The organism is Methylorubrum populi, assembly GCA_036946625.1.
Classification (GTDB): domain Bacteria; phylum Pseudomonadota; class Alphaproteobacteria; order Rhizobiales; family Beijerinckiaceae; genus Methylobacterium; species Methylobacterium populi_C.
On record JAQIIU010000003.1, the window covers coordinates 339912 to 453246 of the forward strand.

The window sequence follows — 113335 nt, forward strand, 5'->3', positions numbered from 1 at the left end:
ACGGCACGCAGACCCGCCGCGACGTGAACCGCGCCTACACGCAGCCCTCGCTGCCCACCATCATCAACCGCGGCATCTGATACCGTTTCCGATCGATCGCTTCGGGTTTGGCCACCCTCCGTCCTCGCGAGCGGCCGCGAAGCGATCCAGGGCGCGACAGGTCCGGAAAGGGCGCGCCCTGGATCGCCACGGCTTCGCCTCGCGATGACGCAGGAGAGGCCGAACTCATCAACCGGATGTCGTATGAGGCGGCAAACCGTATCAGCAGGCCCGCGCGGCGCTCGAGCGGAGACGGTCATCCGCCATCCCGAAGGGATCGACCGGATGGCGGACGATCCTTCAGGCCGTGGCGGCCGGTCGGCCCCGCAACCGCCGCAGGCTCCGGGCCGCCGCCCAGAGCTGCGGCGAGCGCTTGATGCGGTGCTTGAGCCGCACCGCGAGTCCGGAGGCCAGGGCTAAGGCGTGGCTCGCCGGGCTCACCGGCACGACCTGCTCGACGAGTTCGATGGTCTCGTCGCAGGTCTTGGCCTTGTAGCCGGCCTCGCCGACGCCGAGATCGAGGGCGCGCCGCCCCCGCGTGGCCTGCTGGCCGACGAGCCGGTGCAGCAGGATCTCGCCGGTGCTGTAGCGGCCGAGTTCGGGAGCGGTGTCGAAGGACGTCCACATCCCGCAGAAGCGGGCGCCGTCCACCGCGCCGCCGAAGGTCGCCAGGATGCGCCCGCTCTCGTTCGCCACCAGGGCGTGGACCTCGATCGCCGGGGGGCCACCCGGCGCGGTCGCGGCGGCGATGAAGCGGCGAACCGCCTCGTCCGCGTAGGGGTCGGCGATGCCGAGGCCGGCGAAGCGGGCGGCCTTCTGCGCGTAGAAGGCGGCCTGGATTTCGGCCCCCGCCTCGGGCGTGTCGGCGATCCGGTGCTCGATCGGGCCCAGCACCTCCACGAGCTTGCGCTCCTTGGCCCGCAGCTTCTTGCGGGTGTCGCCGCTGAACACCCGGCGCAGGGTGGCCTCGGCGTCGGGGCCGAGCAGCATGCCGTAGGCGTCGCTCGGCGCGGGCAGGCCGCGGTCCGCCAGCGGGTTCGGGGTTCCGTCCCAGACGCGCGGCTGGTTGCGGAAGGCGAAGGCGTCGATGCCGGCCGTGCGTGCCCCCCGCACCAGCGCCTCGGTCAGATCCTCCGGCCGCAGCGCCGCCGCCTCGCGGGAGGCGAAGAGCGGCATGTGGAAGTTGGCGTGCCGGCCGCCGATCACCGCCGCGACCCGCAACGGGCCCCGTCGTCCCACCGTCAGCGGGATCAGGAGGCGGGGGCGCCCGCCCCCGTCCCGCAGCACGAGGATTCGCGTCGCCGCCGCCGACTCGATCCCGGCTCCGAGATAGGCCGCCACCCAATCGAAGCGCTGGTAGGGCGTCATCAGCACCGCCGGATCGGCTTCGAGCGACCGCCAGACCGCTTCGACGGCGGCGAGATCGGAGAACACCTCCGCGACGAGGCCGCCATGGCTCCGCGCCCGCGCGGGCACGGGCCGACCCAGATCCTCGGCGAGAGCCGCCATCCCAACATCCCCCAGCCCGGGCGCCGCCGAAGTCGCGTCCGACCGGGCGCCGTGCGGCAAAAACGATCCTGCCGGCGACCCTCGCCGCCGCATCCTCAAGGTCCGGTTGATGGACACGATCGACCTGCGGGGATGGGTAACGAAAGCTTTTCGCGTCTGCCGCTAGTTTCGCGCCCGCCGGGGGCTGCCCGGCTCTCTCGAACCGTGACGCGCCATGCTCTCGCCCCGCACCCGTCACCGCCTGTTCCGCGCGGGTTTCCGGGCCGTGTCCGCCACCGGCGCCGACCGCTGGCTCGCCCCCGCCGCCCGCGGGCGCGGCCTCGTCCTCACCTTCCACCACGTGCGCCCCGAGCCGGCACCGGCCTTCGCGCCGAACGCCCTGCTGTCGATCACCCCCGATTTCCTCGACCGGACCCTGAGCCTGCTCGCCGCCCGCGGCTTCGAGTGGATCGGGCTCGACCAAGTGCCGGCGCGGCTCGCGGCGCGCGAGGGCGGGCGCCCCTTCGCGGTGCTGACCTTCGACGACGGCTATCGCGACAACGTCGAACACGCCCGCCCCGTGCTGGCCCGGCACGGCGCGCCCTGGACGCTGTTCGTGACGAGCGACTTCGCCGACGGGCGCGGGCGCCTGTGGTGGCTCGAACTGGAGCGGGCGGTCGCCCGGCTCGACACGGTGCGGCTCGGCTCCGGACGCGTCCTGCCGGCGCGCACGCATGCGCAGAAGACCGCCGCCTTCGAGACCGCCTACCGCCTCTTGCGCGCCGGGCCGGAGCCGGTGCTTCTGGACGAGATCGCCCGCCTCGGCCGCGAGGCCGGGTTCGAACCGGGCGGGATCGCCCGGGAGCTCTGCCTGACCTGGGACGGCTTGCGCGACCTCGCCCGCGATCCCGCGGTGACCATCGGCGCGCACACGCTCTCGCACCCGATGCTCGCCAAGCACGACGCCGCCTTCGCCGAGCGGGAGATCGGCCGGAGCCGCGCGCGGATCGAGGCGGAACTGGGGCGCCCGGTGCGCCACCTCTCCTATCCGGTCGGCGACCCGACGTCGGCGGGTGCCCGGGAGTTCGGCATGGCAAGAAGACTCGGCTTCGCGACCGCCGTGACGACCCGGCCGGGCCATCTCTTCGCCGGGCACGCGGACCATTGCCATGCCCTGCCGCGGGTCTCGGTGAACGGCCTGCACCAGACCGATGCCGCGCTGGCGAGCCTGGTCTCCGGCGTGCCGTTCCTGGCCTGGAACCGCGGGCGGCGGCTCAACGTGGACTGAAGGTTCAGCGGCGCCGGCGGCGCGCGCGCGACGAGCCGGATTCCGATTCCCCCGCCCCGGTCTCGGCGCTGCCGATATCGAAGCTGGCGCTGGCCCGGCCGTGGCGGCGGCCATGGCGCCCGCGGCGCCCCTTCCGGCCCACCGGCTCGACATCGGGCTCCTCGACGGAAGGGATACCGGGGATCGTCGCGGTGGAGGCCACGGAAGAGGTGCTGGGCGCGGGATCGCTGCCGCTGACGTAACCGCCGCCGCCGGCGACGTTGCGCGCGGGCGGGCCGAACATGGCGAGGCACTGGTTGTAGGCGAGGTCGTTCTTCAGCCGCTCGCACTCCGCCATCGAGCGCGGCGCCCCTTGCGCGAAAGCCGGCGCGGTCGAGACGAGGAGGCAGGCGGCGAGGACGTGCGGCCGGAACGGAGGCAGGCGACGACACATGGGCGCGGGGCGACCTTCGGAGACGAACCTTGAGCGTAGGACGTCCCGCCTTGTCGCCGGGGAGTGCGGCGAAAAAAGGGGGCTTTTGGCTATCGAACCCCAGGTCGCGTGGCCTCTTGGGGTTCACGCGGAGCGCGAAGGGTGATTCAAAGCTGCCTTTTTGGAGGGCGGCTTTGAGCGTTTTGGATCGCTTCGCCGACGCTCGCGATGGCGGCGGGACAGAAGGGATCGATCGACAAAGGCCTCAAGCCTTCGCCCCCTGCCGCCGCCGCTCCGCGCGCGAGAGTTCGTCGGCGCTGGCAAAGCCGGTGGCGGTGGCGATCTCGGCGCGGCTCAGCGCACTCTCCCGGCCGAGCTGGTGCGCCCGGTCGAGGCGTAAGTGCAGGTAATGCCGGTGGAGGCCTCGCCCGAGGCGATCGCGGAACAGGCGCTCCAACTGCCGCACCGAGACGTGGGCGAGACCGGCCAGGGTCTCGCGCGGGAGCGGCGCTTCGAGGTTCGCTTCCATCGCCGCGAGCACCCGCAGGAGGCGCGGGTCGCGCACGCCGAAGCGTTGGCGCAGATCCATCCGCTGCGGGCTCAATCCTTCGCGGATCTGGTTGTGCAGGAACCAGTCGCCGACGCCCGCGGCGAGCCCGGCGCCGTGGTCGCGGCCGATCAGGTCGAGCATCAGGTCGAGGGCGGCGATGCCGCCGGAGCAGGTGATTCGGTCGCCCTGGATCTCGAACAGGGAGCGGACCACGTCGATGTCGGGGTAGCGTTCCTCGAAGGCCGGGACGTGCTCCCAGTGCAGCGTGCAGCGGCGTCCCGAGAGCAGGCCGGCGCGCGCGAGCAGGTAGGGGCCGCCGGAGATGCCGCCGAGCGTCACCCCGTGCCGGGCGAGCCCGCGCAGCCACGCGAAGAGCGGCGGGTCGTCGAAATCGGCCGGGTTGCCGCCGGCGCAGACGAAGACGCGGTCGGCGGCCGTTTCGCCGGCGCCGACCGCGACGTCGGTGACGATGCCGAGCCCGTTCGAGGCCTGCACCACGCCGCCGCCGGGGGCGGCGTGCCACCAGCGGTACAGTTCGCAGCCCGACAGGGTGTTGGCCGCACGCAGGGGCTCCACCGCCGCGGTGTAGGCCATCAGGGGAAAGTCCGGCACCAGCACGAAGCCGACCGTCAGCGCGGCGGGCTCTTGTCCCCGCGGGGGCTTTCGTCCGGGCCGGATGCGGTCCGAAGATTCGGTCTCGTCTCGCATTTCTGCGCGATTTGCCGGAAACGTGTCGCGAAATGCAAGCCCGCGCCCGGCGATGTCGGCTAACGCTGGGCCGTACAGACATCTTCCGGCGAAGAGCGGATCACCCCATGCGCTATTCCCTGTTCAGTGTCCTGGGGCAGGCCCTGCGCGGCCAGCGGGACTGGACGCCGCAATGGCGCGACGCCGCCCCGCGCGAGGCCTACGACGTGGTCGTCGTCGGCGGCGGCGGGCACGGGCTCGCCACCGCCTACTACCTCGCCAAGGAACACGGGATCACCAGCGTCGCCGTGCTGGAGAAGAGCCATGTCGGCTCCGGCAATGTCGGGCGCAACACCACCATCGTGCGCTCGAACTACGGCCTGCCCGGCAACATCCCGTTCTACGAGCGGTCGATGAAGCTCTGGGAGGGGCTGGAGCAGGACATCAACTACAACGCCATGGTCAGCCAGCGCGGCGTGCTGAACCTGTACCATTCGGACGCCCAGCGCGATTCTTACGCCCGCCGCGGCAACGCGATGCGGCTCGCCGGGATCGACGCCGAACTCTTGGATCGCGAGGGCGTGCGCCGGCTGGTTCCCTTCATCGACTTCGACAACGCGCGCTTCCCCGTGAAGGGCGGCCTCATCCAGCGCCGCGGCGGCACCGTGCGCCACGACGCCGTGGCCTGGGGCTATGCCCGCGCGGCCAGCGACCGCGGCGTCGACATCGTCCAGAACTGCGCCGTCACCGGCATCCGCCGCGAGGGCGGGCGCGTCACCGGGGTCGAGACCAGCCGCGGCTTCATCCGCGCGGGCAAGGTCGCGCTGTCGGTGGCCGGCTCGTCGTCGCTGCTCGCCGGCATGGTGGACATGCGCCTGCCGATCGAGAGCCACGTCCTCCAGGCCTTCGTCAGCGAGGGCGTGAAGCCCCTGATCGACGGCGTGATGACCTTCGGTGCCGGCCACTTCTACGTCAGCCAGTCGGACAAGGGCGGCCTCGTCTTCGGCGGCGACATCGACGGCTACAATTCGTATGCCCAGCGCGGCAGCCTCCACACCATCGAGGACGTGATGGAGGGCGGCATGGCGCTGTGGCCGGGGCTCGGACGCCTGCGGCTGCTGCGCCACTGGGGCGGCATCATGGACATGTCGATGGACGGAAGCCCCATCATCGACCGCACCGAGATCGGCGGTCTCTATCTCAATGCCGGCTGGTGCTACGGCGGCTTCAAGGCGACGCCCGCCGCCGGCTTCTGCTTCGCCCACCTGATCGCCCGCGACGAGCCGCACGCGGACGCCAGCGCCTACCGCCTCGACCGCTTCGCCACGGGCCATCTCATCGACGAGAAGGGCATGGGCGCGCAGCCCAACCTGCATTGAGGGGCTGACTGCAGCCTTCCCTTCACTGCCCTCATCCTGAGGTGCCGGAGCGCAGCGGAGGCCTCGAAGGAGGGCCTCCAGAACACACCGCGATCCCTGGAGCCCTCCTTCGAGGCCGCTTCGCGGCACCTCAGGATGAGGGCGAGGGTGGGTCCGAACGAGACGAAGCAGGACGACACGCCATGCGCATCCGATGCCCCCATTGCGGCGAGCGCGACAACGGGGAGTTCAGCTACCTCGGCGACGCCGCGCCCCGGCGCCCCGACGGGCTCGACGCCTCGGCGCAGGCCATGCACGACTACGTGTATCTGCGCGACAACCCGGCCGGGATCATCCGCGAACTCTGGTATCATGCCGCCGGATGCCGCTCCTGGCTGGTCGTGACCCGCGACACCCGCACCCACGCGATTCAATCGGTCGAGCCGGCGCGCGACGTCGCGCGGGCGCGCCGCTCGGGAGAGGCCGCATGACCACGCTCGCCCTTCAGCGCGCGGAGGCCCCCGTCTCCGCCGACCAGCCCTTCCGCACCGCGACCGGCGGCCTGATCGACCGGCGGCGCCTGCGCGACTTCACCTTCGACGGACGGCGCCTCACCGGCTGCCACGGCGACACGCTCGCTTCGGCCCTGCTCGCCAACGGCGTGCGCCTCGTCGGCCGCTCGTTCAAGTACCACCGGCCCCGCGGCATCCTGTCGGCGGGCTCGGAGGAGCCGAACGCCCTGGTCGAGCTGCGCACGGGCGCCCGGCGCGAGCCCAACACCCGCGCCACCATGGCCGAACTCTACGAGGGGCTGGAGGCGGCGAGCCAGAACCGCTGGCCCTCGCTTCGCGTCGATGCGCTCTCGGTCAACGCCCTGCTCTCGCCGGTCTTCGCCGCGGGCTTCTACTACAAGACCTTCATGTGGCCGGCCGCTTTCTGGGAGAAGCTGTACGAGCCGATGATCCGGCGCGCGGCGGGCCTCGGCCGCGCCGCCGACGCCCCCGACCCCGACACCTACGACCACGCCCACGCCCATTGCGACGTGCTCGTCATCGGCGGCGGCCCGGCCGGCCTGTCGGCGGCGCTCGCCGCCGGCCGCTCCGGCGCCCGGGTGATTTTGGTCGACGAGGACTTTTCGATCGGCGGGCGCCTGCTGGCGGAGCGGCGGGAGATCGGCGGCGAGAGCGGGGCCGAGTGGGCCGCCCGCGCTGTGGCCGAACTGAACAGCCTGCCGGAGGTGCGCATCCTGTCGCGCACCACCCTGTTCGGCGTCTACGATCACGGCGCCTACGGCGCGGTCGAGCGCGTCTCCGACCATCTCGCGGTGCCCGCGGCCCACGCCCCGCGCCAGCGGCTGTGGCGGATCGTGGCGCGGCGCGCGGTGCTCGCGGCCGGCGCCATCGAGCGCCCGCACGTCTTCGGCGGCAACGACCGGCCCGGCGTGATGCTGGCGGGCGCCGTGCGGACCTATCTCAACCGCTACGGCGTGCTGCCGGGGCACCGCTTGGCCGTGTTCACGTCGAGCGACGACGGCTGGCGCACGGCCGCGGACGTGCTGGCCGCGGGCGGCGGCCTCGCGGCGGTGATCGACACCCGTCCTTCCGTCCCGCCGCACTTGCGCCGGATGGCGGAGGCCGCCGGCGCGCGGGTGGTGACGGGCGGATACGTCGCCGGCACCAAGGGCCATCTCGGGCTGAGCGCGATCCAGGTCGTGGACGGCTCTCACGGCACCGAGACGATTCCCTGCGACGGCCTCGCCATGGCCAATGGCTGGAACCCGGTCGTCCACCTCGACTCGCACCTGTCGCGCCGGCCGGTCTGGGACGAGGCGATCCACGCCTTCGTGCCCGGCACCCTCCCCTCCGGCATGCAGGCCGTCGGCGCTGCCGCCGGACGTTTCACCCTGGCGGACTGCCTGGAGACCGGCGCCCGGGCCGGCGCCGAGGCGGCGACCGATTGCGGCTTCGGCGCCACGGCCGAGGCCACTCCGAAAACCGATCCGGAGAGCGACGCGCACGCGCCGCTCTGGCGCGTGCCGAGACCCAAGGGAAAAGCCTTCGTCGACTTCCAGAACGACGTGGCGGCCTCCGACGTCGAACTCGCCCACCGCGAGGGGTTCCGCGCGGTGGAACTGCTCAAGCGCTACACGACGCTCGGCATGGCCACCGACCAGGGCAAGACCTCGAACCTCGCCGGCCTGTCGATCATGGCCGAGCTGACGGGCAAGGACATCCCGAGCGTCGGCACCACGGTGTTCCGCCCGCCCTTCACCCCGGTCGCCATCGGCGCCTTCGCCGGCCACCACCGCGGCAGGGATTTTCGCGCCGCCCGCCACGTCCCCTCCCATGCCTGGGCGGAGGAGAACGGGTGCGTCTTCGTCGAGACCGGCCTGTGGCTGCGCCCCGCCTACTTCCCCAAGGCCGGCGAGGCCGACTGGCTCGACACGGTGGTGCGGGAGGTCGAGACCGTGCGTGCCCGCGTCGGAATCTGCGACGTCACCACGCTCGGCAAGATCGACATCCAGGGCCGCGACGCGCTGGCCTTCATCGAGCGGGTCTGCGCCAACCCCTTCGCGACGCTCCCCGTCGGCAGGGCGCGCTACGCCGTGCTGCTGCGCGAGGACGGGCTCGTCATGGACGACGGCACCGTCGCGCGGATGGCCGAGACGCACTACGTCATGACCGCCTCGACGGCGAACGCCGCGCGGGTGATGCAGCACCTCGAATTCTGCCGGCAATGGCTGTGGCCGGAGCTCGACGTGCAGCTCGCCTCGGTCAGCGAGCAATGGGCGCAGTACGCGATCGCGGGCCCGCGCGCCCGCGACACCCTGCGCCGCATCGTCGATCCCGGCTTCGACATCTCCAACGAAGCCTTCCCGTTCCTCGCCTGCGCCGACGTCACCGTCGGCGGCGGCATCCCGGCGCGGCTGTTCCGCATCTCGTTCTCGGGCGAACTCGCCTACGAACTCGCGGTGCCGGCCGCCTACGGCGACGCCGCGTGGCGGGCGCTGATGCAGGCGGGCCTGCCCTACGGCATCACCGCCTACGGCTCGGAGGCGCTCTCGGTGATGCGCATCGAGAAGGGCCACGCGGCCGGGCCTGAGATCAACGGCCAGACCACCGCCGGCGACCTCGGCCTCGGCGGCATGCTCGCCAGGAAGAAGGACTATGTCGGCCGCCTGATGAAGGAGCGCCCGGCGCTCACCGACCCGGAGCGGCCGATCCTGGCCGGCTTCCGGCCGGTCGATCCGGGCGCGCGGCTGCGGGCGGGGGCGCATTTCCTGCGCCTCGACGCCGCGCCGAGCCTGGAGGCGGACGAGGGCGTGATGACCTCGGTCGCCTACTCGCCGAGCCTGGGGCGCTGGATCGGGATCGGCCTGATCCGGCGCGGCCCCGAGCGCTGCGGCGAGCGGGTGCGGGCCTACGATCCGGTGCGCGACGCCGACATCGAGGTGGAGATCTGTTCGCCGGTCTTCGTGGACCCGAAGGAGGAGAAGCTGCGTGTCTGAGGCGGCAACCACCCAAACGCCCCCGTCCCCCTGGCGGCCCCGCGGCGCCTGGGAGGGCGCGGCGACGATCGGACGGCACGGCGCGCCGGACGGGGCGGCGGGCATCCGCCTGACCCTGCTGGAGGGGCGCGGCCTCGCGACCGTGATCGCGGCGGACGGCCGGGAGGCCGACCTGACGGCGATCGTGGCGGAGCGCCTCGGCCTGTCCCTGCCGGGGGCCGGCGGGGCCGTGTTCGCGGGTGAGACGGGCTTGGTCTGGTCCGCGCCGGGCCAGTGGCTCGCGGTCGCGGAATCGCCCCGTGCCCTGCGGGACCTGCCGGAGGCCCTGCGGGGCGTGGCCGCCGTCACCGACCAGGGCGACGGCCGCGCCCTGGTGCGGGTGTCGGGCCCGAAGGCGCGGGCCATGCTCGCCAAGGGCGTGGCGGTCGATCTGCATCCCCGCGCCTTCGGGCCGGGGCGGGCGGCGGTGACGAGCATCGCCCATATCGGCGTGCAGCTCTGGCAGCGCGACGCCGGCCCGACCTACGACATCGCCGTCGCCCGCAGCTTCGCCGGCAGCTTCTGGCGGTGGCTGGAGCACGCGGCGGCCGAGTTCGGCACCGAGGTCGAGGGGCCCCGGGGCTGATACGGTTGTCCGGTCGATGGCTTCGGCCTGTCCTGCGTCCTTGCGAGGCTCGGCCCAAGCCATCCAGGGCGCGCCCTTTCCGGACCTGTCGCGCCCTGGACCGCTTCGCGGCCGCTCGCGAGGACGGCGTGGGGCCGAAATCCGAAGCGATCGATCGGAAACGGCATGATAGGGCAGGAAAGCCCTATCCGACCCCGGTCGGCCCGTCGATCACCCGGCGCACCCGGCGGGCCAGTTCCATCCGCTTGTAGGGCTTGTTGATGATCTCGAACTCGGTGCCGCCCGCGTCGGTGCGCTCGATCGAGGCCTCGGCGTAGCCGGTGGTGAGCAGCACCTTGATCTTGGGCTGGCGCTCCCGCGCGGCGCGGGCCAGCATCACGCCGTTCATGCCGCCGGGCATGATCAGGTCGGTGAACAGGAGGTCGATGCGCGCCTCGCCGTCGAGAATCTCGATCGCCGCCTTGGGGCCGTCGACCACGGTGACCTTGTAGCCGAAATCCTCCAGGATGGTGCCGGCGGTGGCCGCCACGTCGGGCCGGTCGTCCACGACGAGCACCGTCTCGGTGCCGTGCCGGTCGGCGGCGCGGATCGAGGGCTTCAACTCGTCCTCGACCTTCTGGTCGGAGGCCGGGAACAGGAGCCGCACCGTGGTGCCGTGGCCGACCTCGGAATAGATCTTCACCGAGCCGCCCGACTGCTTGGCGAAGCCGTAGACCATGGCGAGCCCGAGCCCGGTGCCCTTGCCCTCCCCCTTGGTGGTGAAGAACGGCTCCATGACGCGCGACAGGATCTCGGGCGGCATGCCGAGCCCGGTGTCGGTCACCGAGACCACCACGTAGGCGCCGGGCGGCACCGTCTTGTACAGGGCGGTGTCCTCGTCCTCGATCAGCAGGTTCTCGGTGCGCACCGTCACCGTGCCGCCCTCCGGCATCGCGTCGCGGGCGTTGATCAGGACGTTGAGCAGGGCGACCTCGGCCTGGGTCGGGTCGATGCGGGTCGTCCAGAGGTCCGGTGCGAGGACGGACCTCTGGACGATGTCGTCGCCCAGCGTCCGGCCGGCCATCTCGCCCATGCTCTCGACGAGGCCGTTGAGGTTCAGCAGCCGCCCCTCCAGCCGCTGCTTGCGCGAGAAGGCGAGGAGCTGGTGGGTGAGCTTGGCGGCCCGGTCGGTCGCCGCCCGCACCGCCTCGCCGGCCCGGTGCATCCGCGCCACGTCGATCTCGGGATGGTCGAGCAGCGCCAGCATCACCTCGTTGTGGCCCGACACCACCTGGAGCAGGTTGTTGAAATCGTGGGCGATGCCGCCGGTGAGCTGGCCCAGGCTCTCCATCTTCTGGGCCTGATGCAGCGATTCCTCCGCATCGCGGCGGCGCGAGACATCGAGCTGCGAGCCGAAGAAGTAGACGAGGTCGCCCGAGCGGTTGAACACCGGGCTGACGAACAGCGCGTTCCAGAACGAGGAGCCGTCCTTGCGGTAGTTCAGGATCTCGGCGGCGAACTCCCGGTGCTCCCGGATCGCTTCGCGCACCTCCGAGACGGTGTCCCGGTCGGTCTCCGGCCCCTGCAGGAAGCGGCAGTTGTTCCCGATCAGCTCCTCGACCGTGTAGCCGGTCATGCGGATGAAGGCGCGGTTGGCGAAGATGATCGGGTTGTCCGGCTGGTGCGGATCGGTGACGATCATCGGCATGCGCGTCGTTTCGACGGCCGCGAAGAAGATGTCGTGATGCTGGTCGACGACGCCTGAAGCACCACTCCCGGTCACCGGCGTGTTCGGGCCGGGAGCCCTGGGCTTCTCGGGCGAGGAGGGCATCGAAACTCCCAGAGGGTGCGACCCACCGGGCCGGATTGCGCCTGTCAATCCGATGTTACACGAGCCCGTTCCATAAGGAATGAAGGCTTGAACGTTTCGTGAACGACACAAGGTCGCAGAGCGATCGTCCCGCTTGTTTCACGATGGGCCCGCGGCGTGTCGAAGCACGGGCGCGGACCCGGAAGGCCGTGTCCGCGGAGAGGCGATCAGACGTGGATCGCCCGCTTGTCGACGGCGAGCGCGGCTTCCTTGACCGCCTCGGTCAGCGTCGGGTGGGCGTGGCAGGTGCGGGCGATGTCCTCGGCCGAGGCCGCGAACTCCATCGCCACCGCGACCTCGGCGATGAGGTTGCCGGCGTCCGCCCCGACGATGTGCACGCCGAGCACGCGATCCGTCTGCGCGTCCGCCAGGATCTTCACGAAGCCGTCGGTGGTGCCGTTGGCCTTGGCCCGGCCGTTCGCCGTGAAGGGGAACTTGCCGACGTTGTAGGCGGTGCCGTCCTTCTTCAATTCCTCCTCGGACTTGCCGACGGAGGCGACCTCGGGGAAGGTGTAGACCACGTTCGGGATCACGCCGTAATTCACGTGGCCCGACTGGCCGGCCAGGATCTCGGCGACCGCGACGCCCTCGTCCTCGGCCTTGTGGGCCAGCATCGGCCCGGCGATCACGTCGCCGATGGCGTAGATGCCCGTGACGTTGGTGGCGTAGTGCTCGTCGGTCTCGATGCGGCCCTTGTCGTCGGTCGCGATGCCCACCGTCTCCAGCCCGAGCCCCTCCGTGTAGGGCACGCGGCCGATGGCGACGAGCACCACGTCGGCTTCGAGCTTCTCGGGCTCGCCGCCCTGCGCCGGCTCGACGGTCACCGTCGCGCCCTTCTTCCCCGCCTCGACGCCGGTCACCTTGGTCGAGAGCTTGAAGACCATGCCCTGCTTGGCGAGGATGCGCTGGAACTGCTTGGCCGTTTCGCCGTCCATGCCCGGCAGCACCCGGTCGAGATACTCGATCACCGTCACCTCGGCGCCGAGCCGGCGCCAAACCGAGCCGAGTTCGAGCCCGATCACGCCCGCACCGATCACCGCGAGCCGCTTCGGCACCTGGGCCAGTTCGAGGGCGCCGGTGGAGGAGACCACCGTCTTCTCGTCGATCGCGACGCCGGGCAGCCGGGTCACGTCGGAGCCGGTGGCGACGACGATGTTCTTGGTCTCCAGCATCTGGTTGCCGCCGTCGTCCGAGATCACCTCGACGCGGCCGGCCCCGGCGATGCGGCCGCGGCCGTGATAGGCATCGACCTTGTTCTTCTTGAGCAGGAATTCGACGCCCTTGGTGTTGCCGTCGACGCCGCCCTGCTTGAAGCCCTGCATCGTCTTCAGGTCGAGCTTCGGCGTGCCGACATCGATGCCGAGGTCCGAAAAATGCTTGCTGGCCTCCTCGAAGGCTTCGGAAGCGTGCAGCAGCGCCTTCGAGGGGATGCAGCCGACGTTGAGGCAGGTGCCGCCGTGGGTCGCCCGCTTCTCGACCACCGCGGTCTTCAGCCCGAGCTGGGCCGCCCGGATGGCGCAGACATAGCCCCCGGGGCCGGTGCCGATGACGACGAGATCGTAGGTGTTCGACATTCGCGATTCAGCCCAGAGATTCTTGAGAATGCCGCATATCGTTTCTCAGTTTCGAGCGGTCGATATAGGCGGGTAGAAGGGTGTGTTCGTCGATCACGGCGCTCGAAAGCTGCTCGTCCGTCAGATTGGTTGCGCCCGTGAGGTCAGCACCGCGTAAGACGGTTCCCGAGAGGCGGGCGCCCGCGAAATCCGCGTTGCGGAACGAGGCGCCGCTCGCATCCGCCTGCGAGAGGTCGGCTCCACGCAGGTCGGTCCCGCTGAAGTTCGTCCGGCGGATGAAGGCTCCCCGAACGTTCAGGACCGACCGAACGTCATCCGTTTGACGAGGCTTCATCGGCGGAGATCCTCATGCGGAGCGTGTCGATGATGGCGCGGATCTCGATCGGCGGATCGACATCGTCATAGGGGATGTTGCGCTCCCGCAGATGGGCCTGCAACAGCTCGAACACCGGATTGGCGAGATCGGGAAAGTCACGCCCGACCTCACGCAGAACATAGATGGCGGCGAGCCGCACTTCGAGGCGTTCGTCTCCGAGCTGTCCGGCGGCACGATTGAACAACTCTGTGACATGAGCCCGCCGCGCAAGCTCGGCTTGAGCCGCCGCCGTTCCGGCTTGTCGGCGCTCCGGAACCAGCTTCCACCATGCCAGGAGCACACCGCCGAAGGCCGCGATTCCGAGAGCAAGATTTCTCAAGATCTCGGAAATGAGAACCCATATCTGCACAGGTCGGGACCGTCCTTCGAGGAGTGCAGCCTCACAGGTCGAGCACGAGGCGGGCCGGATCCTCCAGCGCCTCCTTGACGCGGACGAGGAAGGTCACGGCCTCCTTCCCGTCGACGATGCGGTGATCGTAGGAGAGCGCCAGATACATCATCGGCCGCGCCTCGATTTTTCCGCCACGCACGACAGGGCGTTCTTCGATGCGGTGCATGCCCAAGATGCCCGATTGCGGGGCGTTGAGGATCGGGGTCGACATCAGCGAGCCGTAGATGCCGCCGTTGGTGATGGTGAAGGTGCCGCCCTGCATCTCGTCGATGGAGAGCTTGCCCTCGCGCGCCTTCTTGCCGAAGCCCGCGATCTTCTTCTCGATGCCGGCGATCGACAGGTCGTCGGCGTCGCGCACCACCGGCACGACGAGGCCCTTGTCGGTGCCCACCGCGATACCGACGTGATAGTAGTTCTTGTAGACGAGGTCCTGCCCGTCGATCTCGGCGTTGACCGCGGGAACGTCCTTGAGCGCGCCGATCACCGCCTTGGTGAAGAAGCCCATGAAGCCGAGCTTCGTGCCGTGCTTCTTCTCGAAGATGTCCTTGTACTGCGCGCGCAGCGCCATCACCGCGCCCATGTCCACGTCGTTGAACGTGGTCAGCATCGCCGCCGTGTCCTGGGCGCTCTTGAGGCGCCGGGCGATGGTCTGGCGCAGCTTGGTCATCCGCACGCGCTCCTCGCGCGCGGCGTCGTCCGGGGCGGACGGCGCGCGGGGCGGCGCCGGAGCCTTGGCCTCCTGCTTGTCGCCGCCCCTGTCGCCACCCTTGGCGATGGCGGCGAGCATGTCGCCCTTGGTCACGCGGCCGTCCTTGCCGCTGCCGTTGAGGCTCGCCGGATCGACGCCGGATTCGCGGGCGAGCCTGGCCACCGCCGGGCCGCTCTCGTCGGCACCGCGTCCGCCCGCGGGCGGGGCGTCGCCGTGGCTGCCGTAGGAGGCGGAGGACTCCTTCGCCGGGGCGTCCTGCCTGGCCGGCTTGCCCTCGCCCTTCTCCTCGCGGGACTGCGCCTTGGTCTCGGCGGCCTCGGCGCTCTTCGGCGCGGGCTTCGACTTCGACTCCGACTTGGCCTCACCCTTGCCGCCCTCGACGATCGAGCCCAGCACCGCGCCGGGCTCCACCGTCTCGCCGTCCTTGACGAGGATCTCGCCGAGCTGGCCGGCGGCCGGGGCGTTCACTTCGAGCGTGACCTTGTCGGTCTCGAGTTCCACCAGGGGCTCGTCGGCGGCCACCGTGTCGCCGGGCTTCTTGAACCAGCGGCCGATCGTGGCTTCGCTCACGGATTCGCCGAGCGTCGGGACGAGGATGTCGGTGGCCATGGTCTTTGTCTTCACCGCGGTTTCGGGGCGCGCAGGACGCGCGGGCACCCGGTTGGTGGATCGTTCGCGTAAGGGCCGGCGTTCAGACCGCCAGCGCCTCGTTGAGGAAGGCCTGGAGCTGGGCGAGGTGCTTCGACATCTGGCCGACCGCGGTCGAGGCCGAGGCCGGACGGCCGACGTAGCGGGCGCGCTTCGAGGCGGAGCCGGCCTGGCCCAGCACCCAGTCGAGGTAGGGCTCGACGAAGGACCAGGCACCCATGTTCTTGGGCTCTTCCTGGCACCACACCACCTCCGCGTTGCGGAAGCGGGTCATCTCGTTGGCCAGCGCCTTGAGCGGGAACGGGTAGAGCTGCTCGACGCGCATCAGGTAGACGTCGTTGACGCCGCGCTTCTCCCGCTCCTCGTAGAGGTCGTAGTAGACCTTGCCCGAGCACAGCACGACGCGGCGGATCTTGTCGTCGCGCACGAGCTTCACGCCGTTCTCGTCGTGCTCGGCGTCGTCCCACAGGATGCGGTGGAAGGTCGAGCCTTCCGCGATGTCCTCGATCTTCGAGACCGCCCGCTTGTGGCGCAGCAGCGATTTCGGCGTCATCAGGATCAGCGGCTTGCGGAAGTCGCGCTTCAACTGCCGGCGCAGGATGTGGAAGTAGTTCGAGGGCGTCGAGCAGTTGGCGACCTGCATGTTGTCCTCGGCGCACATCTGGAGATAGCGCTCCAGACGGGCCGAGGAGTGCTCCGGTCCCTGGCCCTCGTAGCCGTGCGGCAGCAGCATCACGAGGCCGGACATGCGCAGCCACTTGCGCTCGCCCGATGAGATGAACTGGTCGATGACGACCTGCGCGCCGTTGGCGAAGTCGCCGAACTGCGCCTCCCACAGCACCAGGGAATTGGGCTCGGCGAGCGAGTAGCCGTACTCGAAGCCGAGCACCGCCTCCTCGGAGAGCATCGAGTTGATGACCTCCAGGCTCGCCTGCCCCTCGCGCACCGAGTTCAGGGGCGTGTAGCGCTGCTCGTTCTCCTGATCGATCACCACGGCGTGGCGTTGCGAGAAGGTGCCGCGCTCGACGTCCTGGCCCGAGAGCCGGACCCGGTGGCCCTCGATCAGCAGCGAGCCGAAGGCGAGCGCCTCGGCCGTCGCCCAGTCGATGCCGACGCCGGTCTCGACCGCCTTGGCGCGGTTGTCGAAGAAGCGCTGGATCGTGCGGTGCAGGTGGAAGCCCGGCGGCGGCGTGGTGATCCGGGTGGCGAGGTCGCGCAGGGTCTCGACCGGCACGCCGGTGCGCCCGCGGCGGGGATCGTCCACGTCCTCGCGCACCGCCTTGAAGCCGGACCAGCGCCCGTCGAGCCAATCGGCCTTGTTCGGCTTGTAGCCGCCCGCGACGTCGAGTTCGCTCTCCAGCATCGAGCGGAACTCGGCCTTGCGCGCGTCGAGCTGCTCCTGGGTCACGTCGCCCCGCGCGACGAGCTTCTTGCCGTAGGTCTCCAGCGCGGTCGGATGCTTGCGGATGCGCTGGTACATCTTCGGCTGGGTGAAGGCCGGCTCGTCGCCCTCGTTGTGGCCGAAGCGGCGGTAGCACAGCATGTCGATCACGACCGGCTTGCCGAACTTCTGGCGGTACTCGGTCGCCACCTTGGCCGCGAAGGTCACGGCTTCGGGGTCGTCGCCGTTGCAGTGGAAGATCGGGGCTTCCACCATCTTCGCCACGTCGGACGGATAGGGCGAAGACCGCGAAAAACGCGGGTCGGTGGTGAAGCCGATCTGGTTGTTGATGATGAAGTGGATCGAGCCGCCGGTGCGGTGACCCTTCAGGCCGGACAGGCCGAGGCACTCGGCCACCACGCCCTGGCCGGCGAAGGCCGCATCGCCGTGGATCAGGAGCGGCAGCACCTTGCGGCGCTCGACGTTGGGCTTGGCCTTCTGGTCCTGCTTGGCCCGCACCTTCCCCAGCACCACCGGATCGACGATTTCGAGGTGGGACGGGTTGGCGGTGAGCGAGAGGTGGACGGTGTTGTCGTCGAAGGCGCGGTCGCTCGATGCGCCGAGATGGTACTTCACGTCGCCCGAACCCTCGACCTCCGCGGGTGAGGACGAGCCGCCCTTGAACTCGTGGAACACCGCCCGGAAGGGCTTGGCCATCACGTTGGTGAGCACGTTCAGCCGGCCGCGATGGGCCATGCCGAGCACGATCTCCTCGACGCCGAGCGCGCCGCCGCGCTTGATGATCTGTTCGAGCGCCGGGACCATCGCCTCGCCGCCGTCGAGGCCGAAGCGCTTGGTGCCGGTATACTTGAGGTCGAGGAACTTCTCGAAGCCCTCGGCCTCGATCAGCTTGTTCAGGATCGCCCGACGCCCTTCCGGGGTGAAGGAGATTTCCTTGTCCTTGCCCTCGATGCGCTCCTGGATCCACGCCTTCTCCTCGGGGTCGGAGATGTGCATGAACTCGACGCCGAGCGTCTGGCAGTAGGTGCGCTCCAGGATGCCGACGATCTCCCGGATCGTCGAGAATTCCATGCCGAGCACGTTGTCGAGGAAGATCTTGCGGTCCCAGTCGCTCTCCTGGAAGCCGTAATGCTGCGGGTGCAGCTCCTCGTGGTCGCCGCGGGGCGCGAGCCCGATCGGGTCGAGCTTGGCGTGGAGATGGCCGCGCATGCGGTAGGCGCGGATCACCATGATCGCGCGCACGGAATCCTTGGTGGCCTGCTCGACCGACACGCCGGTGGCCGCGACGATGGCCGCGCCCTTGGCCGAGTCGCCGGGCTTTCCGGCCCGGGCCTGGATCTTCTCGCCGAGCGCCTTTTCCAGCGCCCCCCAGTTGCCGTCGAGCGCCGAGACGATCTCGCCGTTGAGTGGAACCGGCCAGTTCGGCTTCTGCCAGGAGGCGCCCTCGGCGTTCTTCTTCACCAGGGCATCGTCCTCGCCCAGTTCCTTGAAGAAGGCCCGCCACTCGGGATCGACCGAGTTCGGATCGCGGGCATGGGCCGCCTGCAGCTCCTCGATCCAGGCGGCGTTCGCGCCGTAGAGGAAGGAGGTTCGAAGAAGCGCTTCGTTCGCGTCCTGGCGTGCCATCGCTGCCTGTCCTACCGCTCGGGCGGCGCCGTACCAGCGGGCCGCCGCGTCGTGTCCGATCCGGCGCGTCGATCCGAGCGGGGCCTCAAAGCCCCCCGTCGCGCCTCCGGATCCGGCCGGGGCACGAGCGCGTCCCGGCATGTTCTCCCATATGGGTCGCCCGAGCTTGCGTGCGGTGCAACACAGCCGCGCGGAACCCGGTTACAGACCGCATCAACCTTTCAGCACGTCCACGAGGGTGGAGCCGAGCCGGGCCGGCGACGGCGAGACGCGGATGCCCGCGGCCTCCATCGCCGCGATCTTGTCCTCGGCGCCGCCCTTGCCGCCGGAGATGATGGCGCCGGCATGCCCCATGCGGCGGCCCGGAGGCGCCGTACGGCCGGCGATGAAGCCGACCATCGGCTTCTTGCGTCCGCGCTTGGCCTCGTCGGCCAGGAACTGCGCCGCCTCTTCCTCGGCCGAGCCGCCGATCTCGCCGATCATCACGATCGACTCGGTCTTGGGGTCGGCCAGGAACAGTTCGAGCATGTCGATGAATTCGGTGCCCTTGACCGGATCGCCGCCGATGCCGACGGCGGTGGTCTGGCCCAGGCCCTCGACGGTGGTCTGGAACACCGCCTCGTAGGTCAGGGTGCCGGAGCGCGAGACGATGCCGACCGAGCCCGGCTTGAAGATGTTGGCCGGCATGATGCCGATCTTGGAGGCGCCCGCGGTGACGACGCCGGGGCAGTTCGGCCCGATCAGGCGCGACTTCGAGCCCTCCAGCGCGCGCTTGACCCGCACCATGTCGAGCACCGGAATGCCTTCCGTGATGCAGACGATCAGCGGGATTTCGGCGGAAATCGCCTCGCAGATCGCGTCCGCCGCGCCCGGCGGCGGGACGTAGACGACGGACGCGTCGGCGCCGGTCGCCTCCCGCGCCTCGGCCACGGTGTCGAACACCGGCAGGCCGAGATGGGTCGAGCCGCCCTTACCCGGCGAGGTGCCGCCGACCATCTTGGTGCCGTAGGCGATGGCCTGCTCGGAATGGAAGGTGCCGTTCTTGCCGGTGAAGCCCTGGCAGATGACCTTGGTGTTCTGGTCGATGAGGATGGACATTCGGGCTCCTGCGGCCGTTTTTCTATGAATGGCTTCGGAAAGGGTTCACGACGCGAACCGAGCCGTAGGCCTGATCGTCGTTGAGGTCTTCACTATAGAGAACGGCGGCCCCGAGCCGTTCGGCTGCGGCGACGATGGCGCCGTCCCAATAGGAGATCTGATGCCTTTGGGCCCGCAAAGCGCCTTCCCGCACGAGCCGCGGATCGATAGGAACGCAGGGAAGATCGTCGAACGCATCGATGACTTCGATCGCGCGCTCGATCGAAAGGGGCTGCTTGATCTTGCGCGTGACGGTGACGAAGAATTCCTGGAGCACTTGACCCGACGTTCCGAACTGTCGGCGCGCGATGAGTTCGCGAGCACGCGCTTTCTTGTCGGCCTCGGAAGGGGCACCCGAGACCGCGTAGACCAACACGTTCGTATCGAGGAAGCAGTCAACGGTCATGGAGATCGTCCCGCTTCCACGTGACCGGCCCGATCTCGCCCCGCGATGCATCGATGAGATCGAGAAGGCGTCCCCGCGCCTTGTCGGTTTGACGCCGAACGATGCTCTCGATCGCTTCGACCGCCAGGTCGTGAACCGACGCGCGCCGCTCGTCGGCGAGCGTCTGCAGTTGCGCCATGACATGGCTTTCGAGCGTGATCGTGAGCGTGGTCACCGCAAACCTCCCCGGTCGCTTCAGCCCTTCTTCACTGCCGCGACGATCTTCTGCGCGGCGTCGTCGAGATCGTCCGCGGGGATCACGTTGAGGCCGGAGGTGCGGATGATCTCCTTGCCCTCCTCGACGTTGGTGCCTTCGAGGCGCACGACGAGCGGCACTTCGAGGCCGACCGCCTTCACCGCCGCGAGCACGCCGCGGGCGATGACGTCGCACTTCATGATCCCGCCGAAGATGTTGACGAGGATGCCCTTCACCTGCGGGTCGGCGGTGATGATCTTGAACGCCGCCGTGACCTTCTCCTCGGACGCACCGCCGCCCACATCCAAGAAATTCGCCGGCTCCTCGCCGTAGAGCTTGATGATGTCGAGCGTCGCCATGGCCAGCCCCGCGCCGTTGACCATGCAGCCGATGGTGCCGTCGAGGGCGATGTAGGCGAGGTCGTATTTCGACGCCTCGATCTCCTTGGCGTCCTCCTCGGTCTCGTCGCGCAGCGCCACGATCTCGGGGTGGCGGTAGAGGGCGTTCGAGTCGAAGGAGATCTTGGCGTCGAGGCACTTGAGATGACCGTCGCCGGTGAGCACCAGCGGGTTGATCTCCAGCATGCTCATGTCCTTGGCCGTGAAGGCCGCGTAGAGCTTCTCCGTCAGCGCGCCCGCTTCCTTGGCCTGGGGCCCGGAGAGGCCGAGTGCCTTGGCGACCGCGCGGCCGTGGTGGGGCATGATGCCGGTGGCCGGATCGACCGAGAAGGTGACGATCTTGTCCGGCGTGTCGTGGGCGACCTGCTCGATGTCCATGCCGCCCTCGGTCGAGACCACGAAGGCGACCTGCCCCGTCTCGCGATCGACCAGCATCGACAGGTAGAACTCGGAGGCGATCGCCGCGCCTTCCTCGATGTAGAGGCGGTTGACCTGCTTGCCGGCCTCGCCGGTCTGCACCGTCACCAGCGTCGCCCCGAGCATCTCGCGGGCGAACCGCACCACCTCGTCCTTCGACTTGGTGACGCGCACGCCGCCCTTGGCGCCTTCCGGCGCACCCTTGAAGGTGCCCTTGCCGCGCCCGCCCGCATGGATCTGCGACTTCACCACCCAGACCGGGCCGCCGAGCTCGTCGGCCGCGGCGGCGGCCTCCTCCGGCTTGAAGATCGCCACGCCGCGGGAGACCGGCAGGCCGAATTCCTTCAGGACGGCCTTTGCCTGGTATTCGTGGATGTTCATCGAAACCTCATCGGACGAGCGAATGACGAATAGCGAATGGCGAGTGGAGGGCGTCGCGGATGGGGCGCTCGCGGTGCATCACGCGCGGGCCGCCCCATTCGCCATTCGCCACTCCCTATCCGCCTCTGATCAGGCCAGCTTGTCGTTGATGCCCTGGCAGGCCGCGATCAGGCCCTTCACCGAGTTGACCGACTTCTCGAACATCGCCTTCTCGGCCTCGCCGAAGGTCACTTCGAGGACGCGCTCGACGCCGTTCTCGCCGATCACCACCGGCACGCCGACATAGAGGCCGTCGATGCCGTACTCGCCCGAGAGATGGGCGGCGCAGGGCAGCACCCGCTTCTTGTCGCGCAGATAGCTCTCGGCCATGGCGATGGCGGAGGCCGCGGGCGCGTAGAAGGCCGAGCCGGTCTTGAGCAGGTTGACGATCTCGCCGCCGCCCTTGCGGGTCCGCTCGACCATGGCGTCGAGCTTCTCCTGGGTGGTCCAGCCGAGCTTGACCAGATCGGTCAGCGGCACGCCGGCCACCGTCGAGTAGCGGGTCAGCGGCACCATGTCGTCGCCGTGGCCGCCGAGCACGAAGGCGGTCACGTCCTCGACCGAGACGCCGAACTCTTCGGCGAGGAAGTGGCGGAAGCGGGCGGAGTCGAGCACGCCGGCCATGCCGACGACCTTGTTGGTGGGCAGCCCCGAGAACTTCTGCAGCGCCCACACCATCGCGTCGAGCGGGTTGGTGATGCAGATCACGAAGGCGTCGGGGGCGTGCTCCTTGATGCCGGCGCCGACCGCCTCCATCACCTTCAGGTTGATGCCGATCAGGTCGTCGCGGCTCATGCCGGGCTTGCGCGGCACGCCCGCCGTGACGATCACCACGTCGGCTCCGGCGATCGCCGAGTAGTCGCTGGCGCCGGAATACTTGGCGTCGAAGCCGTCGACGGGGGCGGACTCGGCGATGTCGAGCGCCTTGCCCTGCGGCACGCCGTCGACGATGTCGAACAGCACCACGTCACCGAGTTCCTTCAGGCCCGCGAGGTGGGCGAGCGTGCCGCCGATCTGCCCGGCTCCGATGAGCGCGATCTTGCTGCGTGCCATGGATGGTCTAGCCTCCGGTCGGAATGCGCGACGGCTCGGGAAATCGTGTCGGCGGTCGCGCGGATGGTGCGATGCGGCCGAACCTTCGCCGATCCGTTCTGATGGGGGCGGTGTTTGGCGGAAAAGCCGGAGGGCTTCAACCCGACGAAGGGCTATGCAAGCCAGGGGCAGGCCAAGCGAGTGACCACGCGCGCCGGATGGGATGTCGAAAAAAGACGAATAAAGTCAATAAACTAGGTTTGGTTGTGCTGTCGGAGCACAGCCGGCAAGGGGTCGGTGACAGGGCCTTTGATCTGTCATCGAGGGGTATGGCGACCGCCCTGCAGCGCAGCACCCGAGCGGGTGTCCGTCCTCAGAACGTTCCTGTGCGCAGGGCGCGCTGAATCGATTGAATCACCGCGCCGAGCCGGACGTCGAGCAGGTCGCGGGGCACGTCCGCGTCGTGCTGGATCGCCACCGGATGGGTGAAGCGGTAGCTCGCATCGAAGATCACGGCGATGGCCCGTTCCCGATCGCGGGCGGCGAAGACGCCGGTGCCGATGCCTTCCTCCACCACGCGCTCGACCAGGGTGCGCAGGCGGACGCGATGGCGCCGGGCGATCGGGCGGGAGGCGACCGTGGCGTCGAGATGCACCGCGAACAGGTTCGGCTCGCGGATCAGCATCTCGCTCTGCGCCGTGGCGAGCGCGCTGATGAAGCGCTCGATCTTGTCGTCGGCGGGGTCGGGCGCGTCGGCGATGCCGGCCAGCTCGGTCTCCAGGTCGCGCAGCCAGCGTCCGGCGACCGCGTCGAGCAGGGCGTCCTTGGAGGGGAAGTAGCGGTAGACGTTGGCATGGGTCATGCCTGCCTCCGCCGCGACCGCCACCACCGTCACCCGCTTGGGGCCGAGCCGGGTCAGGTGTTCCGTGGCGATGGCGAGCAGCCGCGCATCCGTCGAGACCGGCGTCGACCGGGCGCGGGCGGCCGGGCCGCTGAGGCGCGACGTTCGTGCGCCCCCGCGCGGATCGGAGCCTGGGTCGCTCGCCTCCCTTTCGCTGTCGGTGAAGGTTACGGGTAAGGAGACGGATCCGAACGGCAGCATGGTTTTCCCGGCACGGAGATACAAGCGTGGGGGCACTCGGCCGGGCGAGCCCGGTCGAGAGCGGTGCCGTCCCACGCGCTCGCGTACGAGCCTCCCCGTCCGGGCGAAACTTTGCAACCCCTGTCGGCCCCGTATTCGCTGCCGATTCTCTCCGAAATGCACGCAGGGCGGGTTCGAAGGCATGGCCGAGGGGCTTTCGGCTTCGGGCCGGGGGCTGTACCGACCGCCACGCCGTCCCCGTCCGCGCACCCTTCGCCGTATCGGCAAAACCGTCTATGACCGCCCGATGACCGTCCCCCAGCCGCCGGCGCCGGCGCCCGGCGAACCGATCGAAGCACGCCTGCGCCGCGGCCTGGGAGCCCGGTCGATCGTGCTCGTCGGCCTGATGGGGGCGGGCAAGAGCACGGTCGGGCGCCGCCTCGCCGGCCGCCTCGGGCTGATGTTCAAGGATGCCGACATCGAGATCGAGGCGGCGGCCAAGCTCACCATCGCCGACATCTTCGCCATCTACGGCGAGGCAAGCTTTCGCGACGGCGAGGAGCGGGTGATCGCCCGGCTGTTGCGCGAGGGGCCGATGGTGCTCGCCACGGGCGGGGGCGCCTTCATGCGTGCGGCGACGCGGGAGCGGATCGCGGCCGGCGGGGTCTCGGTCTGGCTCAAGGCCGATCTCGACGTGCTGATGCGCCGCGTGCGCAAGCGCGCCACGAGGCCCCTGCTTCAGACCGCGGATCCGGAGGCGACCATGCGCGCGCTGATGGACGTGCGCCATCCGGTCTATGCCGGGGCCGACGTCACCGTCCTCTCCCGCGACGTCTTCCACGACCGCGTGGTCGAGGACGTGATGGACGCTCTCGACATCCACATGAATCCGGCCCGCGCGGCCCCGCCCCGACCCTCGACATCCTCCATGACGAAACAACCTCTGCATGTAAAGGTTCCGCTCTCCGGCGGGCGCGGCTACGACATCCGGATCGGCCGCGGCCTGATCGACGCGGTGGGGGCGCAGGCGCGCGATCTCGGCGGCCGGGCGGCCGGCATCGTCACCGACGAGACCGTCGCCGGCCTCTACGGCGAGCGGGTGCGGGCGAGCCTGGAGGCGGCCGGACTGCGCAGCGGCCTCATCGCCGTGCCGCCGGGCGAGTCCTCGAAAAGCTACGCGGCGTTCGCCGGTGTCTGCGACGGGCTGCTGGCCCAGAAAATCGAACGCGGCGACCTCGTGGTGGCGCTCGGCGGCGGCGTGGTCGGCGACCTCGCCGGCTTCGCGGCGGCCTCCCTGCGGCGCGGGGTGCGCTTCGTCCAGGTTCCGACGACCCTGCTCGCACAGGTTGATTCGTCCGTCGGCGGCAAGACCGGCATCAACGCGCCGCTCGGCAAGAACCTGATCGGCGCCTTCCACCAGCCGCGCCTCGTCATCGCCGACACCGCGACCCTCGACACCCTCTCGGAGCGCGAGATGCGGGCGGGCTACGCCGAGGTCGCCAAGTACGGCCTGATCGGCGATGCCGGTTTCTTCGAATGGTGCGAGGCGAACTGGTCCGGCATCTTCGCCGGCGGGCCGGAGCGCGACGAGGCGGTGGCCGCCTGCTGCCGCGCCAAGGCCGGAGTCGTCACCCGCGACGAGCGGGAGGACGGCGAGCGGGCCCTGCTCAATCTCGGCCACACCTTCGGCCACGCCCTGGAGCGGCTGACCGGCTACGACGCCGCCCGCCTCGTCCACGGCGAGGGCGTCGCGATCGGGCTGGCGCTGGCCTTCCGCTTCTCGGCCCGGCTCGGCCTCTGCCCCGGCCAGGACGCGGGTCGCGTGGCCAACCACCTCGCGCTGGCCGGCCTGCCGACCCGCCTGAGCCAGGTGCCGGGCGGCTGCGGCGACGCGGATGCGCTGCTCGACGCCATGGCCCAGGACAAGAAGGTGCGCGACGGCCGGCTCACCTTCATCCTCGCCCACGGCATCGGCCGGAGCTTCATCGCCCCGGGGATCGACGCGGCCGAGGTGCGCGGCTTCCTGGAAGAAGAGCTGCGGGGCTGAGCAGCAGGCGGCACTCGAACTCAGGACGGCTCGGGCTTCGAACCGCTCGAACTCGGGGCCACCTGCGGGGTGCCTATGCGACCGCCTTCGATCCCATGTTCGGAATCTGCTCGACGACGCTGCCGAGCCTCCTTTCCGCGTGCCAGAGATCGAATGCCTCCTGCATGCGGAGCCATAGCCGGGGACCGTTGCCGCAGAACTTGCCGAGACGGAGGGCCATCTCGGGCGAGACACCGACTTCCTGCGCCAGAAGCCGGTGGAGATGCTGGCGCGTGACGCGCAAGTGCCCGGCGGCGGCGGTGACCGAGAGGTCGATCGCGGGCAGGATTTCGTCTCGGAGCAGGGCGCCGGGGTGGGTCGGGGGCCGGTTCGGACGTGCGGCCGGAAGTTCGTCAGCCACGATTGGTTTTCCTCCATGGGGTATGGACCTTCGTTGCCGAACGCCCGCGATGTCTAATGATACTGCTCGAAGTCCACGCGGTACGCGTTGCCGTCTTCGAACTCGAAGGTGATGCACCAGGGTCCGTTGACATGGATCGAGTACCGCACGGGCACATGTCCCTGAAGCGGATGAAAATCGAAGCCGGGAAGCTTCAGATCCTCCGGCTCTGCTGCGTTGTCGATCGCGTCGAGCCGTGGAACGATCCTCGCACGCATCGTCTTGTTGATCCTGGCCGTACGTCCGGTCTCGAAGAGTTCCTTGAGACCCTTGTTTCTGAAGCTGATCAGCATCGAAGAAGAAAACCTTCTCCGCGAGAGGCCTGAAATCGCCCACGCCCGAGCGGAAGACCGGCCCGGGTCATGGATGTCGCGTGTCACACGACGTGCGACATGTGGGCGAGATCGGCGAGGTCGTCAAATTCGGCCCTGTTTTCAGAACTCGCCTCGTTCCCGGGTGGTCGCGTTCCCGCGCGAATGCGCCTATATGAGAGCCGTTCCAGCTTCCTAAGGTCCTGAGCCATGGCGACGGCGTCGCTCGACTCCGCCCCGGGCGCATCGCGCGCCCTCCCCGCAATCGAGAAGGCCCCCGAGGTCACCGCCCTCTCGACCCTGCCCGGCAAGGCCTCCCTCGTCGGCCTCACGCGCGAGGGCCTGAAAGCCGCGCTGCTCGGCATCGGCGTGCCCGAGCGCGAGACGCGGATGCGGGTGAGCCAGATCTGGCACTGGCTCTACGTGCGCGGCGCCCGCGCGTTCCCCGAGATGACCAATGTCGGCAAGGGCCTGAAGGCGCAGCTCGCGCAACACTTCACCCTCGACCGGCCGGAGGTCGTCACCGAGCAGGTCTCCCGCGACGGCACCCGCAAGTGGCTCCTGCGCATGGCCCCGACCGGCGCGCACGACCACAATCGCGGCGCCGAGATCGAGTGCGTCTACATTCCCGGCGACGATCGCGGCACGCTCTGCGTCTCGTCCCAGGTCGGCTGCACGCTCACCTGCTCGTTCTGCCACACCGGCACGCAGCGCCTCGTGCGCAACCTGTCGACGGCCGAGATCGTGGCGCAGCTCGTCGTCGCCCGCGATGCGCTCGGCGACTTCACCGGCCAGATGCCGGGCAAGGACGGCGGCGAGGCCGGGAGGCTCGTCACCAACATCGTGTTCATGGGCATGGGCGAGCCGCTCTACAATCTCGACGCGGTGATCGACGCCATCGCGGTGATGTCCGACCAGGAGGGCTTGGGCCTGTCGCGGCGGCGCATCACCGTCTCGACCTCCGGCGTGGTGCCGCAGATCGAGCGGCTGGGGTTGGAAGCCAACGCCATGCTGGCGATCTCGCTGCACGCCGTGCGCGACGCGTTGCGCGACGAGCTGGTGCCCCTGAACCGCAAGTACCCGATCGCGCAGCTTCTCGACGCCTGCCGGAACTATCCGGGCCTCAGCAACGCCCGGCGCATCACCTTCGAGTACGTGATGCTCAAGGGCGTCAACGATTCGGACGCCGACGCCCGCGCCCTGGTGCGGCTCCTCAAGGGCATTCCGGCCAAGATCAACCTGATTCCGTTCAACCCCTGGCCCGGGTCGAAATACGCGTGTTCGGACTGGGAGCGGATCGAGCGCTTCTCCGAGTTCGTGTTCAACGCCGGCTACGCCTCGCCGGTGCGCACCCCGCGCGGGCGCGACATCCTGGCGGCCTGCGGCCAGCTCAAGAGCGAGACGGAGAAGCTGCGCGCCCGCGCCCGGATGATGCTCGAAGAGGGCATGGGCGCGGAGGCCGTCTACGCCGATCAGGTCGATTGAGGCGCAAGGCCCTCTCCGTCATCGCGAGCGTCAGCGAAGCGATCCAGCGGCGCGACCTTTCCGGAGAGGTCGGCGCCCTGGATCGCTTCGGCTTCGCCTCGCGATGACGGAGGACGCTGACGGAAAGGGCGGTGCGGCGGGCAGGCCGCCGCCCCATCCCCGCTCCTCCCCCGCAAGAGGGAGGGATACCCGCTCGTTACGCCGCGATCGGCGCGGCGACCGGCTCGGCGGCGCGCACGTCGGCGTCGACGTGGCTCTCGAAGCGCTTGAAGTTCTCGCGGAACATCGTGACGAGGCGCGTGGCCGTGTCGGCGAACGCCGCCTTGTTGGTCCAGGTCTCGGCCGGCGCGAGCACCTGCGTCTCGACGCCGGGCACCGCGACCGGCACCGCGAAGCCGAAATACGGATCGCGGCGGAACTCCACTTGCGCCAGCGAGCCGTCGAGCGCCGCCGAGAGCAGCCGGCGGGTGACGCGGATCGGCATGCGCCGACCGGTGCCGACCCCGCCTCCGGTCCAGCCGGTGTTGACGAGCCAGCAATCGACGCCGTGCTCGGCCATCCGTTCGCGCAGCAGGTTGCCGTAGACGCTGGGGTGGCGCGGCATGAAGGGCGCGCCGAAGCAGGTCGAGAAGGTCGCCTCCGGTGCGGTCAGGCCGCGCTCGGTGCCCGCCACCTTGGCGGTGTAGCCCGAGAGGAAATGGTACATCGCCTCGGCGCCCGTCAGCTTGGCGATCGGCGGCATCACGCCGAAGGCGTCGCAGGTCAGCATCACGACGTTCCTCGGATGCCCGGCCCGGCCGGTGGCGCTCGCGTTGGCGATGAAGTCGAGCGGGTAGGCGCAGCGGGTGTTTTCCGTCAGCGACGCGTCGTCGAAATCGGGGGCCCGGCTGACGGGATCGATGACGACGTTCTCCATCACCGTGCCGAAGCGCTCGGTGGTGGCGTAGATCTCCGGCTCGGCGTTGCGCGACAGCCGGATGGTCTTGGCGTAGCAGCCGCCCTCGAAGTTGAAGATGCCGTTCGCGCTCCAGCCGTGCTCGTCGTCGCCGATGAGTTTTCGCGACGAGTCGTTCGAGAGCGTCGTCTTGCCGGTGCCCGACAGGCCGAAGAACAGGGCCGAATCGCCGGTCTCATCGAGCGCGGCGTTGGCCGAGCAGTGCATCGGCATCACGCCCGCATTCGGCAGCACGTAGTTGAGATAGGTGAAGACCGACTTCTTCATCTCGCCGGCATAGGCCGAGCCGCCGATCAGCACGATCTTCTGCGAAAAATCGATGGCGATCACGGTCTTGGAGCGGCAGCCGTGCCGGGCCGGATCGGCCTGGAAGCTCGGCAGGTCGACGATCGTCAGTTCCGGCACGTAACCGCTGAGCGCGTCGCGCTCGGGGCGGATCAGCAGGTTGCGGATGAACAGGGAGTGCCACGCCAGTTCGGTATAGACCCGCGCCCGCACCCGGTGGGCCGGATCGGCACCGCCGAACAGATCCTGGGCGAACAGCGCCTTGCCGCGGGCATGGGCACGGAAATCGTCGAGCAGCGTCGCGAACTGCCCGGGGGTGATCGAGCCGTTGTTGTCCCACCAGATCCCGGTCTCGGTGCTCGCGTCGCGCACCACGTACTTGTCCTTGGGGGAGCGGCCGGTGTGGCTGCCGGTGGTGGCGACGAGCGCCCCGCCCCGGGCGAGTTCCGCCTCGCCCCGGCGCAGCGCCTCTTCGTAGAGCCGGGGTGCTTCGAGGTTCCAGTGGACGGCGGCGAGATCGGTCAGGCCGACCGCCTCCGGTCCGTGGGCCGCATTGAATTCGCCGATGGTCTTCACGGGTCTTTCCTCCTCACGGCCCCTGATCGCGCCGTCGCGCCGGTCGGTCCGGCTGTTTCGCGTTCTTCCGGTGGGGCGTCCGTGCGGTCGGTCAGGGCCGCCGCACGCAGGTTCTCCACCCCGCTCGCTCAATGGATCGGTCTCCGGCTTGGCCGTCAACCAATCTTCGGTATGGGTTCAAATAAAACTGGCTCGCCGGCTCGTCATGGAACGGCCGAGCTGTCGCGATCCTGAACGGGCAAAATGCCGACGGAAGGCCTATGTGAGGGAAGGCGCCTGCCGCCCTTTCATTCACAGCCGTTCCGCACCCGCATGCCCCAAGCCGTCGCCGGCCCCGAGATCGAGCGCCTGATCCAGCTTCTCGGGCGCATGCCGGGCCTCGGGCCCCGCTCCGCCCGCCGGGCCGCGCTCCAACTCATCAAGAAGCGCGAGACCTTGCTCGGCCCGCTGGCCGAGGCGATGCGGATCGCCGCCGAGCGCATCGTGGTGTGCCGCTCCTGCGGCAGCGTCGATACCAGCGATCCCTGCACGATCTGCCGGGACGGGAGCCGCGACCCCACCACCCTCGTCGTGGTCGAGGACGTGTCCGATCTCTGGGCGCTGGAGCGCTCCGGCGCGGTCAAGGCGCGCTACCACGTGCTCGGCGGCGTGCTCTCGGCGCTCGACGGGGTGCGGCCCGAGCACCTCACCATCGGCCGCCTCGTGGAGCGGGCGGGCGAGCCGGGGGTGCAGGAGATCATCCTCGCGCTCAACGCCACCGTCGACGGCCAGACCACGGCCCACTACGTCACCGAATCCCTGAAAGCCCTCGGGCTGACGATCACCCGGCTCGCTCACGGCGTGCCGGTCGGGGGCGAGCTCGATTATCTCGACGAGGGCACGCTCACGGCGGCGATCCGCAGCCGGACGGCGTTCTGAGAGCGGACGATTTGACCGCCTCCGCGCCGCCGCCTATCTGCGGATGACGCAACGCGTTTTCACGCGTGCGCTCCCACTCGCCCATCCCGGCCCGGAAGCCATGACCGTCCGCCCCCTCGTGATCCTGCCCGACGCGCAACTGCGCCTCGTCTCCGAGCCGGTGAGCGCGGTCACCGACGAGATCCGGACGCTCGCCCGCGACATGATCGAGACGATGTACGACGCCCCCGGCGTCGGCCTCGCCGCGATCCAGATCGGAGTGGCCAAGCGCGTCGTCACCATCGACACCGCGAAGGACGAGAACGCCAGGAACCCGACCGTCTACCTCAACCCGGAGATCGTCTGGTCCTCGGAGGAGAAGCGCGTCTACGACGAGGGCTGCCTGTCGATCCCCGAATTCTACGGCGAGGTCGAGCGGCCGGACCGCGTGCGGGTGCGCTACATGACCCTCGACGGGCAGACGGTGGAGCGGGAGGCCGACGGCCTGCTCGCCACCTGCCTCCAGCACGAGATCGACCATCTCGACGGCGTGCTGTTCATCGACCACCTGTCGAAGCTCAAGCGCGACCGGGTGATGAAGAAGTTCACCAAGGCCGCCAAGCGCGACGCCGCCGCCTGACGGGATCCGATGCGTATCGTCTTCATGGGGACGCCGGACTTCGCGGTGCCCACCCTGGACCGTCTCCGCGCCGACGGCCACGCCATCGCCGCCGTCTACACCCGCGCCCCGGCCAGGGCCGGCCGCGGCATGGCGCTGAAACCCTCCCCGGTCCATGCCCGCGCCGAGGTGCTGGACATCCCCGTTCTGACGCCCGCGACCCTGAAGACCCCGGAGGCCGTCGAGACCTTCGCCGGGCATGAGGCGGACGTGGCGGTCGTCGTCGCCTACGGCCTGTTGCTCCCGCAAGAGATCCTCGACGCGCCGCGCTTCGGCTGCCTCAACCTGCACGGCTCGCTGCTGCCGCGCTGGCGCGGGGCCGCACCGATCCAGCGCGCGGTGATGGCGGGCGACGCGACGAGCGGCGTCGGCGTGATGCGCATGGAGGCCGGGCTCGATACCGGGCCGGTGGCGATGGAAGAGCGCATCGCGATCACCGAGGGCATGCGTGCGGGCGAGCTGCACGACGCGCTGATGCCGCTCGGCGCCGACCTGATGGGGCGGGCGATCGCCGCCCTGGAGCGGGACGGCCTGACCTTCACGCCGCAGGCGGCGGACGGCGTCGTCTACGCCCACAAGATCACCGGCGCGGAGTCGCGCATCGACTGGTCGCGGCCGGCGCAAGAGGTCGTGCGCCACATCAACGGGCTCTCGCCGGTTCCGGGAGCCTCTTTCGAGGCCGATCTCGGCAAGGGCACCGAGCGGGTGAAGGTGCTGCGGGCGCTGCCGGCGGACGGCTCGGGCGCGCCGGGCCGGCTGCTCGACGCGTCCTGCACGATCGCCTGCGGCGCAGGCGCGGTGCGGCTTCTCGAACTGCGCCGGGCCGGCAAGGGCGGCGCCGCGACGGGCGAGGCGTTCTTGCGCGGGACGCGGCTGGCGGCGGGCGCGCGGCTCGGGTGAGCGCGCAACCCTGATGCCCCGCTACAAGCTCGCCATCGAGTACGACGGCGCGCCGTTCCGCGGCTGGCAGCGGCAGGCCGACGACCCGACCGTGCAGGCGGCGATCGAGACCGCCGTCACCCGCTTCTCCGGCGAGACGGCGCGGCTGACCTGCGCCGGGCGCACCGATGCGGGCGTGCACGCGATCCAGCAGGTCGCGCATCTCGATCTCGCCAAGGCGTGGCGCACCGACACCGTGCGCGACGCGCTCAACGCCCATCTGCGCCCGCAGCCGGTCTCGATCGTCTCCGCCGAGGTCGTCGGACAAGACTTCGACGCGCGGCATTCGGCGATCCGGCGGCACTACCGCTACCGCATCCTCAACCGGCGCAGCCCCGCCGCGCTCACCCGCGCCCAGGTCTGGCACGTGCCCTGGCCGCTCGATGCCGGGCTGATGCACACGGCCGCCCAGCGCCTCCTCGGCCGCCACGATTTTTCCGCCTTCCGCGCCGCCGAGTGCCAGGCGGCGAGCCCCGTGCGCACGCTCGAACGACTCGACGTGACACGTCAGCGGATGGGCCTCTTCGAGGAAATCGTGATCGCGACCTCGGCCCGTTCCTTCCTGCACCATCAGGTGCGGGCCATGGCCGGCACGCTGATGCTCGCGGGCTGCGGGCGCCTCTCGGCCGACGACGTGGCGGAGATCCTGGCGACGCGGGCCAAGCACCGCTGCGGGCCGCTGGCGCCGGCCTGCGGGCTGACCTTCGTCGGCGTGGATTACGCCGAGAAGTAACGCTCCAGCACCCGCCCGTAGATCGCGGTCAGCCTCTCCAGATCCACGATCGCCACCCGCTCGTCGGCCTCGTGCATGGTCCGTCCGACGAGGCCGAACTCGATCACCGGACAGGCATCCTTGATGAAGCGCGCATCCGAGGTGCCCCCCGTCGTGGAGAGCGCCGGACGCCGCCCGGTCTCGGCGTGAATCGCATCCGCGACCCGATCGACGAAGGCGTCGGGCCGCGTCAGGAAGGCGGGTGCGTTCGAGGGTTGGAGATCCAGGCTGAACCGCACCGCGTTGCCGGCCGCCGCCTCCAACCGTCGGCGGATCTCGGCGCCGAGCGTGTCGGCGGTCCAGTCGTCGTTGAAGCGCACGTTGAACACGGCCCTCGCCGAGGCCGGGATCACGTTGGTGGCGGGGTTGCCGACATCGATCGTCGTGAATTCGAGGTTCGAGGCGTCGAAATGCGCGGTTCCGCCGTCGAGCGGCTCGGCGACCAGCGCCGAGGCGAGGCGCAGGAGACCGGGGATCGGGTTCTCGGCCCGGTGCGGATAGGCGACGTGGCCCTGGCGCCCGTGCACGGTGATGCGGCCGGTGAGCGAGCCGCGCCGGCCGATCTTGATCATCTCGCCGAGGGTGTCGGGGTTGGTCGGCTCGCCGAGCAGGCAATGGTCGAAGCGCTCGCCCCGCGCCTTCGCCCAATCGAGCAGCTTGACGGTGCCGTTGACCGCCGGTCCCTCCTCGTCGCCGGTGATCAGGAAGGCGATGGAGCCTGCGAAATCCGGCCCGCGCCGGTCGAGGAAGGCGAGCGTCGCCGCGAGCATGCAGGCGATGCCGCCCTTCATGTCCACGGCACCGCGGCCGTAGAGGAAGCCGTCCGCCACCGCGCCCGAGAACGGCCCGTGCGTCCAATCGGCGATCTCGCCCGGCGGCACCACGTCGGTATGGCCGGCGAAGACGAGAACCGGGCCGCCGGTGCCGATGCGGGCATACAGGTTCTCGATGTCCGGCGTGCCGGACTCGGAGAAAACCGGGCGCTCGACGGAGAAGCCGGCCCTTGCCAGTCGATCCGCCAGGAACGACAGGGCACCCCCCTCCTCCGGGGTGACGGAGGGGCAGCGGATCAGCGCCCGGGCGAGGGCGAGGGGGGAATGGTCGGACAAGGGCGGCCCCATGGCTTGGTCGGGATCGCGCCTCCCATTCTGTCCCTCATCCTGAGGCGCCCGCGCCAGCGGGCCTCGAAGGATCTTCCAGTGGCCGCGCGACGTCCGGAGGATCCTTCGAGGCCTCCGCTTCGCTCCGGCACCTCAGGATGAGGGGGCGGGTGGGAGACGGCAACGATCGAGGGCCAGCCGTAGCACGCACCCGCCCTGCGCGCAGCAAGCCCCCGACCGCTTCCACCGCCGGCCCGAGGCGCTTACATGGCGCGCATGGCCCTCAACTCCGAAGAGATCGAACGCTACGCCCGCCACCTCGTCCTGCGCGAGGTCGGCGGCCCGGGCCAGGCCCGGCTGAAGGCGGGGCGCGTGCTGGTGATCGGCGCGGGCGGGCTCGGCGCGCCGCTGATCCAGTATCTCGCCGCGGCCGGAATCGGCACCATCGGCATCGTCGACGACGACACGGTGTCCCTGTCGAACCTGCAGCGGCAGGTCATCCACGGCACCGCCGACGTCGGCCGAAGGAAGGTCGAGAGCGCGGCGGAGGCGATCGCCCGGCTCAACCCGCATGTGCGCGTCGAGACGCATGCCTGCCGGCTGACGGCCGAGAACGCGCCGGCCCTGCTCGCCGGCTACGATCTCGTCGCCGACGGCTCCGACAACTTTTCGACCCGCTACGCCGTCTCGGATGCGTGCTTTGCCGCCGGGAAACCCCTGGTGACCGCGGCGCTCGGCGCCTTCGACGGCTCGCTCACCACCATCCGCGCCCACGAGGCCGGTCCCGACGGGGAACCGAACCCGACCTATCGCTGCCTGTTCCCGAACCCGCCGCCGCCGGGCAGCGTCGCGCCCTGCGCCGAGGCCGGCGTGCTCGGGGCGCTCGCCGGTGTGATGGGCTCGCTGATGGCGATGGAGGTGATCCGGGCGTTCGCCGGCTTCGGCGAGCCCCTGGTCGGACGCCTGCTGATGGTGGATGCCCGCTCGATGCGCTTCGAGACGCTGGCCTACGCCCGGGATCCGGACAACCCGCTCAATGGGGTCGGGACGGGCGCCGGGGTCAGGACAGGCCCGGAAGGCGAACCGGCGGGGCCCCCGCCTCGAGCGCGTTGAGGCAGCATTTCTTGTACTTCTTGCCCGAGCCGCAGGGGCAGGGATCGTTGCGGCCGACATCCTTGAACGGGTTCTTGACCGGCTGGCCGTAGGAGGTCTCCGTCCAGTCGAGGGCCGCGACCGGATCGTCGAGGGTGCCGTAGCGATCGCCGAACGTGCTCAGGTCCGGCGGTTCGGCGCCGGCCTGCCGCAGCGCCTTGCGGAACCACGCGGCGTCGCTGAACTCGTCGGTGAGGCGCCCGTCGCGCCGCGCCGCCTCGGCCCGGGGTGCGAGGTCGGCCAGCCCGAGATAGGCGATCGCCTCCTCCCAGGCGACCCAGGCCATATCGCCCTCGACCGCGGCTTGCGCGGCGTCGAAGCGCACCAGCAGGGCGCGGGCATCGTCGAGCGGCAACCGGCCCTGCCGGGTCAGGTAGGCCAGGGCCGCGAACGCCTCGGAACGCATGAACCCGTCGGCGGCGCTGTCGAGGATCAGATCGTGCAGCGGGGCCGCGTCGCCGTCGAAGACGCTGGCGATGATGCGCGCCGTCGTGATCGTGGCGGCATCGCCGAGGACGCCGTCGATGGCCTCGTTGTCCTGGTGCAGCAGGCGGACGAAGGGGCGGTAGACGCGCGTGTCGCGGGCGGCGGCGAGGGCGTGGAGGCCCCAGAACAGCAGGTTGGCCTCGTGCTCGCTGACGGCGTCGGCGTCCTCCGCCGCGATGCCGAGCACCTTGAGCACGGCCTCGGCGACGGTCTCCGGCTCGGCGGCCGCGCGCCGGAGATCGGCCTTCGGCATGTGCTCGGCGACCGAGAGACGCTCGATCAGGTCCAGATCCATGGCCATGGCTCCTTCCTTGCTCAAGACCGAAGCGTCGCGCCGGTCTTCTTCGACACCTCGGCGACGATCCTGGCGCTCACCGTCTCGATCTCGGCGTCGGTGAGCGTGCGCCCGGAGGGTTGCAGCCGCACCGCGACCGCGACCGACTTCGCGCCCTCCGGGATGCCGGCGCCTTCGTAGAGGTCGAACACCTCGACGTTCGCGATCATCTTGCGCTCGGCGCCTTGCGCCGCCTTCAGGATGTCGGCGGCCGTCACGTCGCGGGATACGACGAAGGCGAAGTCGCGGGAGATCGCCTGGAGGTCGGACAGCACCAGCGCGGGCTTCGCCTTGGTCGGCCGGTGGCGCGGCAGCGGCAGGGCATCGAGGACGATCTCGAAGGCGACCAGCGTCCCCTTGAGGTCCATCGCCTTCAGGAGCCGCGGATGCAGCTCGCCGAAGCCCCCCACCACGTTCTTCGGCCCGAACTGCAGCGTGCCCGAGCGGCCGGGATGCAGCCAGTCCGGGCCGCCGGCCACGACCTGGAGCCCGCCGGTCGGCACGCCGAGCGCGGCGAGCAGCGCCAGCGCGTCGGCCTTGGCCTCGAACGCATCGACCGGTGCGGCCGCCCCGCTCCAGTGGCGCCCCGCCCCGCCGTGGCGGGCGGTGCCGCGGCGCAGGCCCGCGGCCCGCAAGGACTGCCCCTCCGGCTCGTCGCCGGCGAAGCACTGCCCGACCTCGAACAGGGCCGTGTCGGCGAAACCCCGGTCGGCATTGGCCTGCGCCGCCCGCAGCAGGCCCGGCACGAGGCTCGGGCGCATGTCGGAGAGATCGGCGGCGATGGGGTTGGCGAGCGCCAGATCCGCCCCGCCGCCGCCGAACAGCCGCGCGTCCTCGTGCGCGATGAACGAGTAGGTCACCGCCTCCAGCAGGCCGCGGCTGGCCAGCGCCCGCTTGGCGAGGCGCCCGCGCCGCTGCGGCACGGTCAGCATCGGCTCGGTCGCGACCGTCTCGACCCGGGGCAGCGGCTTCGGCTCGATCCGGTCGAGGCCGGCGATGCGCACGATCTCCTCGACGAGGTCGGCCTTGCCCTCCACGTCCGCCCGCCAGGAGGGCGGCAGCACCTTCACGCGGTCGCCCGAGCCGGAGACGTGGAAGCCGAGCGCTTCCAGCGTCACCTTCATCTCGACCCGCGACAGCTCGATGCCGGCCAGGCGCCGCACCTCGGTCCAGGGGAAGTCGATGACGCGGTCGAGATCCGGCACCGCGCCGGCGACGGTCGCCTCGCTCGGCGTGCCGCCGCACAGATCGACCACGAGGCGGGTGGCGAGGTCGAGCCCCGGTAGGGCGAAGGCGGGATCGACGCCGCGCTCGAAGCGGTAGCGGGCATCGGTGACGATGCCGAGGCGTCGGCCGGTGCGGGCGATGGTGCGCGGATCCCAGAGCGCCGACTCGATCAGCACGTCGGTGGTGGTCTCGTCGCAGCCGGAGGCCTCGCCGCCCATGATGCCGCCGATCGACTCGACGCCGTTCGCGTCGGCGATCACCACCGCGTCCGGATCGAGGCGGTAGGTCTTGCCGTCCAGCGCCACGAGGCTCTCGCCGTCCTCGGCCCGGCGCACGGTCAGGCCGCCCGCGACCTTCGCCGCGTCGAAGACGTGCAGCGGGCGCCCGCGGTCGAAGGTCATGTAGTTGGTGATGTCGACGAGCGCGTTGATCGGGCGCAGGCCGATCGCCCGCAGGCGCTTCCGCATCCAGTCCGGCGAAGGGCCGTTCTTCACGCCGCGCACGAGGCGCAGGCCGAAGAGCGGGCAGAGACCCTCGTCGTGCGCGTCGAAGCGCAGCGTGACGGCGGTCGGGCAGGCGCCCTCGCCCCGCACCGGCGGCAGCGGCTCGCGCTTCAGGGTGCCGATGCCGGTGGCGGCGAGATCCCGGGCGATGCCGTGGATCGAGGCGCAGTCCGCGCGGTTCGGGGTCAGGTTGATCTCGATCACCGGATCGTCGAGTCCGGCCCAGAGGGCGTAAGCGGTGCCGACCGGCGCGTCGGCGGGCAGGTCGAGGATGCCGTCGTGGTCCTCGCTCAGGCCGAGCTCCGCGCCGGAGCAGAGCATGCCGCGGCTCTCGACGCCGCGGATGGTGCCGACCGAGAGGGTGATGTCCTTGCCCGGCACGTAGGTGCCGGGCGGCGCGAAGACCGAGAGCATGCCGGTCCGCGCGTTCGGCGCGCCGCACACGACCTGGAGCGGCGGCCCGTCGCCGGCATCGACCTGACAGACCCGCAGGCGGTCGGCGTTCGGGTGCGGCTCGGCCGAGATCACCCGGGCGATGACGTAGGGGCGAAGCGCGGCGGCCTTGTCCTCGATCCCTTCGACTTCGAGGCCGATCCGCGTCAGCGTCTCACCGATCGCGTCGAGGGAGGCTTCGGTGTCGAGGTGGTCCTTGAGCCAGGAGAGGGTGAATTTCATGTCTTCGGGACGCTTCGGTTCAGGCGGCGCGCTGGCGGGCCAGCAGGAGAATGGCGAGTTGCAGGCGGGCTTTCGACGCGAGCCCTTCGATCAGAGCGATGGCATCCCGTGCCTCCTCGATCAGGGCGAGCGTCTGCATGCGGCTGAAGAGGGCGGAGGGTGGGGCGTAATCGGCGAGGTGTCGATTCTCCTGAAGGTTCTCGAACAGGGCGCTGATGCGCTCGATGGCCGGATCGATCTGCTTGGCTTCCCGGCTCCTGAGCTTCTTCAACGCAACGCCATGATCGAGGGAGCGATAGATCGGCGGCAGATTCGATGTCTTGCTCCAACCGACCAGCTCATCCGCACAGAGCGTGCAGAGGGTGTGGAACAGGGCGTAGTACGCACTGCTCACGGCCCGACGCATGGACGCCTGCCGGTATGCCGCAGGGCCGGGCGCCTGCGCCAACTGATCGGCGACGGCGATGAGGCTGCCGACGAAGGTTCCGGGAAGCTTGCGCGCCATCACTCGGCCGCCAGGGAATCGTCGGCATAGGGCGGCGGATCGTCCGGATAATCGTAGATGAGATAGGGAAAACGGTGCTCTCCCTTTTCCTCGAGCGCGTGGCGCAGAGCGACAAGCGCATCTGCCGTGGTGCGTCCGCTCGTCACGCCAGCGCCCGACCGGAACCGAACCGTCACGAACAGCGCGTCCTCGTCGGCGTGGTTGGGCTTGGCCTGCACCGTCGCGCTCTCGAAGCCCGCTCCACGCATGATGCGCGCAAGCACATCCTGAACAACCGCTTCGATCTGAGCATCGGTCATCGCCACGCTCCTTCGCTATCTCACCCCGTCAGCCCGCCGACGAGGCTCGGCACGTCGATCGGCCGGAAGCCGTAATGCTCCAGCCAGCGCACGTCCGCCTCGAAGAAGGGGCGCAGGTCCGGCATGCCGTATTTGAGCATGGCGAGCCGGTCGATGCCCATGCCGAAGGCGAAGCCCTGGACCTGATCCGGGTCGAGGCCGCCGCTGCGCAGCACGTTGGGGTGGACCATGCCGCAGCCGAGGATTTCGAGCCAGTCGGTGCCCTCGCCGAAGCGCAGCTCGCCGCCCTTTCGCGAGCACCGGATGTCCACCTCCGCCGAGGGCTCGGTGAAGGGGAAGAACGAGGGGCGGAAGCGCATCGTCACGCTCTCGACCTCGAAGAAGGCGCGGCAGAACGATTCCAGCACCCACTTGAGATTGGCGATGTTGGCCGAGCGGTCGATGACGAGGCCCTCGACCTGATGGAACATCGGGGTATGGGTCTGGTCGGAATCGTGCCGGTAGGTGCGGCCGGGCATGATCACGCGGATCGGCGGCTGCCCCGCGCGCATGGTGCGCACCTGCACCGGCGAGGTGTGGGTGCGAAGCAGCTTGCGCCGCCCGAGATGGTCGGGGGCGAGGAAGAACGTGTCGTGCATCTCCCGCGCCGGGTGCCCCTCGGGGAAATTGAGCGCGGTGAAGTTCAATTCGTCCGTCTCGATGTCGGGCCCTTCCGCCACCGAGAAGCCGAGATCGGCGAAGATCGCCGTGATCTCCTCGATCACCTGGCTGATCGGGTGGATGCGGCCGCGGGTCTCCGGCGCCTCGCGCAGGGGCAGCGTCACGTCGATCCGCTCGGCGGCGAGCCGCGCGTCGAGGGCCGCCTGCGCCAGCGCCGCGCGCTTCTGCGCGATCGCGCCCTGCACCCGGTCGCGCAGGCCGTTGATGAGGGGGCCGCGCTCACGCCTCTCCTCCGGCGTCATCGCGCCCAGCGTCTTGAGAAGCTCGGAGAGGCTGCCCTTCTTGCCGAGCGCCGCCACGCGCGCGGCCTCGAGAGCGGCCTCGTCACCGGCCCGCTCGATCTGCCCGAGAAGGTCGCGTTCGAGAGCGTCGAGATCCATCACCGCCGTCCTTGGCCAGTCGTCCGCGGGCTGCCTTCGCGCGCCGTTTGCATGCCTGCAAGGGCGCGAATGCTGCAAATCGAGACCATCGGGCAAACTGGCCGAGGTCCAAACGAAGAAGGCGCGGCGCTCGCCGCGCCGCGCCTTGTCGATGGGTCGTTCCGCCGTGCGGCGGAGCGGTCAGGCGGCCTTCGGCAGGGCCGACTTCGCCTTCTCGACCACCGCCGCGAAGGCGGCCGGCTCGTGGATGGCGAGCTCGGACAGGGCCTTGCGGTCCACCGCGATGCCGGACTTGGCCAGCGCGTCGATGAAGCGGGAATAGGTCAGGCCGTGCTCGCGCACCGCCGCGTTGAGCCGCTGGATCCAGAGCGCGCGGAAGGTGCGCTTCTTGTTCTTGCGGTCGCGGTAGGCGTACTGGAGGCCCTTCTCCACCGCCTGCTTGGCGATGCGAATGGTATTCTTGCGCCGGCCGTAATAGCCTTTGGCGGCCTTCAGAACCTTCTTGTGCTTCGCGTGACTGGTCACGCCGCGCTTGACGCGGGCCATGGGAGATCTCCTGGAACTTTAAGACAAAAACAGATCGCGAGGGGTGGAAGGACTTACCGCTGGTTCGGCAGGAAGTACTTCTTCACGTTCGCGGCGTCGCCCTCGAACAGGGTCGTGGTGCCGCGCAGGTTGCGGATCTGCTTCGTGGTCCGCTTGATCATCCCGTGGCGCTTGCCGGCCTGGGCATACATCACCTTGCCGGTGCCGGTGATCTTGAAGCGCTTCTTGGCGCCCGACTTGGTCTTCAGCTTGGGCATTTGGCTCTCCTGAACGCGACGGCGATCCGACCGGCGGCCGGCACCTCGCGCTTGAATGCTGCTGGAGCAACGGGAACCGCCACGGCAGCCCTGATCGGCCGGGCGGTTCAACGCGGGCGGCTTATGGCAGAAACGTTCGCCGGTTTCAATCGAGCGATCCACGAACGCAGGGCACCGACCTCGGGTTGACGGCGGTTTACGGGTTGTGCAGCGAGCGACCCTGTGAGCGGGGCCGTTGCGATGAGCCTTGTGATCCTGCCGACCTCGCGCCTGAGGGCGCTTCCGGATCACCTGGGCCGGATCGAGGATGTGCGCGAGCCGTGCCGGCCGCCGCTTCAGCGCGATCATCGCGACGCACGGGGCGCAAGCGATCCTTCCCTACAACGACCTCGGTAACGAGGGCGTGGTGCGGGGGCTCACCGTCGGCGACGCCTTCTTCAACCGCCTCGGGGCGACGGTGGCCGGGAAGACTTCTGCGGCTCCGGATCGTGCACGGCGTGGCTGCTCACCGTCGGGCCCACCAACGGCACCGACCCGATGAGTTTCGCGCGATCGAAGCTGATCGTGATCTGGGACTGCAACTCGGTCTCGACCAACCTGCACCACTGGCACATCGATCAGGCAAGCGCAGTGCAGGGGATGAGGGCTTGCGACTTCAAGAAAATTCGCGCTCCGCGCCCCGCGCGCTATAACCCCCCATCCCGCCCCGACACCGGACGGCGGGCCGATCTTCGCCGCCGGGGTTCGATGTCCGATACGCTGCTGACCGTCGAGGATCTCTCGGTCGCCTTCCGGTCCGGTGCGCGCGAGACGCTCGCGGTGGACCGCGTCGGCTTCTCCATCGAGCGGGGCGAGACCCTGGCGCTGGTCGGCGAATCCGGCTCCGGCAAGTCGGTGACCGCACTCTCGATCCTGCGCCTGCTCGACGGCGCCGCGCATCACCCGGGCGGAAAGATCCGGTTCAAGGGGCGCGACCTGCTGACGCTGCCCGAGCGGGAACTGCGCGCGGTGCGCGGCGCGGACATCACCATGGTGTTCCAGGAGCCGATGACCTCGCTCAACCCGCTCCACACCATCCAGCGGCAGATCGGCGAGGTGCTGGAGATCCATCGCGGCTTGGGCGGCAAGGCCGCGCGCAGGAGAATCCTCGAACTGCTCGACCTCGTCGGCATCCGCGACGCCGGGCGGCGGCTCGGCGCCTATCCGCACGAACTGTCCGGCGGGCAGCGCCAGCGCGTGATGATCGCCATGGCGCTCGCCTGCGAGCCCGACCTGCTGGTGGCCGACGAGCCGACCACCGCCCTCGACGTCACCGTGCAGGCGCAGATCCTGGCGCTGCTCGCCGACCTGCAGAAGCGGCTCGGCATGGCGATGCTGTTCATCACCCACGATCTCGGCATCGTGCGCCGGATCGCCGACAGGGTCTGCGTGATGCTCGCCGGCCGGATCGTCGAGGCCGGGCCGGTGGCCGCGGTGTTCTCCCGGCCGCAGCACGACTACACGCGGCGGCTCCTCGCCGCCGAGCCCTCGGGCCGGGCGAACCCGGTGCCGGCGAACGCCGAGGAACTGGTCGAGGCCGGCCCGATCAAGGTCTGGTTTCCCCTGAAGGAGGGCCTGCTCCGGCGCACGGTCGGCCACGTCAAGGCGGTCGACGGGGTGCGGCTCCGGGTGCGGGCGGGCGAGACCGTCGGCGTCGTCGGCGAATCCGGTTCCGGCAAGACCACGCTGGGCCTCGCCCTGCTGCGGCTCACCGAATCGGAGGGGCCGATCGTGTTCCTCGGGCAGCGGATCGAGGAGCGCGGCCCGCGCGCCATGCGGCCCCTGCGCAAGGACATGCAGGTCGTCTTCCAGGACCCCTACGGCTCGCTCTCGCCGCGCATGTCGGTGGGCGACATCGTCGCCGAGGGGCTCGAAGTGCAGGGGCAGGTGCGGCGGGCCGAGGAGCGCCGTGCCCTGGTCGCCAAGGCGCTCGCCGATGTCGGCCTCGACCCGGCGGCGATGGACCGCTACCCGCACGAATTCTCCGGCGGCCAGCGCCAGCGCATCGCCATCGCCCGCGCCATCGTCCTCAAGCCCCGCTTCGTCGTGCTCGACGAGCCGACCTCGGCGCTGGACCGCTCGGTGCAGGCGCAGATCGTGACGCTCCTGCGCGACCTCCAGCGCGAGCGCGGGCTCGCCTACCTGTTCATCAGCCACGACCTCAAGGTGGTGCGGGCGCTCTCGAACTACGTCATGGTGATGCGGCAGGGGCAGGTGGTCGAGGAGGGGCCGGCCGACGCGATCTTCGCCGCGCCCAGGACCGACTACACCCGCGCCCTGTTCGCGGCGGCCTTCGACATGGACGCCGCGACCACCGCCGAGATCGAGCCGGCCTGAAGCATGGCCCGCGCGCTCCTCGTCGTCCTCGATTCCGTCGGCATCGGCGGTGCGCCGGACGCCGCCCGCTACGGCGACGCCGGCGCCGACACGGTGGGGCATATCGCGCGAGCCTGCGCGGAAGGGCGCGGCGACCGGCCGGCCTTGCGCGCGGGTCCCTTGCGCCTGCCGAACCTCGCGGGCCTGGGGCTCGGCCTCGCCTGCGCGGGCGCCACCGGCCGCGTGCCGCCGGGGCTCGACCCGGCCGGTGAGCCGCGGGCCCTGTGGGGCCACGCGGTCGAGACGGCGGCCGGCAAGGACACCCCGTCCGGCCACTGGGAGATCGCCGGCGTGCCGGTGCGGGAGCCCTGGGGCCATTTTTCCGATGCACGGCCCGCCTTCCCGGTCGAACTGACCGAGGCGCTGACGACGCAAGCCGGCCTGCCCGGCATCCTCGGCGACCGCCACGCCTCCGGCACCGCGATCATCGAGGAACTCGGGGCCGAGCACGTCCGCACGGGCCGGCCGATCTGCTACACCTCGGCCGACAGCGTGTTCCAGATCGCCGCCCACGAGGAGGCGTTCGGGCTGGAGCGGCTCTACGAGACCTGCCGGATCGCGCGGGCCTTGTGCGACCCCTACCGCGTCGGCCGCGTCATCGCCCGGCCCTTCCTCGGCAGCGCGGCGGACGGCTTTCACCGCACGAGCCGCCGCAAGGACTTTTCGGTGGCGCCGCCCGCCGGGACGCTGCTCGATGTTCTGGAGGCCGCCGGCCGCTCCGTGGTGAGCATCGGCAAGATCGGCGACATCTTCGCGCACCGCGCCACGGGCCGCGAGATCAAGCCGGCCGGCAACGCCGCCTGCCTCGACGCGGCGCTCGACGCCTTCGCGACGCTGCCGGACGGCGGCCTCGTCTTCCTCAACCTCGTGGATTTCGACACCGAGCACGGCCACCGCCGCGACGTGCCGGGCTACGCCGCCGAGCTGGAAGCCTTCGACGCGCGCCTCCCCGAGATTCACGCGGTCCTGAAGCCGGGCGACCTCTGCCTCGTCACCGCCGACCACGGCAACGATCCGACCTGGGCCGGCACCGAGCACACCCGCGAGCAGGTGCCGATCCTCGCCTTCGGGCCGGGGCTGCACCCGCGCGCCCTCGGCCGGCGCGGCAGCTTTTCGGACATCGGCGCCTCGGTCGCGGCGCATCTCGGCCTGCCGCCGCCCGGGGCGGGCACGGCGTGGTGGTGAGGGCCGGGCGCATTCCTCTCCCCGCGTGCGGGGAGAGGGGACATCACCGCGAAAACTTCTTGTACTTCAACTTCTTCGGGATGATCGAATCCGTCCCGAGCCGGCGCTTCTTGTCGGCCTCGTAATCGGAAAAATTGCCCTCGAACCACTCGACGTGGCTGTCGCCCTCGAAGGCGAGGATGTGGGTCGCGATGCGGTTCAGGAACCAGCGATCGTGGCTGATGATCACCGCGCAGCCCGCGTAATCCTCCAGGCCCTCTTCGAGCGCCCGCAGGGTCTCCATGTCGAGGTCGTTGGTCGGCTCGTCGAGGAGCAGCACGTTGCCGCCCTTGCGCAGGGTCGCGGCGAGGTGGACGCGGTTGCGCTCGCCGCCCGAGAGCACGCCGACCTTCTTCTGCTGGTCGCCGCCCTTGAAGGCGAAGGCCGCGCAATAGGCTCGGCTGTTGATCTCGCGCTTGTTGAAATAGAGGATGTCGTTGCCGCCCGAGATCTCCTGCCAGACCGTCGCGTTCGGATCGAGCGCGTCGCGGGACTGGTCGACATAGCCGAGATGCACGCTCTCGCCGACTTCGATGGCGCCGCCATCCGGCTTCTCGACGCCGGTGATCATCTTGAACAGGGTGGTCTTGCCGGCGCCGTTCGGGCCGATCACGCCGACGATGCCGCCCGGCGGCAGCTTGAACGAGAGATCCTCGATCAGCAGCCGGTCGCCGAACGCCTTGTTCAGGCCCTTGAACTCGATGACGTTCTGGCCGAGCCGCTCGGTGATCGGGATGACGATCTGCGCCGTCGCGTCGACCTTCTGCTGCTGCCTGGCGACCAGTTCCTCGTAGCGGGTGATGCGCGCCTTGGACTTGGTCTGGCGGGCCTTCGGCGACGCCGAGATCCACTCCGTCTCGCGGGCGATGGCGCGCTGGCGGGCCATGTCCTCGCGGCCCTCCTGCTCCAGGCGCTTCTGCTTCTGCACCAGCCAGGAGGAGTAGTTGCCCTCGTAGGGGATGCCCTTGCCGCGGTCGAGTTCGAGGATCCAGCCCGTCACGTTGTCGAGGAAGTAGCGGTCGTGGGTCACGATCAGGATCGCGCCCGGGTACTGGCGCAGGTGCCCTTCGAGCCAGTTCACGGTCTCGGCGTCGAGGTGGTTGGTCGGCTCGTCGAGGAGGAGAAGCTCCGGCTCCCACAGAAGCAGGCGGCACAGGGCGATGCGGCGGCGCTCGCCGCCCGAGAGCGTCGCGACCGGCTGCTCGTCGTTCGGGCAGCCGAGCGCCTCCATGGCCTGATCGACCTTCGAATCGAGCTCCCAGAGGTTCTGGGCCTCGATCCGGTCCTGGAGTGCGGTCATCTCGTCCGCGGTCTCCTCGGAGTAGTTCATGGCGAGTTCGTTGTAGCGGTCGAGCAGCGCCTGCTTCTCGGCCACGCCCTCCATGACGTTCTCGCGCACCGTCTTGTTCGGATCGAGCTGCGGCTCCTGCGACAGGTAGCCGACGCGGGCGCCCTGGGCGACCCAGCCGTCGCCGGTGTAGTCCTTGTCGATGCCGCCCATGATCTTCAGCAGCGTCGACTTGCCGGCGCCGTTGATGCCGAGCACGCCGATCTTGGCGTCCGGGTAGAACGACAGGTTGACGTTATCGAGAACTTTCTTGCCGCCCTGGTAGGTCTTGGTCAGACCCCGCATGTGGTAGATGAATTCGCGGGCCATGTGCGTTCGTCCTGCGTGAAGCGTGCCGGCGGATGCGTGGCCTCTCGCGCGAGGTCCGGCTCCCTTCGAGCCGAGCCGCACGGGCACCGTCCGCCTGCGGATGAAGAATTGCTGTCCGACTATCAGGGCCGCCCGACAGGGGCAAGGCAAAGGGCGGGGCCGGCCGGACGCATGCCGGGACGTGGGGGTCCGTGCGGCTCAGGCGAAAGGGTTGCGCACCGGCTTCGACGCCTCCGGCTCCTCGGGGACGGAATCGGGCAGATCCTCCGCTTCGAGGGCGGCGACCACCGCGTCGAGCAGGCTCTTCAGGGCCTTCGCCCGCTTCAAGCCCTCCCGGTCGCGGGTGAGGTCGAGGCTGCCGTGCAGGGCGATGCGGCTTGTGCCGTTCTCGATGGAGAGGCCGGCGAAGGTCTGCACGCCCGCATCCTCGGCGAAGGGCCGGAAGGGGAGGGTGGAATCGGCTTTGCGGCGCGGCATCGGGGCCTCCGTCAGAAGATCGCGCGCATCAGCTCGCGCCAGAGCCGGCGCAGGACGTCGTGGGCCAACTGCTTGAGGAAGCCGGCGAACGAGTCGCCGCCGCGCGAAAATTCGTACGGCTTGGGCAGGCTCATCGCTCGGGCCTTGACGGTCTCGGGCAAGGCCGGGAACACGTCGAGCCCGGCCCTGTCCCGCAAGGTCGCGAGCGAGACCGCACGCCACTCGGCCCCCGTCGCGTTCGCCACGAGATAGGCCCCGGCCTCGCCGGTGCGCGGGTCGTAGAGCGCCTTGAACAACTGCGTCGGCACCAGCACGCGCCCCTTGATCGCGCCGACCGAGCGGCCTTCGAAGAGCGGGCCCGTCACCACGAAGATCTCGCCGCGCTCGGTCGCGAGCCGGCGCACGCTCTCCTCGATCGCCGCCCAGAGGCCGCGGTTCACCGCGCGGTTCTGGGGCACGATGTTGGCGAGGCTGAAGGATTCGGCCTGGGCCGCCGCGCTCGGCATGTCGCCGGCCGGCGCGAGATGGCCGCGGTCGTAGCCGCTGTGGACGTAGTCGGCGAGGCTCGCCCGGTCGTCCTCGGGCAGGCGGTCCTCGTCGTGGAAGGCGTCGGCGCGCTCGACCCGGCGGGCGGCGGACACGCTGCGGCGCGTCAGGCGCTCGGCCGCGTAGAGCGGGGTGCGCGAGACGGCCGAATGCAGCACCGCGAAGGCTTCGAAGCAGAGCGGAACGGTCCTGTCGGCGAGCTTCGGGTTGGTCGGCACCGGCGCCCGGCCGTCCGCGAACAGAGCAGGGCAGGTGGGCGCCTCCGGCAGGGATCGGGGGGCGGGCTGGAACGGCGCCTGGGGCCGGGCCGCCTGCGAGTTCGCGACGACGAGGACGGCGAGGATCGGGACGAGCGGTCGCATCGCCGGCTCAGGTGCAGACCCGGACGCGCCGGGTGCCGGACGGCGTCTCCCGCCAGCGATAGCCGCAGGGGCGGCCGAGCGGGTCGATCAGCGGTCGGATGTCGCGATCCGGCGGCCCGGGTGGGCGGCGGCAGCGGACGTCCCCTGCGCAGATCCCCGCGCGGGGCCGGTGCGCGCCGGCATCCGCCGCGAGCGCCGTGCCGCCGGCCATCAGGGCCAGCGCCACGGTGGCCGGGGTCAGGGTCTTTGCGGCGAAACGCATCGCGGCGGCAGCCTCGGGCTCGGGCGAGATGTTGATCCGAGATGTTGATCCATGCAGCCTTCGTCCATAACTGGAGGCGCGTCACGCGTGAAATGGCGGGCTGCCTTAACTCTGAAGGCAGACGGGGGGATCGAATCCTCTGAAACGTTCGCCGCTGTTGCAGCCAGATCATGGTATCCCGTGATCGGTTCGCGCTAGAATGATCGTTCATATGTCCCGGGACGAGCGGTTTCCGGGGGCGGACGATGTCCGGGACGCGCGGCGTTCGAGGGTTCGGATGCGCCGCCTCGCGGTCCGCGCCGCCGACGGGAACGCATTGAGAGACGGGTGAAGGCTTTGGCACTAGCGGACACGACGATCCTCGAAGGTCTTGAGACGCCGGATCGTCTCCGGCTTCTGCCGGAGGGGGATCTGCAGCGGGTGGCCGACGCGGTGCGCGCCGAGATGATCGATGCGGTCTCGATCACCGGGGGGCATCTCGGCTCGGGGCTCGGCGTGGTCGAACTGACGGTCGCGCTGCACCACGTGTTCGACACCCCCGACGACCGCATCGTCTGGGACGTCGGGCACCAGTGCTACCCGCACAAGATCCTGACCGGGCGGCGCGACCGCATCCGGACGCTGCGCCAGGGCGGCGGGCTGTCGGGCTTCACCAAGCGCTCGGAGAGCGCCTACGATCCCTTCGGCGCGGCGCATTCCTCCACCTCGATCTCGGCCGCGCTCGGCATGGCGGTCGCCCGCGACCTCGACGCGGCGCAGGCGAAGGCCAGGGGCGAGGCGCAGCCGAAGCGCCGCAACATGGTGGCGGTGATCGGCGACGGCTCGATGTCGGCGGGCATGGCCTACGAGGCGATGAACAACGCCGGCGCCCTGCACTCGCGCCTGATCGTCATCCTCAACGACAACGACATGTCGATCGCGCCGCCCGTCGGCGCCATGTCGGCCTACCTCGCAAGGCTCGCCTCGGGCGGCACCTACCGCTCCTTGCGCGAGACCGCCAAGCAACTGGGCAAGCTCCTGCCCAAGGCGCTCTACCAGCGCGCGGCGGCGGCCGAGGAATACGCCCGCTCGCTGATCGTCGGCGGCGGGACGATGTTCGAGGAGATGGGCTTCCACTACGTCGGCCCGGTCGACGGGCACAACCTCGACCACCTGCTGCCCGTGCTCAAGAACGTGCGCGACTCGGACCAGGGCCCGATCCTGCTCCACGTGGTGACGCGGAAGGGCAAGGGCTACGCGCCGGCCGAGGCCTCGGCCGACCGCTACCACGGCGTGGTCAGGTTCGACGTGGTGTCGGGGATCCAGGCCAAGGCCAAGGCCAACGCCCCGGCCTATACGCGGGTGTTCGGCGAGAGCCTGATCAAGGCGGCGGACGCCGATCCGAAGGTGGTGGCGATCACCGCGGCCATGCCCGGCGGCACCGGCATCGACCTGTTCGGCAAGGCGCACCCGGACAGGACGTTCGACGTCGGCATCGCCGAGCAGCACGCGGTGACCTTCGCCGGCGGCCTGGCGACGGAAGGCTACAAGCCGTTCGTGGCGATCTACTCGACCTTCCTGCAGCGGGCCTACGATCAGGTCGTGCACGATGTCGCGCTTCAGAACCTGCCGGTGCGCTTCTGCCTCGACCGGGCGGGCCTGGTCGGCGCGGACGGGGCGACGCATGCGGGCGCGTTCGATCTGGCCTATCTGTGCTGCCTGCCGAACATGACGGTGATGGCGGCCGCCGACGAGGCCGAACTGGTGCACATGGTGGCGACCGCCCACGCGCACGACGCGGGGCCGATCGCGCTGCGCTATCCCCGCGGCGAGGGCGTGGGCGTCGAGCTGCCCGAGCGGGGCGAGCCTCTGGCGATCGGCCGGGGCCGTGTGGTGCGGCGTCCGGAGGGGGCGCGGGTGGCGCTGCTGTCGCTCGGCACGCGTCTGTCGGAGGCGCTGAAGGCGGCCGACGCGCTGGAGGCCGAGGGCGTGGCGGCGAGCGTGGCGGACGCGCGCTTCGCCAAGCCGCTGGACGCGGAGCTGATCGTGGATCTGGCGAACAGCCACGAGGTTCTGGTGACGGTGGAGGAGGGCTCGGTCGGCGGCTTCGGCGCACAGGTGCTGCACCTGCTGTCGGAGCGGGGCGTTCTGGATGCGGGCCGGGTCCGGGTGCGCACCCTGACCCTGCCCGATGCGTACCAGGACCACGACAAGCCCGAAAGGATGTACGCCGAGGCCGGGCTCGACGCCGACGGCATCCGCAGGGCCGTCCGCGACGCCCTGCCGGAGCAGAAGAAGGGCAACCGGACCGGGCGCCTGCGCCTCGCCTGACATGTCTGTTGGGCAGGGCGATCGCTCGAAGCCGCCTGAGCGGCTTCGCGGAGAAGGCCTGAGCCCGCGGAAGCCGGCGCCGGCGTCTGAGGCCGGCAAGAAGCCAGGGTCATCGTTTCGAGCGATGGCCCTGGTCTGTTGGGGCGCGGGTGCTTGCCGCACCGCGTCATCGATGAGACAAGCGCCGCGCCGTCCGGCCCCGAAGCGGGTGCGTCGACGGAGCGGCGTTTCCGTTCGCCTGCCCGGTCGTCTCGGCCGGCGGGCGAGACCCTCCCGTCAAGTCGCGCGAGCACGATGACAGAGCCGACCCGAAGCGGCCCGTTCCCGGCGGGGCCGGTGCTGATCACCGGTGCCAGCGGCTTCCTGGGCGCCGCCCTGGTCGACGTTTTCCGCGCGGCCGGTTTTTCCGTGCGCATCTCCGTGCGCGCCTCCTCGCCCCGCACCAACCTGACCTGGCCCGATGTCGAGATCGTCGAGGCCGACATGCGCGACCGCGCGGCGGTCGCCGCGGCCATGCGCGGCCAGCGCTACCTCGTCCATGCGGCGGCCGATTACCGGCTCTGGGCGCCGGACATGGAGGAGATCGTCCGGACCAATCGCGACGGCACGCGCATCCTGATGGAGGAGGCGCTCGAGGCCGGCGTCGAGCGGATCGTCTACACGTCGAGCGTCGCGACCATCAAACCGCACGACGACGGAACCCCCGCCGACGAGACCTGGCCGCTGACGCCGGAGACCGCCATCGGCGCCTACAAGCGCAGCAAGGTCGTGGCCGAGCGCGTGGTCGAGGAGATGGTGGCCCGCGACGGCCTGCCCGCGGTGATCGTGAACCCCTCGACGCCGATCGGTCCCCGCGACGTCAAGCCGACGCCGACCGGCCGGATCATCCTCGACGCGGCGCAGGGAAAGATCCCGGCCTTCGTCGATACCGGCCTCAACCTCGCCCATGTCGACGACGTGGCCGCCGGCCATCTGCTGGCCCTGCGCAAGGGCCGGGTCGGCGAGCGCTACATCTTGGGCGGCGAGGACGTGATGCTGGCGGCCATGCTCGCCGACATCGCGGGGATCGTCGGCCGCAAGGCGCCGACGACGCGGCTGCCCTACGCGGTGATCTACCCGATCGCGTTTGTGTCCGAGCAGATCGCGCGGGTGACCGGCAAGGCCCCGCTCGCCACCATCGACGGCGTGCGCATGTCGAAGTACCGGATGTTCTTCTCCGACGCCAAGGCACGGGCCGAACTCGGTTATTCCGCGCGGCCGTATCGGGAGGGCCTGAGCGACGCGATCGCGTGGTTCCGGAAGGCGGGGTACATGACATGAGCGCCGCGCTCGAGACCGCGACCGACGCCCGCACCGGCAAGGGCCGGCACGACGAGAACTTTCCCGTCGCCTCGCACCTGATCCATCCGCGCCATCGCGGGGCGATCCTCGCCTTCTACGACTATGTGCGGGCGGGCGACGACGTCGCCGACCACACCGGGCTGTCGCCCGAGCGCAAGATCGCGATGCTCGACGCGCTCGCCGACGCGCTCACCGGCAAGGGCGGCTCCGACCCCTCGGTCGAGCCGCTGAAGCGGGAGCTGGCCGCGCACGGCCAGCCGCCGACCCACGCGCTCGAACTGCTCGACGCCTTCCGCATGGATGCGCGCAAGTCCCGCTACACGGATTGGGACGAACTGATCCATTATTGCCGCTACTCGGCGATGCCGGTCGGGCGCTTCGTGCTCGACGTGCACGGCGAGGATCCGGCCCGCGTCTACGAGACCTCCGACGCCATCTGCGCCGCGCTCCAGGTGCTCAATCACCTCCAGGATTGCGGCAAGGATTTTCGCGATCTCGACCGGGTCTACATCCCGCTGGACGTGATGCGCAAGCACGGCGCCGAGGCGTCGATGCTGGGGGCCGACCGGGCGACGCCCGAACTGCGGGCCGTGTTCCGCGAACTCGCCGAGCGCACGCTTCGGCTCTTGGAGGAGGGCGCGCCGCTGCCGAATCGCATCGAGGATTTTCGCCTGAGCCTGGAGATCGCCGCGATCCATCGGCTGGCCGTCGTCCTCACCAAGGGCCTGCTGACCCGCGATCCGCTCTGCGAAAAGGTCCATCACGGCAAGGCCGCCTTCGCGCTCACCGCGCTCGGCGGCATCGCCGCCACGCTGGTGCGCCGCCCGTTCCGGTCGCGCGCGCCCCGTCCCGCCCCTGCCGGAGCCGGCCGATGAGTGCCACCGCCAGCCCGATGCCGGGTGAGACCGCCGAGGCGCCCGCCCTGCCGGCCGCCGGCTCGTCCTTCTACACGGCGATGCGTCTGCTCCCCAGGGAGCGGCGCGAGGCGATGTACGCCGTCTACGCCTTCTGCCGCTCGGTCGACGACGTGGCCGACGACGGCGGCCCGCGCGAGGTGCGCGCGGCCGAGCTCGACCGCTGGCGGGCCGAGATCGACGCGCTCTACGCCGGCCATCCGCCCGCCCGGGTGAAGCCGCTCGAAGAGCCGATGCGCCGGTTCGGGCTCGAGCGCGAGGATTTTCTAGCCGTCATCGACGGCATGGCGATGGACGCGGAAGAAGATATCGTCGCCCCTTCGGAGGCCAAGCTCGATCTCTACTGCGACCGGGTGGCGAGCGCCGTCGGGCGGCTCTCGGTGCGCATCTTCGGCATGCCGGAGGAGGAGGGCGTCCGCTTGGCGTGGCACCAGGGCCGGGCGCTGCAACTCACCAACATCCTGCGCGACATCGACGAGGACGCGACGCGCGGGCGCCTCTACCTGCCGATGGAAAAGTTCCACAGGATCGGCCTGATGAACCCGACCCCGCAGACCGCCCTGGCGCATCCGCGCCTGGGCGAGGTCTGCGCGGCGGTCGCCGCGGAAGCGGACGAGCACTATCGCCGGACCTGGGCGATCATCGAGCGCAGCCCGCGCCGGGCGACCAAGGCGGCCCGCCTGATGGCGGCGGCCTACCGGCTCTATCTCGACGCCGTGGTGAAACGCGGCTGGGCCGCCCCCCGCGCGCGGGTAAAACCCGGAAAACTCTCCCTCCTCCGCGTCGCGCTGCGCCACGGGATTGTCTGATGACGGCAACGGCTCACGTCGTCGGCGCCGGGCTCGCCGGCCTCTCGGCGGCCGCCGCGCTGGCGGAGGCGGGCAACCGCGTCGTGCTGCACGAGGCGGCCAAGCAGGCGGGCGGGCGCTGCCGCTCCTACTTCGACCCGTCGCTCGGCCTGACCATCGACAACGGCAACCACCTGCTCCTGTCGGGCAACCGCTCGGCGCTGGACTTCCTGCGGCGGGTCGGGGCGCCCGACGACGCTCTCACCGGGCCCGACGAGGCAACCTTCGACTTCGCCGATATCCGTACCGGCGAGCGCTGGACCCTGCGCCCGAACGAGGGCCGCCTGCCCTGGTGGGTGCTGCGGGCGGGCCGGCGCGTGCCGGGCACCCGCGCGCGGGACTATCTCGCGCCGGTCTCCCTGATGATGGCCGCCTCCGGCAACAAGCCCGGCAGGAGCGGCACGATCGCGGAAAAAATGTCCTGCGAGGGGCCGCTCTACGAGCGGCTCTGGCACCCGGTTCTGCTCGCGGCCCTCAACACCGATCCGCGCGAGAGCGATGTCGGGCTCGCCGCCGCCATCCTGCGCGAGACGCTGGGCGCGGGCGGACGGGCCTGCCGCCCGCTCGTCGCGGTCGAGGGCCTGTCCAGCGCCTTCGTCGATCCGGCCCTGCGCTACCTCGAAGCCCGCGGTGCCGAGATCCGCTACGGCCGGCGCCTGCGCGCCCTCACCCTCGGGCAGGGCCGCATCGAGCGCCTCGACTTCACCGACGAGCCGACCGCGCTCGGCCCCGACGATGCCGTGGTGCTGGCCCTGCCGCCCTGGGTGACGAGCGAACTCCTGCCCGGTACCCCCGCGCCGCAGGAATTCCGCTCGATCGTCAACGCGCATTTCGCCGTGAAGCCCCCGGAAACCGCGCCGCTGCTGCTCGGCGTCGTCGGCGGGCTGACCGAGTGGCTGTTCGCCTACCCCGACCGTTTCTCGGTGACCATCAGCGGTGCGGACCGCCTGCTGGAGGAGGGCCGCGAGGATCTGGCGCGCCGGATCTGGGTCGAGATCGCGGACCTCAACGGACTTGCACGGGAATTGCCTAGCTGGCAGATCGTCAAGGAGAAGCGGGCGACCTTCGCGGCGACGCCCGCGGAAGCCGCGCGCCGTCCCGGCGCCGCGACACGCACCCGGAATCTGGTTCTGGCGGGCGATTGGACGGAGACGGGCCTGCCCTCGACCATCGAGGGCGCGATCCGCTCCGGAACGAACGCCGCGCAAGCCCTGTTCCGCACCGGCATGTGCGGACGGGCACAGGCACAGGGAGTCGCTTGAAGGATATGACGACGGCATCGAGACAGTCGAGCGAGGCGAGGACGATGCGAGAGGCGGCCGCGAGCAAGGTCGAGACGCTGCAGCGTCCCAAGACCCGCGATGTCTCCCTCGACGACGTCGAGCGCGGCGTGCAGAGCGCCACCCGCGCGCTCACCGACATGACGCAAGCCGACGGCCACATCTGCTTCGAACTGGAAGCGGACGCGACGATCCCGTCCGAATACATCCTGTTCCACCAGTTCCGCGGCACCGAGCCGCGGCCGGGGCTGGAGGCCAAGATCGGCAACTACCTGCGCCGCACGCAGTCGAAGACGCATGGCGGCTGGGCGCTCGTGCATGACGGCCCGTTCGACATGAGCGCGTCGGTGAAGGCCTATTTCGCCCTCAAGATGATCGGCGACGACATCGAGGCGCCGCACATGCGCGCCGTGCGCAAGGCGATCCTCCAGCGCGGGGGGGCTGCCAACGCCAACGTCTTCACCCGCATCCTGCTCGCCCTCTACGGCGAGGTGCCGTGGACGGCGGTGCCGGTGATGCCGGTGGAGGTGATGCACCTGCCGAAGTGGTTCCCGTTCCACCTCGACAAGGTGTCCTACTGGGCCCGCTGCACCATGGTGCCGCTGTTCGTGATCCAGGCCAAGAAGCCGCGGGCCAGGAACCCGCGCGGCGTCGGCGTGGCCGAGCTGTTCGTGACGCCGCCCGATTCGGTGCGGACCTGGCCGGGCTCGCCGCACGCCACCTGGCCGTGGACGCCGATCTTCGGCGCCATCGACCGCGTGCTTCAGAAGACGCAAGGTCACTTCCCGAAGGTGCCGCGCCAGCGCGCCATCGACAAGGCGGTCGCCTGGGTCTCCGAGCGCCTGAACGGCGAGGACGGGCTCGGCGCCATCTTCCCGGCGATGGTCAACTCGGTGCTGATGTACGAGGTGCTGGGCTATTCGAGCGACCACCCGCAGGTGAGGATCGCGCTGGAAGCCATCGAGAAGCTCGTCGCCGAGAAGGACGACGAGGCCTATGTCCAACCCTGCCTGTCGCCGGTCTGGGATACCGCGCTGACCAGCCACGCCATGCTGGAGGCCGGCGGCGACCGGGCCGAGGCCAATGCCCGCGCCGGCCTCGACTGGTTGAAGCCGCTCCAGATCCTCGACATCAAGGGCGACTGGGCGGAGACCAAGCCGAACGTGCGCCCCGGCGGCTGGGCCTTCCAGTACGCCAACCCGCACTATCCCGATCTCGACGACACCGCCGTGGTGGTGATGGCGATGGATCGTGCCCAGCGCCAGCACGGGCTGGTGAGCGGCATGCCGGACTACTCGACGGCCATCGCCCGCGCCCGCGAGTGGGTCGAGGGCCTGCAGAGCGCCGATGGCGGCTGGGCGGCGTTCGACGCCGACAACAACCACCACTACCTCAACCACATCCCGTTCTCGGATCACGGCGCCCTGCTCGATCCGCCGACCGCGGACGTGACCGCCCGCGTCGTCTCGATGCTGTCGCAGCTCGGCGAGACCCGCGAGACCAGCCGGGCGCTCGACCGCGGCGTCACCTACCTGCTCAACGACCAAGAGAAGGACGGGAGCTGGTACGGCCGCTGGGGCATGAACTTCATCTACGGCACGTGGTCGGTGCTCTGCGCGCTCAACGCCGCCGGCGTCGATCCGCAGAGCCTCGAGATCCGCAAGGCGGTGGCGTGGCTGGTCCGCATCCAGAACCCGGACGGCGGCTGGGGCGAGGACGCCTCCTCCTACAAGCTCGACCCCGAATTCGAGCCGGGCTATTCCACCGCCTCGCAGACGGCCTGGGCCCTGCTCGCGCTGATGGCGGTGGGCGAGGTGGACGATCCGGCGGTGGCCCGCGGCGTCAACTACCTGATGCGCACGCAAGGGACCGACGGTCTGTGGAGCGAGGAGCGCTACACCGCGACCGGCTTCCCGCGGGTGTTCTACCTGCGCTATCACGGCTACCCGAAGTTCTTCCCGCTCTGGGCGATGGCCCGCTTCCGCAACCTGAAGCGGGGCAACAGCCGGCAGGTGCAGTTCGGGATGTGATACCGTTTCCGATCGATCGCTTCGGGTTTGGCCCCCCTCCGTCCTCGCGAGCGGCCGCGAAGCGATCCAGGGCGCGACAGGTCCGGAAAGGTCGCGCCCTGGATTGCTTGCGCCGAGCCTCGCAAGGACGGAGGAGAGGCCGAGGTCATCGACCGGATGTCGTATGACTTCCGAAACCCTCTCCCGCAGTGGGGGAGAGGGATGCGAGGCCGCTGCATCTCATGATCCCCTGGGAACATCTCGACACCGCCCCGATCCCCGGCGAGGCGGGGACGCTTCGCCTGATGCGGCGCGGCACCGAGTTCTCGATCCAGCTCGACCGCAACGAGCTGATGAACAGCCGCCTCAGCGGTTCCGAGGAGGCGCTGGCGCGGCTCTCGGCCGAGCGGATCGCCGGGGCGAAGGCGCCGCGGGTGCTGATCGGCGGCTACGGCATGGGCTTCACCCTGCGGGCCGCGCTCGCCTGTTTGCCGCCTCGGGCGCAGGTGACGGTGGCCGAGATCGTGCCGGCGGTGCTGGCCTGGGCGCGCGGGCCGATGGCCGGGATGACCGGCGCCAGCCTGGATGACCCGCGGGTCTCGATCCGCGAGGCCGATGTCGCTGCCGTGATCGCTGAGCGGTCGGGCGCCTGGGACGCGATCCTGCTCGATGTCGACAACGGCCCCGACGGCCTCACCCGCGCTGCCAACGACCGCCTCTACGACGCCGCCGGCCTCGGCGCGGCCCGCGCGGCTCTGCGCCCCCGCGGCGTGCTGGCGGTGTGGTCGGCCCATCCCGACGGGGCCTTCACGCGGCGGCTCGGGCCGGCGGGTTTTTCGGTGGAGGCGGTGGCGACGCGGGCGCGCGGCAAGCGCGGGGCGCGGCATGTGATCTGGCTGGCCGGGCGCTGACACCGCGCGCAATCCCAATCTCGACCTCATCCTGAGGTGCCCGCGCCGGCGGGCCTCGAAGGATCCTCAGATCTCGCAGTGCTTCCTGGAGGATCCTTCGAGGCCGCCGCTTCGCGTCGGCACCTCGGGATGAGGGGGAGGAAGGGATATGCGGGAGGTTCACGCCCCCCGGCGGGCCATCAACTGCTCGATCAGCGTGGCGCCGGTTTCCAGCGAGGACAGCTCCTCCGCCACCGCCGCCACCGTCTGCGCGATCTGCTCCGGCATGTGCTCGGAGGTCATGAAGAAGCGCAGGCGCGAGGAGCGCTCCGGCACCGCCGGGTGGATGATCGGCTGCACGTTGATACCGCGCTTGAACAGCCGGTCGGAGAGCGTCACGGCTTTGAGCGAATCGCCGACGATGATCGGGATCACGGCCAGCCCGAGGCTCGTGCCGGTGTTGAGGCCCTGCTTCCTGGCGAGCGCCAGGAACTGGTGGCCGTTGCGGCGCAGGCGCTCCACCCGCTCGGGCTCGGCCTGCATCACCGAGAGCGCGGCCTCGGCCGCGGCGGCGAGCGGCGGCGACATGCCGACGCTGTAGACGAAGCCGCCCGCGGTGCATTTCAGGTACTCGATCAGCACCGAGGCGCCGCAGATGTAGCCGCCGCAGGACGAGAGCGTCTTCGAGAGCGTGCCCATCCAGATGTCGACGTCGGACGCGTCGACCCCGCAATGCTCGTGCAGGCCCGCGCCGGTGCGGCCGAGGACGCCGAGGCCGTGGGCGTCGTCCACCATCAGCCAGCAATCGTAGCGGCGCTTCAGTTCGACGAAGGCGGCCAGATCCGGCGCGTCGCCGTCCATGCTGTAGAGGCCCTCGATCACGATCAGCGCCCGGCGGTGCTCGTGACGGGTCGCCTCCAGCAGCTTTTCGAGGGCGGCGGGGTCGTTGTGGGCGAAGGAGCGGCGCTGGGCGCCGGAGAGCTGGGCGCCCGTCACCACGCTGTTGTGGATCAGCGCGTCGTGGAAGATCACGTCCGGCGCTTCCAGCATGGCGCCGATGGCGGTGACGTTGGTGGCGTGCCCGCTCACCATGATCACGCAGGCCTCGGTGCCGTAATGGGCGGCGAGCGCCCGCTCCAGCTTGATGTGCCCGGGCCGCTCGCCCGCCACGACCCGGCTCGCCGAGGCCGACGTGCCGAAGGCCTCGATCGCCTTGCGCGCCGCCCCGCTCACGGCGGGGTGCCCGTTGAGGCCGAGATAGTCGTAGGACGAGTAGTTGGAGAAGGCCTCGCCGCCGATCCGGGTGTTGGCGGCGGCGCGGGTCTCGTGCACCCGGAAGAACGGGTTGCTCAGGCCGATCAGGTCGGCGGCCGAGCGCTGGAGGCGCAGCTCGCGATAGCCGGTCAGCTTCTCGAAGTCCTGCACCGAATCGCCGGCCGGCGCCTTGGCCTCCGCCGGAGCCGGACGCGCGGCGGCCCGGCCGAGCCGGTTGGTGACGAAGCTCGCGAGCGCGGCCCGCCCGTCCTGCGGGCGTGACGGCTGGGTCATGGCAAGATCTCTTTGATGTCCGAGACGTTCTTCTCGACCAGTTCGTTGAACGGCGTCAACGTCGCGGCGTCGAGATCGCCGACATGCTTGGTCGCCAGGCTCAAGGTGACGCCCGCGGCCTCGTCCACCGGGGTCGCCACCGCCTGGATCAGGGTTTCGGTCAACTCGTTGACGGTGAGTCCCGAGGAGATGCCGGCCGGCGGCGCGTCGAGGGCGAAGCGTTCCTGAAGGCTCGCCCCGAGTTCCACGCCCATCAGCGAGTCGAGGCCGATCTCCGAGAGCTGGCGCACGCGGCTGATGTCGTCCTTCGGCAGGCGCAGGATGCGGGCGATGTCCTCGACGATGGCGTCGGCCACGGTCTTTCGCACCGCGTCGATGTCCGAGGCGCGCAGCAGCGCGCCGATGTTGATGGCGGCCACCGTGCCGGACTCGGCCTGCTGGTCGCTGCCGAGGCTGGCATAGCTCGGCGAGCGCAGGGTGGCGAGGCGCTCGCGCGCCTTGCCCCAATGCATCGCCGCGATGGCGATCACGCCCTCGTCGCTGGCTTTCCCCTGGCCCTCCAGCGCCTCGGCCATCAGGTCGAGGCAGAGGCGGGCGTCCATCGGTGTCACGCCGACGCGGGAGGCCAGCGTGTCCATCACCGCCTTGTTGCGGGCGAGCACGCCGACATCGCCGATGGCGCCCCAGGCGACCGCGAGCGCGGGCAGGCCGAGGCGGCGGCGCTGGCGGGCCAGCCCCTCCATGAAGCCGTTGGCGGCGACATAGGAGCCCTGGCCGGGATTGCCGATGAAGGTCGTGGCCGAGGAGAACAGCACGAAGTAGTCGAGTTTTCGCCCGCGCGTGGCCGCGTCGAGGTGCTGTGCCCCGATCACCTTCGGCGCGATCACCGCCTCGAGCGTCTCCGGTTCGATCGCCGAGATCAGGCCGTCCCGCAGCACCATGGCGCCGTGGATCACGCCCGCGAGCCGTTCGCCCCGGGTCTCGATCCCGTCGATCAGGGCCTCGACCGCCCGGCGGCTGGTGATGTCGCAGGCCCTGGTCTCGACGCTCACCCCTCGCGCGGCGAGGTCTGCGATGGCCGCGCGGCCCTCCTCGTTCGGCTTGCCCGAGCGGCCGACGAGCACGATGCGCTTGGCGCCGCGATCGGCCAGCCAGCGGGCGGCCTCGATGCCGAAGCCGCCCAAGCCCCCGGTGACGAGATGCACGCCCTCGTCGCCGATCGCGAAGGCGTTGCGCCGCACCCGCGCGACCGAGCCGGGGGCGGGCGGCGTGACGACGATCTTGCCGACATGGCCGGACTGCTGCATCAGCCGGAAGGCGTCGGAGGTCTCGTCGGCGGCGAACGGCTGGTAGGGCAGGGGACGCAGGCCCCCCTCCGCGAACAAGGCCATCACCTCGCGGAACATCCGCGCCCCGTCCTCGCCCTGGTGCTGGAGCACCTGATCGAGGTCGACGCCGAAATAGGACAGGTTCCGGCGGAACGGCCTGAGGCCGATATGGGTGTTGGCGACGTAGTCGCGCTTGCCCAGCTCGACGAAGCGCCCGAACGGCCGCAGGCAGTTCAGCGAGCGCTCCATCATCTCGCCGAACAGCGAGTTGAGCACCACGTCGACGCCGTCGCCGGTGATGCGGCGCACGTCGTCCACGAAGGCGAGGGAGCGGGAATCGAGCACGTGCTCGGCGCCGAGCGCCTCGACCAGGGCCCGCTTCTCCCGCGAGCCGGCGGTGGCGATGACCCGCGCGCCCTTCCACTTGGCGATCTGGAGCGCGGCGAGACCCACGCCGCCGGCGCCCCCGTGGACCAGCAGCCACTCGCCCTTGCGCAGCCGAGCGCAGGTGCACAGCGCGTAGTAGGCGGTGAGGAAGGCGACCGGCACGGTGGCGGCGGCGGCCGGGTCGAGCCCTTGAGGCATCGGCGCGACGACCATCTCCGGCACCACCACGTGGGTGGCGAAGCCCGACTGGGCGAAGGCGACGACGGCATCGCCCACGGCGACGTCCACCACGCCCGCGCCGACGGCGGTGACCCGGCCGGAGACTTCGAGGCCGAGGCGCGGACCGGCGAAGCCGTCCTCCAGGATCTCCTCCGGGAGCATGGAGAGCGCCCAGAGCACGTCGCGGAAGTTGAGGCCGGTGGCGGCCACCGCGATCTCGACCTCGCCGGGACCGGGGGCGGCGCGCTCGGCCGGCCCCCACACCATCTCGTTGAGGCCGCCCGTGTTGGAGCGCTCCAGCCGCGCGGCCGGGGCCGCCTCGCCGCCCGTCTTCGCGGCGCGGCCGGGATGGAAGCGCACGACGCGGGTCGCGTCGGCGTCGAGTACGATCTCGGTCTCGTCGGTGCCCGACAGGATCAGGGCGCGCAGCCGCTCGGCGGCATCCTTCGAGGAGAGGGCCGGCGCGAGGTCGATCCGGCGCACGTCGAGATTGGCCGCCTCGTTGGCGAGCGTCCGGCTGAAGGCCCAGACGCCGGCCTCGACCGCGGCCGCCTCGCCGCCCGCGTCGCGGGTGGCGCCGGGGGCGACCACCCAGAGCCGGGTCTGGCGGCTGCCGAGATGCTCGGCGCAGCGCTTCAGGCTGAGGCAGCGGTCGCGCAGCCGCGTCGCCGCCTCGCCCTCTCCGGCGAAGGCGCCGGCCAGGAACACCACGGTGTCGGGCGTCTCGCGCTCCAGTTCCCGCAGCGACTGCTCGGAATCGAGGATGATCGAGACGTGGACGCCGCTCGCCACCAGCAGGGTCGCCAGCGACGAGGCGGTCTCGGCGCCGAAATCGTCGTCGGAGCCCACCACGAAGGCGAAGCTCTGGCCGTGGCCGACCGCCGGGCGGGCCGGAGCTTCGGCGACGAGCAGCAGGTCGTCGCCGTTGGCGGACGCGGCGCGATCGGCCGAGACCCGCACGAGGCCCGAGGCGCTGAGGCGGCGCTGCCAGCCGGTCACGTCGTCGAGGCGCGAGACCGGCATGTCGGCGACCGCCTCCTCGAACCAGTCCGGCGCGAGGCCGAAGACGAGGTCGCGGAACAGCGAGGCGCCGGGCTCGACCGCGACGAGCAGCCCGCCCGAGGCGAGCGCGGCGGCGAGCTGTCCGGGCAGGGCCTTGTCGGAGCGGTGCAGCACGTCGCTCGCCAGCACGAGGTCGAAGGCGCCGGCCGGCAGGGCGTCGGCGGCCTCGATCACCGCGACCGAGCCCGGCAGGGCGAGACGGGCGCGCTCGGCGAGGCGCCGGTCGGTCTCCAGCACGGTCAGGCGCGCATCCGCCTCGCGGGCCAGCGCCGCGGCGCGGGCCGAGAGAGGGCCGAAGCCGACCTGGAGGATACGCAACGCCCGGTCCGACGGCAGCCGCCCGCGGGCCTCGGCGACGATCCGCGCCGCCACCTCGGCGGCGGCGCGCGCCGTGGCGCCGCGCAGGTGGAAGGCGTCGAGCGCGGCCGGCGGCAGGCTGGCGGAAGCGGACGCGTCGCCGGCCACGATCCGCCCGACGAGGGCCGTGGTGTCGGCGAGCAGCACGAGTTCGGCGGCCAGCTCCGGATGGTCGGCCGCGATCCAGCGCATGGTCTCTTCGGGCGCGGGCAGGCGCACGTCCCGGCGCAGGCGCCAGACCCCCTTGTCGAGGGTCGCGAGGCCGCTGCTCTCCAGGGCGTAGAGGGCGTTGGTCGCCCAAGGATGCAGCGCGCTCGGAAGGCGGCTGTCGAGCACGACCCGTCCCTTCTCGGACAGGCCCTCGGCCAGCCGGTAGGCGAGCGCCGTGGCCCAGCCCTCCAGCAGCAGGTGACCCGGCCCGAGATCGGCCGTGTCCGGCGCGGTCGCGGCGGCGAGGCTCGGGCGCAGGCGCTCGGCCACGCTCGGGCGGCGCTCCAGCGGCAGGGCGGTCGGCTCGGTGGCGCGCTCGACCCCTTGGGTGATGGCGTAGGCGTCGAGATCGCTGCCGCTCTTGGCGCGCAGGGCCTGGAACCGGCCCTCGCGGATCGTGGCGACGACTTCGCCCTCGGCGTCGGTCAGGGTGAAGTCGGCCAGGATCGAGCGCTCGTTGCGGCGCCGGGTGCGGATCTCGGCCCGGGCGATCGCGGCGCCGGGGCGCAGCAGGCGCACCTCGCCGAAGCGCACCGGCACGTAGGCCTTGGCGGCGCCCTCGCCCATCAGCTCGGCGAAGAGCAGGATCAGGCCGTGGAAGCAGGAATCGAGGCGCGCCGGCACGAGGCCGTAGCGGGCATCGGCCTCGGCCGGGATCAGCTCGGAGACGATGGTGGTCTCGTCGATCCGCGCCGATGCCGCCACTTGGCGGAAATTCTCGCCGAAGCCGAGGCCGGAGGCCAGCGCCCGGCGGTAGAGGCTCTCGCCCGCGATCGCGTGCTCGGCGGGGATCGCGAGAGCGCGGGGCGCGGGCGCGGAAAAATCGCCCTCGATGATCTTGGCCGAGGCGTGGAGCTGCCACGGCGTCGGGGTCAGGCGCGGGCGGCTGAGGATCTGGATCTGGTTGCCGGAGCCGGACAGGCGCACCAGCACCTCGCGCAGCGAATCCTCGGCGAAGACCATCGGCGAGAGGATCTCGACGTCGGCGAGCGTCACGCTCTCCGCGCGCAGCGCTTGGCGGGCGACGTGCAGCGCCATCTCGACGAAGGCCGCGCCGGGCAGGATCACCTGGCCGTCGATGCGGTGGTCGTCGAGTTCGGGCACGAGCGCCGCGTCGAGATGGCCGTGCCATTCGAGCCCGTCGGGCGCGAGCCGCGCGCCGGCGAGGGGGTGGTAGGGACGCGGCGCGGCACCTGCGCCTTCCGTCGTCTCGGCGAGGCGGAACGGGCGGCGCTGCCAGGGATAGAGCGGCAGGGCGACGACGCCCGCCGGATCGGCGCCGAACAGGCGCGCCTCGTCCACGGCGGCACCCGCGACGAGGGCAGCGGCCACCGCCTTGGCGATCGGATCGCCGCCGGCGGGCTTGCGGTGCATCACGCCGACCGAGGCCACCTCGATGGCGAGCGGCTCGATGGCGTCGCCGATATGCGGCAGCAGGGTCGCGCGCGGGCCGACCTCGACGAAGAGGCGGGCGCCCTGGCGGGCCGCCTCCTGCAAGGCCTCGCAGAAGCGCACCGGCTCGCGGATGTTGCGCCACCAGTAGCCGGCGCCGAACCGGGCGCCGGGCAGCACCGTGCCGGTCACGGTCGAGACCATGGCGGTGTGGCCGGCCGAAGCCTTCAGCCCGTCGAGGTCGCGCAGCAGCGGACGCTCGGTCGGGTCCATCAGGCGGCCGTGGAAGGGGTATTCGAGGTCGAGCTTGCGCCCGCGGCGGCGCTTGCGCGCCAGCGCCTTCATCGCCGCCTCGATGTCGGCCTCGGGGCCGGCCACCGTGATCGCCTTGGGGCTGTTGTAGGCGGCGATGTCGAGGGTGGGATAATCGGCGAGGAAGGCCTCCATCTCCTCGACCGGCCCGAGCAGCACCGCCATGGTGCCGAAGCCGCGCGTCGTCTCCTGATGCTTGCTGCGGTGGAAGATCACCCGCACCGCCTGGTCGAGGCTCAGGATTCCGGCGGCCTCCGCCGCGGCGATCTCGCCGACGCTGTGGCCGAGCACGGTGCGGGGCGCGAGGCCCTTGGCGCGCAGGGCCGCGGTCGAGGCGCTCTGGATCGCGAAGATCAGCGGCTGCGAGACGCGGGTGAGGGACAGGTGCGCATCGAGATCCTCGGCGAACATCGCCTCTTTCAGCGACCAGCCGGAGAGCTTTTCGAACAGCCCGTCGACCTGATCGAAGCGGGCGCGGAAGGCGGCGCTCTCCTCGTAGGCCTCGCGGCCCATGCCGACCCACTGGCTGCCGTTGCCGGAATAGACGAAGGCGACCTCGGCGCTGCGCTCGACCGCGGTGCCGACGACGGCCGCCTCGCTCTCCTCGCCCTCGGCCAGCGCCCGCAGGGCGGCGGGCACGTCGGTGGCGGGGCCGATCGGCAGGGCGAGGCGGGTGGCGAGGCGTTCGCGGCGGTGGAACGCGGCGGCCGCGACGCGGGCGGCCTCTTCGGGCGCGGCGCCGTCGAGGCGGGCGGCGTAGTCGAGGGCGAGATCGTTCAGCGCCGCGCGGCTCTGGGCGGAGAGCAGCAGGATCTCGGGTGGGCGGCCCGCCTCGCCGTTCGCGGCGACGGGGCCTGCGTCGGTCAGCACGACGTGGGCGTTGGTGCCGCCGAAGCCGAACGAGTTCACGCCGGCGAAGCGCTCGACCTTCGTGCGGGCGAGCGCCAGCGGGGCGCGGTTCACGGCGAGGTTGAGCCCGTCGAACGGGATCTCGGGGTTCAGCTCGGCCGCGTGCAGGGAAGGCGGCAGCAGGTCGTGTTCGAGGGCGAGGCTCGCCTTCAGCAGGCCCGCGAGCCCCGAGACCGGCTCGGTATGGCCGATATTGGTCTTGATCGAACCGATCGGCAGCGGCGCCCGTCGCGGCTTGCCGAGCTTGCCGCCGATGGCGCCGGCCTCGATCGGGTCGCCGACCGGCGTGCCGGTGCCGTGGGCCTCGACGAAGGCGATCCGGTCGAGGTCGATCTCCGCCTCGCGGTAGACCTGCTCCAGCAGCGCGCCCTGGGCATGGCCGGAGGGAAGCGAGATGCCGGTGGTGCGCCCGTCCGAATTGACGCCGCTCGCCGCGATCACGCCGCGCACCGTCCGGCCGCTGCGGGCGGCGGCCTCGGCCGATTGCAGGATCAGCACGACGCCGCCCTCGGCGCGCACGTAGCCGTCGGCACTGGCCGAGAAGGCTTGGCACAGGCCGGTGCGCGAGAGCATCTGCGCGTTGGAGAACGAGATGAAGTTGAACGGGCTCGCCAGGATGTTGGCGCCGGCCACCACGGCGGTGTCGACCTGCCCGGCCTCGATCGCGGCGATCGCGGCGTTGAGCGCGACCAGCGAGGAGGAGCAGGCGGTGTCGAGGGTGAAGCTCGGGCCCTTCAGGTCGTAGATGTAGGAGATGCGGTTCGAGATGATCGAGAGCGTGTTGCCGGTGGCCGCGTAGGCGTCGCCCGAGGACGGGTCGAGGATGCGCAGGTTGCCGTAATCGAGCGCCGAGGCGCCGACGAACACGCCGATCGGGCTGCCGGCCACCGCGGAGGGGCGCAGGCCCGCATCCTCGAACGCCTCCCAGGTCAGTTCCAGCAGCATGCGCTGCTGCGGGTCCATCTGCTCGGCCTCGCGCGGCGAGATGCCGAACACGCCGGGATCGAACGACCAGACGTCGTCGAGAACGCCCGCCGCCCAGGTGTAGCTCTTGCCCCGCTCCTGCGCCCGCGGATGGCCGAAGGCCGGCAGCGACCAGCGATCCTCGGGGATGCGCGAGACGGCGCAGCGCGCTTCCGTCAGGAGCTGCCACAGCCCCTCGACGTTCGGGGCTCCGGGCAGGCGGCAGGCGCGGCCGACGATCGCGATGTTCTTGCGGTTTGTCACGTCGATCCGTTTACGCTGGTGAAGCAGGGACCGGATTCCGGCCGGCACGGGGGACACGCACCCCGAATGTCTTGCAAAACCTCCGTCGCATCGCGGCGCCTTCAGGAAGGCGGCCCGAGATCGGGGGTTTGTAAGAGGCACTCATAGTCCGACCGTCAGGACCGTCCAACCCGCTTGGCTGCGACCTCTCCCTTAATCCCGAGAGATTGGGAGATTGTGTGGCACGTATTCATCGGCGAAGCGTCGACGGGTGGAATTCGTGAGGACGTTGAAAGCAGCGGAAACAACCGGCACCCAGCAGAGCGAATGCGGAAACTGCCATCATTCTGCCCTGAGCATGGCAAAGACCTTGCAAGGATTGCATGCGATTTGGGAAGCATGTTCTTATGGCTCTCGCCAGGTCGGAGTTGGCGTGAGGGGGCAATGTGCTGTTCTTGCAAGTTATGGTTGGCCCGGTCTCAAGAAGAAGCGTGATTCCGAGCCGTCCGAACGAGGGGTCCGCACGGCGCGCTCGGTTGGTTCATGCAATTCCGACGCCGGAATAGGCGAAACCGTGACGTTCGGCTTCCGCGGGCGCGTAGACGTTGCGCAGATCGACCAGGACCGGCGCCCGCATCACGCTCTTCAGCCGGGCGAGATCGAGGGCCCGGAACGCGTTCCACTCCGTCACGATCACCAGCGCGTCCGCCCCTTCCGCGCAGGCATAGGCGTCGTCCGCATACGCCACGCCGTCGAGCAGCGGCCGCGCCTGCTCCATCCCCTCCGGATCGTAGGCGGTCACCTGCGCTCCGCCGTCCTGCAAGCCGGCGACGATCGACAGCGAGGGCGCATCGCGCATGTCGTCGGTGTTCGGCTTGAACGTCAGGCCCAGCAGCGCCACCCGCTTGCCCCGCACCGAACCGCCGCAGGCCGTCACCACCTTGCGCGCCATCGCCCGCTTCCTCTGGTCGTTGACGGCCACCACCGTCTCCACGATCCGCACCGGCGTGCCGTGATCCTGCGCCGTCTTCACCAGCGCCAGCGTGTCCTTCGGGAAGCACGAGCCGCCGTAGCCCGGGCCCGCATGCAGGAACTTCGCGCCGATGCGGTTGTCGAGCCCGATGCCGCGGGCGACCTCCTGCACGTTGGCGCCGACCTGCTCGCAGAGATCCGCGATCTCGTTGATGAAGGTGATCTTGGTGGCGAGAAACGCGTTGGCGGCGTACTTGGTCAGTTCGGCGGTGCGGCGTCCCGTGAGCAGGATCGGCGCCTGGTTGAGGTAGAGCGGGCGGTAGACCTCCTGCATCACGGCGGCCGTGCGGGCGTCCTCGGCGCCGATGACGATGCGGTCGGGCCGCTTGAAGTCGCCGATGGCGGCGCCCTCGCGCAGGAATTCGGGGTTGGAGGCGACCCCGACATCGGCGTCGGGCCGCGCCTCGCGGATGATGCGCTCGACCTCGTCGCCGGTGCCGACCGGCACGGTCGACTTGGTGACGACCACGGTGGTGCCGGTGAGCGCCGCGGCGATCTCGCGCGCGGCGGCGTAGACGTAGGAGAGGTCGGCGAAGCCGTCGCCGCGGCGCGAGGGCGTGCCGACGGCGATGAACACGGCCTGGGCGCGCGCGACGGCGGGGGCGAGGTCGGTGGAGAAGGACAGGCGCTTGGCGCGGACGTTGTCGGCGACGAGCGCGTCGAGACCGGGCTCGTAGATCGGCATGCGGCCCTCGTCGAGGGCGGCGATCTTGGCCGGGTCCCGATCGATGCAGGTCACCTCGTGGCCGAAATCGGCCAGGCACGCGCCCGACACCAGGCCGACATAGCCCGACCCAATCATCGCGATCCGCATCGATGTCTCCGTCGGGGCAGCCGGGCTACACACCGCACTTGCTGCGGTGCGGTGTGTAGCCCGGTTCGCGGCCCGCGCAAACCGCTTCCCCGCGGGGCCGGCGACTCAGAGCCGGTAATGCGCTGCGGCCCGCGAGAGGTTGGGATTGTAGTAGGGATCGGCCCGCAGCACCGGCTCCCAGCGCTCGCGCATGACACGCGATTCGGCCTCGAAGCGGGCGCGCTTCTCCGGCGTGTCCTCGGCGCCCCGGCTCTTCGACTCGTGGTGAACGAGGCGGGCATGCGGCGTCCAGACGATGCGGTAGCCGGCCGCGCGGATCCTGAGGCACAGATCGACGTCGTTGAAGGCGACCGCCAGATGAACGGCGTCGAAGCCGCCGACTTCGGAAAACACGTCGGCCCGCACCGCGAGGCAGGCGCCGGTCACCGCCGAGACCTCCTGCGACAGCACCATGCGGGCGAAGTAGCCCGTCGCGCCGCCCGGCAGGCCGAGATGGCTGTGCCCGGCGATGCCGCCGATCCCGAGCACGATGCCGCCGTGCTGGATCGTGCCGTCGGGATAGAGGAGCTTCGCGCCGACCGCGCCGATCTCCGGATCGCTCGCGATCGCGGCGAGTTCGCCGAGCCAGCCCGGCTCCAGCACCTCGACGTCGTTGTTGAGGAAGAGGAGGATGCTGCCCGCCGCGGCCGCCGCGCCCCGGTTCGACAGATCCGAGAAATTGAAGGGCCCCGGCGCCGGCAGGACGCGGAGGCGCGATTCGGCGGCGTATCGGGCGAACAGATCCCGCGTCGCCGGCTCGGTGCTGCCGTTGTCGACGACGATCACCTCCAGGGCCGGGTAGTCGGTTCGCGAGAACAGCCCGTCGAGGACGACGGCGAGCAGTTCCGCCCGGTCGCGGGTGGGGATGATCACCGAGACCGGGGGCGCCGGTTCGGGCAGGGGACGCACCAGCCGGTTGAAGCCCTGCGGCCCCCGCTCGGCCCGGGCCCCCTTCCGCTCCGCGACCTCGGCCAGTGCCCGCAGCCGCGCATCCTCGGCCCGCGCCGGCGCCCGGTCCGAGAAGGTGCCGGAGCCGGCCGCCGCCCGCCAGTGATAGAGGACCTTGGGGATATGGCGCACCCGCGCGGGGTCGAGCCCCTCGGTCAGGCGCAGCAGCAGGTCGTGGTCCTGGCTGCCCTCGAAGCCGGGCCGCAGGCCGCCGAGCCGGCGCAAGGTCGCCGTGCGGACCACGCAGAGGTGGTTCACGTAGTTCTGCCCCCACAGCAGTTCGCGGTCGTACCCGGACTTGAAATGCGGCTCGAAGCGGCGGCCGCGGCCGTCGACCTTGTCCTCGTCGCTGTAGACCAGTTCCAGGCCCGGATCGGCCCGCACCGCCCTGGCGACCTCGTAGAGGGCGTCCTCGGCGAGGAGGTCGTCGTGGTCGAGGAAGGCGGCGTAGGCGCCGCTCGCCAGGCCCAGGGCGTCGTTGGTCGCCCGGGCGATGTGACCGTTCTCCGGGCGGCGCAGGGTGCGGATGCGCGGCTCCTGCGCCGCGTGGCGGGCGATCAGCCGCGGGATGCGCGGGTCGGTGGAGGCGTCGTCGGCGATGCAGAGTTCCCAGGCCCGGTAGAGCTGGCCGCGCACCGAGCGGATCGCCGCGTCCAGAACGCGCGGGTCGGGGTCGTGCACCGGCATCAGCACGCAGATCAGGGGCGGCGCCTCCCAGCCGGCGATCTCGGCCCGGATGCGCGCGCGCTCGGCCGGCGAGCGGCGGTCGAAGCGGGCGATCCAGGCGCCGTAACCGGTCTCGCTCCGGTGGGCGAGCGCCCGCGCGATCATCCCGCGGGCGCGCAGCTTGAGGCCGAGGAGGCGCCAGCAGACCGCCTGTGCGGCGAGGCCGGGCTGGCGCAGGGCCGCCCGCGCCACGATGGCGAGACGCCCGCGGCGGCGGATGGCGAGATCCCGCAGGGCAAAGGGCTGGGTCCGCGACAGCGCCGTGATGCGCAGGGCCGCGACGCCCGGCGGCAGCCGTCCGGTCCAGGCGAAGGCGTCGCCGCCGAGCGGTTCCTCGGCCAGGGCCTCGCTCGCCCCGTCCGCCGACACCGCGCCGAGGAGGGCGCGGGCGATGCCGCCGCTGCCGGAATCGCGCCACGTCAGGCCGACCCAGGCGCCGCCGAGCCCGGCCCCGGACAGATCGATGCGTAGGTCGGCGCCGTCCGCGCCCGTCACGGGCAGCGCCCGGCCGGCGAGTGTGGCCCCCGGCCCCGCCCGTTCCGCCATCGCCGCCCTAAGCCTCCCAGCTCTTCGAGACGGAGGCGCGCACGGCGTCGCTCAGCACCATGTCGTAGACCACCATGTCGCGGGCGAAGCGCATGCCGCGCAGCAGCTCGGCCAGGGCCAGCGTCTCGTTGGGGATCGGCAGCGGCAGCGGCAGCGGCGCCTCGATCCCGATATGGTGGAACACCGAGGCCATGAAGGCCTCGAAGTAGTCGCGGTGGCCGACGACGTCGATGCGCGACAGGACCTCGACCGCGATGATGGAACTGGCCGGCATCAGCCGGTCCTCGGGGACGTGGGTGCTGAGCTGGCGCGTCAGGGGATTGTAGAGCAGGTGGTAGGCCGGCTCCGGCATCATCCGGAACAGCCGCTTCAGGCTCTTCACGTCGGTGAAGTCGTAGTCGAGGGTGAAGGCCGCCGCCTCGACGAGGTTGCCCAGGCGCCAGTGCTGCTCCGGGCTGGCGGCGATGCTCGCCCGCTCCCGCAGCCAGAACAGGCGGCCCGCCAGTTCCACGAAGGGGTCGTGGACGAGCAGCATGGTCAGCGCGCCGCTCTGGACGAAGTGCCCCTCGTAGCGCGGGAAGATGATCGAGCCCGCCATCAGGCAGGAATCGAGCGTCACGGTGTCGAACATCGACCGCAGGATCTCGTCCGTAAATCGGCCGATCCCGAAATACGATTGCCGGAAACAGGGAAACAGAGCGGTCTGGATCACCGTCTCCGGACGGATGTGCCCGTTGAGCAGGATGACCTTCCTGTCCGTGAGGCCCGTGCGCGGCAGGCGCCGGTAGACCATCACATTGGTATCGACGTCGTAGATCTCGAGCCGCTCGATCCCGGCGAGGCCCGGCACGTCCGAGTCGCGGATCTCGAAATGGCACTGGCCGGTCGCGTGCCAGCCGAACTTGATGAAATTCTCGTCGGCGTGGATGGCCGGGACTTCCGCCACCCGCCGCCCCTCGACGGCGACGGAGACCCGGCTGATCGCCAGCGGATTGTCCGGCACCACCCAGCCCCTGATCACGTCGCCCTCGTCGGACGAAAGTAGAAACCGCATCCTCGCTCGCCGTCCTCGGCCCGTGCCTGGTCCGCCGCCTGGTCCGTCCGCGCGGGCCGGCGCCCCGCCCGCGGGCGGGACCCTTCGGCCCCCGCGACGCGTGGGGTGTCCCGGAGCGACGGAAGCGGCGTCGCGACCGCGGTGCACTCTTAGCCGATTTTTTCCGCTTGCGCGCAATGGACGAACCGGGGGCGAGACGGCACCCGTCCGCGTTTCGACGATCGGCGCCGGAATCCGTGAAACCCCGCTTGCGGAGCCGGCCGGCTCCGGCTATAGCCGCGGCCTCGCAGGACACCGGGTCACCCCGGAAGCCTGCCGGGGCGCGTAGCTCAGCGGGAGAGCACTACCTTGACATGGTAGGGGTCACAGGTTCGATCCCTGTCGCGCCCACCATCCTCACCCGACGAGGATGGATCGAGAAAGGACCGAGGCTCCGGAAACGGGGCCTTTTTCTTTGGCTCGGGCCGCTCCGATCCGTCGGCCTCGCGTTTCACGTTGCGGCAACGGCGTGCGATGCGGCTTCCCGCGAAGGCGAATGACCGCAAGTGCGCCGCATGACCGCCGGACGCGCCGACGGGGGCGGCCGTTCACCGTTCGGAGGGCCGTTGCTTCGTCGCGCCCATTCGGAACGAAAAGTCCCGCCGTCTCCGGCGGGACTCCTCCTTGGACCCTCCCGGGGCGTCGCGGCCTCGCCTGGAGGCGTGACCCGGTTCAGGCATGGGCGAGGGCCGCGTCGGGCACCGCCGCGTTGTTGGCGAGATGGTGCTGCTTCAGCATCGGCCGCAGCACGGCGATGGCGAGGCAGGCGGCGATCAGGTCCAGGGCCGCGACCGTGTAGAGCACGGTCGACCACGTGCCCGTCGCCTGCATGATCACGTTGCCGACCGGCACGAACAGGGCCGCCAGACCCTTGGCGCAGTAGAGCACGCCGTAGATCTTGCCGATATGCTTCGAGCCGAAGGTGTCGGCGGCGGTGGCGCTGAACAGCGAGTAGACCTCGCCCCAGGCCAGGAACACGATGCCCGACAGGATCACGAAGGCCCACGGGTTCGAGCCGAAATAGCCCAGCGCGACGATGCCGATGCCCTCCATCGCGAAGGCGATGAACATCGTCTTCTCGCGGCCGATCCGGTCGGAGACCCAGCCGAACAGCGGGCGCGAGACGCCGTTCATGATGCGGTCGAGCATCAGGGCGAAAGGCAGGGCGGCCATGGTGAAGAAGTACAGGTTCACCTGGAAGTGCTTCACGCCGAGATCCTGCGCGATCACGCCGAGCTGGGCCACCGCCATCAGGCCGCCGGTGACCGTGCAGGTGAACATCGCCAGCATCACCCAGAAGACCGGCGTCGCCAGGGCCTCGCCGAGGGTGTAGTCGCGGCGGGTCTGGAGCACCTTGTCGGAGTAGCGCACCTCGTCCCTGGCCGGGCTGCGCATGAACAGGGCGGCCAGGATGATCACCGAGCCCTGGATCAGGCCGAAGGTGAAGAAGGCCTGGGCGTAGCTGCCGGCGTCGATCATCCTGGCGATCGGGATGATGGTGAGCGCCGAGCCCGCGCCGTAGCCGCCCGCGGTCAGGCCGACGGCGAGGCCGCGGCGGTCGGGGAACCACTTCAGCGCGTTGTTGATGCAGGTCGCGTAGACGCAGCCGACGCCGATGCCGCCGAGAACGGAGCCGAGATAGAAGCCCCAGATCGAGGTCGCATAGGAATTCATCACCCACGCCGATCCGGTCGTCAGGCCGCCGAACATCACGACACGGCTCGGACCGTACTTGTCGATGAAGTGCCCCTCGATCGGCGTCAGCCAGGTCTGGACGACGACGAAGATCGTGAAGGCCACCTGGATCGCGGCGCGATCCCAGCCGAAGGTTTTCTGGATCTCGGGGACGAACAGGGTCCAGGCGTACTGGATGTTGGCCGCCGCCACCATGCAGACGACGCCGAGAACGATTTGCAGCCATCGGTTCGAGGACGGGATCGGCCGGTCCGGGGCAATGGACGATAGTGCCATGAGCGTGCTCCCTCGTTCCTGCACAGACGTGAGATCCAGCCCGGTCGGATCAGGCGCGGCCGGCATCGGAAGCGTCGGTGCAGAGTGTTGTCGGTCCTTCCTCTGCCCGCCGGATCCGAGGGGCCGTCTCGTCCTGGGCAGTGGTATGCATTATTTGGTATGCCAATCATGCAGGCAAGAGAAATAATGCGCGATCCGGCACGAAAGTGATGAGTGAAGGAGAGGGCGGGTATCGGATGTGGTTCAAAAGTGCCGGTCCCTTGCCTGAAAGGCGGGCTCGCCGGGCTTTTCCGAGGACGGGGCCGCAGGATGCCGCCGTTTCGGGGCGCTCGATGCGCGCGAAGTTCTCGCCGGCCGCCGCCCGTCGCGTTGCTTGCGTTTTCTTGCGGGCCCTGTTCGCACGTGTCGTGGTGTCGCCTTTCGCGAGCGCTCCTACGCTTGCGCCGAGAGGGGGGAATCGCTTCGTCGTCCAAACGCGCCGAGCTTCGAAGGCAGGGCTTCTCGCTGGAGCCGCCTGTTGGAGTGCCTCACGAAACGCCCGGTCACCGGTCGTTTCCCTTCGGGCGCGTCGGCGCAGCGGGCGTTTCGTGAGAGACACTGAGCGATCTGTTCTCGGGCGCCGTTCTTGCTTAGGGGCGCCGATGGCGGGGGCCGAGCCGGCCCCGCCTTCGAGACCCCTCGACAGACCGCCCGATCCCTGCATCCTGTCGGCCGAGGCCAAGGAGCCACGTTCGATGCCCTACCGTCACACCGTCGGTCCCCGAACCCACGTCTTCGCCGATCTGGCGACGCTGATGGCCAAGGCGACCCCGGTGCGATCCGGCGACTGCCTCGCGGGCATCGCCGCCGAATCGGCCGAGGAGAACATGGCCGCCCGCTGGTGCCTGGCCGAGGTGCCGCTCCGGGAGATCCTGGCGCGTCCGCTGATCCCGTACGAGGCCGACGATGTCACGCGCCTGATCCTCGACGACCACGACGAGGCGGCCTTCGCCGAGATCGCGGGTCTGACCGTCGGCGACTTTCGCGAATTCCTGCTCACCGCCTCCTCCGAGACGCTCGCCCGCATCGCGCCGGGCGTGACCCCGGAGATCGCCGCGGCGGTGTCGAAGATCATGCGCAACCAGGATCTGATCCTGGTCGCCCGCAAGTGCCGCGTCGTCACCCGCTTCCGCAACACGATCGGCCTGCCCGGGACGCTCGCCGTGCGGCTCCAGCCCAACCACCCGACCGACGACCCGGCGGGCGTCACCGCCTCGATCCTCGACGGCCTCGCCTACGGCTGCGGCGACGCGGTGATCGGCATCAACCCGGTCTCCGATTCGATTCAGACCATGGGCACCTTGCTCAGCCTGTTCGACAGCATCATCGGGCGCCTCGAGATCCCGACGCAGTCCTGCGTGCTCACCCACGTCACCACCACGCTCGACGCGATGAATCGCGGCCTGCCGGTCGATCTCGTTTTCCAGTCGATCGCCGGGACGCAGCGCGCCAATGCGAGCTTCGGCGTCACCCTGCCAATTCTCCAAGAGGCGCACGAGGCGGCACTCGCGCTCAAGCGCGGCACGCTCGGCGACAACGTGATGTATTTCGAGACCGGCCAGGGCTCGGCGCTCTCGGCGGACGCCCATCACGGCATCGATCAGCAGACGTGCGAGGCCCGCGCCTACGCCGTCGCCCGCCGCTACCGGCCGCTTCTGGTCAACACCGTCGTCGGCTTCATCGGGCCCGAATATCTCTACGACGGCAAGGAGATCATCCGCGCCGGGCTGGAGGACCATTTCTGCGGCAAGCTGATGGGCGTGCCGCTCGGCGTCGACGTCTGCTACACCAACCACGCCGAGGCCGATCAGGACGACATGGACACGCTCCTGACCCTGCTCGGCGCGGCGGGCTGCACCTACGTGATGGGCATTCCCGGCGCCGACGACGTGATGCTGAACTACCAGTCCACCTCGTTCCACGACCAACTCTACATCCGCGAGGTGCTGGGGCTGAGGCGGGCGCCGGAATTCGAGGAATGGCTCGCCCGGATCGGGCTCACCGATGCGAGCGGCGCGCTCCTGCCCGGCGGGGCCGCTTCCCGCCTGCTTACCGCCGCGCCGGACCTCGCCGCATGAGCGCCGAGACCCACGACCTCTGGCGGCGGCTGGCCCGCCTCACCCCCGCCCGGATCGGCCTCGGCCGCGCCGGGGCCGGCCTGCCGACCCGCGAGGTGCTGAAGTTCGGCCTCGCCCACGCCCAGGCCCGCGACGCCGTCCACACGCCGATGGACGCCGCCGCGATCGCCGCCGCCATCGAGGCGCTGGGCTATCCCGCCGTCGTCGTGACCTCGGGCGCGGAGGATCGCGCGACCTATCTGCGCCGCCCCGATTACGGGCGCCGCCTCTCGCCCGCGAGCCTGAAGGCCCTCTCCGATTCGGCCGCCGAGCCCGTCGACCTCGCCCTCGTCGTGGCCGACGGCCTCTCGGCGCGGGCGGTCCACGAGGGGGCCGCCGCGATGCTCGCCGCCTTCAGGCCCCACGCGGACCGGGCCGGCTGGCGCCTCGCCCCGGTGGTGGTCGCGACCCAGGCGCGGGTCGCGCTCGGCGACGCGGCCGGCGCCGCCCTGAAGGCCCGGGCCGCCGTGGTGCTGATCGGCGAGCGCCCCGGCCTGTCCTCGCCCGACAGCCTCGGCCTCTACGTCACCTTCGATCCGAGGCCCGGGCGCTCGGATGCGGAACGAAACTGCATCTCGAACGTCCGGCCCGCGGGCCTGAGCTTCGATCTGGCCGCGTTCAAGCTGAACTGGCTGCTGGTCCAGGCCTTCTCGCGCGGGCTGACCGGAGTGAATCTCAAGGACGAGAGCGACCGGCTGATCGAGGCGGGCGCGCCGGACACTGTCATCGGCGCGGGATGACGGCCTTCGCCGATCCGCAGGACTGTCGAGATTGATGTCCGGTTCCGAATGTCCGTCTCGACACTCTCGGAATCGCGCGGGTTCACGCCGAAAAACGGCCGTCGTGCGGGACCGCGCGAGGGGACCGGCGCGTTGATGGTGCGAAGTCATCCGGAAGCCGGCGTAAGCTGAGCTGTTGCGGCCTCGACACACCGCGAAAGCAACCTGACTTTGCCTTGAGCTGTGCCTTCGAGCGCCGCAATCCGACCATAAACCGAGACGACTTCCGGGGTCGCGGTAAACGCTGTCGCTCCAACGCTTTACCGCAGGGTTTCGAGGACGTCGAAGGACGTTTTTCGCGTGAGGCCGTGACGGGCCGCGCGGGCCTCGGAGGCGTAACGGGACCGGGATCAGCGATGGACGCGCGTCAGACCGACAAGTCGAAGCTGCCGAGCCGGCACGTGACGGAAGGGTCCGCGCGCGCGCCCCACCGCTCGTACCTCTACGCCATGGGCCTGACGACCGAGCAGATCCACCAGCCGCTGGTCGGCGTCGCCTCGTGCTGGAACGAGGCCGCGCCCTGCAACATCTCGCTGATGCGCCAGGCCCAGGCCGTGAAGAAGGGCGTCGCCGCCGCCCACGGCACCCCGCGCGAATTCTGCACCATCACCGTCACCGACGGCATCGCCATGGGCCACGGCGGCATGCGCGCCTCGCTGCCGTCCCGCGAGGTCATCGCCGATTCGGTCGAGCTGACCATGCGCGGCCACGCCTACGATGCGCTGGTGGGGCTGGCCGGCTGCGACAAGTCCCTGCCCGGCATGATGATGGCCATGGTGCGCCTCAACGTGCCCTCGATCTTCATCTACGGCGGCTCGATCCTGCCCGGCTCGTTCCGCGGCCGGCCGGTCACGGTGCAGGATCTGTTCGAGGCGGTCGGCAAGGTCGCCGTCGGCGACATGAGCCTCGAAGACCTCGACGAACTGGAGCGGGTCGCCTGCCCCTCGGCCGGCGCCTGCGGCGCGCAGTTCACCGCCAACACCATGGCCACCGTCTCCGAGGCGATCGGCCTCGCGCTGCCCTACTCGGCCGGCGCGCCGGCCCCTTACGAGATTCGCGACCAGTTCTGCGCCGCCGCCGGCGAGAAGGTGATGGAGTTGATATCCAAGGGCATCCGCCCGCGCGACATCGTCACCCGGAAAAGCCTGGAGAACGCCGCCGCCACGGTCGCGGCCTCGGGCGGCTCGACCAACGCGGCGCTGCACCTGCCGGCGATCGCGCACGAATGCGGCATCGCGTTCACCCTGTCCGACGTCGCCGAGATCTTCCGGAAGACCCCCTACATCGCCGACCTGAAGCCCGGCGGTCGCTACGTCGCCAAGGACATGTTCGAGGTCGGCGGCATCCCGCTCCTGATGAAGACGCTGCTCGATCACGGCTACCTGCACGGCGACTGCCTCACCGTCACCGGCCGGACGATTGCGGAAAACCTCGCCAAGGTCGTCTGGAACCCGGACCAGGACGTGGTGCGCCCGGCGAACCAGCCGATCACCGTCACCGGCGGCGTGGTCGGCCTCAAGGGCAACCTCGCCCCGGAGGGCGCCATCGTGAAGGTCGCCGGCATGCCGGCCGAAAAACAGGTCTTCACCGGCCCGGCCCGCGTCTTCGACGGCGAGGAGGCCTGCTTCGAGGCGGTGCAGAACCGCACCTACAAGCCCGGTGAGGTTCTGGTCATCCGCTACGAGGGCCCGAAGGGGGGCCCCGGCATGCGCGAGATGCTCTCGACCACCGCCGCCCTCTACGGCCAGGGCATGGGCGACAAGGTGGCGCTGATCACCGACGGGCGCTTCTCCGGCGCGACCCGCGGCTTCTGCGTCGGCCATGTCGGCCCCGAGGCCGCGGTCGGCGGCCCGATCGGCCTGCTGCGCGACGGCGACATCATCACCCTCGACGCGATCAACGGTACGCTCGACGTGGCGCTCTCCGGCGAGGAACTGGCCCGGCGCCGCAGCGAATGGACGCCGCGGGGCAACGCCGCGACCTCCGGCTATCTCTGGAAATACGCGCAGTCCGTCGGGCCTGCGGTGAACGGTGCCGTCACCCATCCGGGCGGCGCAGCGGAGACGCAGGTCTATGCCGACATCTAGGACTGTCCCTCTCCGGCCCGCGCGGCCGGTCGGGGCCGATCCGAGTCGGCTCCGGACGGGGCTTCTGGCCGGCTTCCTCGGCTTCGGGCTGATGCTCGCCGCCGCCGATCCCGCCGCCGCGCTCGACGCGACCGCGCGCACGCCGGTGCCCGAGAAGGGGTTTCGCTCGGGGCGCGACGCCCTGCGCTCGGGCGTGCGCGACTACAACGCGGGCGACAAGCAGGGCGCCGTGCGGGCGCTCGAATACGCCGCCGACCAGGGCCAGACCCTGGCGCTGTGGAAGCTCGGCCGCATGTACGCGGACGGCGACGGCGTGCCCCACGACGACCTGAAGGCGTTCGAATACTTCTCGCGCATCGCCGACGACAACACCGACGATACGCCCGACACGCCGAATTCGGGCGTGGTGGCGAGCGCCTTCAACGCGCTCGGCACCTACTTCCTCGAAGGGATCAAGGGCACCTACGTGCGCTCGAACCCCGAGCGCGCCTACGACATGTTCAACTACGCGGCGTCGTATTTCGGCGACCCCAACGCGCAGTACAACCTGGCCCGGCTCTATCTCGACGGCACCGGCGTCGAGCAGGATCCGCGCAAGGCCGCGCGCTGGTTCAACCTCGCCGCCGAGAAGGGCCATCGCCAGGCCCAGGCGCTGCTCGGCGACATGCTCGTCAACGGCGTCGGCGTGCAGCGCCAGACCGTGCGCGGCCTGACCTGGCTCGCCATCGCCCGCACGGGGGCGCAGGGCGCGGGCGATACGTGGATCGTCGATCTCTACGACAAGGCCTGGGCCTCGGCGAGCGAGAGCGACCGGGCGGATGCGATGGCGCAGGCGCAGTCGCTGTCCACGGGCTCGACGCGGCGGCGGCGGTAGTCCTCGAAAACCCCTCCCCCCTCTGCGGGGGAGGGCTGGCGGCGTCTCATACCGTTTCCGATTGGTCGCTTCGGGTTTCGCCCCCCTCCGTCATCGCGAGCGGCCGCGAAGCGATCCAGGGCGCGACAGGTCCGGAAAGGTCGCGCCCTGGATCGCCACGGCTTCGCCTCGCGATGACGCAGGAGAGGCCGAAGTCAGCAACCGGATGGCGTATCACCCGTCGCTCAGTTCCACCGTCACCGGCACGTGGTCCGACGGCTTTTCCAGGCCGCGCAGGTGGCGCTGCACCGAGGCCGAGACGAGGCGGTCGGCGGCCTGGGGCGAGAGCAGCAGGTGGTCGATGCGGATGCCCTGATTCCGCGGCCAGCAGCCGGCCTGATAATCCCAGAAGGTGTAGAGGCCGGCGCTCGGCTCGCAGGCCCGCAGGCCGTCCGTAAAGCCCTCCGCCAGGAGCGCCCGGAAGGCGCGGCGGGTGTCGGGCAGGAACAGTGCGTCCTGGGTCCAGGCGGCCGGGTCGGCGGCGTCCTCGGGCTCGGGGATCACGTTGAAGTCGCCCGCCAGCACCAGCGCCTCCTCGGAGGCCGTCAGGGCGCGGGCATGCGCCTTCAGGCGGGCCATGAAGGCGAGCTTGTAGCTGTATTTCGGCCCCGGCGCCGGGTTGCCGTTCGGCAGGTAGATCGAGGCGATCCGCACCGGCGCCACGCCCTCGCCGTGCACCAGCGCCTCGATGTAGCGCGCCTGCTCGTCCTCGGCGTCGCCGGGCAGGCCGCGCAGCACCTGCGTGTGCTGCAGCGGCGCGCGCACGAGCAGGGCGACGCCGTTATAGGCCTTCTGCCCCAGCGTCTCGACGGCGTAGCCCGCCGCCTCGACCTCGGCGCGGGGGAAGGCCGCGTCTTGGCCTTTCAGCTCCTGCAGGCAGACCACGTCGGGCTTGGCCTCGTCGAGGAAGCCCAGCAGATGGCCGACCCGCTGCTTGATCGAATTGACGTTCCAGGTGGTGATCCGCATGGGGCGTGAGGAGGCTCGGCCGGGAGGGGCTTTCGTCATCGGGCCTTCGCGCGGCCCTGGCAAGGCGGGCACCGTCCGCCGGGCGCGAAGAGCGCCCCGCAAAGCGGGTCTCGGCTTTTGCCGAGACGTCGAGCGGAGCGAAAGCCTGAGGCCGCGGATGCGGCCGCCGGCGCTTGAGGCCGGAGGAGAAACCCTTGGATGCGTCCTGGTTCGAGCCTGTGCGGGCCTATTGCGAGCGCGGCGACGGCGCCTTCTGGGCCGAGCCGGTCAATGCGCCGACCAATGCCGCCTTCCTCGTCGCGCCCTGGATCGCTTACGCCGAGCCTCGCGATGACGGCGGGTGGCAGACCCCGATGTCCCTCCACCAGGGCTCCGCCCTGGACCCTATGAGCCTGGACCCTATGAGAAGGACACGTCCAACCTCGATTTCAGCCGCCGATCCCGCGGGCCTTCAGGCTGTCGCCGATCTCCGCCAGGGCCGCAGGATCCTCGATGGTCGGGGGCATGGAAAAATCCTCGCCGTCGGCGATGCGCTTCATCGTGCCGCGCAGGATCTTGCCGGAGCGCGTCTTCGGCAGGCGTCCCACGGTGAGCGCCAGCTTGAAGGCGGCCACGGGGCCGATCTCCTCGCGCACCCGGGCGACCAGCTCGCGCTCGATCGTCCGCGCATCCTTGGCGACGCCGGATTTCAGCACCACGAAGCCGCAGGGCGCCTCGCCCTTCAGGGCGTCGCGGATGCCGATCACCGCGCATTCGGCCACGTCCGGGTGCGCGGCGAGCACCGCCTCCATGCCGCCGGTCGAGAGGCGGTGGCCGGCCACGTTGATGATGTCGTCGGTCCGGCCCAGCACCGTGACGTAGCCGTCCTCGTCCATCACGCCCGCATCCGAGGTGTCGTAGAAGCCGGGGAAGGCGGAGAGATAGCTCTGGCGGACGCGCTCGTCCGAGCCCCACAGGGTCGGCAGGCAACCGGGCGGCAGCGGCAGCTTGAGGGCGATGGTCCCCATCGTGCCGGGGGCGACCGGCCGGCCCGATTCGTCGAGCACGTGCAGGTCGTAGCCCGGCATCGGCTTGCCGGTGGAGCCGTACTTCACCGGCAGCCGCTCGAGGCCGAGCGGGTTGCCGGCGATGGCCCAGCCGGTCTCGGTCTGCCACCAATGGTCGATCACCGGGCGCCCCAGCGCCCGCTCGGCCCAGGCGACCGAATCCGGATCGGCCCGCTCGCCGGCCAGGAACAGGGCGCGGAACTTCGAGAGGTCGTAGCCGGCGATTTTTTTCGCCCGCGGGTCCTCCTTCTTGATCGCGCGCAGGGCCGTCGGCGCCGTGAACAGCGCGGCGGCGCCGTGCTCGGCCGCGACCCGCCAGAAGGCGCCGGCATCGGGCGTGCCGACCGGCTTGCCCTCGTAGAGCACCGTGGTGCAGCCGTGCAGCAGCGGCGCGTAGACGATGTAGGAGTGGCCGACCACCCAGCCGATGTCGGAGGCGCAGAAATAGACCTCGCCGGGCCGCACGCCGTAGAGGTTGGCCATCGACCACGTCAGCGCGACGCCGTAGCCGCCGCCGTCGCGCACCACGCCCTTGGGGCGCCCGGTCGTGCCCGAGGTGTAGAGGATGTAGAGCGGGTCGGTCGCCGCCATCGGCACGGGCGCGGCCCGGCGCCCCGCCGCGCGCGCCCGCGCCACGCCCTGCGCCCAGTCGTGGTCGCGGCCCTCGACGAGGCTCGCCTCGCCTTGCGGCCGCTGCAGGATCAGACAGGCGTCGGGCTTGTGCGACGAGCGGGCGATGGCCGCATCGAGCAGGGGCTTGTAGGCGACGACCCGGGCCGGTTCGATGCCGCAGGAGGCCGCCAGGATCACCTTGGGCGCGGCGTCCTCGATCCGCGCGGCGAGTTCGTTGGCGGCGAAGCCTCCGAACACCACCGAGTGGATCGCGCCGATCCGGGCGCAGGCCAGCATCCCGAACAGGGCCTCGGGCACCATCGGCATGTAGATCACCACCCGGTCGCCCTTGGACACGCCGAGATCGGCGAGGAGGCCGGCGAGCACCGCCACCGCGTCGCGCAGTTCGTGGTAGGTGATCGTGCGCTTCACGCCGGTGACGGGCGAGTCGTGGATGATCGCCGCCTGATCGCCGCGCCCGCCCTCGGCGTGGCGGTCGACGGCGTTGCGGCAGACGTTGAGCCGCGCATCCGGAAACCAGCGGCCGTAGACGCCAAGGTCCGGATCGAAGGCGCGGGTCGGGGCCGCGTCCCAGTCGAGAGCCTGGGCCGCCTTCAGCCAGAAATCCTCCCGGTCTTCGAGCGAGGCGGCATGGATGGCGGCGTAGGTGCCTTCGGTCGGGGCGGCGGACATCGGCGCTTCCTCGTGCGGCCGGTCGGTCCGACCCGTTCGCGGAGACGATAGCGCGATTTCCGGGATCTTGCTCGGAGCCTGAAAGCGGAACCGCCGCGCTGGTTTCCCAGGCGGCGGTGACGGATCGGTCCGAGTCGGGAGAGGTAAGAGGAGCCGGCGGCGTCTCCCGGGGCGAGGCCGGCCGGACGCGCCGCTAGTGGAGGGTGTCTCCGCGCAGGCGCTCGATTTCGTCCTTGAGGTGCAGTTTCCTGCGCTTGAGTTCGGCGATGCGGAGATCGTCGCTGGAGAGGGACTGCATCGCGTCGTGAAGCTCGCGTTCCAGGGCTTCGTGCTTGGCGGCGAGCTGGCTCAAATGCGTCTGCAAGGACATGAGGTGTCGCTCCTGTCATCGTTTCCGACGCGAGGGAGACTGACACAGGTCGAGGGCGCTGTCGAAGCCATTCGGCGGCAAAACGGACGCTTCCGCACCGCGGTCGTTTCACATCTTCCGGAGTGCGGAACGGGGCTTGAACCTGGCTGTCGGCGGATCGCGCTGGGGCGGGAGAACCGGGGGCGGCGCCTTGCCCCGGGGGCGGGCTTGGCGCATGGTCGCACCCGGTCAAGGCCGGCGATGTGTTTCGAGCGATGATGGCGGACGAGGTTGCCAACGACGCGGCTGCGGACCCGGCCGGGGAACTCGGCAGGCTCCGGGAGGAGCACCGGGATCTCGACGAGGCCATCGAGGCGCTGAAGCTCAGCGTCGCCGTCGATCAGCTCCAGCTCCAGCGCCTGAAGAAGCGCAAGCTGGTCCTGCGCGACCGGATCACCTATCTGGAAGATCAGATCACGCCGGACATCATCGCCTGATCGATGCGCCGGGAAGAACGCGCCTCCCCGGTGCCCGAGCTTCGATTCGAGGGCGGCGCGCGACTTGCTCGGTGCGGCGAACTACTTGGCGAACTACTTGGCGAGATAGGCCGAGACGCTGGACACCCGGGTTCCGACCATCCGGACCGCCTTGCGCAGGCGCTCGTCGGAAACCTGGAACAGGTCGGCCCAGTGCTTGCGGCTGGTGCTGTCGTGGATGTCGATATGGGTCGCGGTGCGGGCGCGCGTGATGGGGTCCGCGGAGGACATTGTCGAGCTCGCTGAAATCGAGGGAACCGGCCGCTCACGGCCGTTTCCAGCACAACGCGGCTCCCCCGTTTCGGCTCCGGCGGTTGCGCGAGAATCGGCGGATTCTTTCGGCGGATTCTTGCGGATTCCCGGAGAGGTTTCCGGTTGCGGCGTCAGCCGCCTCGGCCCGGTCTCGATCGGCCGCTCGGCATCTTGCGTCGGCGCCCGCCTTGCCGGGGCGCCGCCCCCCCTGTTATTCGGCCTCTCCCCGGGCACGAGCCCGGCTCCTCGCAATGGGCCAGACGACGATGACGGGATCGCCCCCGGTCGCGATCATCATGGGAAGCCAGTCGGACTGGGCGACCATGCGCAACGCCGCCGAGACGCTCGACGCCCTGGGCGTGGCTTACGACGCGCGCATCGTCTCGGCCCACCGCACGCCGGACCGGCTCGTCGCCTTCGCCAAGGGCGCGCGGGAGGCCGGCTTCAAGGTGGTGATCGCGGGCGCGGGCGGCGCGGCGCACCTGCCCGGGATGACGGCGGCCATGACCGCGCTGCCGGTCTTCGGCGTGCCGGTCGAGTCGAAGGCGCTCTCGGGCCAGGACAGCCTGCTCTCCATCGTGCAGATGCCCGCCGGCATCCCCGTCGGCACCCTGGCGATCGGACGGGCGGGCGCCGTCAACGCCGCCCTGCTCGCCGCCGCCGTGCTGGCGCTGACGGACGCGGATCTCGCCGCGCGGCTCGATGCGTGGCGCGCCCGCCAGACCGCCGCCGTCGCCGAACGTCCGGATCCCTCTCGAGCCTGACAACCGGACGCATCGCCATGGCCTCTCCCACGCCCACGCCGCAAGTCCGGCCCGGCGGCACCCTCGGCATCGTCGGCGGCGGCCAGCTCGGCCGGATGATCGCGCTCGCGGCGGCCGAGTACGGCCTCAAGGTCCACGTCTACGCCCCCGACGCCGACAGCCCCGCCTTCGACGTGGCCCATGCCCGCACCCTGGCGCCCTACGACGACGCGGCGGCGCTCGCCGCCTTCGCCGATGCCTGCGACGTGGTCACCTACGAGTTCGAGAACATCCCCCACGCCACCGCGGCGGTTCTGGCCGGGCACGCCCTCCTGCGCCCGAGCGCGACCGCCCTGCTCACCACCCAGGACCGCCTCTCCGAGAAGGACTTCGTGAGTTCGCTGGGCATCCCGACGGCGCCCTACCGGGCGGTCGATTCGGTCGGCGATCTGGAGGCGGCGCTCGCGGCCCTGGGGCGGCCCGCGGTGCTGAAGACGCGCCGCTTCGGCTACGACGGCAAGGGCCAGCGGATGATCCGCGAGGGCGACGACGCGGCCGCCGTGCTCGCCGAATTCAAGGGCGCGCCCTGCATCCTGGAGGGCTTCGTGGCCTTCGAGCGCGAGATCTCGGTGATCGCCGCCCGAGGGCCCGACGGGGCTTTCGCCGCCTACGACCCCTGCGCCAACGAGCATCGCGACCACATCCTGGCCCTCACCCGCGTGCCCGCCCCGGGCCTGAGCCGGGCGACCGGCGAGGCGGCCGTGGCGATCGCCCGCGCGATCGCCGGGGCGCTCGACTATGTCGGCGTGCTCGCCGTCGAGATGTTCGAGGTCGCCGGGCCCGAGGGCGCCGCCCGCCTCGTCGTCAACGAGATCGCGCCGCGGGTGCACAATTCCGGGCACTGGACCATCGAGGGGGCTCTGACCTCGCAATTCGCGCAAGGGGTGCGCGCGGTCTGCGGCTGGCCGCTGGGCGACACCGCCCGCACCGGCGGGATGGCGGTGGAGATGGAGAACCTCATCGGCGCGCAGGCCGAGGCGTGGCCCGCTCTGCTCGCGGAAGCCGGCGCGCACCTCCATCTCTACGGCAAGGCCGAGGCCCGCGCCGGCCGCAAGATGGGTCACGTCACCCGGCTCAAGCCAATCGGTTGATCGCGAAAGCTTGACCGTTCGATCTGTCGCTTCGCTGCAACAGCAAACGACCGTCGAACCCGCCTCAGGGCCTTGTACGAAGCCGTGAAGGTCCGGGCCACACCTTCGCCACATCCCGCCGTTTCAGCGGACGGCACGGGGCGTCCGTCGAAGCGCCGCGCGAACGCTTCCCGGTCTCGAGCCGGACGAGCCCACGCGGTCTTCCCGGTTCGGTCTGGCGAAAACCTCCGCTCCACGGCTCGGCCCGAGCCGGTCACGGGGATGTTTCGCGCGATCGTTTAAGCGCCCATTCACCGTGTTGCGGCAGCGTGTCCGCGACGTGAAGGAACCGGGTCCCGCGGGGCGGCCGCGGCGATCCGGGCAGGCGGGCGCGGGGGAGAGTGTGGGATGATCGGGATGACGCTGCAGGGACGCAAGGCGAGGCTGATCGGTGCCGTCGCGCTGACGGCCGCGGCGCTGGGTGGTTGCGAGACCTACGGCAGCGCGACCGCCCCGCGCCAGTTCGCGGTGCTGGAGACCGACACCACGGGAGCGACCAACGTCAACATCGCCTCGCTCTCCGACGTGATCTCCCGCAACCCGTCGGATGCCGGCGCCTACAACACCCGCGGCGCAGCCTATGCCCGTTCCGGCCAGTTCGGCGAGGCGATCGGCGACTTCTCGAAGGCGATCCAGCTCGATCCGAACTCGGCCTCGGCCTACAACAACCGCGCGCTGGCCTATCGCCAGACCGGCCGCGCCGACGCGGCGATGCAGGATTTCTCGAAGGCGGTCGCCAGCGATCCGAACTTTTCCGCCGCCTATATCGGCCGGGCGAACCTCGAGCGGGCCCAGGGCGACCTCGACGGCGCGCTCAACGACCTCAACGTCGCGATCCGCCTCGCCCCCGAATCGGCCGAGGCCTACCATGCCCGCGGCCTCGTGCGGCAGAAGCAGGGCCACAACCCGGAGGCGATCGGCGACTTCGCGGCGGCCATCGACCGCAACCCCTTCGTCGCGGCACCCTACGCCGCCCGCGGCCAGAGCCTGATCGCGACGGGTCAGTACGACAAGGCGATCGAGGACTTCAACGCGGCGCTCAACGTCAATTCGAAGGACGCCTCGGCCTGGGCCTATCGCGGACTGGCCTACGAGAAGACGAACCGCCGCAAGGAGGCGAGCGAGAGCTACCAGCAGGCGGCCCGCCTCGACCCCGACAACGCCGTGGCCAAGCAGGGCGTCGGCCGCATGCAGGGCGGCCTGTTCTGAGAGCCGGTTCGATCGGCCAACCTGTCTTCGCCAGGCAACGGTCAGGCGAGAGGAAAGCCCTAACCCCCATCCCCACCCTCATCCTGAGGTGCCGGAGCGCAGCGGAGGCCTCGAAGGGGGTTCCAGGGATCGCGCGGGATCTGGAGCCCCCTTCGAGGCCGCTCACGCGGCACCTCAGGATGAGGGTCGAGATGGGATCATCGCAGTCAAACAGGCTCTGACGGTTTAAGATCCTGATCCAGCCGCGATTCTGAACGGATCGAGGGACAGTGGAGAATGGACCGATGCCGGATGGACCAGAACTGCTCAGCGGGCGGCACGTTCTCGTGGTCGAGGACGAGTACTTCATCGCCGACGACATGCGCCGTGTGTTCGAGGAGAGCGGCGCGCGGGTCATCGGTCCCGTCGGGAGCGTCGACGACGCCCTGGCGATGGTCGCGCAGGCTTCGCGCATCGACGGTGCGGTGCTCGACATCGACCTGCGCGAAGCCATGGTCTTCCCGGTCGCCGACGCGCTGAAGGCGCGCGGCGTGCCGTTCGTGTTCGCCACCGGCTACGAGGACGACGCCGTCCCGAGCCGCCTGCGGGACGTGCTCCATTGCGAGAAGCCGATCGAGCCGATCCGCTTGGCCCAAGCCCTGTTCGGGCAGGCCGCCGCCTGCTGAGCGGGATCGGCGTGCCCGGTCAGTTCGGGCCCGGCACGCTCTCCGGGCGGCGGTGCTCGCAGGCGATCCGGCGCACCGTGCCGGTGTTGGAGCGGTAGACCACCGTTTCCGTCTCGATCACGCCGGGGCGGAAGCGCACGCCCGAGAGCAGCGCCCCCGTCGTCACGCCGGTGGCCGCGACGATCACGTCGCCGCGGGCCAGATCGTGCATGTCGTATTTCCGGCCGGGGTCGGTGATGCCCATCTTCGCCGCCCGGGCCCGCTTGTCGGCGGAATCGAGGATCAGCCGCCCCTGCATCTGGCCGCCGATGCAGCGCAGCGCGCTCGCGGCGATCACGCCCTCGGGCGCCGCGCCGGTGCCCATGTAGATGTCGACGCCGGTCTCGTCGGGCCGGGTACAGTGGATGATGGCGGCGATGTCGCCATCCGAGATCAGGCGGATGCCGGCCCCGGTGTCGCGCACGGCGGCGATCAGGTCCATGTGGCGTGGCCGGTCGAGGATGATCGCGGTGAGGCCCGAGGGCTCCACGCCCTTGGCGCGGGCGAGCGAGGCGATGTTCTTGGCCGGGCTCCAGTCGAGATCGACCGTGCCGGGCGGGTAGCCCGGGCCGATGGCGATCTTCTGCATGTAGACGTCGGGCGCGGCGAGCAGGGTGCCGCGCTCGGCGAGCGCCATCACGGCGATGGCACCCGGCATGTCCTTGGCGCAGAGCGTCGTGCCCTCCAGGGGATCGACGGCGATGTCGACGGAGGGGCCGTTGCCGGTGCCGACCCGCTCGCCGATGAACAGCATCGGCGCCTCGTCGCGCTCGCCCTCGCCGATCACCACGGTGCCCTCGATCGGCAGCACCATCAGTTCGGCGCGCATGGCGTCGACGGCGGCCTGATCGGCCTCCTTCTCGCGGCCCTGGCCCCGCAGGCGGGCGGCGGCGATGGCGGCGGCCTCGGTGACGCGCACCAGTTCGAGCGTCAGGCCCCGCGCCGTGGGATCGCTGAAGATCCCGGTATTGGCCATCGACATCGCCCTCGCTTCCTTATCCCCGAGGCCCGGCCTGTCCCGGCCGGTGCCGACACCCGTGCTTCGCCCCGCTCACCGGCCATCGCGGTTCGGGACGAAGCGCACCGTCATGGCATTCTCCGCATGGACGAGACGTCATCCTTTGCGGAATCGTGCCGAAATCGAAGGCGTGCGCCCTCGCTACTCCCGTTCGATGCGGATCAGTTGCGGCGCTTCCGCCAGCAGGCCGTCGCGGTCGATCGCGGCCAGCGCCTCGCGGACGTTGCCCTCGGTGGCGGCGTAGGTGACCAGCACCAGCGGCACCGGCTGGCCGGACAGGCCCTGCGGATCGCTGGAGGCGGCCTTGGCCGAGCGGCGCTGGACGATGCTCTCGATCGAGATGCTGGCCTCCGCCATCCGGGTCGCCACGCCGGCGGCGACGCCGGTGCGGTCGTGCACGGTGAGGCGGATGTAGTAGCCGCCCTCGTGGCGCTGCATCTCGACCCGGCGCGGTGCCGCGAGGCCGGAGACCGGCCGCCCGAAGGTCGGCCGCACGATCTTCGAGGCCACGTCGGCGATGTCGGCCACGACCGCCGAGGCGGTGGCCGCCCCGCCCGCGCCGGGGCCGATCAGGGTCAGTTCGCCGACCGCGTCGGCGTCGATGGTGACGGCGTTGGTCACGCCCATCACCTGGGCGATGGCCGAGGCTTTCGGCACCATGGTCGGGTGCACCCGCTGCTCGATGCCCGCGGCGGTCGCCTGCGCCACGCCGAGGAGCTTGATGCGGTAGCCGAGTTCGTCGGCCATGGTCAGGTCGAGGGGCTTGACGCCCGAGATGCCCTCCACCGAGACGCCCTCGGCGTCGATCTCCACGCCGAAGGCGAGGCTCGTGAGGATGGCGAGCTTGTGGGCGGTGTCGAAGCCCTCGACGTCGAAGGTCGGGTCGGCCTCGGCGTAGCCGAGCGCCTGCGCGTCCTTGAGGCAGGCCTCGAAGGTCAGCCCCTCCGCCTCCATGCGGCTGAGGATGTAGTTGCAGGTGCCGTTGAGGATTCCGTAGACGCGGCTGACGTCGTTGCCGCCGAGCCCCTCGCGGATCGCCTTGATCACCGGAATGCCGCCCGCGACCGACGCCTCGTAGGCGAGCGCGACGCCGCGCTCCTCGGCCAGGCGGGCGAGCGCCGCGCCGTGATGGGCGAGCAGCGCCTTGTTGGCGGTCACCACGTGCTTGCCGGCCGTAAGCGCCGCCTCGACCGCGGCCTTGGCCACCCCTTCCGAACCGCCGACGAGTTCGACGAACACGTCGATGTCGTCCGAGCGGGCGAGCGCCTCCGGGTCGTCGAACCAGCGCAGGGACGACACGTCCACGCTGCGGTCGCGGTTCCTGTCGCGGGCGGAGACGGCGGAGACGGCGATGGTGCGGCCGGTGGCGGCGGTGAGGGCCTCGGCGCGGCGGGCGACCATGCGCAGCACGGAGGCACCGACCGTGCCGAGGCCCGCGATGCCGAGGCGAAGGGTCTGCGTCATGGGAAGCTGCACCGTGATGGACGTTGGCACTGGACCCGTTCCGGCTGGCCGTTCCACGGCCGGGGCCGCCCGAAACCACCGCCGGGGCGGCAGTGTCGTTGGAAGGCGGAGCACGTCCGGAACGGCGCGCACTTCTGCAACGATTTGGGGGCCTCGCGCAAGGAAACCGGGCGGGACGGGTTGCGGGGACCGCGGCCGATCCGACGCGTGCCGAGACGCACCCGAGCGAACGAGCCTTCGATGGGCCTCGATCGGGCTTGCCGAAGATTGGCCTCAAATCGCGCGCTCTCATGGGCGCCGGGCATCGCCGAGCTTGCGCCGCAGGCGCATCCCGCGGGGGCCGACGATGGGGTGACGGCGCCGCGCGGCGCGATTCTTCAAGGAGTTTCGACGATGAGGGGCTTGCTTCTCGGCGGCGTGATGGCGGGCGCTCTCGCGCTCGGCGCCGCACCCGCCGCCCAGGCACGGGACGGCATCGGACCGGGCGGCGCGGCGGCCCTGGGCGTGCTCGGCGGGCTGGCCGTCGGCGGCGCGATCGCGGCGGCCAACGATCCCTACTATCCGGGCAGGCCGGTCTACCGGGCGCCCCCGCCGCCGGTCTACGTCGAGGGCCCGATCTGCCACTTCGAGCGCCGCGAGACCGTCGATCCCTACGGCGACATCTACGTCCGGCGCGTGCGGGTGTGCGAGTGAAGGACCCGGGCGGTCACACGCCGAAGCGGTGAGAGGGTCGCGACGAGGCGATCGCCGAAAGCGAGGGGGCCTCGCGGAAGGAGACTCGTCCTGAGCCGGCCTCTCCCCGCCCGGCGGGAGGGGGGAAGGATCGCCTCAGCGCACCTGAAGGCTGTCCACCACCCGGCGGAACAGGGGCAGCATCTGCTCGCGCTGGTCGGCGCGGGCGACGCCGACGGCGCGGATGTAGCCGTCCGGGTTGAAGCGGATCGTCTGCGAGACCACCACCGGCTGGTTCGAGGGGATGTCGATGGCCCGCGCCACGATCTCGTGCCAGTCGACGCCGTTCTGGCGGTAGCTCTGCGACCGCTCGATGGAGAACTCCTTCATCGTCTGGTTGGCGTAGAGCGAGGCCCGCGCGAAGCCGTCGCGCTGCTCCTGCGGCGTGGCCGGCTGCACCGCCTGGGCGATCACCAGGATCGGCTGTTCCAGGTTCGAGACCTGATCCCGCGGCCCCAGCGTCAGCAGCACCGAATTGCCGGCGAGCGCCCGCACCGGCCGGAACCCCGCGAGGTCGCCGATGCGGAAGGGCAGGGCGGCGACCTGCTCGTCGAGGCCGAGCGCGCCGCGGATGCGCAGGCCGGTGAGCATGCCGCGCATGGTCTCGTCGGTCTCGGCATCGACGGCGGCCTGGGCGATGACGATGCCGGTCACCTCCTTGGCGCCGACGATCAGCAGCCATTTGCGGGCGGCGGGCGTGCCGTTGCCGTCGGCCGGCGTCCGCTCGCCGGTGAACAGCACGCCCTCGGCGCCGCCGTCGAGGGTCACCGGCTCGCGGGTCTGCACCGTGAGCCCCTGCGTCTTCAGGTTCTCGTCGGTGAAGCTCTGCTTGAGTTCGGGATAGGCTCCGGCCGGCAGCTCGACCACCGAGAGCATCGCGCCGCCGCCGATCCGCTCGAAGCCGGTGAAGCGCTTCGAGATCGTCATGTCCGAGGGCGGGGTGAAGCCGAAGCGGGAGCTCGGCGGGAAGACCGCCGCATGGGCCGCCTCCTGGGCCAGGGCCGGCGGTACGGACATGGCGGGAACGGCTCCCGACAGCACGCCCGCCGCGAGGACGGCGGCGGCCAGCCGGCGGGAGAACAGACGCAACGGCATCACAGGTTGTCTCCGGAGGATCCTTCTCGGGCGGGATCCCACCCGCGATGGGTCGGCTGGCCGGATTGTCCTGTCAAGCGCGGCAGAACACCGGGCCAGGGCCATCGCTCGAAGCCGCGTCAGTGGCTTCGCGGCGCGAAGAGCGCCGCGCGGAGCGGGCTTCTCAGGACCAATGCTCCTGAGAAGCATCGAGCGGAGCGAAAGCCTGAGCCCGCGGAGGCGGGCGCCGGCGACTGAGGCCGGCCAAGAAAACCAGGGCACGAGGCAGGGTTACCCGCCGCGCCGGCGCCGCCATTGCCGCTCGATCCAGCAGGCGGCCCGCTCCATCGGCACCTTGAGGGCGGGCACGTCCTGGGCGAGCGGCGCGAGGCCGAGCGGCCGCATCCACAGGCCCAGCACCGGCAGGATCGAGAAGAGGCCGCCGAGGATCAGCAGGATCGCGGCGAGCAGCCGCAGGGGGAAGCGGGCCGGCGATGGCCGCGCCGGCGAGGTCGGATGTCTCCCGTCGCGCCTCCCCCGCTCCCCGTCCGCGATCAGGCGAAGCGCCACACCGAGGACCGCTTGATCTCGGCATCCTCCAGCGCCCGCGTGACGGGGACTTCGTAGGTCGCGACCTGCAAAAGCCGCTCGCGGGGCAGGTAGCTGCGGCCCGGATCGCCGATCAGCACCGTGCGCCCGCGCCCGTGCAGGTCGCCGAGCCAGCCTCCGACCGCCGCAGCGAGGTCGCGCTCGTAGAAGATGTCGGCCGCGAGCACGCACGCGGCATCGGTGCCGATCAGGTCGGCCCCGACCGCCGTGATGTGCCCCGCCACGCCGTTGGCCTCGGCGTTGAGCGGGATCGCGTGCAGGGCGAAGGGGTCGAGGTCGCTGGCGGTGACGTGGACGGCGCCGGCCTTGACCGCCGCGATCGCCACCAGTCCCGAGCCCGAGGCGAAGTCGACGACGTGCCGCCCGGCCACCATCGCCGGGTTGTCGAGGATGTAGCGGGCGAGCGCCTGCCCCCCGGCCCAGGCGAAGGCCCAGAACGGCGGCGGCAGGCCGATCGCCTCCAGTTCCTCCTCGGTCTTCTGCCACAGGGCGGTCGCCTCGTCGGCGACGTGCAGGACGATCTCGGGCGCGTGCGGCACCGGGCGCAGGCGCGTCTGCGCGCGGATGAAGCGGACGGGGTCGCGGGCGGGCGTCACGAGGCCAGAAGCTCCGCGTAGATCCCGGCCACCGTCCCGGCGACGGCCGCTTCCGTGTAGCCGCCTTCGAGAATCCGCGCCCGCGCCGCCGCGCCCATCCGCGCGACGAGGGCCGGGTCGGCGGCGAGCCGCGTCAGCGCGGCGGCGAGTGCGCCCGCGTCGCCGGGCGGCACGAGCAGGCCCTCCCGGCGATCGCGCACGAGGTCGCGGCAGCCCGGCACGTCGCTGGTGAGGATCGCCCGGCCGCAGGCGGCGGCCTCCAGCAGCGTGCGCGGAAGGCCCTCGCCGCCGCGCGAGGGCAGGGCGCCGACATGGTGGGCGGCGAAGATGTCGGCGACGTCGCGGGTCGGGCCGTGCCAGACGACGCCGTCGCGCGACCACGCGCGCAGGGTGGCTTCGGGGATCGCCCGGCGGTTGGAAGGGTCGGGCGCGCCGTAGAGCGAGAGTTCCACCGCCGCCCCCTCCGCCCCCTCCGCCCCCTCCGCCCCCACCGCCCCCACCGCGCGCGCGCGGCGCACCGCCTCCACCGCCACGTCGATGCCCTTCGACCACAGCATCCGCGCGACGATCGCGACCTTGAGCGGCGTCGGCGGCGGAAGCGGACGCGGCGCGAAGGTCTCCGGGTCGACGCCGGCCCCGCCGACCAGGGTGACGGCGGTGTCGGACGGGTCGAGGCCGAGCGCGCGGGCGTCGTCCGGGTTCTCGAACAGGAAGCGGGTCTGCCGGCTCGCCAGCGGCCCGCGGATCAGGCCCTTCAGCGCGAGGCGCGACAGCCGCCCGGTCGCGTCCGCGCGGGCGCCGAGCAGCCCGAGGCCGGTGAGCGCGAAGACCCGGCGCGGGATGCCGGCCATCGCCGCCGCCGTGCCGCCGACGAGGATGCCGCGCAGGGCGATGCAGTGGACGATGTCGGCCTTCAACGCCTTCAGGATGCCGGCGAGCTGGCCCGCGGCGTAGCCCGCCGCCATCGGGTCGAGGCTGGAGCGCTCCGCCTCCAGCGGCACGACACGGATGCCGGCCGCCTCGATCGCCGCGCGATGCGCGCGCACCCGCGTCACCACCGCGACCGACAGTCCCATCGCCACCGCGGCGCGGGCCATCGGCAGAAAGTGCGAGGCGAAGAACCAATCCTCCGTCACGACGAAGACGAGGGTTTTCTTCGCGGGCGGGGGAACGGCTGCGCTCATCGGTCCCGCCATAGCACGGGGCCGGGTCCGGAACAGCGCCGGCTTCCCCTCGGTTGTCGCCCCACGGAACGGGAGGCTGGGATGCTGTCGGACGAGGCCGGAGCCGGCGTGGTCGATCCCCGCGCGGCCGCGCGGGATGCGGGCCTGCGCTACGTGGACGATTCCAGGCCCGGCCTGCGGCGCAAGCGCAACGGCAAGGGTTTTCGCTACCTCGACGCCGGGGGCGCGGCGATCCGCGATGCCGAGGAAATCGCCCGGCTCAAGAGCCTCGCGATCCCGCCGGCCTATACCGAGGTGTGGATCTGTCCGCACGCGAACGGCCACATCCAGGCGACCGGCCGCGACGAGAAGGGGCGCAAGCAGTACCGCTACCATCCCCGCTTCCGCGAGGCGCGGGAGGCCTCGAAGTTCCACCGCATCATGACCTTCGCCGAGGCGCTGCCCGGCATCCGTCAGCGGATCGACGCCGATATGGGCCGGCGCGGCCTGCCGCGCGAGAAGGTGCTCGCCACCGTGGTCCACCTGCTGGAGACCACGCTGATCCGCGTCGGCAACGACGACTACGCCCGCTCCAACAAGAGCTACGGCCTCACCACCCTGCGCGATCCGCACGTGACGGTCGCCGGTTCCGAGATGCGCTTCCGCTTCAGGGGCAAGAGCGGCAAGGAATGGTCGGTCTCGGTGCGCGACCGGCGGGTGGCGAAGATCGTCAAGGCCTGCCAGGATCTGCCCGGCCAGGAGCTGTTCCAGTATCTCGACGAGGAGGGGGAACGGCGCGACGTCACCTCCTCGGACGTCAACGCGTATCTGCGCGCGATCACCGGCGAGGACTTCACCGCCAAGGACTTCCGCACCTGGGCCGGCACGGTGCTGGCCGCCCTCGCCTTGCGCGAGTTCGAGGCCTTCGACAGCGAGGCCAGGGCCAGGAAGAACCTGCGCGCGGCGATCGAGGCCGTGGCGTCCCGGCTCGGCAACACGCCGACCATCTGCCGCAAGTGCTACGTCCACCCGCAGATTCTCGACTGCTACCTGGAGGGCGGGATGCTGCTTCAGGTGAAGGAGGCGGTCGAGGGCGAATTGACGAATGGCCTCGACGCGCTGCGCCCGGAGGAGGCGGCGGTGCTGAGCCTGCTGCGGGGGCGGCTGGAAGAGGCGGCCAAGGCCGCCGAGGCCAGGACGAAGAGCAAGACCGGGACCGAAATCGGTGCCCCGCGCCGGTCCGGGGACCGCAAGGCCAAGGCGTCGGGCGCGAAACGCGCGTCGGGCGGGCGCCGGGCGGCGTAGGGACCGGCGCCGGAATCAGGCCCCGTTCTGGATGATGGCCCCATACCAGCCGAGGCCGCGATAGGTCTCGTAGCCGGGCGTGCGGTGGAAGGCGGTGACGCTGCCGCTTCGGGCGTCGCGCACCACGCCGCTCTCGCGCCCGGCCAGGTCGGCGGCCAGCGTCTCGGTGAGCACGCCGCGGCCGTCGGAGGCCGCGAGGACGCGGCGTTGCGCGTCCACGAGGACGACGCGGGTGCGGGCGCGATCCTCCTCGGCGATGCGCACGCCCTCGACGATGGCGCGCGCCTGCGGCTCCCAGTCGAAATGGATGGCGAGCACGCCGCAGGCGGGCCCCTGCCCCTCGCGGATCGCGGCGGCGTAGGTCGCGACCTGCGCGCCGCCGAGCTGCGGCGCGCAGCGAACCTCGCCCGGGACGTAGTCGTCGCCGCTGCGCAGGGCGAGGGCGTCGCGGAACCAGTGCTCTTCCGCGACGCTGTGCCCGCGCAGGTTCGGGTAGCGGTCCGGCCGGCCGTTGGCGAGCACGGTCCCGTCGCGGCCGCACAGCCAGAGGTCGAGATAGACGGTGTAGGCCGAGAGGATGACGCCGAGCCGACCGGCGGCGTGGTCGGCGATGCGCGCCGCATCGTCGCCGTCCGGCCGGGCGGCGCAGGCGACCACCGCGGCATCGGTCGCCCACCAGCGCACGTCGCAGGTGCGTTCGTAGAGGTTGCGGTCGATCAGCTCGACGGCGTTGAGCGCGAGATCGATCAGGCGGTCGCCCTGCGCCTTGGTCGCCATCGCGTCGACGCTGTGCTGCAATTCGGCGATCCGCCCGGAGAGGCCGATCTCCAGCTCCTGCGCCAACGCCTCGATCGCGGAGCCGATCTCGCGCACCTCCTGGGCCACCACCGAGAAGCCGCGCCCCTGCTCGCCGGCCCGGGCCGCCTCGATCAGCGCGTTGAGGGCGAGCATCTTCGCCCGCGACGTGATCTGCTGGATGCGTCCGACCTTGTCGTGGGCGATGCGTCCGACCTCCGCCGTCAGTTCGGCGATGGTCGCCGCCCCGGTCGCGGAAGCACCCGCCGCATCGGAACGGACGGTCGAGAGAACCGATGCTGGTGCCGCCATGACGATAAATCCGGTTTGCGTGCGGACCATGGTTCCATCATCATGATTAACATATATCTAAAAATGAGACGATCTGTTGCGATCGGCAAGTCGGACAATCGCTCGAAGGGCGATTGCATCGTCTGCCGGGATCACCGGCGCCAGACTGATGACGCCCTCGGGCGCCGGTGCGGTGATCTTCGGCTGGGTTCACCGCCAAGATCGGGCGCCGGCCCTACATCTTCCATGATCAGTTGAAGGCGGCGGACGCCCGCCGCTACGTCTTTGCGCGGGCAATCGGCGATGCGTCGGGATCATCGCGGGTTTGTATCCGTTGCTACCGGCTGCGCGGATTCTGGCGAATGAAACCAAGGCGATTGCTCACTCGACGCAGGGCACGCTCAGATAGCGCGTTTCTATTCAGGCGCGCGCGGCGAGGGCCGTGTGGCGGACCGGGCCGCGCGGCGTCTCGGTGTCGAGCACCGGCGCGAGGCCGAGCCGGCGGGCGAGGGTGACGAGGTCCTTGAGGCGGCCGGTCTGGGTCTTGCGGCGCAGGTTCAGCCGGTGGGTCTCCACAGTGCGCACGCTGAGCGACAGGCGCCGGGCGACCTCCTTGTTGCTGAACCCGGCGCTGAGGAAGCGCAGCACCTCCGCCTCCCGGGGCGTGAGGCCGGTGGTCTCGGCGGGGGCGTTGCGGGTCTCCTCGGCGACGTGCTCGGCAGGGCGCGGGGCCGGCGGAATCGCCTCCGCCAGGATCAGCACGCCGGCGCAGACCTCGTCCGCCGGGGCGCCGCCGCCGACGAAGGCGTCGGCGCCCGCCGCGATCAGCCGCTGCATCGCCTTCGCTTCGAGCGCGCGGAACACCACGAGGGTCCGCAGCCACGGGCGCCCTTCGCGCAACGCGGCGATCCGCGTGGCGACGGTCTCGGATCGCGAACCGTCCACCGCGAGCAGCGCCACGACCGGTTCCGAAGCGCCCCGGGCGAGGTCGTCCTCGCCGATGGTGCGCAGGGACGGTGCGTGTTCGAGCCCGGCCCGCATCCGGGCGTCCAGGCTCACCGGCTCGTCGACGATCAGAATCTCGACGGCCCGGCCGGCTTCGTGCTCGACGGCGTGACTCTTGACGGCGTGTCTCATGCCGCTCCCCTCTGGTCCCGCCGCTGGACGGTGCGGCGCCTGCGGATCGAGGGGAACAAGAGTCGTTCCAGCGGTTTGAGGCGCTTTTGGCCCGCGAAACGTCCGGTTGTGGTGAGGTTGCGGACGGCTTCCGTCCCGCTCCGGGACGTGAGCGGGGCGCTGTCCCGCGACGGACGCGGGTCAGCCGGCGCGGGCCAGGACCAGGTCGGCCATCGCCGAGACGACACGGTCGCGGCCCGTCGTCTTGGCCTCGTAGAGGGCGATGTCGGCCCGCTTCAGCAGGCCCTCGACGGTCTCGCCCTCGGACCATTCGCTGACGCCGAAGCTGCAGGTCAGGCGCACCGGCCCCTTGGCGGAGCGGACGCGCAGATCCGAGGTCTTGAGGCGGAGCCGGGAGGCGATCGCCTCGGCCTGGGCCAGGTTGCGCCCGGCGAGCACGAGGGCGAATTCCTCGCCGCCCAGCCGCCCGGCGATCCCTTCCGCCTCGATCAGCCCGGCCACGGCCTTGATCGCCACATCGCCGACGTCGTGGCCGTACTCGTCGTTGATGCGCTTGAAGTGGTCGATGTCGAGGATCACCGCGCAGAGATGCCCGAACGCGCCGGCCTTCTGCGCGGCGTCGCGGGTGCGCTGCAGGAAGGCGCGGCGGTTGAGCAGGCCGGTGAGCGGGTCGGTCTCGGCGAGGCGGATCAGTTCGCCCTGAAGCGTGGTCAGCCGCTCGGCGGCGCGCAGGCGCGCCTGCAGTTCCTCGGCGCCCGGCGGCTTGTCGATGAAGTCGTCGGCGCCGCTGTCGAGCGCCTCGGCCAGGTTGCGGGCGTTGCGCGCCGAGGACATGGCGATGATCGAGAGCGGTCGGCTCGATTCCGCGAGCAGGCGGGCGGACCAGCACAGTTCCAGCCCGCTCAGGGGGCGGACCTCCAGGCTGGTGATCAGGGCGCGGACGGCGGGCGTGTCGGTGACGTAGGCCAGAGCCTCGGCGGAATCGGTGAACTGGGTCACGACATGCCCGCGCGGTTCGAGCATGCCGGCGACGATCCGCAGGACGACGCGGCTCGAATCGACGATGACGATGTGCACGGCCAAGCCCCCCGGTTGGAAGGGCGATCGTGCACGAGACAGGTTAAGGGGTCGTTCGGCCGAATCGCGGGCAGGGCCTTTGCGAGGCGCCGGGGCCCGAGCGAAGGGAGAGAATGCCGCGGGACGGTCGAGCGTGCGTCAAGGTCGGGGCGTCGACCGCGCCGGCACCCGCACGGAGACCACCCGGGCGCCGCTGCCCTCGGTCCCGGAGCGGGGGGCGGGCTCGGTCCAGATCCCCTCGGAGTCCTTCGAGAGGATGCGGGCCCCGCGCCGCCGGGGCCCGGCCCGGCGGTCGGTCTGGCCGTGGATCACGGTCAGGGTCGGGCGGGCCGCCGGCGCGTCGCGGATGCCGGCGACGGTGGGAACGCCGTAGGTGCCGTAGCCCCAGGCCGGGGGGACGATCCGGCTCGTGCTGGGAAGGCGCGTGAACGGCGCGCCGAGATAGGCGCCCTCGACCGCCGGACCCGCGAAGCCGTATCCGGAAGAGCCGTAGCCGTAGGGGTCCGCGGCGGCGCCGACGGAGGCGCCGGGCAGGAAGAGGAGGGCGAGGCCGGCGGCGCGGGCGGACGGGGTGCGCATGGATCGGGGCTTCTCCGGGCCGTGGCGCGATCCGGGGATCGTGCCGTTCATGGAGCGAAGTCGTTGCCGCGCATGCTCGTTCCGCCCGCCCTGCCTCCGCCAGCCGATGCAGAGTGCTGAGACGGGTCCGGTCCCGGCGGCGCGGCGTGCCCTCAGCGGCAGATCGTGACGCGTCGGACGATCCAGCCCTCGCCCTCGATCCAGAGGCGGCGGCGCTGCTTGTTGCAGTTGGCGCCGTCCTCGTCGCCCTCGGCGACCGAGGCCGTCTGCGCAACCTGCGCGGCCTCGGCGACCTGGGTGGTGGTGCTGCGCCCGGCCGTCTGCGCAGCCAGGCTCGGCGCGGCGGTCAGGACGAGGCCGGCGAGGGCGGCCACGGCGATGGAATGCGCGATCATGATATCCTGCCCGCGCGCCGCGAGGGGCGCGCTCCAACGATTCCGTCCGGGCGGCCGGTGGCCCGCTCTGCGGGTGCCGCCGCGTGTTGCATGAACAATCCCCAACGTGGCCGTTGGGTTTCGCGGGACTTCCGGGAAAACGGCGAAAATTTGTCGGGCTCGCGCGGGGCCGTCTGCGTCGCTTCGGCGCGATCCCGGCGGCCCGGTCCGGTGCTTGCGAAAATGATGCAAAGGGTTGTACTGGCACAGGCAGCCGAAAGACTGGCGCCTTGTCGTGCGGAAGCGCGGTGCTGTTCTTTTTCGGAACGTTTCCAAACTGCGCTTTACAATGCGAAATCGTCGCAGCGTGCCAAGTATTGGTGCTCCCGCGTCGGGCGGTGCCGGGATCGAGGCTTGAGGGTCCGGGAGACGGGTATTCCGCCGGATCGAATCGGGAGTGACGGGATGACGGACGGATCGACGTTCGTGCAGGCTTTCATGATCCTGTTCCGCGAGGGACTGGAAGCTCTGCTGGTGATCGCGGCGTTGGCCGCCTTCCTGCGCCGCGCCGACGCGGCGGATCGGATCGCGCCGGTCTATCTCGGCGCGCTGGCCGCGATCGTGGCCAGCATTGGCATGGCCTGGGTGTTCGAGACCTTCTACGACGGCAACCACAGCGACCTGTTCGAGGCCGGGGTGATGCTCGCGGCCGCGGCGCTGCTGTTCTACATGAGCGGCTGGCTGTTCGTCCGCCAGGATCCGAAGGCGTGGCAGGCCGATCTCAACCGGCTGGCCGAGCGGGCGCTCGGCGCGGGCACCGTGCTGTCGCTGGCCGGCATCGCCTTCCTGGCGGTGTTCCGCGAGGGCGCCGAGACCATCCTGTTCGTGCATACCCTGGCCAAGACCGGCAACGGCTTCGACGCCTCGCTGCTCGGTGGCTTGACCGCCGCGGCCCTGGCGCTGGTGGCGACGTTCGTGGCGATGCAGTGGCTGGCGCTGCGCCTGCCGCTGCGCCCGATGTTCGTGGTGACGTCGGCCTTCCTGTTCTTCATGGGCGTGCGGATGGTCGGCGAGGCCGTTCAGGAGTTCCAGGAGCAGGCGCTGATCCCCTTCACCACCGACGGCGTGCCGGCCTTCGTCTCCGATTGGGGCCTGAGCAACGGCAGTTGGGAGGCGCTCGGCACGCAGCTCGTGATCCTGGCCGTGGCGGCGGCCTGCCTCGTCACCCTGCTGCGCAAGGGCGGCGCCAAGGAAACCCGCGAGGGGCGACCGGTCTCGGCGGCGTCCTGATCGCGGCGAACGGCGCTCCCGCAAGGGAGCGCCGCGTTCGTTTCACGCCGCCGGGACCGGCGGCGTTTTCGTGTCTGCGGAGACTTGGCCGCTCGGCGGCGTGCGGCATCCGGGTGATGGCTTCGGGATCCCTCCGTCATCGCGAGGCTTCAGCCGATACTGCTGGTGAACGGAGCGGCGGCGAGATGAGCGAAGCGTTCGGCTCTCGTCGCGATCGCTTCGCATGACGGCTCGCAATGACGGTGCGGGTCTGCCTCCTCCGTCATGGCGAGGCGTCAGCCGAAGCAATCCAGGGCGCCGCTCGATCCGGCGATGCCGCGCCGTGGATCGCTTCGCTGACGCTCGCGATGACGGAGTGTGGCAAGATCCGAGGCGATCAGCCGGAAGCCGTCTAAGTCTTTGTTTTGAATGGATGTCTTGCGCCGGGTTCGTGTCCGCTTCGGCGAAGTGTGTTCAGCGCAGCCGCCCGTCGTGGATCGCCGAGGCGACGAGCGCGCCCGCCGCGCCGGCCTCGGCGAGCCGCGCGACATCCTCCGGTCCCCGCACCCCGCCGGCCGCGTAGACCCGCCGGCCCTCTCCCGCCGCGACGGCCCGCGAAATCCCGAACAAATCGGGACCCGTGCCGGTGCCGACGCGGGCCAGCGTCATCACGATCACGTCGTCGGGCCATGTCCCCGCATCGTCGTGCAGGGCGTCCGGGCCGAGCCGCTCCTCGCCGCGGCTGTCGAGGGAGAGTACGGCGCGGTTGCCCAGCCTGCGCACGAGATCCGTGTCCCGCTGACTCTCGCTGCCGATGACCGGACGGCCGAGGCCGAGTCGGGCGAAGCATTCGACCCCGAAAAGATCCGAAAAGCCGGCATCGACCCACAGCGCCACGCCGGGGCAGGCATGCGCCACCGCCTCCAGGCTGGCGCGGTCGGGCTCGCGGCCTTCCACGATCGCGTCGAGATCGGCGACGTAGAGCCGGTCCGCCCCGGTCGCGTCGCGCAGGCCGCGGGCGATGTCGGCGGGGCCCGAGCCTCTGGCCAAGGGGGTGTCGATCGGGGCATAGGCGTCGCGTTCGCCCGCGCGGGCGCGCACCACCCGCCCCCGGCGCAGGTCGATCACCGGGATCAGCCGGAACGGCGGCCGCCCCTCGGAAGCATGAGACATCGCGTGAACCGGACTAGGACCAGGGTCGTCGGGTGGGATCTCGGCGGGGTGCATGTCAAGGCGGCCCTCGTCGAGGCGGGCCGCGTGGTCGAGGCGGTGCAGGCGCCCTGCCGGCTCTGGCGCGGCGTGCCGGCCCTCGACGAGACCTTTTCGCAGTTGCCGGACTGGGTGCGGGGCGAGGCCGCGCACGCCGTCACCATGACCGGCGAATTGACCGATTGCTTCGCCGACCGGGCGGACGGCGTGGAGCAGCTTTCCGCCTGGGCCGCCAGGACGCTGACCGGCGGCGTGCGGATCTATGCCGGCCGCGCCGGCTTCGTCGCGCCCGACGCCGCCCGCGCGCAGGCGGCCGAGATCGCCTCGGCCAACTGGCACGCCACCGCCGCCCTGGTCGGCCGGCACGAGGCCGAGGCCCTCCTCGTCGATATCGGCTCGACCACCGCCGACCTGATCCCGATCGTTCGCGGCCGGCCGGCCGCGAGCGGCTACAGCGACGCCGAGCGGCTGGAGACGGGCGAACTGGTCTATACCGGCGTGGTGCGCACGCCCCTCCTGGCATTCGCGACCCACGCCCCCTGGCGCGGCCGACGCACGGCGCTGATGGCCGAGACCTTCGCGAGCACCGCCGACATCTACCGCCTCACCGGCGACCTGCCGGAGGAAGCCGACCAGCAGCACAGCGCCGACCTGAAGGGGAAGTCGATCCCTGAATCCGAGACGCGGCTCGCCCGCATGGTCGGCCGCGACCGGGGGGAGGGGCGTTCGCAGGAGTGGCGGGCACTGGCCGCGTGGTTCGCCGAGGCTCAGATGCGCCCCCTGCACGATGCCGCCGCCGTGCTGCTCTCGCGATCCGACCTGCCGGCCGACGCGCCGCTCGTGGTCTGCGGCGCCGGCCGCTTCCTGGCCGAGCGCCTCGCCGGACGACTCGGGCGCCGCGCGATCCCGCTGACCGAGGCGATCGCCGGGCAGATCGGGGGCGAGGCGTCGGCCTGGATCTCGACCTGCGGGCCGGCCGTCGCCGTCGGGCTGATCGCGTGAGGAACGGGGCCGTCTCCGTGCGTTGACGGGGACAGGAAGCAAGGAGACGCGAATGACCGCAGGAAACAGGCTCGCCCGCATCCTGGCCACCCGCACCGGCGGGGCGATCGAGCTGGCCTTCGTCACCGAGGACGGCCGCACCACCCGGGTGCTGGCGAGCGAGGATCAGATCGACCGTCTCGTCGACGAGTTGGAGGATGTCCTCAACTCGCCCGCCGAAGACGGTTCCGGCGAGCCGCCCGCCGCGGCGTGAGCTGCGGCGACCGCCTCGTTTGCATTATCTTTTTCCGAAAGCCGGCGGCCACCTTTCGGGACGATGCTCTAAGGTTCTGTTTTTGCATCGTCTTTTTCCGAAAGCCGGCAACCACCTTTCGGGACGATGCTTCAGCGCAGGAAATCCCCGAAGGAGCGCGGGCCGTCGCCGGTCTCGATCGTACCGGTGATCGTGAGGCTCGACGGGTCGATCGGGCTCAAGGCGTTGTCGCCCCGATTGGCGACGACGACCGTCTTCCCGTCGCGGGTGGCGGCGATACCCTCGGGATGGTCGCCGACATCGATCGCGGCGATCTTTTTCAAGCCCACGGGATCGAACACCGTCACGGTGTTGAAGTACTGGTCGGTGACGAACCCTCTGCCGTCGGCGAGCGCGATCACGTAGGGACGCTGGCCGGTGGCGACGTCGATGGCCGAGACGTCGTTCGAGACCACGTTGGCGGTGTAGGCACGGCGGCCGTCCGCCGCCGGAATCCAGCTTCCGTCCTGGGAATTGCCGACGATCGCCCAGACCTTGTCGGCGGGCGCGTCGATGGTGACGGTCTCGACGATCTTGCGCCGGGTCGGCGCGTGCCGGGCTTGCGCCCCGGCGGCGGTCGCGACGAGCGCCGCGGCGGCGAGAAGGGTGATCCGCTTCAAAACGCGGTTGCTCCTGTCGAGAGGCTCCCGGCCGCTCACAGGGGGCGGCTCGTCCCGTCGAGGACGCGCCCCTCGCGCCCGAGGGCGCCCGCGACCTTGTCCTCGATCCAGTCCCAGGCCTCGCGCTCGGCGGGGCCGGCGGTCTTGGAAATCGCTATAGAATGGTAGGCCATTTCCGCCAGGACTTTTTCCGGGCTCAGCATGTGGAGCCGCGTGGACAGGATGGCCGCCTCGATCACCGCGGCTTGCGCCCGGTTGTAGCCGATGAACGGCACGTGGCTGACCGCGTGCACCATCCGACCGCGGTAGCGCGGGCGTTGCGGATCGTCCTCGACCGCCGCCACCTCGAACTCGGCGTGTCCGAAGCACGCGGCGAGGCGCTTGCCGGGGATCTTGTCGCAGTCCTCCACCGGCCAGTCGCGCCGCCCGGTGACGACGCCCGCGATCACGCGCACGTCGCTCGGGGCGGAGGCCGCGAAACAGGGCCGGTCCGCGAGGTTGTCGATGGTGGGCGAAGGCCGGAAGGGGGCGAGCACGAAATCCTCGCCCTCGCGGATCAGGCCGAAGGGCACGAGATGCATCGCGCCCGCCGCCGAGAGGGTGGTGACGACGGTCTCCAGGATCAGCGGCATCGTGCATCGGCCCGAAAGATGATCACCGGCTTTTGGAAGAAGCCGGTGCAGACAGGGGTTCGTTCCGCTCCTCGTCCGGCACCAGCCGGCCGCAGACGATGCGCCCGCCCTTCGGCTCGGCGAGCCGGTCGCGCGCGCCGTCCGAGCCGTGGCCCGTCTCGGTCCCGGGCGGGCCCGCATCCGGCTCCGGCCCGGTGGCGGCGGCGCGAGCGGCCGCCGGTGCCTCGGGGCCGCCGTGCCGGGTGTGGGCGGGGGGGGATCGGGTCGGACCCGCCGTCTTGAAGGCGGTGGTGTCCTCCTGCGCCCGGTCGGCGGCACAGCCCCAATCGAGGGGTTCGTCCTGCACGTAGCGCTTGCCGAGGCGGAAGGCGGTCTCGGCCTTGGTCAGTTCCCCGCCGAGATAGAAGGCGTGCGCGCCGTCGCTCGCCACGCTCAGATCGGGGAAGAAGGCCATCGCGTCGGTGCCGGTGGTGTGGAGGTCGCGGTTGTAGACGTGGATGCCGTCCTCGGCGACGGCGATGCGGTAGTTGGGATCGCGCACGTCCGCCGCCAGGGCCGCGATCTCGGCCGCGGTCTGCACGAACGGGCGCTTGTCGTGAAGCGCCAGGAGGTCGCGGCCGTAGCCCTTGGGCAGGGCGGCGTCTTCCCGCGCCGCGTACATCACCCGGCGGGCGGCGTCGTGCTCCTCCACCGTGCGGCGGGTGTGGTTCGAGACCTGCACGATCAGCACGTTGCGGATGGCGAGTTCCGAGCACATGCCGACGAGGAGCGCCGTGACGCCGAGGCTGTCGGCCTCGGTGAGTTCGGTGAGGTTGCCGGTGCCCATCATCATCTCGATGTCCGGCCAGCGCGCCCGGATCTCGCGATAGCGGCCGATCGAATCGACGAAGCCGAAATGGATCGGCTCCAGGATCGGGTCGGCCATGTAGGGTCGGCCCGACCGCTCCATCCGCTCGATGGCCCGGTCCAGGGAGGGCAGGTCGTCGGGCCGCATCGGCACGAGGATCGGCACGGCGTCGGTCTCGAAGGCGAGGTCGAGCGTCTCCTCGTTGAGGCTGAGGAGATAGTCGGCGCCGGCCCGCGCGCCGCGGGTCAGCTCGTTCAGCGAGAAGGAATCGACGCTGACCTTCAGCCCCGCACCCTTCAGCGCGCGCACGCTGTCCTCCAGATGCGGGAACGACGTGTCGGGCAACCCGCCGAGATCGATCACGTCGGCGCCGCGGCGGGCGAGGTCGAGACCCTTGGCCAGGATCTGGTCCGGCGTCATCTTCGAGGCGTCGACGATCTCGGAGAAGATGCGCAGGTCGTGGCGCGACAGGTCGACCTTGCGCCCGGTGAGGCCGAGGTAAGCCGGCAAGTCGACGATCTCGTCCGGCCCCCGCTCGACCGGCAGGCCGAAATGCCGGGCCAACGCCTCCGGATCGGCGCGGCAGCGGCCGGGCAGGACGATCCGGGTCGCCCCCTCCGGCATCGTCACCCGGCGCTTGATGATCTCTTCCGTCATCAGCGCGGCGACCTTCACCCCGGCATCGGCGATGCTCCAGGTGAAGCGCTCGGCGGGAAGCGTGGCGGCGACCTTTTCCAGGCGCGCATGGGCCAGCTTGCCGGTGACGAAGACGAGGTGTTCGGGCGCGCTCATGCGGCGTGCCTCCCGGAAACGGGTTCGGGGCCGCGGATCAGGATGTCGCCGGGGTAGGCGGCGGCGAAGCGCGGGAAGGCGGCATCGACGAGGCCGGCCCGCGCGAGCGCCGCCGGGTCGGCACCGGGCGGAATGTCGGCCGACTTCACGATGACGCAGCGTTCCGCGCCGAGCCGCGCCGCGAGCCAGAGGGCGAGGCTGTCGGAGGTGACCTCCCAACTCTCCGCGATGTCGGGGCGGCCGGCTTTCAATGCGACCGGATCCCAGATCGCCGCGCGTCCCCGATCGAGGGCGGCGGCCACGGCCTCCGGGCTCGCGGCGACGGCGAGGCGCGGTTCGAGCGCGGAAAACACCTCGGCCATGCGGCCCATGGCATCGAGGGCGAGACGGTGGGCCAGCGCGTCGTCGAATCCGAGCGTGGCCTGCGTCGCGCGCACCGCGTCGGCGAAGGGGCCGCCGCCGGGCACGATCGCGACGGGGGCGCACTGCGCGCAGTCGGCGAGGAGGGCGCGGAGTCGCTCACGATCCGAGACGAGGCTGCCGCCGATTTTGACGACGCGACGCATCTTCGTCACGCCGCGTCGGCCCGCAGGCCGGCCCGCATCGCGGCGACCGCCTGCGCCACCCGCGCGCCGTCCAGCGCCTGCCGCCGGTCACCGTCTCGGCAGAGGCCGCCGCGGAAGCCGAGATAACCGGGGCCGAGGGCCGCGAGCGCCGGGATGTCGGCGAGGCCGAGGGAGCCGGCGAGCCCGCTCATCAGGCCGTGCGCCCCGCAGGCGGCGACGAAGGCGGCGAGCCGTGCGGGCGTCGTGAGGGCGGGAAGCGCCGTCCCGCTCTTGCCGCTCGTGTCGATCATCGCGCCGGCAAAGCCCGCCGCGGCGAGGCGCCGGGGAACGCTCTCCCCCACGCCGTCCTCGGCGAAGAGCACGCCGACGACCCGGCCGGGCGCCTGCGCCGCGGCCCGCCTCAGGCCGGCATCGTCCGCGGCGCGAACCGCGATCTTGATGAAATCGACCCCCGTCGCGGCGAGGGCCGCGACCGCGGCCGCGATCTCCCGGCCCGTGCCGTCGCCGGCCACCGCGCTCGTGACGGCCGCGCCGGCGACCCGCTCGGCGATGGCCCGGACGGTTTCAGGAGGAAGGGCGCCGAGGGCGCCGCGCTCCGGATCCTTGGCATCGATCAGGTCGGCGCCGGCCCGCAGGGCAACCAGCGCCTCGTCGGGTCCGCGCACGCTGACGAGCAGGCGGGGCCGCGTGGGGGGAGTCGATGCAGGGTCGGACACGGGGTACGCTTTTGCTCGACATCCGTGCCGGCGCAAGCCCCGCCGTCAGGGCCGGCCGGGCAGCGGCTCGGCCAGGAGGCGGTTCTTCACGATCCAGCGCACGGCGTGGGACCAGTCGTCGTCGGTGTTGGCTCTTATCACGACCTGACCCTGGCGCACGACCTTGCCGGACGCCGCCTCCGCGATGGTGACGACGAGGCCGCCCCGAGCGCCTTGGCGATCGGCCCGGTGCAGCCGTTGCACTTGTAGAGCGGGCTCTCCTTCCGGATCTCCTCGGCCTGGGGCGCCGGATCGGCGCTCTCGAGGCCGCGGGCTACGGCTCGTTCTGGACCGGTCCCGACCTCGCCGAGGCCGGGGAATGGGGCGACGACTGCGAGGCGGCCCGGCTCGCCCGCAAGCTCGCCTCCCGCCGCACGGAGCTGCGCGAGGTCGACACCCTGCTAATTCACGGAAAAGCTCAATCCGGCCGCGAACGGACCGAGCCTGTCCCGGCGGAGCTTCGAACTCGGGTCAACGCTCTTGCAGACCCTCTCCCGTCCCTCGCCGCCGTCATTCCGGGGCCGTGCACCCGGGGCTGCGATACGGGGTAACGCGATAGGTTTTCCGGATGGGGAGCGCTGCCACAACCTGACGGCCGTCATGCCAGGGGCGCCGACAAGCGAAGCCTGAACCTATGAGCGGCCTCGACGCCCCGCTTCGGTGACGCATCACGGGGTGATTTTCCGGGTTCCGCTGCGCGGCCCCGGAATGAACGACGGCGAGGGAACGGAGGGCAGTCAGAGCCTGTTTGACTGCGGTGATCCCATCTCGCCCCTCATCCTGAGGTGCCGCGTGAGCGGCCTCGAAGGGTGCTCCAGATCCCGCGCGATCCCTGGAGCCCCCTTCGAGGCCTCCGCTGCGCTCCGGCACCTCAGGATGAGGGTGGGGATGGGAGTAGGACCTTCCCTCGCCTTGCCGTTGCCTGACGAAGAGACGTCGGCCGGTCAAACAGGCTCTCAGAGCGTCAACGGAGTTCGGAGCGCTGGGCTTCACCCCGTTCGAGGCCCGAAAAGAAAATCCTCAATACGCGTTGTCGGTCCTGAAGAGCGCGAGCGGCGTGGTGAGCAGGATCTTGAGGTCGAACAGGATCGACCAGTTCTCGATGTAGTGCAGGTCGTGCTCGACGCGGCGCTGGATCTTTTCGCTGGTGTCGGTCTCTCCGCGCCAGCCGTTGATCTGTGCCCAGCCGGTGATGCCGGGCTTGACCTTGTGGCGGGCGAAGTAGCCGTCCACCACCTGATCGTAGAGGGTGTTGGCCGCCTTGGCCTGGAGCGCGTGCGGGCGCGGGCCGACCAGGGAGAGATCGCCGCGGATCACGTTGAAGAGCTGCGGCAGCTCGTCCAGCGATGTCTTGCGGATGAAGCGGCCGACCGGCGTCACGCGGGCATCGGTCTTGGTGACGAGCTGGGCGGCACCGGCGTCGCAGAGGTCGACGTACATCGATCGGAACTTGAAGACCTCGATCAGCTCGTTGTTGAAGCCATAGCGCTTCTGCCGGAACAGCATCGGGCCCGGCGAGGTCAGCTTCACCGCGAGCGCCACGGCGAGCATGGCCGGCGAGAGCGCCAGCAGCAGGATGAAGCCGACGAGGCGGTCGAAGGCGGCCTTGAGGATCACGTCCCAATCGGCGAGCGGCTTGTCGAAGACGTCGAGCAGCGGCACGGTGCCGAGATAGGAATAGGCACGCGGGCGCAGGCGCAGCTTGGTCGCGTGGGCCGAAAGGCGGATGTCCACCGGCAGAACCGAGAGCTTGGCGAGCATCTGAAGGATGCGCGTCTCGGCCGAGATCGGCAGGGTGAACACCACGAGATCGATCGGCGTGTGGCGGGCGTAGGCGACGAGATCGCTGACGGTGCCGAGCTTCGGGTATCCCGCCACCATCGCGCCCGAGCGCTCATCCCCGCGGTCGTCGAAGATGCCGACGATGCGGATGCCGCTGTCGCTGCCGGTCTCCAGCGTCCGGATCAGTTCCTCCGCCGCCGGGCCGCCGCCGACGATGGCGATGCGGCGGTCGAAGCGGCCCTTGGCCATCTGCGTCCGTACGAAACCCGCGAGCGCGGCACGGCCCGCGAGCAGGAGGGCGAGCCCGGCCGCGTAATAGCCGAGCAGCCAGATCCGCGAGTAGTGGTCGGCGATCTTGCCCAGCACCATGGCCGCCGACACCATCAGGAAGGCGACCGACCAGCCGGTGGCGAGCTTCGCGGCGGTCTTGGAGAGCTCGCGCAGCGCGCCGATCCGATAGCTGCCGGAAGCCTGGAACAGTCCCAGCGCCGCGAGCGTGATGGCGAGGATCGCCGCCGGATAGCGCGGGGCGAGCGGCACGACGCCGCGCAGCAGCGCCTGATGCAGGCCGAAACCGAGGAGCATCAGCCCACAGAATTCGCCGAGGCGCACGCAGCCCGACAGCACGACGGGCGAAAGCCACGGACTCGCCGGAGCGGAAGCGGAACCCGAGCCGGGCGCTGGCGTCCCCGTCCGAGATCCCTCGCGGGCATCGAGGGGGATCGGTGGCGGGACGGGGGTCGGCGAGGGTGTCTGCTCGGCGGCCTTGAGCAGATCACGGACGTCGATGGCACTCATCGGAATGTTCCACGTGAAAACCGCATGCCGTCCCGGCGGTCGAGTTTGCCGGACGAACCTTCACGAAAGCCTAATGCCGGCCGGCGACGATCCCGACGCATCGCCGGTCGCCCGCGCGAAGGCGCGGCGGCGGGCGTCCGCCGGACGCAAGGGATACGACCATCGGTCGGCTTCCCCGCAGCGTGGTAGCAGCCGCACTCGGTGCGGACCGTGGAGCGTTGGGACAGGGGTGCGGTTTCGGTCACGGCGCCCCCTTCATGCCGTGGCATGGATCGGCGCCGTCATGATCCCGCGCGCGCGAAAGGCGGCGGCGTAGCCGCACAGAACATCGGCCGCCATGCGGTTCATGGAGAAGCGCGTGCGCAGCGAGTCGCTGAGAGCCCGGGCACGACCCTGGCGCCGCTCCGGCGTCTCATCGAGAATGCGGGCGATGGCCCCGCTCAGCGCGGCGCAATCGCCGGGCGGAACGAGGTCGCCGGAGAAGGCGCCGAAGATCTCGGGAATGCCGCCGACATGGGTCGCCACCAGGGGCTGGCCGGCGGCCGCCGCCTCCAGCACGACGTAGGGAAGGGACTCGGCGAGGGAGGGCACGACCATGACGCGGCCCCGCCCCAGGATCGGGCGGATCGCCTGAGGCGGCTCGAAGGCGATGGCGTGGCGCAGGCCCAGATTCTCCGCCATGGCCGCGAGGCTCTCGGTATCGGGGCCGGAGCCGACCATCAGCAGCCGCAGGCTGCGGCCCTGCCCGCGCAGGCGCGCGAGCGCCCGCAACAGGACCGGCAGGCCCTTGGCCTCGCGCAACTCGCCGACATAGACGAGATCGAACGAATCGGCCGCCGTGCCGACGGGTGCGAACTCGGCCTCGGCGATGCCGTTATGGACGATGCGCGCGAGGTGCGGCGGACCGCCGGCATAGGCCGCATGGCGGGCGGCGACGTACTCGCTCTCGAACAGGAACAGGTCGGTCCGGTGGGCCATGATCCGCTCGGCCGCCATGTAGAGCCGGTGCAGCGGCGTGCCGGGCCGGTAGTTGTAGCTGCCGCCATGGGGGGTGTAGGCGCGGATCACGCCGCGGCCGCTTCCTCCCAGCGGCGCGAGGCGGGCGAAGACGCCGCCCTTGGCGCCGTGGCCGTGCAGCACCGTGGCTCCGACGGCCAGCGCACGCCTCCGCACGGCGCGCAGGGCCTGGAGGTCGCCGGCATGCGGATTCCGGCGCATCGGGAGCCGCACGACGCCGAGCGCCAGATGCGGCGCGAGTTCGGCCAGCGCCCGCTCGGCCCGCTCGCCCCCCGTGGACGCATCGCAGACGAGGCCGACCGCGTGCCCGGCCGCGGCCTGGAGGCGGGTGAGATCGACCACGTGGCGGAACAGGCCGCCGACCGGTGCCCGGAACACGTGGAGGATGCGATGCCGCTCGTCGGCGCCGCTGCGGTCGGGCAGGTCCGAGGCGGGCAGGTCCGAGGTGGGAAGTTCGGCTGCGAGGGAGGCAGCGAGAGGGGCGGCCACGTCGATCGGTCTCCGCGCGAACGGTCCCGATACGGGGCCGGTCGGGCGGACGATCGTCGCGGCACGGTCAGCGGGCGGTTAAGGGGTGCGGTCGCATGCAGCGGAAAAGACCGCCGGGCCCGGGCGTCGGGCGGCTTTCGCCGATTTCGGTTAGGCGTCGATGAACACCGGAACCCTCGGGATCGTCAAAAGAACCGTTCCTTGATGACGATCGTGTCGCCCGGCCGCACGGCGTAGGACATCGGCACGATGCCGTTGATCAGGCCGCCCGGCGCGTCACGGGTCAGCACGGCGTAATCGCGTGCCGCCCGCGGCCCGAACCCGGCGGCGATCGCCACCGCGGTCTCGACCGTCATGCCGTTGACGTAAGGATACTGGCCCGAGGTCGTCACCTCGCCGAGGATGTAGAAGGGCCGGTAGGCATCGACCTCGACGGTCACGTGCGGCTCGCGCACATAGCCGGCCGCGAGCTTCGATTCGATCAGCCGGGCGGCCTGGGCCGTCGTCTGCCCGCCGACCTGGACCACGCCGATCAGCGGCATGGCGATGCGCCCGCCGCCGTCCACCGCGTAGATGTTGGACAGGTTGTCCTGCCCGAACACGATGACCCGCAGCCTGTCGCCGGCGGCCAGGGAGTAGCGCGCGCCGATGGAGCCCGTGCCGGTGGCGTCGAGGTCCGTCGTCCGGAAATCCGGGCGCAGGCAGCCGCCGAGGGCGAGAACCGCCGGAAGGGTCAGGAGGAATGCGCGCCGATGCATCGCCATCGCCGTTGTGATGAACCTCGGCCGGTTCATAGATCGATAGGGTTAATGAATGCTGATCCGGCCAAGCTCCGCCGCGCCCGTTCCCGGAGCAGCGCGCGTTCCGAAGGCCGGACACGGAGCCCGCGCGCCTTAACGCGAAGTCAACCTTAACGGTCTCTACTGGGCGCAGGACGGATCGACACCCTCGATC

The 113335-nt window shown here is 70.8% G+C and carries 96 protein-coding genes, 1 tRNA gene and 3 pseudogenes (1 of these 100 running past the window's edge); 39 read left to right on the plus strand and 61 right to left on the minus strand.

Features of this window, described 5'->3' with window-relative positions; all coding sequences use genetic code 11:
- Positions 1 to 80, plus strand: the final stretch of a protein-coding gene (locus PGN25_12995; GenBank protein ID MEH3118471.1) for a hypothetical protein. The gene continues 133 nt to the left of window position 1, outside the view; 80 of the gene's 213 nt are visible here — the last part of the coding sequence; the start codon falls outside the window, past its left edge; it ends in the stop codon at positions 78 to 80.
- 259 nt (positions 81 to 339) lie between these two features.
- Here the strand turns inward: PGN25_12995 and PGN25_13000 are convergent, their stop codons facing one another.
- A complete protein-coding gene (locus PGN25_13000) occupies positions 340 to 1548 on the minus strand; it encodes a GNAT family N-acetyltransferase (GenBank protein MEH3118472.1) in 1209 nt (402 codons plus the stop codon).
- A gap of 214 nt (positions 1549 to 1762) precedes the next feature.
- On the opposite strand from PGN25_13000, the gene PGN25_13005 reads away from it, so the two are divergent.
- Positions 1763 to 2815 carry a polysaccharide deacetylase family protein gene (locus PGN25_13005; GenBank protein ID MEH3118473.1) on the plus strand — a complete coding sequence of 351 codons (1053 nt, stop codon included), beginning with the start codon at positions 1763 to 1765 and terminating at the stop codon, positions 2813 to 2815.
- Between the two features lie 4 nt (positions 2816 to 2819).
- Here PGN25_13005 and PGN25_13010 read toward each other — a convergent pair whose 3' ends face one another.
- Positions 2820 to 3248: a hypothetical protein gene (locus PGN25_13010; GenBank protein MEH3118474.1), complete on the minus strand. Its 429-nt coding sequence runs from the start codon at positions 3246 to 3248 to the stop codon at positions 2820 to 2822.
- 244 nt (positions 3249 to 3492) lie between these two features.
- On the minus strand, positions 3493 to 4485 hold the full coding sequence (locus PGN25_13015) for a GlxA family transcriptional regulator (protein MEH3118475.1): 993 nt from the start codon (positions 4483 to 4485) through the stop codon (positions 3493 to 3495).
- Positions 4486 to 4592: 107 nt separating this feature from the next.
- Here PGN25_13015 and PGN25_13020 point away from each other — a divergent pair, with 107 nt between their 5' ends.
- The 4 genes from PGN25_13020 (at position 4593) to PGN25_13035 (ending at position 9955) form a co-directional block, all read left to right on the plus strand.
- Positions 4593 to 5843, plus strand: coding sequence for a sarcosine oxidase subunit beta family protein (locus tag PGN25_13020; GenBank protein ID MEH3118476.1), 1251 nt, complete (start codon positions 4593 to 4595; stop codon positions 5841 to 5843).
- A 182-nt stretch (positions 5844 to 6025) separates the two neighbouring features.
- Positions 6026 to 6313: a sarcosine oxidase subunit delta gene (locus tag PGN25_13025; protein MEH3118477.1), complete on the plus strand. Its 288-nt coding sequence runs from the start codon at positions 6026 to 6028 to the stop codon at positions 6311 to 6313.
- Complete coding sequence (locus PGN25_13030) at positions 6310 to 9330, plus strand: sarcosine oxidase subunit alpha family protein (protein ID MEH3118478.1); 3021 nt, start codon at positions 6310 to 6312, stop codon at positions 9328 to 9330. The genes PGN25_13025 and PGN25_13030 overlap by 4 nt, the downstream gene beginning before the upstream one ends.
- Positions 9323 to 9955 carry a sarcosine oxidase subunit gamma gene (locus tag PGN25_13035; protein MEH3118479.1) on the plus strand — a complete coding sequence of 211 codons (633 nt, stop codon included), beginning with the start codon at positions 9323 to 9325 and terminating at the stop codon, positions 9953 to 9955. Before PGN25_13030 ends, PGN25_13035 begins: the two co-directional genes overlap by 8 nt.
- A gap of 184 nt (positions 9956 to 10139) precedes the next feature.
- Here PGN25_13035 and PGN25_13040 read toward each other — a convergent pair whose 3' ends face one another.
- The 12 genes from PGN25_13040 to PGN25_13095 form a co-directional block, all read right to left on the minus strand.
- Positions 10140 to 11765, minus strand: a complete 1626-nt coding sequence (locus PGN25_13040) for a histidine kinase famiy protein (protein ID MEH3118480.1) — start codon at positions 11763 to 11765, stop codon at positions 10140 to 10142.
- A 206-nt stretch (positions 11766 to 11971) separates the two neighbouring features.
- Entirely contained in the window at positions 11972 to 13378 is a 1407-nt protein-coding gene (gene lpdA / locus PGN25_13045) for a dihydrolipoyl dehydrogenase (GenBank protein MEH3118481.1), read from the minus strand.
- Positions 13379 to 13385: 7 nt separating this feature from the next.
- On the minus strand, positions 13386 to 13712 hold the full coding sequence (locus PGN25_13050) for a pentapeptide repeat-containing protein (protein ID MEH3118482.1): 327 nt from the start codon (positions 13710 to 13712) through the stop codon (positions 13386 to 13388).
- Positions 13690 to 14073, minus strand: coding sequence for a hypothetical protein (locus PGN25_13055; GenBank protein MEH3118483.1), 384 nt, complete (start codon positions 14071 to 14073; stop codon positions 13690 to 13692). Before PGN25_13055 ends, PGN25_13050 begins: the two co-directional genes overlap by 23 nt.
- Before the next feature lie 61 nt (positions 14074 to 14134).
- Positions 14135 to 15463, minus strand: coding sequence for a 2-oxoglutarate dehydrogenase complex dihydrolipoyllysine-residue succinyltransferase (odhB, locus tag PGN25_13060; protein ID MEH3118484.1), 1329 nt, complete (start codon positions 15461 to 15463; stop codon positions 14135 to 14137).
- A gap of 82 nt (positions 15464 to 15545) precedes the next feature.
- Positions 15546 to 18530 (minus strand): 2-oxoglutarate dehydrogenase E1 component, encoded by a 2985-nt coding sequence (locus PGN25_13065; GenBank protein ID MEH3118485.1) that lies wholly within the window; start codon positions 18528 to 18530, stop codon positions 15546 to 15548.
- Between the two features lie 213 nt (positions 18531 to 18743).
- Positions 18744 to 19628, minus strand: coding sequence for a succinate--CoA ligase subunit alpha (gene sucD / locus PGN25_13070; protein ID MEH3118486.1), 885 nt, complete (start codon positions 19626 to 19628; stop codon positions 18744 to 18746).
- A gap of 22 nt (positions 19629 to 19650) precedes the next feature.
- Positions 19651 to 20073, minus strand: a complete 423-nt coding sequence (locus PGN25_13075; GenBank protein ID MEH3118487.1) for a PIN domain-containing protein — start codon at positions 20071 to 20073, stop codon at positions 19651 to 19653.
- Entirely contained in the window at positions 20063 to 20287 is a 225-nt protein-coding gene (locus tag PGN25_13080; GenBank protein ID MEH3118488.1) for a hypothetical protein, read from the minus strand. Before PGN25_13080 ends, PGN25_13075 begins: the two co-directional genes overlap by 11 nt.
- A gap of 20 nt (positions 20288 to 20307) precedes the next feature.
- On the minus strand, positions 20308 to 21504 hold the full coding sequence (gene sucC, locus PGN25_13085; GenBank protein MEH3118489.1) for an ADP-forming succinate--CoA ligase subunit beta: 1197 nt from the start codon (positions 21502 to 21504) through the stop codon (positions 20308 to 20310).
- Between the two features lie 129 nt (positions 21505 to 21633).
- Positions 21634 to 22596, minus strand: coding sequence for a malate dehydrogenase (gene mdh, locus PGN25_13090; GenBank protein MEH3118490.1), 963 nt, complete (start codon positions 22594 to 22596; stop codon positions 21634 to 21636).
- Positions 22597 to 22948: 352 nt separating this feature from the next.
- Complete coding sequence (locus PGN25_13095) at positions 22949 to 23677, minus strand: TetR family transcriptional regulator (GenBank protein MEH3118491.1); 729 nt, start codon at positions 23675 to 23677, stop codon at positions 22949 to 22951.
- A gap of 286 nt (positions 23678 to 23963) precedes the next feature.
- Between PGN25_13095 and aroB the strand changes: the two genes are divergently transcribed.
- Positions 23964 to 25703, plus strand: coding sequence for a 3-dehydroquinate synthase (gene aroB / locus PGN25_13100; GenBank protein MEH3118492.1), 1740 nt, complete (start codon positions 23964 to 23966; stop codon positions 25701 to 25703).
- A gap of 73 nt (positions 25704 to 25776) precedes the next feature.
- Here aroB and PGN25_13105 read toward each other — a convergent pair whose 3' ends face one another.
- Entirely contained in the window at positions 25777 to 26103 is a 327-nt protein-coding gene (locus PGN25_13105; GenBank protein MEH3118493.1) for a HigA family addiction module antitoxin, read from the minus strand.
- Positions 26104 to 26156: 53 nt separating this feature from the next.
- Entirely contained in the window at positions 26157 to 26435 is a 279-nt protein-coding gene (locus PGN25_13110) for a type II toxin-antitoxin system RelE/ParE family toxin (GenBank protein MEH3118494.1), read from the minus strand.
- Between the two features lie 228 nt (positions 26436 to 26663).
- Here PGN25_13110 and rlmN point away from each other — a divergent pair, with 228 nt between their 5' ends.
- On the plus strand, positions 26664 to 27938 hold the full coding sequence (gene rlmN / locus PGN25_13115; GenBank protein MEH3118495.1) for a 23S rRNA (adenine(2503)-C(2))-methyltransferase RlmN: 1275 nt from the start codon (positions 26664 to 26666) through the stop codon (positions 27936 to 27938).
- Between the two features lie 196 nt (positions 27939 to 28134).
- Here rlmN and PGN25_13120 read toward each other — a convergent pair whose 3' ends face one another.
- Positions 28135 to 29754, minus strand: a complete 1620-nt coding sequence (locus PGN25_13120; GenBank protein MEH3118496.1) for a phosphoenolpyruvate carboxykinase — start codon at positions 29752 to 29754, stop codon at positions 28135 to 28137.
- 312 nt (positions 29755 to 30066) lie between these two features.
- Between PGN25_13120 and recR the strand changes: the two genes are divergently transcribed.
- From recR to truA, 4 genes are all read left to right on the plus strand, one after another.
- On the plus strand, positions 30067 to 30672 hold the full coding sequence (gene recR / locus PGN25_13125; GenBank protein ID MEH3118497.1) for a recombination mediator RecR: 606 nt from the start codon (positions 30067 to 30069) through the stop codon (positions 30670 to 30672).
- A gap of 100 nt (positions 30673 to 30772) precedes the next feature.
- Positions 30773 to 31291 carry a peptide deformylase gene (locus PGN25_13130; protein ID MEH3118498.1) on the plus strand — a complete coding sequence of 173 codons (519 nt, stop codon included), beginning with the start codon at positions 30773 to 30775 and terminating at the stop codon, positions 31289 to 31291.
- A 9-nt stretch (positions 31292 to 31300) separates the two neighbouring features.
- The gene (fmt, locus tag PGN25_13135; GenBank protein ID MEH3118499.1) at positions 31301 to 32230 is read left to right on the plus strand and encodes a methionyl-tRNA formyltransferase; all 930 of its coding nucleotides are present in this window, start codon (positions 31301 to 31303) and stop codon (positions 32228 to 32230) included.
- A 13-nt stretch (positions 32231 to 32243) separates the two neighbouring features.
- Complete coding sequence (gene truA, locus PGN25_13140; protein MEH3118500.1) at positions 32244 to 33002, plus strand: tRNA pseudouridine(38-40) synthase TruA; 759 nt, start codon at positions 32244 to 32246, stop codon at positions 33000 to 33002.
- Here truA and dapE read toward each other — a convergent pair.
- Complete coding sequence (gene dapE / locus PGN25_13145) at positions 32987 to 34162, minus strand: succinyl-diaminopimelate desuccinylase (GenBank protein MEH3118501.1); 1176 nt, start codon at positions 34160 to 34162, stop codon at positions 32987 to 32989. The two genes, truA and dapE, sit on opposite strands and share 16 nt — an antisense overlap.
- 255 nt (positions 34163 to 34417) lie before the next feature.
- Here dapE and moeB point away from each other — a divergent pair, with 255 nt between their 5' ends.
- Entirely contained in the window at positions 34418 to 35254 is an 837-nt protein-coding gene (gene moeB, locus PGN25_13150) for a molybdopterin-synthase adenylyltransferase MoeB (GenBank protein MEH3118502.1), read from the plus strand.
- Here moeB and PGN25_13155 read toward each other — a convergent pair.
- From PGN25_13155 to rpmI, 7 genes are all read right to left on the minus strand, one after another.
- Positions 35202 to 36074, minus strand: a complete 873-nt coding sequence (locus PGN25_13155) for a DUF1186 domain-containing protein (protein MEH3118503.1) — start codon at positions 36072 to 36074, stop codon at positions 35202 to 35204. The two genes, moeB and PGN25_13155, sit on opposite strands and share 53 nt — an antisense overlap.
- A gap of 20 nt (positions 36075 to 36094) precedes the next feature.
- Entirely contained in the window at positions 36095 to 38518 is a 2424-nt protein-coding gene (gene pheT / locus PGN25_13160) for a phenylalanine--tRNA ligase subunit beta (GenBank protein ID MEH3118504.1), read from the minus strand.
- 19 nt (positions 38519 to 38537) lie between these two features.
- Positions 38538 to 39023, minus strand: coding sequence for a hypothetical protein (locus PGN25_13165; GenBank protein ID MEH3118505.1), 486 nt, complete (start codon positions 39021 to 39023; stop codon positions 38538 to 38540).
- Positions 39023 to 39322 (minus strand): hypothetical protein, encoded by a 300-nt coding sequence (locus PGN25_13170; GenBank protein MEH3118506.1) that lies wholly within the window; start codon positions 39320 to 39322, stop codon positions 39023 to 39025. The genes PGN25_13165 and PGN25_13170 overlap by 1 nt, the downstream gene beginning before the upstream one ends.
- Positions 39323 to 39342: 20 nt before the next feature.
- The gene (gene pheS, locus PGN25_13175; protein MEH3118507.1) at positions 39343 to 40422 is read right to left on the minus strand and encodes a phenylalanine--tRNA ligase subunit alpha; all 1080 of its coding nucleotides are present in this window, start codon (positions 40420 to 40422) and stop codon (positions 39343 to 39345) included.
- A 180-nt stretch (positions 40423 to 40602) separates the two neighbouring features.
- Positions 40603 to 40968: a 50S ribosomal protein L20 gene (gene rplT, locus PGN25_13180; protein ID MEH3118508.1), complete on the minus strand. Its 366-nt coding sequence runs from the start codon at positions 40966 to 40968 to the stop codon at positions 40603 to 40605.
- A 53-nt stretch (positions 40969 to 41021) separates the two neighbouring features.
- Positions 41022 to 41225 (minus strand): 50S ribosomal protein L35, encoded by a 204-nt coding sequence (gene rpmI / locus PGN25_13185; protein MEH3118509.1) that lies wholly within the window; start codon positions 41223 to 41225, stop codon positions 41022 to 41024.
- Between the two features lie 328 nt (positions 41226 to 41553).
- Here rpmI and PGN25_13190 point away from each other — a divergent pair.
- The 3 genes and pseudogenes from PGN25_13190 (at position 41554) to PGN25_13200 (ending at position 44825) form a co-directional block, all read left to right on the plus strand.
- A pseudogene (locus PGN25_13190) lies at positions 41554 to 41840 on the plus strand (molybdopterin oxidoreductase family protein).
- A gap of 132 nt (positions 41841 to 41972) precedes the next feature.
- On the plus strand, positions 41973 to 43601 hold the full coding sequence (locus tag PGN25_13195) for an ABC transporter ATP-binding protein (GenBank protein ID MEH3118510.1): 1629 nt from the start codon (positions 41973 to 41975) through the stop codon (positions 43599 to 43601).
- A 3-nt stretch (positions 43602 to 43604) separates the two neighbouring features.
- Entirely contained in the window at positions 43605 to 44825 is a 1221-nt protein-coding gene (locus PGN25_13200; GenBank protein ID MEH3118511.1) for a phosphopentomutase, read from the plus strand.
- A gap of 43 nt (positions 44826 to 44868) precedes the next feature.
- Here the strand turns inward: PGN25_13200 and ettA are convergent, their stop codons facing one another.
- The 4 genes from ettA to PGN25_13220 form a co-directional block, all read right to left on the minus strand.
- A complete protein-coding gene (gene ettA, locus PGN25_13205; protein ID MEH3118512.1) occupies positions 44869 to 46521 on the minus strand; it encodes an energy-dependent translational throttle protein EttA in 1653 nt (550 codons plus the stop codon).
- Positions 46522 to 46719: 198 nt separating this feature from the next.
- Positions 46720 to 46998 carry a hypothetical protein gene (locus PGN25_13210; GenBank protein ID MEH3118513.1) on the minus strand — a complete coding sequence of 93 codons (279 nt, stop codon included), beginning with the start codon at positions 46996 to 46998 and terminating at the stop codon, positions 46720 to 46722.
- A gap of 11 nt (positions 46999 to 47009) precedes the next feature.
- A complete protein-coding gene (locus tag PGN25_13215; protein ID MEH3118514.1) occupies positions 47010 to 47906 on the minus strand; it encodes a DNA/RNA non-specific endonuclease in 897 nt (298 codons plus the stop codon).
- Positions 47907 to 47913: 7 nt separating this feature from the next.
- Positions 47914 to 48168 (minus strand): hypothetical protein, encoded by a 255-nt coding sequence (locus tag PGN25_13220; GenBank protein ID MEH3118515.1) that lies wholly within the window; start codon positions 48166 to 48168, stop codon positions 47914 to 47916.
- 336 nt (positions 48169 to 48504) lie between these two features.
- On the opposite strand from PGN25_13220, the gene dxs reads away from it, so the two are divergent.
- From dxs to PGN25_13255, 7 genes are all read left to right on the plus strand, one after another.
- Positions 48505 to 50478, plus strand: a complete 1974-nt coding sequence (dxs, locus tag PGN25_13225; GenBank protein MEH3118516.1) for a 1-deoxy-D-xylulose-5-phosphate synthase — start codon at positions 48505 to 48507, stop codon at positions 50476 to 50478.
- 294 nt (positions 50479 to 50772) lie between these two features.
- Positions 50773 to 51798 (plus strand): NAD-dependent epimerase/dehydratase family protein, encoded by a 1026-nt coding sequence (locus PGN25_13230; protein ID MEH3118517.1) that lies wholly within the window; start codon positions 50773 to 50775, stop codon positions 51796 to 51798.
- Entirely contained in the window at positions 51795 to 52694 is a 900-nt protein-coding gene (hpnC, locus tag PGN25_13235; protein ID MEH3118518.1) for a squalene synthase HpnC, read from the plus strand. Before PGN25_13230 ends, hpnC begins: the two co-directional genes overlap by 4 nt.
- Positions 52691 to 53542 carry a presqualene diphosphate synthase HpnD gene (gene hpnD / locus PGN25_13240; protein MEH3118519.1) on the plus strand — a complete coding sequence of 284 codons (852 nt, stop codon included), beginning with the start codon at positions 52691 to 52693 and terminating at the stop codon, positions 53540 to 53542. The genes hpnC and hpnD overlap by 4 nt, the downstream gene beginning before the upstream one ends.
- Positions 53542 to 54843 (plus strand): hydroxysqualene dehydroxylase HpnE, encoded by a 1302-nt coding sequence (hpnE, locus tag PGN25_13245; GenBank protein ID MEH3118520.1) that lies wholly within the window; start codon positions 53542 to 53544, stop codon positions 54841 to 54843. Before hpnD ends, hpnE begins: the two co-directional genes overlap by 1 nt.
- Positions 54844 to 54887: 44 nt before the next feature.
- A complete protein-coding gene (shc, locus tag PGN25_13250; protein MEH3118521.1) occupies positions 54888 to 56891 on the plus strand; it encodes a squalene--hopene cyclase in 2004 nt (667 codons plus the stop codon).
- A gap of 221 nt (positions 56892 to 57112) precedes the next feature.
- Positions 57113 to 57781 carry a spermidine synthase gene (locus PGN25_13255; GenBank protein ID MEH3118522.1) on the plus strand — a complete coding sequence of 223 codons (669 nt, stop codon included), beginning with the start codon at positions 57113 to 57115 and terminating at the stop codon, positions 57779 to 57781.
- A gap of 159 nt (positions 57782 to 57940) precedes the next feature.
- On the opposite strand, the gene PGN25_13260 is transcribed toward PGN25_13255, so the two are convergent.
- The 5 genes from PGN25_13260 to PGN25_13280 all read right to left on the minus strand — a co-directional run bounded on the left by PGN25_13260 (position 57941) and on the right by PGN25_13280 (position 71849).
- Positions 57941 to 59308, minus strand: a complete 1368-nt coding sequence (locus PGN25_13260) for an aminotransferase class I/II-fold pyridoxal phosphate-dependent enzyme (protein ID MEH3118523.1) — start codon at positions 59306 to 59308, stop codon at positions 57941 to 57943.
- On the minus strand, positions 59305 to 66711 hold the full coding sequence (locus PGN25_13265; protein MEH3118524.1) for an SDR family NAD(P)-dependent oxidoreductase: 7407 nt from the start codon (positions 66709 to 66711) through the stop codon (positions 59305 to 59307). Before PGN25_13265 ends, PGN25_13260 begins: the two co-directional genes overlap by 4 nt.
- Positions 66712 to 67231: 520 nt before the next feature.
- A complete protein-coding gene (locus tag PGN25_13270) occupies positions 67232 to 68536 on the minus strand; it encodes a UDP-glucose/GDP-mannose dehydrogenase family protein (protein MEH3118525.1) in 1305 nt (434 codons plus the stop codon).
- Between the two features lie 105 nt (positions 68537 to 68641).
- Positions 68642 to 70795: a glycosyltransferase family 2 protein gene (locus PGN25_13275; protein ID MEH3118526.1), complete on the minus strand. Its 2154-nt coding sequence runs from the start codon at positions 70793 to 70795 to the stop codon at positions 68642 to 68644.
- Between the two features lie 7 nt (positions 70796 to 70802).
- A complete protein-coding gene (locus PGN25_13280) occupies positions 70803 to 71849 on the minus strand; it encodes a hypothetical protein (protein ID MEH3118527.1) in 1047 nt (348 codons plus the stop codon).
- Positions 71850 to 72167: 318 nt separating this feature from the next.
- Between PGN25_13280 and PGN25_13285 the strand changes: the two genes are divergently transcribed.
- Positions 72168 to 72242: transfer RNA gene (locus tag PGN25_13285), tRNA-Val, on the plus strand.
- Positions 72243 to 72560: 318 nt separating this feature from the next.
- Here the strand turns inward: PGN25_13285 and oxlT are convergent.
- Positions 72561 to 73859, minus strand: a complete 1299-nt coding sequence (oxlT, locus tag PGN25_13290; protein MEH3118528.1) for an oxalate/formate MFS antiporter — start codon at positions 73857 to 73859, stop codon at positions 72561 to 72563.
- Between the two features lie 734 nt (positions 73860 to 74593).
- Between oxlT and PGN25_13295 the strand changes: the two genes are divergently transcribed.
- The 4 genes from PGN25_13295 (at position 74594) to PGN25_13310 (ending at position 79755) form a co-directional block, all read left to right on the plus strand.
- Complete coding sequence (locus tag PGN25_13295; protein ID MEH3118529.1) at positions 74594 to 75976, plus strand: ethanolamine ammonia-lyase subunit EutB; 1383 nt, start codon at positions 74594 to 74596, stop codon at positions 75974 to 75976.
- On the plus strand, positions 75973 to 76755 hold the full coding sequence (eutC, locus tag PGN25_13300) for an ethanolamine ammonia-lyase subunit EutC (GenBank protein MEH3118530.1): 783 nt from the start codon (positions 75973 to 75975) through the stop codon (positions 76753 to 76755). Before PGN25_13295 ends, eutC begins: the two co-directional genes overlap by 4 nt.
- A 395-nt stretch (positions 76756 to 77150) precedes the next feature.
- Positions 77151 to 78881, plus strand: coding sequence for a dihydroxy-acid dehydratase (gene ilvD / locus PGN25_13305; protein MEH3118531.1), 1731 nt, complete (start codon positions 77151 to 77153; stop codon positions 78879 to 78881).
- On the plus strand, positions 78868 to 79755 hold the full coding sequence (locus PGN25_13310; protein ID MEH3118532.1) for a tetratricopeptide repeat protein: 888 nt from the start codon (positions 78868 to 78870) through the stop codon (positions 79753 to 79755). Before ilvD ends, PGN25_13310 begins: the two co-directional genes overlap by 14 nt.
- Positions 79756 to 79968: 213 nt before the next feature.
- On the opposite strand, the gene xth is transcribed toward PGN25_13310, so the two are convergent.
- The 3 genes from xth to PGN25_13325 all read right to left on the minus strand — a co-directional run bounded on the left by xth (position 79969) and on the right by PGN25_13325 (position 83484).
- Positions 79969 to 80763 carry an exodeoxyribonuclease III gene (gene xth / locus PGN25_13315; protein ID MEH3118533.1) on the minus strand — a complete coding sequence of 265 codons (795 nt, stop codon included), beginning with the start codon at positions 80761 to 80763 and terminating at the stop codon, positions 79969 to 79971.
- 428 nt (positions 80764 to 81191) lie between these two features.
- Positions 81192 to 83114 (minus strand): propionyl-CoA synthetase, encoded by a 1923-nt coding sequence (locus tag PGN25_13320; protein MEH3118534.1) that lies wholly within the window; start codon positions 83112 to 83114, stop codon positions 81192 to 81194.
- A gap of 193 nt (positions 83115 to 83307) precedes the next feature.
- A complete protein-coding gene (locus PGN25_13325; GenBank protein MEH3118535.1) occupies positions 83308 to 83484 on the minus strand; it encodes a DUF465 domain-containing protein in 177 nt (58 codons plus the stop codon).
- 254 nt (positions 83485 to 83738) lie between these two features.
- Here PGN25_13325 and PGN25_13330 point away from each other — a divergent pair, with 254 nt between their 5' ends.
- Positions 83739 to 83960 carry a DUF465 domain-containing protein gene (locus PGN25_13330; GenBank protein MEH3118536.1) on the plus strand — a complete coding sequence of 74 codons (222 nt, stop codon included), beginning with the start codon at positions 83739 to 83741 and terminating at the stop codon, positions 83958 to 83960.
- 93 nt (positions 83961 to 84053) lie between these two features.
- On the opposite strand, the gene PGN25_13335 is transcribed toward PGN25_13330, so the two are convergent.
- On the minus strand, positions 84054 to 84230 hold the full coding sequence (locus tag PGN25_13335) for a DUF3606 domain-containing protein (protein MEH3118537.1): 177 nt from the start codon (positions 84228 to 84230) through the stop codon (positions 84054 to 84056).
- Positions 84231 to 84517: 287 nt separating this feature from the next.
- On the opposite strand from PGN25_13335, the gene purE reads away from it, so the two are divergent.
- From purE to PGN25_13355, 4 genes are all read left to right on the plus strand, one after another.
- On the plus strand, positions 84518 to 85015 hold the full coding sequence (gene purE / locus PGN25_13340; protein MEH3118538.1) for a 5-(carboxyamino)imidazole ribonucleotide mutase: 498 nt from the start codon (positions 84518 to 84520) through the stop codon (positions 85013 to 85015).
- A gap of 17 nt (positions 85016 to 85032) precedes the next feature.
- The gene (locus PGN25_13345; GenBank protein ID MEH3118539.1) at positions 85033 to 86145 is read left to right on the plus strand and encodes a 5-(carboxyamino)imidazole ribonucleotide synthase; all 1113 of its coding nucleotides are present in this window, start codon (positions 85033 to 85035) and stop codon (positions 86143 to 86145) included.
- 387 nt (positions 86146 to 86532) lie between these two features.
- Complete coding sequence (locus PGN25_13350) at positions 86533 to 87393, plus strand: tetratricopeptide repeat protein (protein MEH3118540.1); 861 nt, start codon at positions 86533 to 86535, stop codon at positions 87391 to 87393.
- 284 nt (positions 87394 to 87677) lie between these two features.
- Positions 87678 to 88058, plus strand: a complete 381-nt coding sequence (locus tag PGN25_13355) for a response regulator (GenBank protein MEH3118541.1) — start codon at positions 87678 to 87680, stop codon at positions 88056 to 88058.
- Positions 88059 to 88077: 19 nt separating this feature from the next.
- Here PGN25_13355 and glpX read toward each other — a convergent pair whose 3' ends face one another.
- Together glpX and PGN25_13365 are read right to left on the minus strand one after the other, a co-directional pair.
- Positions 88078 to 89079: a class II fructose-bisphosphatase gene (gene glpX, locus PGN25_13360; GenBank protein ID MEH3118542.1), complete on the minus strand. Its 1002-nt coding sequence runs from the start codon at positions 89077 to 89079 to the stop codon at positions 88078 to 88080.
- 177 nt (positions 89080 to 89256) lie between these two features.
- Positions 89257 to 90579 carry a homoserine dehydrogenase gene (locus PGN25_13365; GenBank protein ID MEH3118543.1) on the minus strand — a complete coding sequence of 441 codons (1323 nt, stop codon included), beginning with the start codon at positions 90577 to 90579 and terminating at the stop codon, positions 89257 to 89259.
- A 393-nt stretch (positions 90580 to 90972) separates the two neighbouring features.
- Between PGN25_13365 and PGN25_13370 the strand changes: the two genes are divergently transcribed.
- Positions 90973 to 91272, plus strand: coding sequence for a hypothetical protein (locus PGN25_13370; protein MEH3118544.1), 300 nt, complete (start codon positions 90973 to 90975; stop codon positions 91270 to 91272).
- 135 nt (positions 91273 to 91407) lie between these two features.
- On the opposite strand, the gene PGN25_13375 is transcribed toward PGN25_13370, so the two are convergent.
- The 4 genes from PGN25_13375 to PGN25_13390 all read right to left on the minus strand — a co-directional run bounded on the left by PGN25_13375 (position 91408) and on the right by PGN25_13390 (position 94774).
- Positions 91408 to 92406: a hypothetical protein gene (locus PGN25_13375; GenBank protein ID MEH3118545.1), complete on the minus strand. Its 999-nt coding sequence runs from the start codon at positions 92404 to 92406 to the stop codon at positions 91408 to 91410.
- Positions 92407 to 92676: 270 nt separating this feature from the next.
- Entirely contained in the window at positions 92677 to 92955 is a 279-nt protein-coding gene (locus tag PGN25_13380; GenBank protein ID MEH3118546.1) for a hypothetical protein, read from the minus strand.
- Positions 92940 to 93590 carry a methyltransferase gene (locus tag PGN25_13385; protein MEH3118547.1) on the minus strand — a complete coding sequence of 217 codons (651 nt, stop codon included), beginning with the start codon at positions 93588 to 93590 and terminating at the stop codon, positions 92940 to 92942. The genes PGN25_13380 and PGN25_13385 overlap by 16 nt, the downstream gene beginning before the upstream one ends.
- A complete protein-coding gene (locus PGN25_13390) occupies positions 93587 to 94774 on the minus strand; it encodes a glycosyltransferase (protein MEH3118548.1) in 1188 nt (395 codons plus the stop codon). The genes PGN25_13385 and PGN25_13390 overlap by 4 nt, the downstream gene beginning before the upstream one ends.
- Before the next feature lie 81 nt (positions 94775 to 94855).
- On the opposite strand from PGN25_13390, the gene PGN25_13395 reads away from it, so the two are divergent.
- Positions 94856 to 96058 carry a DNA topoisomerase IB gene (locus PGN25_13395; protein ID MEH3118549.1) on the plus strand — a complete coding sequence of 401 codons (1203 nt, stop codon included), beginning with the start codon at positions 94856 to 94858 and terminating at the stop codon, positions 96056 to 96058.
- Positions 96059 to 96073: 15 nt separating this feature from the next.
- Here the strand turns inward: PGN25_13395 and PGN25_13400 are convergent, their stop codons facing one another.
- From PGN25_13400 to PGN25_13420, 5 genes are all read right to left on the minus strand, one after another.
- Complete coding sequence (locus PGN25_13400; protein ID MEH3118550.1) at positions 96074 to 97165, minus strand: methyl-accepting chemotaxis protein; 1092 nt, start codon at positions 97163 to 97165, stop codon at positions 96074 to 96076.
- A gap of 399 nt (positions 97166 to 97564) precedes the next feature.
- Positions 97565 to 98281: a response regulator transcription factor gene (locus PGN25_13405; GenBank protein MEH3118551.1), complete on the minus strand. Its 717-nt coding sequence runs from the start codon at positions 98279 to 98281 to the stop codon at positions 97565 to 97567.
- Positions 98282 to 98461: 180 nt separating this feature from the next.
- Positions 98462 to 99358, minus strand: coding sequence for a diguanylate cyclase (locus tag PGN25_13410; protein MEH3118552.1), 897 nt, complete (start codon positions 99356 to 99358; stop codon positions 98462 to 98464).
- 138 nt (positions 99359 to 99496) lie between these two features.
- Complete coding sequence (locus tag PGN25_13415) at positions 99497 to 99937, minus strand: hypothetical protein (protein ID MEH3118553.1); 441 nt, start codon at positions 99935 to 99937, stop codon at positions 99497 to 99499.
- Between the two features lie 152 nt (positions 99938 to 100089).
- Entirely contained in the window at positions 100090 to 100332 is a 243-nt protein-coding gene (locus tag PGN25_13420; GenBank protein MEH3118554.1) for a hypothetical protein, read from the minus strand.
- Between the two features lie 444 nt (positions 100333 to 100776).
- Between PGN25_13420 and PGN25_13425 the strand changes: the two genes are divergently transcribed.
- The gene (locus PGN25_13425) at positions 100777 to 101601 is read left to right on the plus strand and encodes an FTR1 family protein (GenBank protein ID MEH3118555.1); all 825 of its coding nucleotides are present in this window, start codon (positions 100777 to 100779) and stop codon (positions 101599 to 101601) included.
- Between the two features lie 453 nt (positions 101602 to 102054).
- Here PGN25_13425 and PGN25_13430 read toward each other — a convergent pair whose 3' ends face one another.
- Positions 102055 to 102753 (minus strand): HisA/HisF-related TIM barrel protein, encoded by a 699-nt coding sequence (locus tag PGN25_13430; protein ID MEH3118556.1) that lies wholly within the window; start codon positions 102751 to 102753, stop codon positions 102055 to 102057.
- A gap of 3 nt (positions 102754 to 102756) precedes the next feature.
- Here PGN25_13430 and PGN25_13435 point away from each other — a divergent pair, with 3 nt between their 5' ends.
- A complete protein-coding gene (locus PGN25_13435) occupies positions 102757 to 103791 on the plus strand; it encodes a H4MPT-linked C1 transfer pathway protein (protein MEH3118557.1) in 1035 nt (344 codons plus the stop codon).
- Between the two features lie 52 nt (positions 103792 to 103843).
- Positions 103844 to 104044 carry a hypothetical protein gene (locus PGN25_13440; protein MEH3118558.1) on the plus strand — a complete coding sequence of 67 codons (201 nt, stop codon included), beginning with the start codon at positions 103844 to 103846 and terminating at the stop codon, positions 104042 to 104044.
- Between the two features lie 131 nt (positions 104045 to 104175).
- Here the strand turns inward: PGN25_13440 and PGN25_13445 are convergent, their stop codons facing one another.
- From PGN25_13445 to PGN25_13470, 6 genes and pseudogenes are all read right to left on the minus strand, one after another.
- Positions 104176 to 104703 carry a hypothetical protein gene (locus tag PGN25_13445; protein MEH3118559.1) on the minus strand — a complete coding sequence of 176 codons (528 nt, stop codon included), beginning with the start codon at positions 104701 to 104703 and terminating at the stop codon, positions 104176 to 104178.
- Positions 104704 to 104738: 35 nt separating this feature from the next.
- Positions 104739 to 105335, minus strand: a complete 597-nt coding sequence (locus PGN25_13450; protein ID MEH3118560.1) for a DUF447 family protein — start codon at positions 105333 to 105335, stop codon at positions 104739 to 104741.
- 22 nt (positions 105336 to 105357) lie between these two features.
- Positions 105358 to 106974: a DUF6513 domain-containing protein gene (locus tag PGN25_13455; protein MEH3118561.1), complete on the minus strand. Its 1617-nt coding sequence runs from the start codon at positions 106972 to 106974 to the stop codon at positions 105358 to 105360.
- On the minus strand, positions 106971 to 107540 hold the full coding sequence (locus PGN25_13460; protein ID MEH3118562.1) for a uridylate kinase: 570 nt from the start codon (positions 107538 to 107540) through the stop codon (positions 106971 to 106973). Before PGN25_13460 ends, PGN25_13455 begins: the two co-directional genes overlap by 4 nt.
- Before the next feature lie 5 nt (positions 107541 to 107545).
- On the minus strand, positions 107546 to 108256 hold the full coding sequence (locus PGN25_13465) for a (5-formylfuran-3-yl)methyl phosphate synthase (protein ID MEH3118563.1): 711 nt from the start codon (positions 108254 to 108256) through the stop codon (positions 107546 to 107548).
- Positions 108257 to 108301: 45 nt separating this feature from the next.
- Positions 108302 to 108564: pseudogene (locus PGN25_13470) on the minus strand (DUF2380 domain-containing protein).
- Positions 108565 to 108567: 3 nt separating this feature from the next.
- Between PGN25_13470 and PGN25_13475 the strand changes: the two are divergent.
- A pseudogene (locus PGN25_13475) lies at positions 108568 to 108748 on the plus strand (hypothetical protein).
- Between the two features lie 567 nt (positions 108749 to 109315).
- Here PGN25_13475 and PGN25_13480 read toward each other — a convergent pair.
- From PGN25_13480 to PGN25_13490, 3 genes are all read right to left on the minus strand, one after another.
- Positions 109316 to 110875, minus strand: a complete 1560-nt coding sequence (locus PGN25_13480; GenBank protein MEH3118564.1) for an undecaprenyl-phosphate glucose phosphotransferase — start codon at positions 110873 to 110875, stop codon at positions 109316 to 109318.
- 255 nt (positions 110876 to 111130) lie between these two features.
- Positions 111131 to 112330 carry a glycosyltransferase family 4 protein gene (locus tag PGN25_13485; GenBank protein ID MEH3118565.1) on the minus strand — a complete coding sequence of 400 codons (1200 nt, stop codon included), beginning with the start codon at positions 112328 to 112330 and terminating at the stop codon, positions 111131 to 111133.
- A 236-nt stretch (positions 112331 to 112566) separates the two neighbouring features.
- The gene (locus tag PGN25_13490) at positions 112567 to 113145 is read right to left on the minus strand and encodes a polysaccharide export protein (GenBank protein MEH3118566.1); all 579 of its coding nucleotides are present in this window, start codon (positions 113143 to 113145) and stop codon (positions 112567 to 112569) included.
- Between the last annotated feature and the right edge of the window lie 190 nt (positions 113146 to 113335).

What these genes read in the sequence shown, in the direction of transcription:
- PGN25_13425 (MEH3118555.1), top strand. Translation starts at nt 100,777, where the DNA reads ATGACGGACGGATCGACGTTCGTGCAGGCTTTCATGATCCTGTTCCGC.
- PGN25_13195 (MEH3118510.1), top strand. Translation starts at nt 41,973, where the DNA reads ATGTCCGATACGCTGCTGACCGTCGAGGATCTCTCGGTCGCCTTCCGG.
- PGN25_13405 (MEH3118551.1), bottom strand. Translation starts at nt 98,281, where the DNA reads ATGAGACACGCCGTCAAGAGTCACGCCGTCGAGCACGAAGCCGGCCGG.
- oxlT (MEH3118528.1), bottom strand. Translation starts at nt 73,859, where the DNA reads ATGGCACTATCGTCCATTGCCCCGGACCGGCCGATCCCGTCCTCGAAC.
- PGN25_13350 (MEH3118540.1), top strand. Translation starts at nt 86,533, where the DNA reads ATGATCGGGATGACGCTGCAGGGACGCAAGGCGAGGCTGATCGGTGCC.
- PGN25_13335 (MEH3118537.1), bottom strand. Translation starts at nt 84,230, where the DNA reads ATGTCCTCCGCGGACCCCATCACGCGCGCCCGCACCGCGACCCATATC.
- sucC (MEH3118489.1), bottom strand. Translation starts at nt 21,504, where the DNA reads ATGAACATCCACGAATACCAGGCAAAGGCCGTCCTGAAGGAATTCGGC.
- rpmI (MEH3118509.1), bottom strand. Translation starts at nt 41,225, where the DNA reads ATGCCCAAGCTGAAGACCAAGTCGGGCGCCAAGAAGCGCTTCAAGATC.
- rlmN (MEH3118495.1), top strand. Translation starts at nt 26,664, where the DNA reads ATGGCGACGGCGTCGCTCGACTCCGCCCCGGGCGCATCGCGCGCCCTC.
- PGN25_13295 (MEH3118529.1), top strand. Translation starts at nt 74,594, where the DNA reads ATGCCCTACCGTCACACCGTCGGTCCCCGAACCCACGTCTTCGCCGAT.
- PGN25_13375 (MEH3118545.1), bottom strand. Translation starts at nt 92,406, where the DNA reads ATGCCGTTGCGTCTGTTCTCCCGCCGGCTGGCCGCCGCCGTCCTCGCG.
- PGN25_13275 (MEH3118526.1), bottom strand. Translation starts at nt 70,795, where the DNA reads ATGGCGGAACGGGCGGGGCCGGGGGCCACACTCGCCGGCCGGGCGCTG.
- PGN25_13095 (MEH3118491.1), bottom strand. Translation starts at nt 23,677, where the DNA reads ATGCTGCCGTTCGGATCCGTCTCCTTACCCGTAACCTTCACCGACAGC.
- xth (MEH3118533.1), bottom strand. Translation starts at nt 80,763, where the DNA reads ATGCGGATCACCACCTGGAACGTCAATTCGATCAAGCAGCGGGTCGGC.
- PGN25_13450 (MEH3118560.1), bottom strand. Translation starts at nt 105,335, where the DNA reads ATGCCGCTGATCCTGGAGACCGTCGTCACCACCCTCTCGGCGGCGGGC.
- PGN25_13075 (MEH3118487.1), bottom strand. Translation starts at nt 20,073, where the DNA reads ATGACCGTTGACTGCTTCCTCGATACGAACGTGTTGGTCTACGCGGTC.
- PGN25_13020 (MEH3118476.1), top strand. Translation starts at nt 4,593, where the DNA reads ATGCGCTATTCCCTGTTCAGTGTCCTGGGGCAGGCCCTGCGCGGCCAG.
- PGN25_13155 (MEH3118503.1), bottom strand. Translation starts at nt 36,074, where the DNA reads ATGGATCTGGACCTGATCGAGCGTCTCTCGGTCGCCGAGCACATGCCG.
- PGN25_13330 (MEH3118536.1), top strand. Translation starts at nt 83,739, where the DNA reads ATGATGGCGGACGAGGTTGCCAACGACGCGGCTGCGGACCCGGCCGGG.
- PGN25_13220 (MEH3118515.1), bottom strand. Translation starts at nt 48,168, where the DNA reads ATGCGTTTCGCCGCAAAGACCCTGACCCCGGCCACCGTGGCGCTGGCC.
- PGN25_13005 (MEH3118473.1), top strand. Translation starts at nt 1,763, where the DNA reads ATGCTCTCGCCCCGCACCCGTCACCGCCTGTTCCGCGCGGGTTTCCGG.
- PGN25_13065 (MEH3118485.1), bottom strand. Translation starts at nt 18,530, where the DNA reads ATGGCACGCCAGGACGCGAACGAAGCGCTTCTTCGAACCTCCTTCCTC.
- PGN25_13345 (MEH3118539.1), top strand. Translation starts at nt 85,033, where the DNA reads ATGGCCTCTCCCACGCCCACGCCGCAAGTCCGGCCCGGCGGCACCCTC.
- PGN25_13260 (MEH3118523.1), bottom strand. Translation starts at nt 59,308, where the DNA reads ATGACCCAGCCGTCACGCCCGCAGGACGGGCGGGCCGCGCTCGCGAGC.
- eutC (MEH3118530.1), top strand. Translation starts at nt 75,973, where the DNA reads ATGAGCGCCGAGACCCACGACCTCTGGCGGCGGCTGGCCCGCCTCACC.
- PGN25_13320 (MEH3118534.1), bottom strand. Translation starts at nt 83,114, where the DNA reads ATGTCCGCCGCCCCGACCGAAGGCACCTACGCCGCCATCCATGCCGCC.
- PGN25_13280 (MEH3118527.1), bottom strand. Translation starts at nt 71,849, where the DNA reads ATGCGGTTTCTACTTTCGTCCGACGAGGGCGACGTGATCAGGGGCTGG.
- PGN25_13000 (MEH3118472.1), bottom strand. Translation starts at nt 1,548, where the DNA reads ATGGCGGCTCTCGCCGAGGATCTGGGTCGGCCCGTGCCCGCGCGGGCG.
- PGN25_13230 (MEH3118517.1), top strand. Translation starts at nt 50,773, where the DNA reads ATGACAGAGCCGACCCGAAGCGGCCCGTTCCCGGCGGGGCCGGTGCTG.
- PGN25_13015 (MEH3118475.1), bottom strand. Translation starts at nt 4,485, where the DNA reads ATGCGAGACGAGACCGAATCTTCGGACCGCATCCGGCCCGGACGAAAG.
- glpX (MEH3118542.1), bottom strand. Translation starts at nt 89,079, where the DNA reads ATGTCGATGGCCAATACCGGGATCTTCAGCGATCCCACGGCGCGGGGC.
- PGN25_13430 (MEH3118556.1), bottom strand. Translation starts at nt 102,753, where the DNA reads ATGTCTCATGCTTCCGAGGGGCGGCCGCCGTTCCGGCTGATCCCGGTG.
- PGN25_13165 (MEH3118505.1), bottom strand. Translation starts at nt 39,023, where the DNA reads ATGGCGCGCAAGCTTCCCGGAACCTTCGTCGGCAGCCTCATCGCCGTC.
- PGN25_13255 (MEH3118522.1), top strand. Translation starts at nt 57,113, where the DNA reads ATGATCCCCTGGGAACATCTCGACACCGCCCCGATCCCCGGCGAGGCG.
- PGN25_13355 (MEH3118541.1), top strand. Translation starts at nt 87,678, where the DNA reads ATGCCGGATGGACCAGAACTGCTCAGCGGGCGGCACGTTCTCGTGGTC.
- rplT (MEH3118508.1), bottom strand. Translation starts at nt 40,968, where the DNA reads ATGGCCCGCGTCAAGCGCGGCGTGACCAGTCACGCGAAGCACAAGAAG.
- PGN25_13110 (MEH3118494.1), bottom strand. Translation starts at nt 26,435, where the DNA reads ATGCTGATCAGCTTCAGAAACAAGGGTCTCAAGGAACTCTTCGAGACC.
- PGN25_13200 (MEH3118511.1), top strand. Translation starts at nt 43,605, where the DNA reads ATGGCCCGCGCGCTCCTCGTCGTCCTCGATTCCGTCGGCATCGGCGGT.
- PGN25_13370 (MEH3118544.1), top strand. Translation starts at nt 90,973, where the DNA reads ATGAGGGGCTTGCTTCTCGGCGGCGTGATGGCGGGCGCTCTCGCGCTC.
- purE (MEH3118538.1), top strand. Translation starts at nt 84,518, where the DNA reads ATGACGGGATCGCCCCCGGTCGCGATCATCATGGGAAGCCAGTCGGAC.
- pheS (MEH3118507.1), bottom strand. Translation starts at nt 40,422, where the DNA reads ATGGATCTCGACGCTCTCGAACGCGACCTTCTCGGGCAGATCGAGCGG.
- PGN25_13440 (MEH3118558.1), top strand. Translation starts at nt 103,844, where the DNA reads ATGACCGCAGGAAACAGGCTCGCCCGCATCCTGGCCACCCGCACCGGC.
- mdh (MEH3118490.1), bottom strand. Translation starts at nt 22,596, where the DNA reads ATGGCACGCAGCAAGATCGCGCTCATCGGAGCCGGGCAGATCGGCGGC.
- PGN25_13415 (MEH3118553.1), bottom strand. Translation starts at nt 99,937, where the DNA reads ATGCGCACCCCGTCCGCCCGCGCCGCCGGCCTCGCCCTCCTCTTCCTG.
- recR (MEH3118497.1), top strand. Translation starts at nt 30,067, where the DNA reads ATGCCCCAAGCCGTCGCCGGCCCCGAGATCGAGCGCCTGATCCAGCTT.
- PGN25_13025 (MEH3118477.1), top strand. Translation starts at nt 6,026, where the DNA reads ATGCGCATCCGATGCCCCCATTGCGGCGAGCGCGACAACGGGGAGTTC.
- PGN25_13040 (MEH3118480.1), bottom strand. Translation starts at nt 11,765, where the DNA reads ATGCCCTCCTCGCCCGAGAAGCCCAGGGCTCCCGGCCCGAACACGCCG.
- PGN25_13030 (MEH3118478.1), top strand. Translation starts at nt 6,310, where the DNA reads ATGACCACGCTCGCCCTTCAGCGCGCGGAGGCCCCCGTCTCCGCCGAC.
- hpnD (MEH3118519.1), top strand. Translation starts at nt 52,691, where the DNA reads ATGAGTGCCACCGCCAGCCCGATGCCGGGTGAGACCGCCGAGGCGCCC.
- PGN25_13010 (MEH3118474.1), bottom strand. Translation starts at nt 3,248, where the DNA reads ATGTGTCGTCGCCTGCCTCCGTTCCGGCCGCACGTCCTCGCCGCCTGC.
- PGN25_13270 (MEH3118525.1), bottom strand. Translation starts at nt 68,536, where the DNA reads ATGCGGATCGCGATGATTGGGTCGGGCTATGTCGGCCTGGTGTCGGGC.
- PGN25_13215 (MEH3118514.1), bottom strand. Translation starts at nt 47,906, where the DNA reads ATGCGACCGCTCGTCCCGATCCTCGCCGTCCTCGTCGTCGCGAACTCG.
- ilvD (MEH3118531.1), top strand. Translation starts at nt 77,151, where the DNA reads ATGGACGCGCGTCAGACCGACAAGTCGAAGCTGCCGAGCCGGCACGTG.
- PGN25_13490 (MEH3118566.1), bottom strand. Translation starts at nt 113,145, where the DNA reads ATGGCGATGCATCGGCGCGCATTCCTCCTGACCCTTCCGGCGGTTCTC.
- dapE (MEH3118501.1), bottom strand. Translation starts at nt 34,162, where the DNA reads ATGGGGCCGCCCTTGTCCGACCATTCCCCCCTCGCCCTCGCCCGGGCG.
- sucD (MEH3118486.1), bottom strand. Translation starts at nt 19,628, where the DNA reads ATGTCCATCCTCATCGACCAGAACACCAAGGTCATCTGCCAGGGCTTC.
- PGN25_13325 (MEH3118535.1), bottom strand. Translation starts at nt 83,484, where the DNA reads ATGTCCTTGCAGACGCATTTGAGCCAGCTCGCCGCCAAGCACGAAGCC.
- PGN25_13420 (MEH3118554.1), bottom strand. Translation starts at nt 100,332, where the DNA reads ATGATCGCGCATTCCATCGCCGTGGCCGCCCTCGCCGGCCTCGTCCTG.
- PGN25_13395 (MEH3118549.1), top strand. Translation starts at nt 94,856, where the DNA reads ATGCTGTCGGACGAGGCCGGAGCCGGCGTGGTCGATCCCCGCGCGGCC.
- PGN25_13130 (MEH3118498.1), top strand. Translation starts at nt 30,773, where the DNA reads ATGACCGTCCGCCCCCTCGTGATCCTGCCCGACGCGCAACTGCGCCTC.
- aroB (MEH3118492.1), top strand. Translation starts at nt 23,964, where the DNA reads ATGACCGTCCCCCAGCCGCCGGCGCCGGCGCCCGGCGAACCGATCGAA.
- PGN25_13170 (MEH3118506.1), bottom strand. Translation starts at nt 39,322, where the DNA reads ATGACCGATGCTCAGATCGAAGCGGTTGTTCAGGATGTGCTTGCGCGC.
- PGN25_13210 (MEH3118513.1), bottom strand. Translation starts at nt 46,998, where the DNA reads ATGCCGCGCCGCAAAGCCGATTCCACCCTCCCCTTCCGGCCCTTCGCC.
- pheT (MEH3118504.1), bottom strand. Translation starts at nt 38,518, where the DNA reads ATGAAATTCACCCTCTCCTGGCTCAAGGACCACCTCGACACCGAAGCC.
- hpnE (MEH3118520.1), top strand. Translation starts at nt 53,542, where the DNA reads ATGACGGCAACGGCTCACGTCGTCGGCGCCGGGCTCGCCGGCCTCTCG.
- moeB (MEH3118502.1), top strand. Translation starts at nt 34,418, where the DNA reads ATGGCCCTCAACTCCGAAGAGATCGAACGCTACGCCCGCCACCTCGTC.
- shc (MEH3118521.1), top strand. Translation starts at nt 54,888, where the DNA reads ATGCGAGAGGCGGCCGCGAGCAAGGTCGAGACGCTGCAGCGTCCCAAG.
- odhB (MEH3118484.1), bottom strand. Translation starts at nt 15,463, where the DNA reads ATGGCCACCGACATCCTCGTCCCGACGCTCGGCGAATCCGTGAGCGAA.
- ettA (MEH3118512.1), bottom strand. Translation starts at nt 46,521, where the DNA reads ATGGCCCGCGAATTCATCTACCACATGCGGGGTCTGACCAAGACCTAC.
- PGN25_13390 (MEH3118548.1), bottom strand. Translation starts at nt 94,774, where the DNA reads ATGAGCGCAGCCGTTCCCCCGCCCGCGAAGAAAACCCTCGTCTTCGTC.
- PGN25_13480 (MEH3118564.1), bottom strand. Translation starts at nt 110,875, where the DNA reads ATGAGTGCCATCGACGTCCGTGATCTGCTCAAGGCCGCCGAGCAGACA.
- PGN25_13460 (MEH3118562.1), bottom strand. Translation starts at nt 107,540, where the DNA reads ATGCGTCGCGTCGTCAAAATCGGCGGCAGCCTCGTCTCGGATCGTGAG.
- PGN25_13050 (MEH3118482.1), bottom strand. Translation starts at nt 13,712, where the DNA reads ATGAAGCCTCGTCAAACGGATGACGTTCGGTCGGTCCTGAACGTTCGG.
- lpdA (MEH3118481.1), bottom strand. Translation starts at nt 13,378, where the DNA reads ATGTCGAACACCTACGATCTCGTCGTCATCGGCACCGGCCCCGGGGGC.
- PGN25_13310 (MEH3118532.1), top strand. Translation starts at nt 78,868, where the DNA reads ATGCCGACATCTAGGACTGTCCCTCTCCGGCCCGCGCGGCCGGTCGGG.
- PGN25_13365 (MEH3118543.1), bottom strand. Translation starts at nt 90,579, where the DNA reads ATGACGCAGACCCTTCGCCTCGGCATCGCGGGCCTCGGCACGGTCGGT.
- PGN25_13400 (MEH3118550.1), bottom strand. Translation starts at nt 97,165, where the DNA reads ATGGCGGCACCAGCATCGGTTCTCTCGACCGTCCGTTCCGATGCGGCG.
- fmt (MEH3118499.1), top strand. Translation starts at nt 31,301, where the DNA reads ATGCGTATCGTCTTCATGGGGACGCCGGACTTCGCGGTGCCCACCCTG.
- truA (MEH3118500.1), top strand. Translation starts at nt 32,244, where the DNA reads ATGCCCCGCTACAAGCTCGCCATCGAGTACGACGGCGCGCCGTTCCGC.
- hpnC (MEH3118518.1), top strand. Translation starts at nt 51,795, where the DNA reads ATGAGCGCCGCGCTCGAGACCGCGACCGACGCCCGCACCGGCAAGGGC.
- PGN25_13455 (MEH3118561.1), bottom strand. Translation starts at nt 106,974, where the DNA reads ATGAGCGCGCCCGAACACCTCGTCTTCGTCACCGGCAAGCTGGCCCAT.